The organism is Rhodoferax lacus (assembly GCF_003415675.1).
GTDB classification, from domain to species: Bacteria; Pseudomonadota; Gammaproteobacteria; order Burkholderiales; family Burkholderiaceae_C; genus Allorhodoferax; species Allorhodoferax lacus.
Genome location: NZ_QFZK01000009.1, coordinates 1 through 111,213, shown reverse-complemented (window position 1 = coordinate 111,213; position 111,213 = coordinate 1). Strand labels below are relative to the sequence as shown.

109 protein-coding genes, 1 pseudogene and 1 riboswitch (1 of these 111 only partly in view) are annotated in these 111,213 nt (G+C 63.1%); of the genes and pseudogenes, 23 read left to right on the top strand and 87 right to left on the bottom strand.

Annotation, left to right across the window (positions count from 1 at the left end):
* A protein-coding gene (locus tag DIC66_RS14615; RefSeq protein WP_117178472.1) for a hypothetical protein crosses the window boundary here: on the top strand, positions 1–2,101 show its 3' portion. The gene continues 197 nt to the left of window position 1, outside the view; 2,101 of the gene's 2,298 nt are visible here — the last part of the coding sequence; its start codon lies off the left edge, out of view; the stop codon is at positions 2,099–2,101.
* A 35-nt stretch (positions 2,102–2,136) separates the two neighbouring features.
* On the opposite strand, the gene dtd is transcribed toward DIC66_RS14615, so the two are convergent.
* Both dtd and tyrS read right to left on the bottom strand, forming a co-directional pair.
* On the bottom strand, positions 2,137–2,613 hold the full coding sequence (dtd, locus tag DIC66_RS14610; RefSeq protein WP_117178470.1) for a D-aminoacyl-tRNA deacylase: 477 nt from the start codon (positions 2,611–2,613) through the stop codon (positions 2,137–2,139).
* A gap of 9 nt (positions 2,614–2,622) precedes the next feature.
* Complete coding sequence (gene tyrS, locus DIC66_RS14605; RefSeq protein WP_117178468.1) at positions 2,623–3,867, bottom strand: tyrosine--tRNA ligase; 1,245 nt, start codon at positions 3,865–3,867, stop codon at positions 2,623–2,625.
* A gap of 122 nt (positions 3,868–3,989) precedes the next feature.
* Between tyrS and DIC66_RS14600 the strand changes: the two genes are divergently transcribed.
* Both DIC66_RS14600 and DIC66_RS14595 read left to right on the top strand, forming a co-directional pair.
* The gene (locus tag DIC66_RS14600) at positions 3,990–5,393 is read left to right on the top strand and encodes a M23 family metallopeptidase (protein ID WP_233505932.1); all 1,404 of its coding nucleotides are present in this window, start codon (positions 3,990–3,992) and stop codon (positions 5,391–5,393) included.
* Between the two features lie 34 nt (positions 5,394–5,427).
* Positions 5,428–6,543, top strand: a complete 1,116-nt coding sequence (locus DIC66_RS14595) for an anhydro-N-acetylmuramic acid kinase (RefSeq protein ID WP_117178464.1) — start codon at positions 5,428–5,430, stop codon at positions 6,541–6,543.
* Between the two features lie 23 nt (positions 6,544–6,566).
* On the opposite strand, the gene erpA is transcribed toward DIC66_RS14595, so the two are convergent.
* The 5 genes from erpA to rplM all read right to left on the bottom strand — a co-directional run bounded on the left by erpA (position 6,567) and on the right by rplM (position 9,089).
* The gene (gene erpA, locus DIC66_RS14590) at positions 6,567–6,932 is read right to left on the bottom strand and encodes an iron-sulfur cluster insertion protein ErpA (RefSeq protein WP_117178462.1); all 366 of its coding nucleotides are present in this window, start codon (positions 6,930–6,932) and stop codon (positions 6,567–6,569) included.
* 60 nt (positions 6,933–6,992) lie between these two features.
* Positions 6,993–7,388, bottom strand: a complete 396-nt coding sequence (locus DIC66_RS14585) for a bactofilin family protein (protein WP_117178460.1) — start codon at positions 7,386–7,388, stop codon at positions 6,993–6,995.
* A 7-nt stretch (positions 7,389–7,395) separates the two neighbouring features.
* Complete coding sequence (locus DIC66_RS14580; protein ID WP_338052499.1) at positions 7,396–8,046, bottom strand: DUF6776 family protein; 651 nt, start codon at positions 8,044–8,046, stop codon at positions 7,396–7,398.
* Positions 8,047–8,229: 183 nt separating this feature from the next.
* Complete coding sequence (rpsI, locus tag DIC66_RS14575) at positions 8,230–8,622, bottom strand: 30S ribosomal protein S9 (protein ID WP_117178457.1); 393 nt, start codon at positions 8,620–8,622, stop codon at positions 8,230–8,232.
* A complete protein-coding gene (rplM, locus tag DIC66_RS14570) occupies positions 8,619–9,089 on the bottom strand; it encodes a 50S ribosomal protein L13 (protein WP_117178455.1) in 471 nt (156 codons plus the stop codon). Before rplM ends, rpsI begins: the two co-directional genes overlap by 4 nt.
* 240 nt (positions 9,090–9,329) lie before the next feature.
* Between rplM and DIC66_RS14565 the strand changes: the two genes are divergently transcribed.
* Positions 9,330–10,220, top strand: coding sequence for a 23S rRNA (adenine(2030)-N(6))-methyltransferase RlmJ (locus tag DIC66_RS14565; RefSeq protein ID WP_117178453.1), 891 nt, complete (start codon positions 9,330–9,332; stop codon positions 10,218–10,220).
* Between the two features lie 50 nt (positions 10,221–10,270).
* Here the strand turns inward: DIC66_RS14565 and DIC66_RS14560 are convergent, their stop codons facing one another.
* The 3 genes from DIC66_RS14560 to ahcY are packed head-to-tail and all read right to left on the bottom strand — an operon-like array spanning position 10,271 to position 13,593.
* Positions 10,271–11,149 (bottom strand): methylenetetrahydrofolate reductase, encoded by an 879-nt coding sequence (locus DIC66_RS14560; protein ID WP_117178451.1) that lies wholly within the window; start codon positions 11,147–11,149, stop codon positions 10,271–10,273.
* A 46-nt stretch (positions 11,150–11,195) separates the two neighbouring features.
* Complete coding sequence (locus tag DIC66_RS14555; protein WP_117178449.1) at positions 11,196–12,086, bottom strand: TlyA family RNA methyltransferase; 891 nt, start codon at positions 12,084–12,086, stop codon at positions 11,196–11,198.
* Between the two features lie 52 nt (positions 12,087–12,138).
* On the bottom strand, positions 12,139–13,593 hold the full coding sequence (ahcY, locus tag DIC66_RS14550; RefSeq protein ID WP_117178447.1) for an adenosylhomocysteinase: 1,455 nt from the start codon (positions 13,591–13,593) through the stop codon (positions 12,139–12,141).
* A 74-nt stretch (positions 13,594–13,667) separates the two neighbouring features.
* A riboswitch (S-adenosyl-L-homocysteine riboswitch) is annotated at positions 13,668–13,757 on the bottom strand.
* 149 nt (positions 13,758–13,906) lie between these two features.
* Between ahcY and DIC66_RS14545 the strand changes: the two genes are divergently transcribed.
* Positions 13,907–14,962, top strand: coding sequence for a DUF535 family protein (locus DIC66_RS14545; RefSeq protein ID WP_117178445.1), 1,056 nt, complete (start codon positions 13,907–13,909; stop codon positions 14,960–14,962).
* 16 nt (positions 14,963–14,978) lie between these two features.
* Here DIC66_RS14545 and DIC66_RS14540 read toward each other — a convergent pair whose 3' ends face one another.
* Both DIC66_RS14540 and DIC66_RS14535 read right to left on the bottom strand, forming a co-directional pair.
* Entirely contained in the window at positions 14,979–15,992 is a 1,014-nt protein-coding gene (locus DIC66_RS14540; protein ID WP_117178443.1) for a substrate-binding domain-containing protein, read from the bottom strand.
* A gap of 18 nt (positions 15,993–16,010) precedes the next feature.
* Entirely contained in the window at positions 16,011–17,666 is a 1,656-nt protein-coding gene (locus DIC66_RS14535; protein WP_117178441.1) for an alpha-glucosidase family protein, read from the bottom strand.
* 80 nt (positions 17,667–17,746) lie between these two features.
* Here DIC66_RS14535 and DIC66_RS14530 point away from each other — a divergent pair, with 80 nt between their 5' ends.
* The gene (locus DIC66_RS14530; RefSeq protein WP_199534755.1) at positions 17,747–19,105 is read left to right on the top strand and encodes a GH1 family beta-glucosidase; all 1,359 of its coding nucleotides are present in this window, start codon (positions 17,747–17,749) and stop codon (positions 19,103–19,105) included.
* 19 nt (positions 19,106–19,124) lie between these two features.
* Here DIC66_RS14530 and DIC66_RS14525 read toward each other — a convergent pair whose 3' ends face one another.
* The 5 genes from DIC66_RS14525 to malQ all read right to left on the bottom strand — a co-directional run bounded on the left by DIC66_RS14525 (position 19,125) and on the right by malQ (position 25,320).
* The gene (locus DIC66_RS14525; RefSeq protein WP_117178437.1) at positions 19,125–20,303 is read right to left on the bottom strand and encodes a carbohydrate ABC transporter permease; all 1,179 of its coding nucleotides are present in this window, start codon (positions 20,301–20,303) and stop codon (positions 19,125–19,127) included.
* Positions 20,300–21,304 carry a carbohydrate ABC transporter permease gene (locus DIC66_RS14520; protein WP_117178435.1) on the bottom strand — a complete coding sequence of 335 codons (1,005 nt, stop codon included), beginning with the start codon at positions 21,302–21,304 and terminating at the stop codon, positions 20,300–20,302. Before DIC66_RS14520 ends, DIC66_RS14525 begins: the two co-directional genes overlap by 4 nt.
* Positions 21,305–21,344: 40 nt before the next feature.
* On the bottom strand, positions 21,345–22,649 hold the full coding sequence (locus DIC66_RS14515; protein WP_117178433.1) for an ABC transporter substrate-binding protein: 1,305 nt from the start codon (positions 22,647–22,649) through the stop codon (positions 21,345–21,347).
* A 54-nt stretch (positions 22,650–22,703) separates the two neighbouring features.
* Positions 22,704–23,705 carry an ABC transporter ATP-binding protein gene (locus DIC66_RS14510; protein ID WP_117178431.1) on the bottom strand — a complete coding sequence of 334 codons (1,002 nt, stop codon included), beginning with the start codon at positions 23,703–23,705 and terminating at the stop codon, positions 22,704–22,706.
* Between the two features lie 94 nt (positions 23,706–23,799).
* Positions 23,800–25,320 carry a 4-alpha-glucanotransferase gene (gene malQ, locus DIC66_RS14505; protein ID WP_338052498.1) on the bottom strand — a complete coding sequence of 507 codons (1,521 nt, stop codon included), beginning with the start codon at positions 25,318–25,320 and terminating at the stop codon, positions 23,800–23,802.
* Positions 25,321–25,448: 128 nt separating this feature from the next.
* Between malQ and DIC66_RS14500 the strand changes: the two genes are divergently transcribed.
* The 3 genes from DIC66_RS14500 to DIC66_RS14490 are packed head-to-tail and all read left to right on the top strand — an operon-like array spanning position 25,449 to position 29,103.
* Positions 25,449–27,080, top strand: coding sequence for a peptide chain release factor 3 (locus tag DIC66_RS14500; RefSeq protein ID WP_117178429.1), 1,632 nt, complete (start codon positions 25,449–25,451; stop codon positions 27,078–27,080).
* Positions 27,081–27,103: 23 nt separating this feature from the next.
* Complete coding sequence (locus DIC66_RS14495; protein WP_117178552.1) at positions 27,104–27,916, top strand: HAD family hydrolase; 813 nt, start codon at positions 27,104–27,106, stop codon at positions 27,914–27,916.
* Positions 27,913–29,103 carry an MFS transporter gene (locus DIC66_RS14490; protein ID WP_117178427.1) on the top strand — a complete coding sequence of 397 codons (1,191 nt, stop codon included), beginning with the start codon at positions 27,913–27,915 and terminating at the stop codon, positions 29,101–29,103. The genes DIC66_RS14495 and DIC66_RS14490 overlap by 4 nt, the downstream gene beginning before the upstream one ends.
* Before the next feature lie 53 nt (positions 29,104–29,156).
* Here DIC66_RS14490 and DIC66_RS23125 read toward each other — a convergent pair whose 3' ends face one another.
* The 5 genes from DIC66_RS23125 to DIC66_RS23760 form a co-directional block, all read right to left on the bottom strand.
* On the bottom strand, positions 29,157–29,294 hold the full coding sequence (locus DIC66_RS23125; RefSeq protein ID WP_158558915.1) for a hypothetical protein: 138 nt from the start codon (positions 29,292–29,294) through the stop codon (positions 29,157–29,159).
* A gap of 29 nt (positions 29,295–29,323) precedes the next feature.
* Positions 29,324–30,001, bottom strand: coding sequence for a VOC family protein (locus DIC66_RS14485; RefSeq protein WP_117178425.1), 678 nt, complete (start codon positions 29,999–30,001; stop codon positions 29,324–29,326).
* 98 nt (positions 30,002–30,099) lie between these two features.
* A complete protein-coding gene (locus DIC66_RS14480; protein ID WP_117178423.1) occupies positions 30,100–30,495 on the bottom strand; it encodes an iron chaperone in 396 nt (131 codons plus the stop codon).
* Between the two features lie 107 nt (positions 30,496–30,602).
* Positions 30,603–30,878, bottom strand: a complete 276-nt coding sequence (locus tag DIC66_RS14475) for a hypothetical protein (RefSeq protein WP_147321325.1) — start codon at positions 30,876–30,878, stop codon at positions 30,603–30,605.
* 85 nt (positions 30,879–30,963) lie between these two features.
* Positions 30,964–31,374: a GFA family protein gene (locus tag DIC66_RS23760; RefSeq protein WP_117178419.1), complete on the bottom strand. Its 411-nt coding sequence runs from the start codon at positions 31,372–31,374 to the stop codon at positions 30,964–30,966.
* Between the two features lie 461 nt (positions 31,375–31,835).
* Here DIC66_RS23760 and DIC66_RS14465 point away from each other — a divergent pair, with 461 nt between their 5' ends.
* Together DIC66_RS14465 and DIC66_RS14460 are read left to right on the top strand one after the other, a co-directional pair.
* Complete coding sequence (locus DIC66_RS14465) at positions 31,836–32,666, top strand: phage integrase N-terminal SAM-like domain-containing protein (protein ID WP_117178417.1); 831 nt, start codon at positions 31,836–31,838, stop codon at positions 32,664–32,666.
* Between the two features lie 29 nt (positions 32,667–32,695).
* A complete protein-coding gene (locus DIC66_RS14460) occupies positions 32,696–33,787 on the top strand; it encodes a PA0069 family radical SAM protein (RefSeq protein ID WP_117178415.1) in 1,092 nt (363 codons plus the stop codon).
* Here the strand turns inward: DIC66_RS14460 and DIC66_RS14455 are convergent.
* The 3 genes from DIC66_RS14455 to DIC66_RS14450 are packed head-to-tail and all read right to left on the bottom strand — an operon-like array spanning position 33,784 to position 35,588.
* A complete protein-coding gene (locus DIC66_RS14455) occupies positions 33,784–34,269 on the bottom strand; it encodes a glycine-rich domain-containing protein (protein WP_199534754.1) in 486 nt (161 codons plus the stop codon). The two genes, DIC66_RS14460 and DIC66_RS14455, sit on opposite strands and share 4 nt — an antisense overlap.
* Positions 34,270–34,278: 9 nt before the next feature.
* Positions 34,279–34,509 (bottom strand): hypothetical protein, encoded by a 231-nt coding sequence (locus tag DIC66_RS23275; RefSeq protein WP_199534753.1) that lies wholly within the window; start codon positions 34,507–34,509, stop codon positions 34,279–34,281.
* Between the two features lie 44 nt (positions 34,510–34,553).
* Positions 34,554–35,588 (bottom strand): histone deacetylase family protein, encoded by a 1,035-nt coding sequence (locus DIC66_RS14450; RefSeq protein WP_117178550.1) that lies wholly within the window; start codon positions 35,586–35,588, stop codon positions 34,554–34,556.
* A gap of 165 nt (positions 35,589–35,753) precedes the next feature.
* On the opposite strand from DIC66_RS14450, the gene DIC66_RS14445 reads away from it, so the two are divergent.
* Together DIC66_RS14445 and DIC66_RS14440 are read left to right on the top strand one after the other, a co-directional pair.
* On the top strand, positions 35,754–36,107 hold the full coding sequence (locus DIC66_RS14445; RefSeq protein WP_117178413.1) for a TA system antitoxin ParD family protein: 354 nt from the start codon (positions 35,754–35,756) through the stop codon (positions 36,105–36,107).
* A gap of 28 nt (positions 36,108–36,135) precedes the next feature.
* A complete protein-coding gene (locus DIC66_RS14440) occupies positions 36,136–36,750 on the top strand; it encodes an ATPase (protein WP_233505931.1) in 615 nt (204 codons plus the stop codon).
* Positions 36,751–36,810: 60 nt separating this feature from the next.
* Here the strand turns inward: DIC66_RS14440 and DIC66_RS14435 are convergent, their stop codons facing one another.
* A complete protein-coding gene (locus DIC66_RS14435; protein WP_117178410.1) occupies positions 36,811–37,521 on the bottom strand; it encodes an alpha/beta fold hydrolase in 711 nt (236 codons plus the stop codon).
* Between the two features lie 153 nt (positions 37,522–37,674).
* Here DIC66_RS14435 and DIC66_RS14430 point away from each other — a divergent pair, with 153 nt between their 5' ends.
* Entirely contained in the window at positions 37,675–38,724 is a 1,050-nt protein-coding gene (locus DIC66_RS14430) for an NADP-dependent oxidoreductase (RefSeq protein WP_117178408.1), read from the top strand.
* Here DIC66_RS14430 and DIC66_RS14425 read toward each other — a convergent pair.
* From DIC66_RS14425 to DIC66_RS14375, 9 genes are all read right to left on the bottom strand, one after another.
* Positions 38,699–40,069 (bottom strand): HAMP domain-containing sensor histidine kinase, encoded by a 1,371-nt coding sequence (locus DIC66_RS14425; protein WP_117178406.1) that lies wholly within the window; start codon positions 40,067–40,069, stop codon positions 38,699–38,701. The genes DIC66_RS14430 and DIC66_RS14425 overlap by 26 nt on opposite strands.
* A 136-nt stretch (positions 40,070–40,205) precedes the next feature.
* A complete protein-coding gene (locus DIC66_RS14420) occupies positions 40,206–40,901 on the bottom strand; it encodes a response regulator transcription factor (protein ID WP_117178404.1) in 696 nt (231 codons plus the stop codon).
* Positions 40,902–40,953: 52 nt separating this feature from the next.
* Positions 40,954–41,439, bottom strand: a complete 486-nt coding sequence (locus DIC66_RS14415) for a Spy/CpxP family protein refolding chaperone (protein ID WP_117178402.1) — start codon at positions 41,437–41,439, stop codon at positions 40,954–40,956.
* 104 nt (positions 41,440–41,543) lie between these two features.
* Positions 41,544–48,401, bottom strand: coding sequence for an excinuclease ABC subunit UvrA (locus DIC66_RS23120; RefSeq protein WP_233505930.1), 6,858 nt, complete (start codon positions 48,399–48,401; stop codon positions 41,544–41,546).
* Between the two features lie 54 nt (positions 48,402–48,455).
* Complete coding sequence (locus DIC66_RS14390) at positions 48,456–49,148, bottom strand: general secretion pathway protein GspB (RefSeq protein WP_117178400.1); 693 nt, start codon at positions 49,146–49,148, stop codon at positions 48,456–48,458.
* A 3-nt stretch (positions 49,149–49,151) separates the two neighbouring features.
* Positions 49,152–50,828 carry an ExeA family protein gene (locus tag DIC66_RS14385; protein WP_117178398.1) on the bottom strand — a complete coding sequence of 559 codons (1,677 nt, stop codon included), beginning with the start codon at positions 50,826–50,828 and terminating at the stop codon, positions 49,152–49,154.
* Between the two features lie 37 nt (positions 50,829–50,865).
* The gene (locus tag DIC66_RS14380; protein WP_117178396.1) at positions 50,866–51,357 is read right to left on the bottom strand and encodes a hypothetical protein; all 492 of its coding nucleotides are present in this window, start codon (positions 51,355–51,357) and stop codon (positions 50,866–50,868) included.
* 85 nt (positions 51,358–51,442) lie between these two features.
* The gene (locus tag DIC66_RS23270) at positions 51,443–51,595 is read right to left on the bottom strand and encodes a hypothetical protein (RefSeq protein ID WP_199534752.1); all 153 of its coding nucleotides are present in this window, start codon (positions 51,593–51,595) and stop codon (positions 51,443–51,445) included.
* 96 nt (positions 51,596–51,691) lie between these two features.
* Positions 51,692–53,452 carry an MFS transporter gene (locus DIC66_RS14375; protein WP_117178394.1) on the bottom strand — a complete coding sequence of 587 codons (1,761 nt, stop codon included), beginning with the start codon at positions 53,450–53,452 and terminating at the stop codon, positions 51,692–51,694.
* Positions 53,453–53,826: 374 nt separating this feature from the next.
* Between DIC66_RS14375 and DIC66_RS14370 the strand changes: the two genes are divergently transcribed.
* Positions 53,827–54,135, top strand: coding sequence for a DUF485 domain-containing protein (locus DIC66_RS14370; RefSeq protein WP_117178392.1), 309 nt, complete (start codon positions 53,827–53,829; stop codon positions 54,133–54,135).
* Positions 54,132–55,946, top strand: coding sequence for a cation acetate symporter (locus DIC66_RS14365; protein ID WP_117178390.1), 1,815 nt, complete (start codon positions 54,132–54,134; stop codon positions 55,944–55,946). The genes DIC66_RS14370 and DIC66_RS14365 overlap by 4 nt, the downstream gene beginning before the upstream one ends.
* Before the next feature lie 167 nt (positions 55,947–56,113).
* Here DIC66_RS14365 and DIC66_RS14360 read toward each other — a convergent pair whose 3' ends face one another.
* Together DIC66_RS14360 and DIC66_RS14355 are read right to left on the bottom strand one after the other, a co-directional pair.
* A complete protein-coding gene (locus tag DIC66_RS14360; RefSeq protein ID WP_117178388.1) occupies positions 56,114–57,181 on the bottom strand; it encodes an acyltransferase family protein in 1,068 nt (355 codons plus the stop codon).
* A gap of 130 nt (positions 57,182–57,311) precedes the next feature.
* Positions 57,312–58,532: a polyhydroxyalkanoate depolymerase gene (locus DIC66_RS14355; RefSeq protein WP_117178386.1), complete on the bottom strand. Its 1,221-nt coding sequence runs from the start codon at positions 58,530–58,532 to the stop codon at positions 57,312–57,314.
* Between the two features lie 146 nt (positions 58,533–58,678).
* Between DIC66_RS14355 and DIC66_RS14350 the strand changes: the two genes are divergently transcribed.
* Positions 58,679–59,335 carry a glutathione S-transferase gene (locus tag DIC66_RS14350; RefSeq protein WP_117178384.1) on the top strand — a complete coding sequence of 219 codons (657 nt, stop codon included), beginning with the start codon at positions 58,679–58,681 and terminating at the stop codon, positions 59,333–59,335.
* A 16-nt stretch (positions 59,336–59,351) separates the two neighbouring features.
* On the opposite strand, the gene DIC66_RS14345 is transcribed toward DIC66_RS14350, so the two are convergent.
* Entirely contained in the window at positions 59,352–59,774 is a 423-nt protein-coding gene (locus DIC66_RS14345; RefSeq protein ID WP_117178382.1) for a cupin domain-containing protein, read from the bottom strand.
* Positions 59,775–59,853: 79 nt separating this feature from the next.
* On the bottom strand, positions 59,854–60,234 hold the full coding sequence (pcaC, locus tag DIC66_RS14340) for a 4-carboxymuconolactone decarboxylase (RefSeq protein WP_117178380.1): 381 nt from the start codon (positions 60,232–60,234) through the stop codon (positions 59,854–59,856).
* Between the two features lie 88 nt (positions 60,235–60,322).
* On the opposite strand from pcaC, the gene DIC66_RS14335 reads away from it, so the two are divergent.
* Positions 60,323–61,096: a sulfite exporter TauE/SafE family protein gene (locus DIC66_RS14335; RefSeq protein WP_117178378.1), complete on the top strand. Its 774-nt coding sequence runs from the start codon at positions 60,323–60,325 to the stop codon at positions 61,094–61,096.
* Between the two features lie 9 nt (positions 61,097–61,105).
* On the opposite strand, the gene DIC66_RS14330 is transcribed toward DIC66_RS14335, so the two are convergent.
* Positions 61,106–62,059, bottom strand: a complete 954-nt coding sequence (locus DIC66_RS14330; RefSeq protein WP_117178376.1) for a hypothetical protein — start codon at positions 62,057–62,059, stop codon at positions 61,106–61,108.
* 75 nt (positions 62,060–62,134) lie between these two features.
* Entirely contained in the window at positions 62,135–62,983 is an 849-nt protein-coding gene (locus DIC66_RS14325; RefSeq protein WP_117178374.1) for a PA4780 family RIO1-like protein kinase, read from the bottom strand.
* 99 nt (positions 62,984–63,082) lie between these two features.
* Between DIC66_RS14325 and DIC66_RS14320 the strand changes: the two genes are divergently transcribed.
* Complete coding sequence (locus DIC66_RS14320) at positions 63,083–65,356, top strand: heavy metal translocating P-type ATPase (protein WP_117178372.1); 2,274 nt, start codon at positions 63,083–63,085, stop codon at positions 65,354–65,356.
* Between the two features lie 22 nt (positions 65,357–65,378).
* Here DIC66_RS14320 and DIC66_RS14315 read toward each other — a convergent pair whose 3' ends face one another.
* The 12 genes from DIC66_RS14315 to DIC66_RS14260 form a co-directional block, all read right to left on the bottom strand.
* Complete coding sequence (locus tag DIC66_RS14315; protein WP_117178370.1) at positions 65,379–66,191, bottom strand: SHOCT domain-containing protein; 813 nt, start codon at positions 66,189–66,191, stop codon at positions 65,379–65,381.
* A gap of 145 nt (positions 66,192–66,336) precedes the next feature.
* Positions 66,337–66,966 carry a LysE family translocator gene (locus DIC66_RS14310; RefSeq protein ID WP_117178368.1) on the bottom strand — a complete coding sequence of 210 codons (630 nt, stop codon included), beginning with the start codon at positions 66,964–66,966 and terminating at the stop codon, positions 66,337–66,339.
* An 83-nt stretch (positions 66,967–67,049) separates the two neighbouring features.
* A complete protein-coding gene (locus DIC66_RS14305) occupies positions 67,050–67,583 on the bottom strand; it encodes a cysteine hydrolase family protein (protein ID WP_117178366.1) in 534 nt (177 codons plus the stop codon).
* Between the two features lie 13 nt (positions 67,584–67,596).
* Complete coding sequence (locus DIC66_RS14300; protein ID WP_117178364.1) at positions 67,597–67,872, bottom strand: type II toxin-antitoxin system RelE/ParE family toxin; 276 nt, start codon at positions 67,870–67,872, stop codon at positions 67,597–67,599.
* A complete protein-coding gene (gene relB, locus DIC66_RS14295; RefSeq protein WP_117178362.1) occupies positions 67,850–68,050 on the bottom strand; it encodes a type II toxin-antitoxin system RelB family antitoxin in 201 nt (66 codons plus the stop codon). Before relB ends, DIC66_RS14300 begins: the two co-directional genes overlap by 23 nt.
* 61 nt (positions 68,051–68,111) lie before the next feature.
* Positions 68,112–68,882: a uroporphyrinogen-III C-methyltransferase gene (cobA, locus tag DIC66_RS14290; RefSeq protein ID WP_117178360.1), complete on the bottom strand. Its 771-nt coding sequence runs from the start codon at positions 68,880–68,882 to the stop codon at positions 68,112–68,114.
* Between the two features lie 26 nt (positions 68,883–68,908).
* Positions 68,909–72,073, bottom strand: a complete 3,165-nt coding sequence (locus DIC66_RS23470; RefSeq protein WP_233505936.1) for a nitrate reductase — start codon at positions 72,071–72,073, stop codon at positions 68,909–68,911.
* Between the two features lie 24 nt (positions 72,074–72,097).
* The gene (gene nirD / locus DIC66_RS14280) at positions 72,098–72,484 is read right to left on the bottom strand and encodes a nitrite reductase small subunit NirD (RefSeq protein WP_117178358.1); all 387 of its coding nucleotides are present in this window, start codon (positions 72,482–72,484) and stop codon (positions 72,098–72,100) included.
* Entirely contained in the window at positions 72,481–75,018 is a 2,538-nt protein-coding gene (gene nirB, locus DIC66_RS14275) for a nitrite reductase large subunit NirB (RefSeq protein ID WP_117178356.1), read from the bottom strand. The genes nirD and nirB overlap by 4 nt, the downstream gene beginning before the upstream one ends.
* A gap of 2 nt (positions 75,019–75,020) precedes the next feature.
* Entirely contained in the window at positions 75,021–75,860 is an 840-nt protein-coding gene (locus tag DIC66_RS14270) for an ABC transporter ATP-binding protein (protein WP_233505929.1), read from the bottom strand.
* Positions 75,857–76,780, bottom strand: a complete 924-nt coding sequence (gene ntrB, locus DIC66_RS14265) for a nitrate ABC transporter permease (protein WP_117178354.1) — start codon at positions 76,778–76,780, stop codon at positions 75,857–75,859. Before ntrB ends, DIC66_RS14270 begins: the two co-directional genes overlap by 4 nt.
* Before the next feature lie 10 nt (positions 76,781–76,790).
* The gene (locus DIC66_RS14260; protein ID WP_117178352.1) at positions 76,791–78,035 is read right to left on the bottom strand and encodes a CmpA/NrtA family ABC transporter substrate-binding protein; all 1,245 of its coding nucleotides are present in this window, start codon (positions 78,033–78,035) and stop codon (positions 76,791–76,793) included.
* Here DIC66_RS14260 and DIC66_RS22945 point away from each other — a divergent pair.
* On the top strand, positions 78,034–78,270 hold the full coding sequence (locus DIC66_RS22945; protein ID WP_147321324.1) for a hypothetical protein: 237 nt from the start codon (positions 78,034–78,036) through the stop codon (positions 78,268–78,270). The genes DIC66_RS14260 and DIC66_RS22945 overlap by 2 nt on opposite strands.
* Positions 78,271–78,363: 93 nt before the next feature.
* Here the strand turns inward: DIC66_RS22945 and DIC66_RS14255 are convergent, their stop codons facing one another.
* The 3 genes from DIC66_RS14255 to DIC66_RS14245 all read right to left on the bottom strand — a co-directional run bounded on the left by DIC66_RS14255 (position 78,364) and on the right by DIC66_RS14245 (position 79,732).
* Positions 78,364–79,011 carry an ANTAR domain-containing response regulator gene (locus DIC66_RS14255; RefSeq protein WP_117178350.1) on the bottom strand — a complete coding sequence of 216 codons (648 nt, stop codon included), beginning with the start codon at positions 79,009–79,011 and terminating at the stop codon, positions 78,364–78,366.
* Positions 79,012–79,073: 62 nt separating this feature from the next.
* Positions 79,074–79,475 (bottom strand): type II toxin-antitoxin system VapC family toxin, encoded by a 402-nt coding sequence (locus DIC66_RS14250; protein ID WP_117178348.1) that lies wholly within the window; start codon positions 79,473–79,475, stop codon positions 79,074–79,076.
* A complete protein-coding gene (locus DIC66_RS14245) occupies positions 79,472–79,732 on the bottom strand; it encodes an AbrB/MazE/SpoVT family DNA-binding domain-containing protein (protein ID WP_117178346.1) in 261 nt (86 codons plus the stop codon). The genes DIC66_RS14250 and DIC66_RS14245 overlap by 4 nt, the downstream gene beginning before the upstream one ends.
* A 150-nt stretch (positions 79,733–79,882) precedes the next feature.
* On the opposite strand from DIC66_RS14245, the gene DIC66_RS14240 reads away from it, so the two are divergent.
* On the top strand, positions 79,883–80,896 hold the full coding sequence (locus DIC66_RS14240) for an isopenicillin N synthase family dioxygenase (protein WP_117178344.1): 1,014 nt from the start codon (positions 79,883–79,885) through the stop codon (positions 80,894–80,896).
* Between the two features lie 24 nt (positions 80,897–80,920).
* Here the strand turns inward: DIC66_RS14240 and DIC66_RS14235 are convergent, their stop codons facing one another.
* From DIC66_RS14235 to DIC66_RS14180, 13 genes and pseudogenes are all read right to left on the bottom strand, one after another.
* Positions 80,921–81,574 carry a 3'-5' exonuclease gene (locus tag DIC66_RS14235; protein WP_117178342.1) on the bottom strand — a complete coding sequence of 218 codons (654 nt, stop codon included), beginning with the start codon at positions 81,572–81,574 and terminating at the stop codon, positions 80,921–80,923.
* A 7-nt stretch (positions 81,575–81,581) separates the two neighbouring features.
* A complete protein-coding gene (locus DIC66_RS14230) occupies positions 81,582–83,411 on the bottom strand; it encodes a DUF294 nucleotidyltransferase-like domain-containing protein (protein WP_117178340.1) in 1,830 nt (609 codons plus the stop codon).
* Between the two features lie 17 nt (positions 83,412–83,428).
* Positions 83,429–84,073 carry a 2-hydroxychromene-2-carboxylate isomerase gene (locus DIC66_RS14225; protein ID WP_117178338.1) on the bottom strand — a complete coding sequence of 215 codons (645 nt, stop codon included), beginning with the start codon at positions 84,071–84,073 and terminating at the stop codon, positions 83,429–83,431.
* 33 nt (positions 84,074–84,106) lie between these two features.
* Positions 84,107–84,271, bottom strand: a complete 165-nt coding sequence (locus DIC66_RS23715) for a DUF1289 domain-containing protein (protein WP_338052500.1) — start codon at positions 84,269–84,271, stop codon at positions 84,107–84,109.
* An 84-nt stretch (positions 84,272–84,355) separates the two neighbouring features.
* A pseudogene (locus tag DIC66_RS14220) lies at positions 84,356–84,844 on the bottom strand (YbaK/EbsC family protein); the annotation flags it as partial.
* A 21-nt stretch (positions 84,845–84,865) separates the two neighbouring features.
* Positions 84,866–85,774 (bottom strand): hydroxymethylglutaryl-CoA lyase, encoded by a 909-nt coding sequence (locus DIC66_RS14215; RefSeq protein WP_117178334.1) that lies wholly within the window; start codon positions 85,772–85,774, stop codon positions 84,866–84,868.
* Between the two features lie 3 nt (positions 85,775–85,777).
* On the bottom strand, positions 85,778–86,038 hold the full coding sequence (locus tag DIC66_RS14210; RefSeq protein ID WP_233505927.1) for a DUF2442 domain-containing protein: 261 nt from the start codon (positions 86,036–86,038) through the stop codon (positions 85,778–85,780).
* Positions 86,031–86,291 carry a DUF4160 domain-containing protein gene (locus tag DIC66_RS14205; protein WP_233505926.1) on the bottom strand — a complete coding sequence of 87 codons (261 nt, stop codon included), beginning with the start codon at positions 86,289–86,291 and terminating at the stop codon, positions 86,031–86,033. Before DIC66_RS14205 ends, DIC66_RS14210 begins: the two co-directional genes overlap by 8 nt.
* 59 nt (positions 86,292–86,350) lie before the next feature.
* Complete coding sequence (locus DIC66_RS14200) at positions 86,351–87,271, bottom strand: 2-hydroxyacid dehydrogenase (protein WP_117178328.1); 921 nt, start codon at positions 87,269–87,271, stop codon at positions 86,351–86,353.
* A 66-nt stretch (positions 87,272–87,337) separates the two neighbouring features.
* Positions 87,338–89,407, bottom strand: coding sequence for an acetyl/propionyl/methylcrotonyl-CoA carboxylase subunit alpha (locus tag DIC66_RS14195; RefSeq protein WP_117178326.1), 2,070 nt, complete (start codon positions 89,405–89,407; stop codon positions 87,338–87,340).
* Between the two features lie 20 nt (positions 89,408–89,427).
* Positions 89,428–89,835, bottom strand: coding sequence for a type II toxin-antitoxin system VapC family toxin (gene vapC / locus DIC66_RS14190; protein ID WP_117178324.1), 408 nt, complete (start codon positions 89,833–89,835; stop codon positions 89,428–89,430).
* Positions 89,832–90,170: a type II toxin-antitoxin system VapB family antitoxin gene (locus tag DIC66_RS14185; RefSeq protein ID WP_117178323.1), complete on the bottom strand. Its 339-nt coding sequence runs from the start codon at positions 90,168–90,170 to the stop codon at positions 89,832–89,834. The genes vapC and DIC66_RS14185 overlap by 4 nt, the downstream gene beginning before the upstream one ends.
* A gap of 42 nt (positions 90,171–90,212) precedes the next feature.
* Positions 90,213–91,835 carry a carboxyl transferase domain-containing protein gene (locus tag DIC66_RS14180; protein WP_117178321.1) on the bottom strand — a complete coding sequence of 541 codons (1,623 nt, stop codon included), beginning with the start codon at positions 91,833–91,835 and terminating at the stop codon, positions 90,213–90,215.
* Positions 91,836–92,084: 249 nt separating this feature from the next.
* On the opposite strand from DIC66_RS14180, the gene DIC66_RS14175 reads away from it, so the two are divergent.
* On the top strand, positions 92,085–93,059 hold the full coding sequence (locus DIC66_RS14175) for an AraC family transcriptional regulator (RefSeq protein ID WP_233505925.1): 975 nt from the start codon (positions 92,085–92,087) through the stop codon (positions 93,057–93,059).
* A gap of 16 nt (positions 93,060–93,075) precedes the next feature.
* On the opposite strand, the gene DIC66_RS14170 is transcribed toward DIC66_RS14175, so the two are convergent.
* The 12 genes from DIC66_RS14170 to DIC66_RS14115 form a co-directional block, all read right to left on the bottom strand.
* Entirely contained in the window at positions 93,076–93,726 is a 651-nt protein-coding gene (locus tag DIC66_RS14170) for an HAD family hydrolase (protein WP_233505924.1), read from the bottom strand.
* The gene (locus DIC66_RS14165) at positions 93,723–94,166 is read right to left on the bottom strand and encodes a YchJ family protein (protein WP_117178315.1); all 444 of its coding nucleotides are present in this window, start codon (positions 94,164–94,166) and stop codon (positions 93,723–93,725) included. The genes DIC66_RS14170 and DIC66_RS14165 overlap by 4 nt, the downstream gene beginning before the upstream one ends.
* Complete coding sequence (locus tag DIC66_RS14160; protein ID WP_117178313.1) at positions 94,163–94,588, bottom strand: rhodanese-like domain-containing protein; 426 nt, start codon at positions 94,586–94,588, stop codon at positions 94,163–94,165. The genes DIC66_RS14165 and DIC66_RS14160 overlap by 4 nt, the downstream gene beginning before the upstream one ends.
* 47 nt (positions 94,589–94,635) lie before the next feature.
* Complete coding sequence (locus DIC66_RS14155) at positions 94,636–95,559, bottom strand: MBL fold metallo-hydrolase (protein ID WP_117178311.1); 924 nt, start codon at positions 95,557–95,559, stop codon at positions 94,636–94,638.
* Between the two features lie 3 nt (positions 95,560–95,562).
* The gene (locus tag DIC66_RS14150; RefSeq protein WP_117178309.1) at positions 95,563–96,693 is read right to left on the bottom strand and encodes an acyl-CoA dehydrogenase family protein; all 1,131 of its coding nucleotides are present in this window, start codon (positions 96,691–96,693) and stop codon (positions 95,563–95,565) included.
* 30 nt (positions 96,694–96,723) lie between these two features.
* Positions 96,724–97,398, bottom strand: a complete 675-nt coding sequence (locus tag DIC66_RS14145) for an SDR family oxidoreductase (protein ID WP_117178307.1) — start codon at positions 97,396–97,398, stop codon at positions 96,724–96,726.
* Positions 97,399–97,816: 418 nt separating this feature from the next.
* Complete coding sequence (locus DIC66_RS14140) at positions 97,817–98,998, bottom strand: acetyl-CoA C-acyltransferase (protein ID WP_117178305.1); 1,182 nt, start codon at positions 98,996–98,998, stop codon at positions 97,817–97,819.
* A gap of 39 nt (positions 98,999–99,037) precedes the next feature.
* The gene (locus DIC66_RS14135) at positions 99,038–99,826 is read right to left on the bottom strand and encodes an alpha/beta hydrolase (RefSeq protein ID WP_233505923.1); all 789 of its coding nucleotides are present in this window, start codon (positions 99,824–99,826) and stop codon (positions 99,038–99,040) included.
* A 6-nt stretch (positions 99,827–99,832) separates the two neighbouring features.
* Positions 99,833–100,495 carry a carbonate dehydratase gene (gene can / locus DIC66_RS14130; RefSeq protein ID WP_117178301.1) on the bottom strand — a complete coding sequence of 221 codons (663 nt, stop codon included), beginning with the start codon at positions 100,493–100,495 and terminating at the stop codon, positions 99,833–99,835.
* A gap of 44 nt (positions 100,496–100,539) precedes the next feature.
* On the bottom strand, positions 100,540–101,721 hold the full coding sequence (locus tag DIC66_RS14125; RefSeq protein ID WP_117178300.1) for an isovaleryl-CoA dehydrogenase: 1,182 nt from the start codon (positions 101,719–101,721) through the stop codon (positions 100,540–100,542).
* A gap of 32 nt (positions 101,722–101,753) precedes the next feature.
* Positions 101,754–102,185 (bottom strand): PaaI family thioesterase, encoded by a 432-nt coding sequence (locus tag DIC66_RS14120; protein WP_233505922.1) that lies wholly within the window; start codon positions 102,183–102,185, stop codon positions 101,754–101,756.
* Positions 102,175–102,636 carry a MerR family transcriptional regulator gene (locus DIC66_RS14115; protein WP_117178298.1) on the bottom strand — a complete coding sequence of 154 codons (462 nt, stop codon included), beginning with the start codon at positions 102,634–102,636 and terminating at the stop codon, positions 102,175–102,177. The genes DIC66_RS14120 and DIC66_RS14115 overlap by 11 nt, the downstream gene beginning before the upstream one ends.
* A gap of 108 nt (positions 102,637–102,744) precedes the next feature.
* Between DIC66_RS14115 and DIC66_RS14110 the strand changes: the two genes are divergently transcribed.
* Positions 102,745–103,797 carry an MBL fold metallo-hydrolase gene (locus tag DIC66_RS14110; protein ID WP_117178296.1) on the top strand — a complete coding sequence of 351 codons (1,053 nt, stop codon included), beginning with the start codon at positions 102,745–102,747 and terminating at the stop codon, positions 103,795–103,797.
* 12 nt (positions 103,798–103,809) lie between these two features.
* On the opposite strand, the gene DIC66_RS14105 is transcribed toward DIC66_RS14110, so the two are convergent.
* The 6 genes from DIC66_RS14105 to DIC66_RS14080 all read right to left on the bottom strand — a co-directional run bounded on the left by DIC66_RS14105 (position 103,810) and on the right by DIC66_RS14080 (position 111,030).
* The gene (locus DIC66_RS14105) at positions 103,810–104,820 is read right to left on the bottom strand and encodes a M48 family metallopeptidase (protein ID WP_117178294.1); all 1,011 of its coding nucleotides are present in this window, start codon (positions 104,818–104,820) and stop codon (positions 103,810–103,812) included.
* Between the two features lie 52 nt (positions 104,821–104,872).
* Complete coding sequence (gene gmhB / locus DIC66_RS14100; RefSeq protein WP_117178292.1) at positions 104,873–105,418, bottom strand: D-glycero-beta-D-manno-heptose 1,7-bisphosphate 7-phosphatase; 546 nt, start codon at positions 105,416–105,418, stop codon at positions 104,873–104,875.
* A gap of 17 nt (positions 105,419–105,435) precedes the next feature.
* The gene (gene glyS / locus DIC66_RS14095; RefSeq protein WP_117178290.1) at positions 105,436–107,580 is read right to left on the bottom strand and encodes a glycine--tRNA ligase subunit beta; all 2,145 of its coding nucleotides are present in this window, start codon (positions 107,578–107,580) and stop codon (positions 105,436–105,438) included.
* Between the two features lies 1 nt (position 107,581).
* Positions 107,582–108,487: a glycine--tRNA ligase subunit alpha gene (glyQ, locus tag DIC66_RS14090; RefSeq protein WP_117178288.1), complete on the bottom strand. Its 906-nt coding sequence runs from the start codon at positions 108,485–108,487 to the stop codon at positions 107,582–107,584.
* A 90-nt stretch (positions 108,488–108,577) separates the two neighbouring features.
* Entirely contained in the window at positions 108,578–110,125 is a 1,548-nt protein-coding gene (gene lnt, locus DIC66_RS14085) for an apolipoprotein N-acyltransferase (protein ID WP_117178286.1), read from the bottom strand.
* Between the two features lie 35 nt (positions 110,126–110,160).
* On the bottom strand, positions 110,161–111,030 hold the full coding sequence (locus DIC66_RS14080) for an HlyC/CorC family transporter (RefSeq protein WP_117178284.1): 870 nt from the start codon (positions 111,028–111,030) through the stop codon (positions 110,161–110,163).
* Positions 111,031–111,213: the final 183 nt, after the last annotated feature.

Sequence of the window (111,213 nt, the reverse complement as noted above, 5' to 3'; positions counted from 1 at the left end):
CAGCAACCCACAAGGCGACCTCGTGCTGGGCGATGGCAAGCCCCTGCGCCTGTGGGCCGTCAACACCGGTGTGGCCGATTACACCAGTGGGCCCGCCCGGCCACAGTGGCCGCTGGGCCCACCGGACCTGGCACGCCACGCGCGCTTTCTGGCCAAGCGCGGTGTCAACATGGTGCGCCTGCACAAGCAAATCAGCCCCGACCTGCAGACCACTCCCAACGCGGCCATCACCGACATCAACCTGTCCGAGCGCGACGCCATCTGGCGCACGGTGGCGGCCATGCGCAAGGAGGGCATTTACACCACGCTCTCACCCTATTGGGCGGCCGCCACCAAGCTGTCTGACAAATGGGGCATCGCAGGCGGCGCCAAACAGTCGGCACAGGGCCTGCTCTTTTTTGATGAAACGCTGCAGCAGGCATACAAGGTCTGGCTGAAGAAGCTGCTCACGGAAAAGAACCCCTACACCGGCCTCAGCCTGGCGCAGGATGCCAGCTTGGCCATCATCGAACTGCAAAACGAGGACAGCCTGCTGTTCTGGACCGTGGACCAAATCCAAGGCCTGCAACGCGTGGCGCTGGAGCGGCGTTACGGCAGCTTTTTGCAGAAGAAATACGGGACCCTTTCACAGGCGCAGTCGGCCTGGCGCGGCGCCGGGGAGTCTGGCGACTTTCCACCCGACGGGCGTATGGTCTTGCTGCCCGTTTGGGAACTGGTGAAGTCGCCAAAGTCGTGGCCGGTGATTGGTGACCCGCAAGACCTGCTGGGTGGCCACGCGGTGCGGCGTGCCGACCAGACCGAATTCCTGGCCCGCACCATGCATGCCTTCAACGCCAGCATGGTGGACTATCTGCGCAAGGAGCTGGGCGTCAAGCAGCTGATCAACCCGGGCAACTGGAAGACCGCCAGCAGCACCCACCTGAATGACGCTGAGCGCTGGAGCTATACCCCCGGCGAAGTGGATGCGGCCAATGTCTATACCGGCGGCGTGCACAAGGGCGTGAACGAAGGCTGGGCCGTCATGCCCGGCGACCAATTCACCAACGACAGCGTGCTGCGCAACCCGCGCCTGCTGCCCATCAACTTCAAGCAGACCCAGGGTCGGCCCATGCTGCTGACCGAGGGCAACTGGGTGATGCCCAACAACTTCGGCGCAGAAGGGACCTTTCTGATTGCCGCCTACTCCTCGCTGTCCGGTGTGGATGGCTACTACTGGTTTGCCACAGGGGATGAGGGCTGGACGCCGCCCCAGTCGGCCAACGGCTACCAGGCGTCGCAAGGCAAATGGATTTTTGCCACCCCCGATATTTTGGGCAGCTTCCCGGCTGCTGCCCTGGCTTACCGGTTGGGCTACATCAGCAAGGGCGCACCCGTGGTGACGGAACACCGCTCCTTGACGGACCTGTGGCAGCGCAAGACACCGTTGATCACGGAGAGCCCCAGCTTCGACCCCAACCGCGACAGCGGCGACATCGCCAAGACCTCCAGCGTGCAGACCGGTGTGTCGCCCGACGCATTTTTGCTGGGCCCGGTGCAGCAGGCCTTTGGCAAGGACCCGGCACAGACCCGGGTGACAGCGCAAACGGCTCCAACGCCAGGGCGCCTGCAGTCCAACACGGGCGAACTGGTCTGGGACGCCATGCGCGGCTTTTGCACCGTGAATGCGCCGCGCGTGCAGGGTGTGGCGGCCCACTTCACAGGCGCGCCTTCGCACCAGTTGCAGGACGTGGGCTTCACGTCCGAAAACGCCTTTGGTGCCGCACTGGCTGTGTCACTGGATGGCGCGCCACTCAAGACGTCCCGCCGCATCCTGGTGCAGTTCGCCACCCAAAGCCGCCCCAATGGCTGGAGCGACATCTCCACCTCCATCGCACTCGACGATGGCAGCCGGGTGGATGGCTTTCTGGTGAAGTCGATTGGGCAGTCGCCCTGGATGGTGCAGCGTGCCAAGCTGGATGTGACCATCAACAACACCGGCCTGCAAACGGCCACGGTGCTGGACATGAACGGCATGGCAGTGCAAACGCTGGACCTCAAGCGCAGCGCTGGCGGCGTGGGCTTTCGCTTTCCCGCAGCCGCCATGTACGTGGTGCTGCAATAGGGCCGCCATAGAGCTGCACTTGGGCGGCAAGACGCTCAGTGCGGATCCGCTGGCAGCGGCGCGACACGCAGCGGAATGGTCACCGGCCCGTCATTGACCAGTTCCACCTGCATGTCGGCGGCAAAGATGCCGGTTTGCACCGTCGGGTGTTTGAGACTGGCCTGGGCCACAAAGTGATCGTATAAGCGCCGCCCCTCATCGGGCGCGGCGGCCGCCTTGAAGCTGGGCCGATTGCCGCCCGAGGTGTCCGCTGCCAGGGTGAACTGGCTGACGATGAGCAGGCCGCCTTGCGTACCCTGTCCGTCCAGGTCCTGCAGGCTCCGGTTCATCTTGCCCTCAGCATCGCTGAACACGCGCAGCTTGAGCACTTTGGCCAGGAGCTTGTCGGCCTCGGCCACGGAGTCGCCTTGTTCGGCGCAGACAAGCAGCAGGAAGCCGCGGCCAATCTCGCCAACCACCGCCGCGTCCACCGTGACCTTGGCATGGCTGACGCGCTGAACCAAAGCCAGCATGGCTGCCGATCAGGCCAGGGTGACGCGGGCGAACTTGCGCTTGCCCACCTGCAGCACATAGGTGCCGGCAGGCAGCTTCAAGCCCTTGTCGCTCACCACATGGCTGTCGATGCGTACGCCACCACCGTCAATCAGGCGGTTGCCCTCGCCGCTGGAGGCCGCCAGTCCCGCCGACTTCAGCAGCGCGCCTATGCCCACTGCGGCGCCGCTCTCGCCCAAAGGCAGGCTGATCTCCGTGATTTCATCCGGAATGCCGCCCTTGCTGCGGTTGATGAAGTCCTGCTCGGCCGCTTCGGCTGCAGCGGCTGAGTGAAAGCGGGCGGTGACTTCCTTGGCCAGTGCCACCTTGGCATCCTTGGGGTTGCGCCCGGCGGCCACTTCCGCCTTGAGGGCTGCAATGTGGGCCTCGCTCTGGAAGCTCAAGAGCGTGTACCACTTCCACATCAGCACGTCCGAGATGCTTAAGCACTTGGCAAACATGGTGTTGGGCTCTTCGGAAATGCCGATGTAATTGTTCTTGCTCTTGGACATTTTTTCAATGCCGTCCAGGCCTTCGAGCAGGGGCATGGTCAGGATGCACTGCGGCTCCTGGCCATATTCGGCCTGCAGGGTGCGGCCCATGAGCAGGTTGAACTTCTGGTCGGTGCCACCCAGTTCCAGGTCGCTCTTCAAGGCAACGCTGTCATAGCCCTGCATCAACGGGTAGAGGAACTCGTGCACGGCAATCGGGGTGCCGGCCTTGAAGCGGTCGTGGAAGTCATTGCGCTCCATCATGCGCGCCACGGTGTAGCGCGAGGCCAGCTGGATCATGCCGCGCGCACCCAGCGGATCGCTCCATTCGCTGTTGTAGCGGATCTCGGTTTTGGCCGGGTCCAGCACCAGGCTGGCTTGGCGGTAATAGGTTTCGGCGTTGATCTTGATCTGCTCGGCCGTGAGCGGCGGACGTGTGCTGTTACGCCCGCTGGGGTCACCAATCATGCTGGTGAAGTCACCAATCAAAAAGATGACGGTGTGGCCCAGGTCCTGCAGCTGGCGCATCTTGTTGAGCACCACGGTGTGGCCGATGTGGATGTCGGGGGCCGTGGGGTCCAGGCCCAGCTTGATGCGCAGGGGGGTGCCGGTAGCCTCAGATCGGGAGAGCTTTTTCACCCACTCGTCTTGCGGCAGCAATTCCTCGCAGCCACGCAGCGTCACTGCCAGGGCCTCACGCACACGGTCTGACAGAGGTAAAGTTGGGCTTGAGGCTTGATTCATAAGGGTTTTCAGTCGGGCAGCAGGGCCCTTGGCCGGTATACTGCGGGGTCATTCCTGCAACGTGCATGGAACCTGCGGCTGCAATTTTAGTCGCGTCGCCCTGCCCCCCTGGAGTCCCGATTTTGAAAAGCGCCATTAGCCGCACGGCAGGCCAGCTGTTGTCTGCGACAGCAGACCTGCTGGCCCGTCATCCCAAACGTATTTCCGCCATCGTCGCAGCCCTTTTGCTGTCTGGCACCGGCTTCACCTTCGCCGTAGCCAACCTGGCACCTGATGCGTCGCAACTACCGGTTCGCAGCCTGACCGAAGTGCTGAAAAGTCCGGACCTGGCGTCGCAAGTCTCGGCCCTTGAAGCCCAGGCTCAAACCTTGAACCTGTACCGCTCGGATGTAACCCGCTCCACCGATACCGCTGAAACCCTGCTCAAGCGCTTGGGCGTTTTGGATCCGCAGGCTGCCAGGTTCCTGCGTACCGATGCCCTGGCACAAAAGAATCTGCTTGGCCGTGTGGGCCGCTCGCTGACGGCTGAAGCCAACGGCAACAACAGCTTGCTGAAGTTGCAGGCGCGCTGGAGCGCCGATGAAGCGGGCTTCTTCAAGCGTCTGAGCATTGAAAAGACGGCCAGCGGCTTTGCCTCCAAACTGGAGACCCTGCCCTTGACCGCATCCACCCGCATGGCCAGCGGCACCATCACCTCCACCCTGTTCGCGGCCACCGATGCGGCTCGCATTCCGGACTCTGTTTCCAGCCAGTTGGCCGAAGTGTTTGCGGCGGAGATCGACTTCCACCGCGCACTGCGCAAGGATGATCGCTTCTCGGTGGTGTACGAAACCCTGGAGGGCGATGGCGAGCCCATGCAAGCGGGCCGTTTGCTGAGCGCCGAATTTGTAAACGACGGCAAGACCTACCAAGCCATGTGGTTCCAGGAACCCAGCCATTCCGCCGCATCGGCCACATCGGGCTTTGCCGGACATGATCAGGTCAAGGGCGGTTACTACACCTTGGCCGGAGAAAGTCTGAAGCGCGCGTTCCTGGCTGCACCTCTGGCGTTTTCCCGCATCACCAGTGGCTTCAAGATGCGCTTCCACCCGATTTTGCAGGTCTGGAAGGCCCATCTTGGAGTGGACTATGCAGCCCCCGTTGGCACGGCAGTGCGCAGCGTAGGCGATGGCGTGGTGGAATTTGCCGGTGTGCAAAGCGGCTATGGCAATGTCATCAAGGTCAAGCACTCCAGCCAGATCAGCACGGTGTATGCGCACCTGAATCGCATCAATGTGCGTGTTGGCCAGGCAGTGCCCCAGGGACTGGTGATTGGCCAGGTCGGGACCACGGGCTGGTCCACCGGGCCGCACCTGCATTTTGAATACCGTCTGAACGGTGCTTATGTAGACCCCCAGACCATTGCTCGGCGCAACGACACCGTGCCCTTGACCGCTGCCTTGCGGCCCGTGTTCGACAAGGCGGCCGCCCAGGCACGCACCGCCCTGGCTGCGGCAGGCCAAATGCAGTTCAGCAGCGTCGAATAGGCTGCTGTAAGCACTGCAAATTTCGGAACTGCACGTGTCGGAGCTGTACGCCGGTCTGATGTCGGGCACCTCACTGGATGGGGTGGACGGGGTGCTGGTGGATTTTTCCCAAGCCACACCGCAGGTGCTGGGCCATATCAGCGCCCCCTTTCCCGCAGGGCTGCGGCAGGAGTTGCTGCAGCTCAACACCGAAGGACCCAATGAGCTGCACCGCGCAGCCTTGGCAGCGAACGCTCTGGCGCGCATCTATGCCGCGGTGGTTTCCCGCTTGCTTGCGACCTGCCAGCTGGATGCCGCAAATGTGTGTGCGGTGGGAGCCCACGGGCAGACCGTGCGCCATAGGCCGCAACAGTTTGATGGCACAGGCTACACCCTGCAGCTCAACCAGCCCGCCCTGCTGGCTGAGTTGACGGGCATCGATGTGGTGGCCGATTTCCGCAGCCGCGATGTGGCAGCGGGTGGACAAGGTGCACCGCTGGTGCCCCCCTTCCACCAGGCTTTTTTCGGGCATCTGCCCGGCCACACGGGCGTGCTCAATATCGGCGGCATCTCCAACATCACGCTGTTGAACGCGGCCGAGCCTGACTCTGTTTTGGGGTTTGATTGCGGGCCTGGCAATGCGCTGATGGATGCCTGGTGCATGGCGCACACCGGCGCCGACTACGATGATGCAGGCGCCTGGGCTGCCAGCGGGGTGGTACACGCGGGCCTGTTGCAGGTGCTGCTGAACGAAGCATTCTTTACCCTGCCGCCACCCAAGAGCACAGGGCGCGACCTGTTCAACAGCGCCTGGCTGCAAGACAAGTTGACCGGCTTTGAGGCCCTGGCCGCGCAGGACGTGCAAGCCACCCTGACCGAGCTCACCGCACGCAGTTGCGCCGACTGTGTGCGCCACTTCGCGCCTGCCTCTGAGCGCTTGATCGTGTGTGGGGGCGGAGCCCTCAACACACACCTGATGGAGCGCCTGCAAAGCCTGCTCCCAGGCTGCACTGTCTCCAGCTCAGAGGCCTTTGGCCTGCCGCCCTTGCAGGTGGAAGCCATGGCCTTTGCCTGGCTGGCGCGCCAGTGCGTGGAGCGCAAAACGGCCAGCCTGAAAAGCGTTACGGGCGCACAAGGCGCCCGTATTCTTGGTGCCGTTTACCCTGCCTGAGCAGAGCAACAGCTGCCCAGCTATCAGGTCGAGAAAGACGAGCCGCAACCGCAGGTGCTGGTGGCGTTGGGGTTCTTGATCACGAACTGCGCACCCTGCAGGTCTTCCTTGTAATCGATCTCGGCGCCCAGCAGGTACTGGTAGCTCATGGCATCGATCAGCAGGGACACACCGTTCTTGGTCATGGTGGTGTCGTCTTCGTTGGTGATTTCGTCAAAGGTGAAGCCGTACTGGAAGCCGGAGCAACCACCACCCTGCACGAACACGCGCAGTTTCAATTCAGGGTTGCCTTCTTCGGCGATCAGGTCTGCCACCTTGGCCGCCGCACTGTCGGTAAACAGGATGGGGGCTGGCATTTCGGTCTGGATATTTTCTGCAACGGCGCTCATGGACGACTCCGGTCAAATCTGGGATACGCCAATACTACAGCAGAACGCTCGGGAATTGGCTCAGGCGTTATTTGCCGCCAATGACAGTGTGGGCTTTTCCTCGCCCTCCAAAAGCGGCCGCAGTTGGCCCGTGATCAGCGCGCCCTGGTGCATTTCCAGTGCCGCGTAATGCACATCGCCTTCAATGCGAGCCTTGGGTTGCAATTCCAGCATGTTCCGGGCGAATACCGGCCCCTGGATGGTGCCATTGATGATGATGTGATCGGCTGTCACCGTGCCCCTGACCCTGGCCGATTCGGAAATGACGAGCAAGCTGGTGTGGGCGTCATCGGCGCGAATGTCACCGTTCACCTCTCCGTCGATGCGCAGCCCATCGGTAAACACGATGTTGCCGCTGATCTGGCTGCCCTCGGCAATCAGGCTTTTGATAGGAGGCTGCTTCTTCTTGTTGAACATAGGGCACCTATGGGTTGACGGAAACTTTCTGGGACTGTGTGGCACGTACGGTATTGCCCTCCAACACCTTGGCAACAACCGCCTTCACCACCACCTGGGCCGGAACTTCGATAACACCTTCCAGGCGACCATACTGCTTGACACTAAAAGCCTGTGGCCCACCGGACAAGGTCGCTGACCAGGGCTTTCCGCCTTGCAAGCCACTAAAGGTCAATTCCAGCGTGCCGTTGAAGGTGGCCGCATTCTTGTTCGCCTGAATTACCAGCACCTGCCACTTCAGATCCTTGCCATTTTGAAGATCTGCCTGCAGGCCGCGTATGGCAACACCCTCTGTGCCACTGGAAGGAATCAGTTTTTCAAAGAAACCAAGGTCATCGCGCAGGGACTGGTTCTCCGCCTGCAATTGCTTGACCTGCTCGAACAACTTGTCTTCCGACGCCTTGCCTGCCGTCACCAGGGTTCCTGCGGTATTGGCAATGGACTGCGCCTTGTCACGCTCCTCCTGGACCTTGTCCAGTGCGGTGCGCAGGTTAACCATCTCGCTGCGCAAGTGCAACAACTCTTCCTTGGCACCATGGTCCAAGCCAGCAATATTCCGGCCAAACTCGAAGGCCCATAGCGCAATCGCGGCGCAGAAACCCAAGACAACGGCTGCCACCACCCAGCGCAAAGGCCAAGGCAAGGCGCTGCGCACCGACATGCGGGGAGCGCTGATGGTGAGGCGGCGGCGTAAAAGTCTCAATCGCATGGAGGCCGCAGTCTAGCAGTCCCCATAAAAAAAGCCGCCGGAACTTGCGTTCCAGCGGCTTTGCCATTTGTAAGCAGGTGCTTGTCTGGCAGCTTAACGCTTGGAGAACTGCTTGCGACGGCGAGCGCCGTGGAAGCCGACCTTCTTACGTTCGACTTCACGTGCGTCACGGGTCACGAAGCCGGCAGCGCTCAAGGTTGGCTTGAGGGTTGCGTCGTAATCGATCAGTGCGCGGGTAATGCCGTGGCGTGTTGCGCCTGCCTGGCCGGACTCGCCGCCGCCTGCCACATTGACCATGATGTCAAAGGTTTCAGCGTGGTTGGTCAACAGCAGGGGCTGCTTGCAGATCATGATGGAGGTGGCGCGACCGAAAAAGTTTTCGATGGCCTTGCCGTTCACCACGATTTGGCCGGAGCCTTTTTTCAGGAACACGCGGGCGACGCTGGATTTGCGACGGCCGGTTCCATTGTTCCATTCACCGATCATTTGGCGGCCTCTCTCTTCACTGCGTTGGCAGAAATACCGGGGATGTCCAGAACCTTGGGCTGCTGGGCGGTATGGGGATGCTCGGCACCACCGTAGACCTTGAGCTTCTTGATCATGGCGTAACCCAGAGGACCCTTGGGCAGCATGCCCTTGACGGCTTTTTCCAAAGCGCGGCCGGGGTGCTTGGCTTGCATGTCACGGAAGTTGGTGGCAGTGATGCCGCCGGGGTAACCGGAGTGACGGTAGTACACCTTGTCGATGGGCTTGGCGCCCGTGACACGGAGTTGGGATGCGTTGACGATGACGATGAAATCGCCGGTATCGACGTGAGGCGTGTAAATGGCCTTGTGTTTGCCGCGCAAACGGAGAGCAACTTCGCTGGCTACTCGTCCGAGGACCTTGTCGGTCGCGTCAATCACAAACCACTCGTGCACGACCTCAGCGGGTTTTGCGCTGAAAGTTGACATGAGAAATTCCTAAAGGAGTTGGTTTGGCGGGCTCTTTTCCACGGTCGGTGTTCCTTCTTGTACCTCTGGCCTTTCGGCTTTTGGCGGGGAATCTCTTAGGTGGGTTGTGCCTCCGCAGCCCGGTAAAGAGCTGGTTTGGCATCTTCGCCGCGGAACCACATGGCGCTGCGAAGCCCTCCATTATATGAATGTTCATCAGGTTTTGGGGAACTTTTGTGGCGAAAGCGTTACCATAGGCCCATGTTCAGTTACCGCCACGCCTTCCACGCCGGAAACCACGCCGACGTTCTCAAACACATTGTTTTGCTGGCGGTGCTGCGCTACATGACGCAAAAAGACACGGCTTTGAACGTGTTTGACAGCCATGCCGGCGCCGGGCTGTACCGCCTGGACGGTGACTACGCCAAGACCAGTGCCGAGGCGGCCGAGGGCTTTTTGAAGCTGATCGCCAACAAACCCACTGAGCCTTTTGCTGCGGCCATTCAGGACTACGTGGAAATGGTGGCGGGCTTCAACCAGGGCGGCACTTGGTCGGTGTACCCGGGCTCGCCTTTCATCATCCAAAGCCTGTTGCACGGGCGCGACAAGCTCAAGCTGTTCGAACTGCACCCCACCGACACCAAGACGCTCACCGCCAACATTGCCCAGCTCGAAGCCGGACGCCAGGTGGCCATCCTGCGCGAAGACGGCTTTGAGGGCCTGAAGAAGTTCCTGCCCCCGCCCTCGCGCCGCGCGCTGGTGCTGTGCGACCCGAGCTACGAAGTCAAACACGACTACGCGCGGGTGCAGGCCATGATCACGGACGCCATGCTGCGCTTTCCCACCGGCACCTACGCAGTGTGGTATCCCATCATTCCGCGACCCGAGGCCCACGATGTGCCCAAGAAACTGAAGACCCTGGCCAACAAGTCGGGCAAGAGTTGGCTGAGCGTTTCGCTGACTGTGAAAAACAGCAAGCTCACGCAGGATGCTGAAGGGGAAGTGGTGCGGCCTGGCTTGCCTGCCAGCGGCATGTTTTTGATCAATCCACCGCATACGCTGAAGGCCTTGTTGAAAGACGCGATGCCGCAGTTGGTGAAGGCACTGGGACAGGACCAGCATGCGGCGTTTACCCTGGAGAGCGGGGGCTAATCAGCCCCCCTGCCCCGCTCATAGTGGCGGGGCGAGAGGCTTGGCAGTGATCAAGCCGCTGCCTGAAGCACCCTGGGCTGCGCCACGGGCGTCAAACCCAGACAAGAACACAGCGCCAGCACCGGCGCACTCTGGTTCATGGTGTAGAAGTGCAGCGCAGGCGCCCCGCCTTTGAGCAAGCGCTCGCACAAATCCGTCACCACCTCCATGCCGAACGCCTTGATGGACGCGGTGTCCTCGCCAAAGCTTTGCAGCCGCAGACGAATCCAGCGCGGAATCTCGGTGCCACAGCTATCTGAGAAGCGCATCAGCTGGGTGGAGTTGGTGATCGGCATGATGCCGGGGATGATGGGAATTTCCACGCCCATGGCCACCACGTCGTCACGGAAGCGGAAGTAGGCATCGGCGTTGAAGAAGTACTGCGTGATGGCCGAGTTGGCGCCGGCATGGGCCTTGGTGGCAAAGGCTTCCAGGTCTGCCGCCGGGGACTTGGCCTGTGGGTGCACTTCCGGGTAGGCCGCCACTTCCACCGAGAAATAGTCGCCGGTTTCCTCGCGGATAAAGCGCACCAGGTCGCTGCCAAACTTGAAGTCGCCGCCCACGCCATAACCGCTGGGCAAGTCGCCGCGCAAGGCCACGATGCGCTTCACACCCATGGCCTTGAGTTGGGCCAGTTGCTCGGCAATCGAGGCCTTGGTGGCGCCAATGCAAGACAGATGGGATGCCGCAGCTGTTCCTTCGGCAACCATTTCGCGCAGGGTGGCAAAGGTGCCTTCCTGCGTGGTGCCACCGGCTCCGAAGGTCACCGAGCAGAACTCGGGCTGCAGTACCGAAAGATCTTTGCGGATGCCGACCATTTTGGCGGCCACATCCGGATTCTTGGCCGGGAAAAACTCCAGGCTCAGGGGGACACGCTTGGCATTAGACATGCTTTTTTCTCCTACCTCACTGCGCAGCGCCGGGCTACGCAGGCATTTACTGCGCCGGTTTGCTGGCGCAAATAAAGAACTCGCGGTTGCCGTCGCCGCCTTCAATGGGCGAGTCGAACCACGCGGTAACTGTCAGCCCCAGAGCGGCACATGCTTCGCGCAAACGCTGCTCCACGACGACGTAAAACTCCGGATCTTTGACAATGCCGCCCTTGCCGACTTGGCCGGGCTGCAGTTCAAACTGGGGTTTCACCAAAGTCAGCAGGGTGCCACCCGCCTTGAGCAAGGGCACCACCGCTGGCAGCACCAGGGTCTGGGAAATAAAGGACAGGTCGGCCACGATCAGATCAAACGCCGGCACAAAGTCGGATTCGGCTTGCGCCTGGGCCGCTTCGTTTTCGTCGCCGTTGTCGTTGTCGTTGTCGCTTGCGTCTTCGTCGTCGTAAGCATCATCGCCATCGACTTCAAATGGGCCGTCCTCGCCCGTGCTGTCCTCGTAGGCCTGAATCAGGTCTTCTGCGGTCAGCGCACGCGCATTCACTTTTTCCACACACAGCACCCGCGGATCGGAGCGCAGCATGGGGTGCAACTGCGCGCTCCCCACATCCACACCCACCACGGACTTGGCACCGGCCTGCAACAGGCAGTCGGTAAACCCACCGGTCGATTGACCCACATCCAGACAGGCAAAGCCTTCAACGGACAGACCCACCTGCTTGAGGGCGGCTTCGAGCTTGAGCCCGCCGCGCGACACGTAGCGCGCCTCGGAGTCATCGAGCAGCCGCACCTCGGCCGATTCCGGCACCTCGTCGCCATTTTTGGCAACGCGCCGCCAGGTCTCGCCCTGCGCCCATTCGACGCCGTCGGCAATCAGCCTTTGCGCCTGTGAACGGGTGTTGGCAAGCCCCCGCTGAACCAGCAGTTGATCAATTCGCATCGTTTTACCTGTGTGACACCCCGCGCCTTCCGCAGGCGCTTCGGGGGTGTGTTCAATACCGGTAGGTATCTTTCTTGTATGGGCCGGCTTTGCTCACGCCGATGTAGGCGGCTTGCTCGTCGGTCAGTTCAGACAACATGGCGCCAACCTTCTTGAGGTGCAGGCGTGCCACTTTTTCGTCCAAGTGCTTGGGCAGCACATAGACCTTGCCAGCCTTGTAGTCCTTGGGCTTGGTGAACAGCTCGATCTGGGCGATGGTCTGGTTGGCAAAGCTCGACGACATGACAAAGCTGGGGTGGCCAGTGCCGCAACCCAGGTTCACCAGACGGCCCTTGGCCAGCAAGATGATGCGCTTTTCGGGCTTGGCGTTCTTGCCCTTGGTGGCCGGGAAAATCACGTGGTCCACTTGGGGCTTGATCTCGTCCCACTTCAGCTTTTCCAGCGAAGCGACGTCGATTTCGTTATCGAAGTGGCCGATGTTGCAGACGATGGCCTGGTCCTTCATGGCCGCCATGTGCTTGTAGGTGATGACATTCTTGTTGCCAGTGGCGGACACAAAAATGTCGGCCTTGTCGGCGGCGTATTCCATGGTCACAACCTTGTAGCCTTCCATCGCGGCCTGCAGGGCGTTGATGGGGTCCACTTCGGTCACCCAGACTTGGGCAGAGAGTGCACGCAGGGCTTGGGCCGAGCCCTTGCCCACATCGCCGTACCCGGCCACCAGAGCCACCTTGCCGGCAATCATCACGTCAGTGGCGCGCTTGATGGCGTCCACCAGGGATTCGCGGCAACCGTACAGGTTGTCGAACTTGCTCTTGGTCACCGAGTCATTCACGTTGATGGCGCGGAAGGCCAGCGTGCCCTTCTCGGACATTTCGTTCAGGCGCAGCACGCCGGTGGTGGTTTCTTCGGTCACGCCGATGATGGCCTTCAGGCGGCGGCTGTACCAGGTGGGGTCCACCTTGAGCTTGGCCTTGATACTGTTGAAGAGGCAGATCTCTTCTTCGCTGCCGGGCTTGGCCAGCAGCTTGATGTCTTTTTCGGCGCGGGCACCCAGGTGCATCAGGAGCGTGGCGTCGCCGCCGTCGTCCAGAATCATGTTGGGGCCTTCGGTCTTGCTGCCCTTGGGTCCGAATTCAAAGATGCGGTGGGTGAAGTCCCAGTATTCGGCCAGCGTCTCGCCCTTGTGGGCAAACACGGGTGTACCCTGCGCTACCAGCGCGGCAGCGGCGTGGTCTTGGGTAGAGAAGATGTTGCACGATGCCCAGCGCACTTCAGCGCCCAGGGCTTGCAGGGTTTCGACCAGCACGCCAGTCTGGATGGTCATGTGCAGCGAGCCGGTGATGCGTGCGCCCTTGAGCGGCTGCGCCTTGGCGAACTCTTCACGGATGGCCATCAGGCCGGGCATCTCGGTCTCGGCAATCGTCAGTTCCTTGCGTCCCCAGGGGGCCAGGCTCAGGTCGGCGATTTTGTAGTCTTCGGTCTTGGCAAATTTCAGCACGCTCATGTTTCACTCCAAAAGTAAATTTGAAAGCCACAAACAGGTGCGGGGAACTTTGAATGGGCTCACCCGACACATGCAGTGGGTGAGCGCCGTTGGTGCGGTGGATCGGGTGAGCCACCGGGTCCGAGCCTCGTTCACGGGTGTGAACTGCAACGCTCCTCGGATGGGTGATTATAGGGAGTCCTCAGCACCACCAGACAACACGTTCTGAATATTTGTATTTTTGTCAAATACTCAACACATACAAGGGTTTCCACCGAGCCACTGGTCCGAAGCCTGGGCAATTGCAGGTAAAGTCAAACTGAAATCCGCTGTCATGCAAAAAACTTACCTCGCACTTCTTCAAGCCACCAAAGACCTGTATCGCGGGGGGCACTGGGGAAACCCGAAGTTGTTTGCACAATTGTGGCTGCAGGGATTTATTGATTTTCGAAGTGTTTCGACAATCTACAGCGATGCGCCGTACGGCAACATCAGCAAGATTCTGACTGATGAGCCCCATTTCCTGGGTATGTTGGTCTGGCCTCTGGTGGATGCACGGTGGACTCCCAAACAGCGTTTGCAGCATGTCATCCTGCATTACCGCGAAGCGCACAATTTAGGCGAACTGCTGCAGATCGGCCCCCGACAAATCAAATCCATACTCAAACTGGATGCGCTTTGTGAATCATTGGAAGTGTGCCTGGAAAACCAACCCTGGTTTGGCCGCGAGGGTCAATGCACCATGAGTCTGTTCTATGCGGGTGAACGCGTGTATTCGGTCGCTTTTCTGCTGTCTGAGGAAAATGGCAAGCGCAGTGTTTATATAGGGGCGGTGCAAGGCGTCAAACAAACGGATAGTGACGATACCTACAAGCTGTTGACCAAAGCCGCTCACGGCATGCGTCCGCGCGATCTTTGCATTGCGCTGTTCCTTGTACTGTGCGAAGCGATGCAAGCAAAGACGATCGCCGCCGTACAAGAGCGCAACCGCCAACACCAACACCCCTACTTTGATGCCAAGCAGCGGGCAGCGATATTTGCCAATTACGACGACATCTGGACAGAAAATGGTGCAACCCTTGGCGCTGATGGCCACTTCATGCTGGAGCCAGGTGTACGCAGGAAGGATTTGACGGAAGTTCCATCCAAGAAGAGATCCATGTATCGAAAGCGCGAGCTCTTTCTGGAAGAGTGCCAGCTAGCTTTGAACACTTTGGTGAAGTCCGGTCTGTATCCGGTCTCTGGCCAGGAATGCGACATACCCTGCGAGGAGGCAGCGGATTTGCAGCACCGAGCAGCATTCCGTTACTCCACCAAACGATGGGCTAAGCGAGTCAAACCTGCCTTGTGGGGCTCCTGGCTGTGGAGCTTTCCAGCCATTTTTATGTAAGCGCCTGGCTAACCGATCAGGCCGCTGGGCCTGTCGTCTGCCCCACCACCAACTCCGGCTGCCTGAGCATCTGAAACGGCCCTGCAGCGGGCTCACGCAGCACCTGCAACACCATGTCCGCCATGGTCACACCCGTGCTATGGGCCGTGGGCTGGGTCACCATGGTCGCGTCCAACCCCGCCAGCAGCGAGTCAGCGGGAATCACGCCGTGCACCACCACCGAAATGTCTTTACCCAGCCTCAGACCCCGGTCCATCAAGCCGCGCATGACGCCAATGCCGCCCAGGTTGTTGTCCACCACAATGGCGGTGGGCGGCTGGTTCAGTGCCATCAGCGCCTGCACTGCCTCACGGCCACTGCGGCGGTCCACGGCGGGTCCGGCCAGACAGGCCGGGTCGAAGGACAACCCGGCCTCCTGCAACCCTGCCAGAAAGCCGCGATGCCTCTGCCAGGCAAAGTTCAGCAGCAGCGGCGAGTGCACATAGGCGATGCGCCTGTGCCCCAGGGCCGCGAGGTGCCGCACTGCCAGCCTGCTCCCCGCATCGTTGTCAAAATCAAACCAGGAGTAGCCGCTGCAATTCCCCGTGCGCCCATAGGCCAGGAAGGGATAGCCTTTTTCCAGCAAATAGTTGACCCTGGCGTCTTCCACCCGCGTGTTGGGCAGCACCACCGCATCCACCCGACCGCCACGGAACAGGCGGTCATAGATGTCCAGGTCCATCTCATCACTGGCCACCGCCAGCATCAGGTCAAAGTGTTCAGAGTGCAGGCGCTCGGACAAGCCCCCCGCCATGTCCAGGAACTGGGGGTTGCCCAGGTTCTCCACGGCCGCCGAATACACGATGCCAATAGCCTCGGTGCTGCCGCGCACCAGACGGCGCGCCCCTGCGTTGGCACGGTAACCCAGGGCCTTGGCGGCAGCCTCCACGCGCAACCTGGTCTGTTCATTGACATCCTGGTAACCATTCAAGGCACGACTCACCGTGGACGTGGACAGCCCCAGTTCTTTGGCGAGCGCTTTGATGTTCATGGATGTTTGTGAAGTGGGTCAGGTCAGCCGTGCAAACAGTCCGCCCCAAGGGGCCAGGTCCACACAGTCGGCCAAGAGAGTAGCACCAGTCAAGCCACTATCCGTCAAGTGCTGCGCCACCTTGCAGTCGGACGGCAAGTCATAGTGCGCAAGCTGGTCACTGAAGTTGAATACGCACAGCACGCGCGCGCCTTCCGTCGCACGCACAAAGGCAAACACCTGCGCATGCACCGGCAGCAGCTGCATCTCGCCCTGCAGCAATGCTGGTTGTGTTTTGCGCCAGTGCAGCAGGTGGCGGTAATACTGCAGGAGTGAGGCCGGGGCCGCCGCCTGCGCATCCACGGCCAACTGGCGATGGGTTTCGGCCACCGGCAGCCAGGGCTTGGCGTGTGCCTTGCCCGCAGGCGCAAAGCCCAGATCGGGCGCACCTTGCACCCAGGGCATGGGCGTGCGGCAACCGTCACGTCCCTTGAACTCGGGCCACATGGTGATGCCATAGGGGTCCTGCAGGTCTTCGTAGGCAATGGCCACCTCGGGCAGGCCCAACTCGTCGCCCTGGTAAATACAGGGGGAACCGCGCAGGCTGAGCTGCATAGCTGCTGCCAACTTCAATAGGGCGGCATCGGGCTGGGCGCCGCCCCAGCGCGTGGCAAAGCGCGGCACGTCGTGGTTAGACAGGGCCCAGCAGGGCCAACCGCCCTCGGAGATGCTTTGAAAGCGGCTGAGGAAACGGTGCAAAAAGCCCGCGGAATGCTCTGCGCCCAACAAGTCAAAGCAATAGGCCATGTGCAGCTTGTCACCACCGCGCGTGTACTCGGCCAGGCGGGCCAGGCCGTCGTCGTCACCGATCTCGCCGACCATGGTGGTGTTGGGGTACTGGTCCACCAGAGACCGCAGCTTGCGCAGGAAGTCCAGGTTCTCCGGTTGGCTCTTGTCGTGCTTGTGCCACTGCCAGCCGTAGGGGTTGACCGCGTTGACTGCCGGGTCTTCGCTGGTGGGCCGGCCGCGCGGCGGGTTGTCGCGCAGCTGGGCGTCATGCACATAGAAGTTGACGGTATCCAGCCGGTAGCCGTCCACCCCCAAATCCAGCCAGAACTTCACCGTATCCAGCAAGGCGGCCTGCACCTCGGGATTGTGAAAATTCAGGTCCGGCTGGCTGGTCAGGAAGTTGTGCATGTAGTACTGGCAGCGGCGCGTATCCCACTGCCAGGCGCTGCCGCCAAAAATAGAAAGCCAGTTGTTGGGCGGGTTGCCGTCATCCTTGGCATCGGCCCAGATGTACCAGTCGGCCTTGGGGTTGTCTTTGCTGGCGCGGCTTTCCACAAACCAGGGGTGCTGGTCGGCGCTGTGCGACAGCACCTGGTCAATCATCACCTTCAGGCCCAGGGCATGGGCACGGTCCACCAGGGCCTTGAAGTCGGCCAGGGTGCCGAACATCGGGTCCACATCGCAGTAGTCGCTGATGTCGTAACCAAAGTCCTTCATCGGGCTCTTGAAGAAGGGCGAGAGCCAGATGCCATCCACACCCAGGCTGGCCACGTAATCCAGATGGGCGGTGATGCCGGGCAAATCACCAATGCCGTCGCCATTGCTGTCGGCAAAGCTGCGCGGGTAGATCTGGTAGATCACGCCACCACGCCACCAGTTGTCGTTAGGAGCTTTTTGAATCTGCATTGCTGTACCTATGAATAATGAGTCTATTGGTAAAGGAAATCGCCGGACAATGGAGCCCGCAACTTGTAAGGATGAATCGCATGCACGCTTTGGACCCGCTTTTGTCGCCTGCCCGTTTTGAATGGGGCTGCGCCACCTCGTCTTTCCAGATCGAAGGGGCGAGCACTGCCGATGGCAAAGTGCCCAGCATCTGGGACACGTTCTGCGCGCAAAGCGGGCGCATTCTGGACGGCAGCAATGGCGATGTGGCCTGTGACCATTACCACCGCTTTGCTGACGATGTGAAGCTCATCGCCGACCTGGGCTTCAAGCACTACCGCTTTTCCATCGCCTGGCCGCGCATCACCACCGTGGACCACAAGGCCAACCTGGCGGGCATCGACTTTTACAAGCGCCTGCTGGATGCGCTGGACGCGCACGGCATCACGCCCAACGCCACCCTGTTTCACTGGGACCTGCCTGCGCATCTGGAAGGCGGCTGGCTGAACCGCGACACCGCCTACCGCTTTGCCGATTACGCCGAGCTGGTGGCCCGCCATCTGGGCGACCGCCTGCCGCGCGTGGCCACACTCAACGAACCCTGGTGCTCGGCCTTCCTGGGCCATGACCTGGGTGTGTTTGCCCCGGGCGGGCAGAACCGCGCAGAGTCCCTGGTAGCCGCCCACCACCTGATGCTGGCCCACGGCTTGGGCATGCAGGCCTGGCGCACGGTGCAACCCAACACCCTGTTGGGCATCGTGCTCAACCCGGAGCTGTGTGACCCCGCCACCGACCGGCCCGAGGATGTGGCCGCTGCGCGCCTGGCCGAGCTGGAGCGCAACGACAGCTTTTTGAACCCGCTGTTTGGCCGTGAGTGGCCGCAGGAACTGCTGGAGCAAATCGGAGATCTGGGCAGCCTGCGCCGCGAAGGCGATCTGGCGATTTGCGCCCAGCCGATGGACTTCATGGGATTGAATTACTACACGCGCTCGATTGCCAAAGCACAAGACATGGCCCCCAGCCCTGGCTCCGCCAAGCACCGCGACGCCGAGCGCGGCTACACTTTTGTGCCACCCCAAAAACCCAAACGCCTGACCGACATAGGCTGGGAAATCTACCCCGAGGGTTTGACCCGCGTGGTGCAGAACCTGCAGGCCCAGTGGCCCCTGCCGCCCTTGTGGATTACCGAGAATGGCGCGGCCGACAACACCGGTGTGGCGCGTGGCGCCGTGGATGACGGCATGCGCTGCGACTACCTGGAGGCCCATTTCGAGCAGGTGGCCCATCTGATCCGCAGCGGTGCCGACATTCGTGGCTACTACGTCTGGAGCCTGATGGACAACTTTGAATGGGCGCATGGTTACAGCCAGCGTTTTGGCATCGTGCATGTTGATTTTCAAACCCAAAAACGGACTCCCAAGCGCAGTGCTTTGATGCTACAGCGCCTGTTGCGGGCCTAAGCCGGGGCGCGGCATTTTTTCAGCCGCCCTTGACCGACCCCGACAACAGGCCACGCACAAAAAAGCGCTGCAATGAAAAGAACACCAGCACCGGCACGGCAATCGACACAAAGGCGCTGGCAGTGAGGATTTCCCAGCTCTCGCCGCGCGAGCCCAGCAAGTCGTTGAGTTTGATGGTCAGCACAATGTGCTCTGGCGCCTTGCCCAAAAAGACCAGGGCCACCAGGAAGTCGTTCCACACCCACAAAAACTGGAAGATGGCAAAGCTGGCCAAGGCCGGGAAGGACAGCGGCAGCACGATGCTGGTGAATATCTGGTAGTGCGAGGCGCCGTCCATGCGCGCACTCTCGATGATGTCGCGCGGCAGCGCGGCAATGTAGTTGCGCAGCAGGTAAATGGCCAGCGGCAGGCCAAAAGCCGAGTGCGCCAGCCACACCCCCAGAAAGGACTTGGACTCCACGCCAAAGGCCTCCCCCAACTGGTTGTACAAACGCAGCAGCGGAATCAGCGACATCTGCAGCGGCACCACCAGCAGGCCCACCACAACAATGAACAGCCACTTGCGCCCGGGAAACTCCATCCAGCTGAAGGCATAGGCGGCAAAGGCGGCTATCAGGATGGGGATGAAAGTGGCCGGGATGGTGACCTGGAAGGTGTTCAAGAAGGCCTGACCCACGCCCTCGGAAGCCACCACTTTGGAATAGTTGTTGGTACTGAAGGTGGGTGGTGTTTCGGCCACATAGAAAATGCGCACGCCCTTGTCTTTGTCATACGGCGCACTCAGCTCCAGGCGGTAGGTGCTGTCGGCGTTGACGGTGAGCGAGCCATCGGGCTTGCCGTCTTCCTCGTCAAAGATCTGTCCATCGGCCACCTCCATGCGGGCGCCCACTTCAAACTGGTCTGGCTTGGAGGACTGCAGGGAAAAGTTCTTGAGGCGCACCTGGGCGGCCTCGGCAAACAGGCGCCCGGTGATCACGTACTTGTCGCCGTCCTGCACCACGCTTTGGCTGCCACCGGTGCGCCGCATGTCGGCACGCGTCTGGGTGGAGAGCGCCGTCCACCAGCCGCTGGAGACCAGCTGCTCTTTTTCGCGGAAGCTCGATACCAATAGGCCAAAGGTCGGTACGACCCAGGTGGCCACAATCAGCAGCAGGAGCAGTTGCGCCAGCAGGCTGGGCAGGGAGAAATACTTTTTCATCGCTGGGCCTCTTCGGTGCGAAAGCGTCGGATATTGAATGCCATCACCGGCACCACGGCAAACATCAGCACCATGGCCAGGGTGGAGCTGCGGCCGTAGTCGCCACCGCCTCTAAACATCCAGTCGTACATCAGGTTGGCCAGCACGCTGGTGTCCCACTGGCCGCCGGTCATGGCCATCACCACGTCAAACACCTTGAGCACGGTGATGGTGATGGTGGTCCACACCACCAGGATGGTGGACATGACTTGAGGCACCATGATCTCGAAAAAGATCTGCAGCTCGGAAGCGCCGTCAATGCGCGCAGCCTCAATCGTGTCCTGTGGCACGCCGCGCAGTGCAGCCGACAGAATCACCATGGCAAAGCCGGTCTGTATCCAGACCAGAATGGCCATCAAAAAGAAATTGTTCCAAAAGGGAATCGTCACCCAAGCCTGCGGCTTCCGACCCAAGCCCATCACCATGGCGTTGAGCAGGCCGATCTGCTCGGAGTCCGGGCCTTTGAAGTCAAACACAAACTTCCAGATCACGCTGGCGCCCACAAAGCTGATGGCCATGGGCATGAACACCATGGACTTGGCAAAGTGCCCCCACCACACGCGGTCGGCCAGCACAGCCACGATCAGGCCAAAGGCCGTGGCCGTGGCCGGCACCACCAGCAGCCACATGAAATTGTTGCGAATGGTGATTAGAAAATTCTGGTCGGTAAACACCCACGTGTAGTTGGACAGTCCCACAAAGGTCTCACCCGTGGCATCGAAGAAGCTCAGGCGAAACGTCTCAAACAGCGGATAAAAAAGGTAGACGCCCAGCAGCAGCATCGCAGGCGCCAAAAACAGCCAAGGCCGAATGCCCGACTTGATGCCTTCCTTGCGGTTTTTGCTGCCCGAGGAGGCATCCACCAGCTTGTCGAGCAGCAGGTTGGAGCCCGCAAAGTACAGCAGGCAAAACGCGATGCTGACCACCACGGCGGTAATGGTTTGAATCAGTGCTTCATTCATGGTGGTCAGCTCGCGTTGTTGCTCAGGGCTTCAGGCCTGCTTACTTGATGGCGTCCCAGCTCTTCTGGATTTCATCAGCCACATCCTTGGCAGACGCGCCGCCGGAGTAATTGACCATGCCCTTCCAGAAGCTGCCCGCACCCACGGCGCCGGGCATCAGGTCGGAGCCGTCAAAGCGGAAGGTGGTGGCACCCAGCAGAATTTCGCCCTGCTTTTTGAGCGCAGGCGTCTTGTACTTGGCCAGGTCCACACCCTTGTGCGGCGTCAGGAAGCCGCCCTCGGCCATCCAGATTTCATGCGCTTGGGGGTGCTGCAGGTACTCCATGAAAGCGCGCGCGCCCTTGCTGTCCTTGGTGATGGTCAGGATGGTGCCGCCGCCCAGAACCGGGTTGCCCAGCTTCTTGCCGGCAAACGAGGGGAAGTAGAAGAAGTCTGCATCGCTGGCCTTGCCGTCAGGGAAGAAGGCGGGGATGAAGCTGGCCTGGCGGTGCATATAGCACTTGGGTGGCGAGCCAAACATGCCCTTGGGGCTGTCCTTGAAGCTCACGGTGGCCACGGCCTTGGCGCCGCCGTCCACATAGGCGTCGTTCTTGGCAAACCAGCCGTAGGCCTCGATGGCCTCGATCACCCGCTTGTCGTTGAACTTGATGGTGTTGTTGACCCAGCCGTCATACACCTCGGGGGTCTGGGTGCGCAGCATCATGTCTTCCACCCAGTCGGTGGCGGGCCAGCCGGTGGCAGCGTCACTCCCAAGGCCGATACACCAGGGCTTGGCACCGCCGTCAGCGGCCATTTTCTTGGTCAGGGCCTGCAGGTCTTCCATGGTCTTGGGCACTTTGTAGCCCTTTTCCTTGAAGTTCTCGGGGATGTACCAGACCAGGCTCTTCACGTTGACGTTGTAGAACATGCCATAGAACTCTTCCTTGCCGGCCTTGTTCTTGTAGGTACCCAGATCGGCCCAGGAACTGCCTGCAGCGTAGTTCTTCTTGACCCAGTCCTGCGCCTTGGGGCCCAGGGGTGTCAGGCCGCCAATGGCAGCCATGTTGGCGGCCAGGCCGGGCTGTGGAAACACCGAGATATTGGTGGGCGAGCCGGCCTTGATGTCGATGACGATTTGCTGCTCCGAGCTCTGCGAGCAGGAGTGCTTGACAGTGGCACCGGTGGCCTTCTCGAAATTGTCGATCACCTTCTGGAACATGCCCTCTTCGGCGCCGGTCCAGGGGCAGGTGATGCTGACCACCTCGCCCTTGAGGTTGGGGCCCTTGTAGTCGGCCGCCACGGAAGGGGTGGCCAGAGCCCCCAGAGCCAGCAAGGTGCCAGCAGCAATTACATTTTTATTGAACATACACGTCGTCTCCTAAAAATACTTGGCGGCCTATTCCGCAAAGCAAACCAAAAATCAGATGCTCTTGCCGTCCGCGTTGAAGCGGTACAGGTGCTCGGGCGCAAATGCCAGCTCGATGGTGTTGCCGGGCTCCAGGGGCAGCGTGCCCTCCATGCGTGCGGTAATCTCGCCCATGGCGCCGGCATTCACATAGGCAAAGGTCTCATTGCCCAGCTTCTCAGAATGCCTGAGCGTGCCCTGCAGGGGGCCACCGGCCTGTACCCTGAGGTTTTCGGGCCGCAGGCCCACGGTGGTGGCGCCGCGCTGCGCAGCAAAGTCGCCGGTGATGAAGTTCATCTGCGGCGAGCCGATGAAGCCGGCCACAAACAGGCTGGCAGGCTTGTTGTAAAGGTCCAGCGGACGGCCCACCTGCTCTACCCGGCCCTTGTTGAGCACCACAATCTTGTCCGCGAGCGTCATGGCCTCGACCTGGTCGTGCGTCACATAAATCATGGTGGCGCCCAGGGACCGGTGCAGCGTGGCCAGTTCCACCCGCATCTTGGTGCGCAGGGCTGCATCCAGGTTGGAGAGTGGCTCGTCAAACAAAAACACCTTGGGGTTGCGTACGATGGCTCGGCCAATGGCCACGCGCTGGCGCTGCCCGCCAGACAGCGCCTTGGGCAGGCGCTGCAGGTACTCGCCGAGTTGCAGAATCTCGGCGGCCGCGTTGACGCGCTTGGCAATCTCTTCCTTGGGCACCTTGGCAATCTTGAGCGCGAAAGCCATGTTGTCAAACACGGTTTTGTGCGGGTAGAGCGCATAGCTCTGGAACACCATGGCCACGCCGCGGTCGCTTGGCGGCAGGTCGTTGACAGATTCACCACCAATGGTGAGGGTGCCGCCCGAGATTTCTTCCAGCCCGGCAATCATGCGCAGCAGGGTGGTCTTGCCGCAGCCCGAGGGGCCGACAAACACGGTGAACTCACCCGGCTCGATGTCGAGGTCCACGCCATGGATGACGTGCACTTTGCCGTAGCTTTTCTGGATTCCGCGCAAACGAACGTCAGACTGACTCATGGGGAAGGCTCCTGGTTGGGAAACCAGACAGCGGCTTCCAAAAACGTTTTTGATTATCGGCAAAAACGTTTTTGGAATCTAGTTGGTGCTTTCCCTAGGTCGGCAAGCCTGCCCGCTCAAACCCTGTGCGCCCACTCACCGCCGTGATGCGTGCCAGACGCTCGGCATGCTCCGGCCTCACCCAGTCCCACCGAAACCGCCAGGTCCAGGCGCCCATGCTGCCCGGCGTGTTCATGCGGTGGTAGCCATCCAGCCCCAGCACATCCTGCAACTGGCACAGTGCCAGGTTGGCCACCGACAGGGCACAGGCGCGGATCATGGCCCAGTGCACCTCGTGCCCATCGGTGCCCAGATACGCCGAGGCAAAGGCGCGCTCATGCGGGCTGCAGCACACCCACCAGCCCACGGCCATGTCGTTGTCATGGGTTCCGCAATACACCACCGTGTTGGCCACGTAGTTGTGCGGCAGATGGCCGCTGCCGGCATCTTCCGAAAAGGCAAACTGCAACACCCGCATGCCGGGAAAGCCAGTGCGCAGGCGCAGGGCATCCACCTCGGGCGTGATCAGCCCCAGGTCTTCGGCAATGATGGGCAGCCGGCCCAGGGCGCGCTCCACCGCCTCAAACAGGGCATAGCCCGGGCCCTGGGTCCAGCGGCCGTGGATGGCGGTGGGCTCGGTCACCGGGATTTCCCAGCAGGCCTCAAAACCCCGGAAGTGGTCGATGCGGATGACATTGGCCATCTGCAGCTGGCGGCGTATGCGCTCCACCCACCACTGGTAGCCGTCTGCGGCCATGGCGTCCCAGTTGTACAGGGGGTTGCCCCAGCGCTGGCCTTCCACGGCAAAGTAGTCCGGCGGCACACCAGCCACCACCGTGGGTTGGCCCTCAGAATCCAGCAGGTACAGGTCCGGGCGCGCCCAGCAGTCGCAGGAATGGTGGGCAATAAAGATGGGCAGGTCCCCCACCAGATAAATGCCCTTGCCGTTGGCATAGGCCTTGAGCGCCTGCAGTTGCCCATCAAACTGCCACTGCACAAAGGCCCAGAAGGCGATTTCCTGCGCGTGCGTGCTGCGGGCTTGGGCCATGGCAGTTGCCTCCCGTTGGGCCAGGGCCTGGGGCCACTGCGTCCACAGGTCGGTGCCATAGGCGTCGTCCAGGGCCATGAACAGCGCATAGTCCGGCAGCCAGGCACGGTTGTCGGCCTGCCAGGTCTGAAAGCTCTCGCGCTCTGTCGCCTCGGCCTTCTCCTGAAAGCCCGCAAAAGCCTCGCGCAGCCGCGCCATGCGCCAGGGCAGCACGTCATCAAAGCGCACATGCTCGGCAACAAAGGCGTTGTGCAGGGACGCGGCAGCCAGCCAGCCCCGCTTCACCAGCGGCTCGAAGGCCACCAGAAACGGATTGCCCGCCATGGCCGAGCGCCCCATGTACGGCGAGTTGGCCAGGCCGATGGGGCCCAGGGGCAAGGTCTGCCAAAGCGTCTGCCCGGCCGCGTGCAGCCAGTCCACAAAGTAATAGGCGTCGGGGCCCAGGTCGCCACTGCCGTGCGGGCCGGGCAAGCTGGTGGGGTGCAGCACCACACCGGCGCTGCGTTGGGTCATCAATTCGGTGTTCAAGAGCGGTTCCTTTGAGGCGGGGGCGCACGCAAGAATAGCGCCATTCCAACCCCGGCCCAGCGCAAGGCCGCCTCAAGTTGGGCAACCGGTAAAATTCGTCCTATTGCTCCCTTTGATCTGGATCCCCTTTGTCATTCGCCAACGAAACCCGCCGTCGCCGCACCTTTGCCATCATTTCCCACCCGGACGCGGGCAAGACCACGCTGACCGAAAAGCTCTTGCTGTTCTCCGGCGCGATCCAGATCGCCGGTTCGGTCAAGGCGCGCAAGGCTACGCGCCATGCCACCTCCGACTGGATGGAGATCGAAAAGCAGCGTGGCATCTCGGTGGCCTCCAGCGTGATGCAGATGGTCTACCGCGACCACGTCATCAACCTGCTGGACACGCCCGGCCACAAGGACTTCAGCGAAGACACCTACCGCGTGCTGACTGCCGTGGACTCGGCCCTGATGGTGATTGACGCGGCCAACGGTGTGGAGGCACAGACGCGCCGCCTGATCGAGGTCTGCCGCCAGCGCGACACGCCCATCATCACCTTCGTCAACAAGATGGACCGCGAGGTGCGCGAGCCTCTGGACATCCTGGACGAGATCGAGCGCGAGCTGGGCATGCCCTGCGTGCCCATGACCTGGCCGGTGGGCCAAGGAAAGGGCTTTGGCGGCATCATCAACCTGCGCACCAAGGCCATGACAGTTTTCGAGAGCGGCAGCGAACGCCGCCCGCAAGATTTCGATACCGTGCCGCTGAACGACGCAGCCTCCCTGGCCCAGCGCTTTGGTAACGAATGGACCACGGCCATTGACAGCATGGAGCTGGCTGTGGGCGCCTCCCCCGCCTGGGACCATGCGGCCTTCTTGGCGGGCAAGCAGACGCCGGTGTTCTTTGGCTCCGGTGTGAACAACTTTGGTGTGATGGAAGTGCTGGACGCCCTGGTGGACCTGGCCCCGGCGCCGCAGAGCCGCACCAGCACCACGGTGGTCAACCGCCAGCCCGTGGTGCGCGAGGTGCAGCCCGAGGACGACGCCTTCAGTGGCGTGGTGTTCAAGGTGCAGGCCAATATGGATGCCAACCACCGCGACCGCATTGCCTTTGTGCGCATGGCCTCGGGCAAGTACACGCCGGGCATGAAGCTAAAAGTCATGCGCACGGCCAAGGAGCTGCGCCCCACTTCTGTTGTGACCTTCATGAGCCAGCGCCGCGAAGCCGTGGAAGAGGCTTATGCTGGCGACATCGTGGGCTTTACCACCCACGGCGGCGTGCAGCTGGGCGACACCATCACCGACGGCTCGGTCAACCTGATGTACACCGGCCTGCCCTTCTTCGCGCCCGAGATGTTCATGACCGTGATCCTGAAAAACCCGCTGCGCACCAAGCAGCTGCAGCAGGGCCTGGCCCAGCTGGGTGAGGAAGGCGCCATCCAGGTCTTCAAACCCGAGATGGGCGGCAACATGCTGCTGGGCGCCGTGGGCCAGCTGCAGTTTGAAGTGGTGCAGCACCGCCTCAAGGGCGAGTACGACGCCGACATCCGCCTGGAAGGCAGCCAGTACACGGGTGCGCGCTGGATCACCGCCGACACGCCCAAAGAGCTGCAGGAGTTCATCAACGCCTACCCGCAGCGCATGGCCAAGGACGCGGCCGACACCCTGGCGTACCTGTGCACCAGCCCCTATGACGTGCGCCTGGCGCAGGAGCGCTTTCCCAAAATTCACTTCCATCCGCTGCGCGAGCACGCCGGTCTGGCGCTGCAGTCGGCGGGCTGATGGGGGTGCAGGCTGCGCGCGCCATGCTGCCCCTAGGCGACTGGCCGCTGGCTGCGCGCCAGGGCGTGACAGGCGTGTTCACCGACATCGATGACACGCTCACCACCCATGGAGCCATCACGCCCGACGCCCTGCAGGCCCTGGCGGATTTGAAGGCGGCCGGGTTGCAGGTGATTGCCATCACCGGGCGCCCGATTGGCTGGTGCGAGCGGCTGGCCAAGGGCGATGCCGCCAGCGGTTTGCAACCCCTGCCCGTGGATGCCGTGGTGGCCGAAAACGGCGCCGTGGCCTGGGTGGGCCCGCACACCAACCGCCACAAGATGTACCAGCAGGAAGCGCCTGTGCGTGCCCGCAACCGCGCCCGCATGCGTGCGGTGGGCGAGCGCGTGCTGCGCGAGGTACCCGGCGCCCAGATCACCCGCGACAGCGATGGCCGCGAAACCGACCTGGCCTTTGACGCGGCCGAGTTTGCAGACCTGAGCGCTGTGCAGATTGCACAAATCGTGGCCATCCTGCAGGCCGAGGGCATGCACACCACGGTCAGCAGCATCCACATTCACGGCTGCTTCGGCCTCTTCAACAAATGGCGGGGCGCCTGCTGGATTGCCCTGCAACTGCTGGGCCGCAGGCTGGATGCCGAGCTGGAGCGCTGGGTCTTTGTGGGCGACTCCGGTAACGACGTGGCGATGTTCGAGCAATTCACCCACAGCGTGGGCGTGGCCAACATCGCGCGCGTAGCGGCGGGGCTGTCGCACCTGCCGCGCTACATCGCGCCCTCGGAGCGCGGCGCCGGCTTTGCCGAGATGGCCGCAGCCCTGCTGGCGGCGCGGGCATGAGCACAACGTCGGCAGCTGCCGCCCCCACCGGTGCGCGCCTGGGTCTGGCGGCCATTTTTGGCTCCACCTTCTTCGGTCTGGTGGGCTACTTCATTCTGTCGCCACTACTGCTCCTGCGCCTCAAGGGCGCCGATGTCAGCAGCACCCTGGCCGGTCTGTTTGTGGCCACCGGCTGGCTGGGCATTTTTTTGATGACGCCGTTTGCCTCCAGCGTGGCCCACCGGCTGGGACGCAGGCCGTGCATGTGGCTGTCATCGGTGGTGCTGTTGCTGTGCGCTGTGCTGTATGCCCTCACATCTGAGCTGGCCCTGTGGTTTGCGCTCAACCTGGCCTCGGGCATTGCCATGTCCCTGCGCTGGGTGCTGGCCGAGGCGCTGATTGCCGAGTTCTGCCCGCCCGCGCAGCGCGGCCGTTTTGTGGGCATCTTCCAGACCATGGTCAGCGCCACCTTCATCATCGGCCCGGCCGCGCTGGTCTGGCTGGGCGCAGCCAACCCGGTAACGCTGTGGGTGGTGATTGGCTTCAACGTGCTGGGCCTGCTGTGGACCCTGCTGATCCCCCCGGTGCCCGAGGCCACGGATGCGGGTAGCGCGCGTGTCGGCCTGCACGGCCTGGTGTCTGCGGTGGTGGCCCACCCCATCATCATGCTGGCGGGTTTTGTGGGCGGCTTCTTTGAGACCGGCGTCACATCCATCCTGCCGCTCTATGGCCTGGCGCTCGGCCTGAGTGCTTCGGCCGCCGCCGTGCTGGTGTCCATCAGCGGGCTGGGCGGCGTGGTGCTGATGGTGCCCGCCGGCATGCTGGCCGACCGCTTCAGCGACCAGATCCGCGGCCGCCACACGCTGATGGTGTGGTCGGCGCTTGCCATGCTGCTGGCCACGCTGGCCCTGCCATGGGTGGCAGCACAACCCGTCCTGGCCTGGCCGATTGTGTTTGTGTGGGGCGGCGCCGGTGGCACGCTGTACATGATGGCCATGACCGACATCGGCTCGCGTGAAAAAGGCATCACCCTGGTCAACAGCACTGCCGTGCTGGTGCTGACCTACACCCTGGGCGGCCTGAGTGCCTCCGGCGTGTCCGGCGCGCTGATTGACTGGTCGCCCGGCATTGCCTTTCCTGCGGTGCTGGTGCTGGTGGCTGCGGTGGGCCTGGCGGCTTTGTGGCGGGCCAGGGGGCGGGTGCTTTAGAGGTGTGAGCGCGCTATGCGGGATGCGCAGAAAGCCTGATCCCACGCTCTTGGTCACTCTGGTTTTTTGCAGGCTTCCAACTCAATGCCCATGGTGCGGAGCATAGAAATGCCACTGCCCGCAAGCTGGCAACTGGGTTTTCCCCGTATGGCATCTGCGACGTCCTGGACCAACACGGCCAGTTGTTTCATGTCACACCTTGTCCATGAGGGACTGCAGATCACCCCTGAACAACGTCGCCGGGTCTGCCTTGCAGAGTGAGTGCGAGCGAGGGAAAGTGCAGGTGAATGGCGTTTGGCGACTCGAACTCAACCACCAGTTCTGGCCTGGGTGAATGGTGAACGCGCACCAGGCCGCAGTCTCTCGCCGCACGCAGGGGCGCAGAGAGCGTGTCGCCATCCGCCAGGCCAACCGACACTGAGCGCATGGCGCCCAGCGGCAACCGATGCGCTCTGGGTTGCGGGGCGGCAGCGACGGCTGGCTGAGGCCAGCCAAGAGCAACGAGCTCCGGCTCGGACAACGCCGCTCCTTGGGCAAAGTGGATCCGCTTGCCCTGGGGCAGGTATCCCGGCTCGTAAGCCCACGACGCAAAGGGCAAAGGATATTCGACCACTGATTGCGATGCGAAGCAGATGCCGAACGGATTGGCCGTCTCGCCGCGTTGGGACCAACGCTGCCAAAGACGCGTCGGTCCGGTCAGCGCAGATGTCGCCTCGTGTTCGTCGTGCACCCACAGAAACTCCAGGAACCCGTGCGCAAAGAAGAATCGACGGTTTGACGTGCCTTGGCCAGGATGGACGTTTCGGCTGCCCTCGACAAAACCTGCATCGAGCAGCGCCTGCGCTTCCGGGGCGCCAACGGCTGTGCAGATGAAAATGTGATCTAGGCAGAGAGTCATTGGGGTCGGTTAAGCATGAACATGCGGAGCGCTTGAAGGTCGTAGGCAGGAAATCGTCCCCTCGTTGGGTGGTTTGGGTAACGTTCTGCTCTGCGCACTCAAGACTTGGTTCTTGTACGTTTGGTCTGTTCTTTCGCCAGATTTTGCTTCAAGCGCAGCGCAGTGATGCGTGCGATGAGATCGTAGGGAATCGGTTGGGCGAAGGGAAACCGGAGATTCCCTTTCTCTCCCGCGTACGGCGCAATGGCCTTCGCTATTTCAGGGTCACCACTGACGGGCGGATACAAGCCGATGTGACTCTTGAAGGCAGCAAAGTACACCAGCACCCCGGCTTGCTTGAGCGCGGGCATTCTGTAGCTGATGACTTCTTGCGCCTCGGGCGCGGCGGCGCGGACAACCTGGCGCACCCGCCGAAGAATACTCTGGACCTCTGGCGGGAAGGCCTCGATGTACTCATCTATGGTCGCCGGAACCGCCGCTGTACCTGTTTTCATGGGCGATCAGCCTTTCGCTAGGTGGAAGGGCAACGTTTAACCGACGGAGTTCAGCCGCAAGCGCACGCGCGCGCAGTGCGCTGTAGCGCATCAGCTGAAACGAATGGTTAGGAGGCCTGTTGCTCATGGGAACGGAATGCCTTCTCGGAGTAACGCCAAACCAACAAGCCCCAAGGAATGCCACCCAGGGCAAAGAGCACGATTGCAACGGGGACTTGAATTGCTGGATTGGGCATCGATCCGCGCAACCACATGAGGAGCGACCAGGAGATGCCGGTTATCAGCCCCCAGAGACAAACACCGTGGATCAGAACGAAGCGGCGCTGACCATGGGCTCTTGTGACAGCCCATCGTTGCATGCGTTTCTCTTTCGATGGAAACATTTGGCCTCCTACCGTTAAGGTGAGGCGCGCGCTGCTTTTCGCGCGTCCCGCTCGACTGATGGGTTAGGCCAGTTGCCGTAAATACTCATGGCGTATAACCCAAAGATGGCGGGCCTTCTGGGTATTGAGGCAGGTTATCTGCAATTATTAGCCACGGTTGCTTTGAAGATATCCAAAAATGCATGTCAGGTTTGAATAGTGACGGCTCGTCGAGGCTACCGGCTGTTAAGCCGATGACTCCAGCAGAAACACGCCGCGAGAAAATGCTTGAACCGCAATGCGAACAAAAACCGCGCTCAAGAGTTTCTGAAGAGTGAAATGTGCTGATTGGGCCAGAGATAGAAACATGCTCGATGCGCATGAGCACGCGAGCATTGAAAGCAGCGCCGATAACTTTTTGACAAGCCCTGCAGTGACATACCCTCTGGTTCAAAGGATCAGAGGTCGTTTCGTAACGCACGGCACCACATAGACAGCCGCCACGGAATAAAGTCATTCAGAAAGCCTCTTTCTACAACAGCCTAACGATGAAGCTCAGCGGAAGCCGAAGGCAGTCCGATGCAGCGGCCTGTTAAGCCTCGCGCTATTTGAGAACACGGTAGCCAAATAGACAAAATGCCACTCCAACGGCAAACGTTAGAAAACCGCCAACGAATCTTCCTGCAAGATCGCCGAACAGTTCCCGATATAGCAAGGCTAAGCCACAAATCGCCTTGCAGCCACTCCCGGCAGACTCCGACGACCATCCCGCAAGAATTCCTGCACCAGACAGGATGCCAGCGCAGCCCAGCGCCAATGCAAACCAACCAACAAACTTCGCCTCGCGCTGCATTTGATGCTCAACTTTGATGTAGCCCGCAAATCACCGGATACCTCCGGCGCGCAGTCGGATAACACGTTCGCAAAGAATCCAAAAAATCTTTTGACATCATGTACTTACCTTCATAGACTGTATGAATGTACAGGTATAACAGATCTGACAAAGTCGACAGGCCTGCGCTGGCTTCAACGCGGCTGCTGGACCAGGTGCGCGAGCGCATCCGGTATTTGCACTATAGCCTCAAGACAGAAAAAGCGTACCTCTACTGGGCACGTTTCTTCGTACTGTGGTCTGCCAAAACAGGAGGCATGCGGCACCCGCGTGACATGGGTGGCGCGGAGGTAGAGGCATTTTTGACCATGCTGGCCAATGAGCGCCAGGTGTCGCCCGCCACCCACCGGCAAGCCCTCAACGCCTTGCTGTTTCTTTACCGCGAAGTGCTGGGTCTTGATTTGCCCTGGATGAACCAGATTGGCCGCCCTCCTGAGAGAAAACGCATTCCGGTGGTGTTTTCCACTGCCGAGGTGCAGCAGGTTTTGTCCTTGATCCCTAGCGCTGAAGGCACATTGGCACGCTTGCTCTATGGCACTGGCATGCGTTTGTCCGAAGGTCTGTCTCTGCGTGTGAAAGATGTGGACTTTGACCGCCATGTAGTCGTCGTGCGCAGTGGCAAGGGTGACAAGGACAGGGTGGTCATGCTGCCGCGCTCTCTGGAGCCGACCCTGCGCGCGCAGCTGGCCCAGGCCAGGGCATTGTGGGCAACAGACCGGGCACATGGGCACGAGGGTGTCTACCTGCCCCACGCACTGGAAGCCAAGTACCCGCGTACCGGGGAAAGCTGGGCTTGCGCTTCGGCGAGCATTGCCAAGCACGCAACGGTGCATACCTTGCGGCATTCCTTTTCCACCCATTTGGTCGCAGCAGGTGGCGCCATCAGTCCGCTGGACGCGTTGCAGTTGGTGGAATAGATCAGGCGCTGGACAGGCACCGAACGGGTATGCACACCATCCACTTCCACAAAGGCCGCGGCACCGGCTCTAATGTTGGCTCACGCTTTGACGCGTTCACGCGCGAGGCACTGGCGCCGGAACAACAGGATTGGCCGGGGGACGATACCGATGGCGGCGATGAACCGGCCCGGCCCAAGACGGTATTGGTGCAGCGCCTGGCGCGCAGCATCATCAGCCGCAACCAGTCGCCTGACATCGGCTTTGAGCAAAGCATCAACCCCTACCAGGGCTGCGAGCATGGCTGCGTTTATTGCTATGCCCGGCCCACGCATTCCTACCTGGGCCTGTCGCCGGGGCTGGACTTTGAGACGCAGATTTTCGCCAAGACCAATGCCGCTGCCTTGTTGCGTGCCGAGCTGGCCAAGCCTTCTTACACACCGGCCCTGATCGTGCTGGGCGCCAACACCGACCCGTACCAGCCCATTGAGCGCAAGCTGGGCCTTACGCGCGCGGTGCTGGAGGTGCTGGCCGAGTGCCAGGTGCCGGTGGGCATCATCACCAAGAATGCGCTGGTCACGCGCGACCTGGACATTCTGGGCCCCATGGCGGCCAAGGGTCTGGTGCATGTGTGCATCTCGCTGACCACGCTGGACCCTGCGCTTGCACGCAAGCTCGACCCGCGCGCCAGCGCACCCGCCAGCCGCCTGCAGGCCATGCAGACGCTGGCGCAGGCTGGCATTCCGGTGGCAGTGTTTGCCTCGCCCATGATTCCAGCCATCAACGATACCGAGCTGGAAAAAATTCTGCAGGCCGCAGCCCTGGCCGGTGCCCGCTATGCGAGCTATGTGCTGCTGCGCCTGCCGCTGGAGGTGCGCGACCTGTTTGTGCAATGGCTGGAGCAGCACTTTCCATTGCGTGCTGCGCACGTGATGCACCGGGTGCAGGAGATGCGTGGCGGCCGGGACTACGACCCCCACTTCGCTACCCGCATGAAAGGCCAGGGCCTGTTTGCCGAGCTGCTGGCCAGGCGTTTTCAGATTGCGCTCAAACGCTATGGTTTGCAGAAGTTGCCCCAGGCGGTGGACCTGTCGCAGTTTCGGCCGCCGCAAGTGAACGCCGCGCAAAGCGATCTGTTTTAGTCGCCTCCGCAGCCCCCACCACCGCAGCCGTCTGATCCGCCACCACCGTCGGCATCGCTGCCCGAATGGCCGGCGTCGGAACCATGGCCCGACGCGTCACCAAAGCCGTCCGTGCTGCCATCGAAGGAATTGTCTGAAAAGTCCCCACCGCAATACACCGTTGCGGCATCGCTGCCCCGCTCTGCGAGTCTGCGCACGGTGCTGCAATCCGCAACATAGTGGAAGCCGCCCGCGATCTGCAGCTTGGTGTCCAGCGCGAAGAGCAGGGGCAAGCGGGTGGCGTTGCGGGGGTTGATGTTTTCTTCCTTGCAGGTGTACCACCAACAACGGCGCAGGCCGGTGTTGCTATGGCGGTTGCTCTTGAGCGCTGCACTGGGCACGTGGTGCAAAAACCGCCCAAAGGCCTGCTTGCAAAACGCATCATAGCTGCGGGTGTTCAGAATGAACGCATGCCAAAGGTCATCCACCACTTGGGAGGGCATGGACACATACTACCTGCCGCTTTTGAGGTAGGCGAGAAAGAACTGGCGCAGGCCCAGGCCGACCAACTGGCAGTCCTTGTGGGACAGTGTGGGGTGGATCTTGCGCAGCTGCTCATACAGGCCGGAAGGCAGCAGGGCGTGGCGGATGTAGGCCTCGCGCTTGAGTGCTGTGTACTTGCCCCACACCACGGCGGACAGGACGCCGACGATCAGCACCGTGACAATGAACGCCAGAGTCATGCAGGGCTCCCGATGTGTGCAGAGTTGAACTGGCCGAGTGTGCCTCAGGCAAAGGCCTGCAGCACGTTCACTGCGTTGATGCCTACTTCTTCCACCGCATAACCGCCCTCAAACACCAGTACCGTGGGCAGGCCCGCCTGTTGCAGGCGCTCACCCAGGCGCAGGTAGTCATCGCTTTGCAAGGTGAAGCCGGAAATCGGGTCACCCGCAAACGTGTCCACACCCAAAGAGACCACCAATGCCTCGGCGCCGAAGCGGCTGATGGAGGCCAGGGCCACCTCCAGTGCGTCGGACCAATGGGCGTATCCGGTGCCGCGCGGCAGCGGCAGGTTGAGGTTGGCGCCCTCGCCTGCACCAGCGCCGGTCTCATCGGCATGGCCCAGGAAGAAGGGGTATTCGGTGCGCGGGTCGCCGTGGATGCTGGCAAAGAAGACATCGGGGCGGCTGTAAAAGATGGCCTGTGTGCCATTGCCGTGGTGGTAGTCCACATCCAGCACGGCCACGCGCTCCAGGCCTTTGTCACGCAAATGCTGTGCGGCCAGCGCGGCGTTGTTCAGAAAGCAATAGCCGCCAAAGAAGTCGGCCCCGGCGTGGTGGCCCGGTGGGCGGCTGAGTGCAAACGCAGCACGCTCGCCACCGGCCACGGCCTGCGCCGCGCTCAGGGCACAGTCGGCCCCGGTGCGTGCCGCCACCCAGGTGCCCGCAGTCAGGGGCGAGCCCGCGTCAAACGAAAACAGGCCCATGCGCGCGGCAAAGTTGTCAGGCAGCACATCGGTGCGAAAACTACGCGTGGGCCACACCGAAGGCAGCGCATCGCGCGTGGCGTTGGCGGGGTCCAGCGCCACCCATTCGCTCCAGGCGCTTTCCAGAAAGGCAAGGTAGCGCGGGCTGTGGATGGCGGTGAGCGCGCCAGCAGCAAAGGCCTGCGGTGCGCAGACTTCACCCAGCTTGCGGCGCTGCAGTTCGGCCAGCACATGGTCGGCGCGCGCGGGCACTTCGTGGCAGGGCACCAGGGCGCCGCGGAACATTTCATACTGACCCTGGTGCTGGGCGTGGAGGTGATTGAAGAAGGTTTTCATGCTGAGGTTCAGGTAGTGGGGCAAGGCGAGAGTACGCTGTACGGCAATTGCCAGAGCCAATGATGCCAGCACCCTGTTACCGTTCAGACCGCTGCAGGCCGCAACCCTGCGCTGCTTGAAAAGCAACGCTGATTGGCGCAAAATGCGCCAATCAGGAGATTTTCCATGTCCCAAGCTCAGGCTGCTTTTGCGTCCGTCAAACTCCCTTCCGCGCTGGTCGCACAGGCACGCGAAGCGGCCCAGCCCATGCGCCGTTCGGTTGCAGGTCAGGTCGAATATTGGGCGACACTGGGGCGAATCGTCGAACACAGCGGACTGACGGCTAGAGAGGCCCAGACCGCCATTGCCAACTATGAGGCAACGGCCCGCAACGCACTCGCAAATAAGGTTGCCGCCACACCCCAAGCCGATGCGCTGCTGGCACAGTACATGGCCGTTGAAGCAGATGGCAGCCTGGCGCAGCGGGTGCGGGAAGTCGTGACTCAGAACCGCAGCAAGGCACCCCGAAAAGCCGCGTGACATGGGCCCATCCAGGCCTTTAAAACCCGTGGCCTCCGACAAGCCGGTATTTTTCCTGTTGGCCGGGCCAAACGGTGCGGGCAAGTCCACCCTCTACAAGGCGCATGTACTGGCGGGAACTATTCCTGCCACAGCAGAGTTTGTGAATGCGGATGTGTATGAAGCGGCGCACCTGCAACACATTGCCGACCCTGTAGCCCGCTCCGAACAAGCACGCCTATGGGCGGATACCCGACGTGCCCAGCTTTTGCAGATGGGCCATGCATTTGTGAGCGAAACCGTTTTTTCTCACCCCTCCAAGCTGGCGCTGATTGCAGACGCCCAGGCAAAGGGTTACTTTGTCATGCTGCTGGTCGTGGCGCTGGATGACGCAGCCCAACTGTTGGAACGCGTTGCACGGCGTGTCAATGAAGGTGGTCACCCGGTGCCCATCCATCGCATTCTTGAACGCTATCCACGCACGCTGGCCAACCTGTCCCGGGCCGTGCGGCTTGCGGATGCGGCTGTGCTGTATGACTCAAGCGACTCTGCAGCGGAAACCCAAAAGGCGGTGGCATTGTGCAAAGGCGCCTGGACACAGGAACTGGTTGCACCACTGCTCGCATGGGCCCAACAGGTACTCGCTTTGGGCCTAAGCACCTGAAATGCGCCGCCCCCGGGCACGCAGGACAGTTTATTCAGAGGTCGGTTCCGTCCCCACCTGCTATTTGAACAGCCAACTCTCAAACGCCGCATTCACCACTTCCGGCTGCTCCAGCATGGACATGTGGCCGCATTGCTCGACGATGCACAGCTGCGCGCCCGCAATGGCGGCGGCCATGCGTTCGTGCGCCTCGGGCGGGCTCCACAGGTCTTCACGGCCTGTGAGCACCAGGGTCGGGCAGCGGATGGTGGGCAGCACGGGTGCGGCATCCGGGCGGTTCAGCAGGGCGTTGATTTGGGCCGCGTATTGCTCGGGGCTGCTGCGCGCCAGCATGTCCAGCACGGCCTCGAACACGGGCGTGCCGTGGTGCGCGGGGTGCACCATGGGCTTGGCCCACAGCGCGGCCATGGCGCGCATGCCTTTGCGCTCGGCGGTCTGCAACAAAGCCATGCGCCCGGCGCGCTCCCGGGCACCGGCATCGCCCGCAGGCAGGGGGTGGGTGCCCGTGTCCAGCAGGGCCAGATGGTGCACGCGGTGGGGAGCCAGGCGCAGCACTTCCAGCGCCACGCGCCCGCCCATGGAGTGACCGGCCAGGGCAAAGGTCTGTGAGGGCGCGGTGTGCAGCACGTGCTGGGCCATGGCGTTGATGGAATCGCACAGGCCATAGTCCGCCACGTGGCAGCGCAGGCGTGGCGACAGGGCCTGGATTTGCGGACCCCAGGTGGCGCTGTCGCAGACCAGGCCGGGCAGGAGGATGAGGGTGGTGGGCATAGGCTCCATCTTAGGGCTGCACGCAGATGCCGCTGCACAGCCCACACCTTGCCACTGTGTAGTCCATCGAACAGACGCAGGCCAGCGAGGGCAGCACAATCAGGTCTCACAGCAGGGCTTGGACCTGCCGACTATCGAATGACAGGAACCCCCATGCCACAAAGCACCACGCTCAACCGCCGCATCCTCCTCAGCAGCCGCCCGGTCGGCGCGCCCACCAGCGAGGACTTCCAACTGGTGAGCGGCCCGGTGCCACAGCCCGAGGCTGGCCAGGTGCTGTTGCGCACGCTGTTCCTGTCACTGGACCCGTATATGCGCGGCCGCATGAGCGACGGCCCGTCGTACGCCGCGCCAGTGGCCCTGGGGGAGGTCATGGTGGGTGGCACGGTGTCACGGGTGGAAGCCTCGCACAACCCCCGCTTTGCCATGGGTGACCTGGTGCTGGGCTACACCGGCTGGCAGGACTATGCCGTCTCCGACGGCCAGGGCCTGACCAAGTTGGACGCGGCCGACCCTCACCCTTCGCACGCCCTCGGCGTCCTGGGCATGACGGGCTTCACCGCCTACATGGGCCTGCTGGACATCGGCAAACCTGTCGCGGGAGAAACCGTGGTGGTGGCCGCAGCCAGCGGTGCGGTGGGCTCGGTGGTGGGGCAGATTGCCAGGATCAAGGGCTGCACCGTGGTGGGTATTGCGGGTGGCGCAGAAAAGTGCCGCTACGTGGTGGACGAACTGGGCTTTGACCACTGCGTGGACCACCACAGCAGCGACTTCGCAGCGCAACTGGCTGCGGCCTGCCCCAAGGGCATTGATGTGTATTTTGAAAACGTGGGCGGCGCGGTGTTTGACGCCGTGTTACCCCTGCTCAATACCCGCGCGCGGGTCCCGGTGTGCGGGCTGATTGCCCACTACAACGACACGGCCAAAAATGCGACCACACCGGGCGGGCCAGACCGGCGTGCCACGCTGATGGGCACGCTGCTGCGCAAGCGCATCCGGATGCAGGGCTTCATCATCTTCGACGACTACGCGCCGCGCTTTGGCGAGTTCCACACCGCCATGAGCACCTGGGTGAAAGAGGGCCGAATTGCGGCACGCGAAGACATCGTGCAGGGTCTGGAGAACGCACCTAGCGCCTTCATGGGATTGCTGCAGGGCAAGAACTTCGGCAAACTGGTTATCCAGCTGGCAGACGCACCGTAACCACCAGGCCGGGGTTTGCATTCCCGATCGCCAGGCTGCCGCCATGCGCCTCTGCCACCAGCTTGCACAGGTACAGACCCAGACCCACGCCACCACCCTCGCGGGTGCGGGCGGAGTCGGGGCGGTAAAAGGGCTGGGCCAGTTGGCTGAGTTGCTCGGGTGACACCCCGGCGCCAAAGTCCCGCACGCTGATTTCCACACCACCCGCCTCCTGCGCCAGCACGCGCAGCAGCGGCGCCAGCGAGGCCTCACCGCTGTGGCGCAGGGCGTTGTCCAGAAGATTGCGCAGCAAGAGGCGCATGCGGGTCACATCCAGCTGCAGCGTGGGCAGATCGGCGGCAAGGTCCAGCTGCACCGGGTGATCGAGGCCAAGCGCCACCTCCTCGGCCAGTGCCTTCAGGTCTACCGGCTCACAGTGCAGCGCGGCGTGGCGGCTGGACAGGCGTTCGCTCTCCAGCAGGTCGGTCACCAGGTCACGCATCAGCGCCAGGTCTCTCAAGAGCGCATCGCGGCTGGCCTGCAGTTCTGCGGTCTCGGGCAATAGTTCGGTGTTCAGGCGCGCACGGGTGAGCGGGCTGCGCAGCTCGTGGCTTATGGCCAGCAGCAGGCTGCGCTTGGCGTCCAGCATCTGCTGGATGTCACTGGCCATGGTGTTGATGGTGGCCGCCAATTCCCCCAGCTCATCCAGGCGCTTGGGGTGGGGCACGGCAATGGCTTGCGCAAAGTCACCCGCGCCAAAGCGCAGGGCACCGGCACGTATATCGTCCAGCGGGCGCAAAAGGCGGCGCACCCTCTTGTAAGCCAATGCGGTAAACAACAACAACAGCGCCAGCGTGGTCCAGCCGATGAAGCGCGGCCGGTCGCGCCACGCAGCCACGCTCAGGCCGAACTGGATGCGGTGGCCGTCGGCGCTGCGGCGCTCCAGCAAGTGCTCTTCGGGGCCGTCGCCAACACCGTCCCGATTCCAGCGCCCGCTGTCGCCCGATGGCTGGCCGCGCTCTGGTTGATTCGGGCTGCTGCGCCAGTTGACCACCGGCCCGCTGATGCGGATGCGCAGCGGCAGCCGGTCTACCAGGACCTGCGCACGTTCCGTGCTGGGCGGGCTGCCAATCTCGGCGGCCAGCTTGTCCACATAGTCCATCACCAAGGGGCGCGCCGCGTCACGCCAGCCGATGCTGAGCGCGGCCTGCATGCCCACGGCAAAGGTGGCCGCCATGGCCAGGGCCAGCAGCACAAACAGCGCTACCAGTCGCACGCGCAGCGAATGGGCCAGCGCATGGCGCGACTGCGCCAACGCCCGGCGCGGATGCGCCAGTGCATCGCGGGAGTGGCGCAGCCAGCTCATGCACAGACCCTGGTGCGGCGAGTGGCAATGGGCGCAACAGCGGGGCAGTCCAGCGCCGAGCCCGTGGCCCCGTCCGCATGCGCCACCTTGTGTACCGGCTGCAGTGGCGCAGCCCCACGCTGGGCCTGAACATTTGTCATGGCAGCAACCGGCTAAGTGCCAGCGTGTAGCCCGCGTTGCGCAGGGTCTTGATGCAGTCCAGCGGCTCCAGCTTTTTACGCAGGCGGCTGATGACAATGTCCACCGCACGGGTGAGCATGTCCACCTCGTGGCCGCGCAGGTGGTTGAGGATGTCGTCGCGGCTGAAGATCTTGCCGGGCGCGCGCGCCAGCAGGCAGAGCAAATCAAATTCGGTGCTGGTGAGTGCAAGCGGTTCGCCCTGCCGGGTCACGCTGCGGGTGGGCACATCAATGGAGAGCCCGTCGAAGCGCAGGGTCTGATCACCCGTAGCTGTGGTCAACGCGGGTGACACCACACGGCGGCGCAGCACGGTTTGCAAACGGGCCACCAGCTCGCGCGGCTCGAAGGGTTTGGGCACGTAGTCGTCGGCACCCAGCTCCAGCCCCACCACACGGTCCATCACTTCGCCGCGCGCGGTCAGCATGATGAGGGGGATGTCGCTGTCTTTGCGGATGGCGCGGCACAGGGCAAAGCCATCCATCTCGGGCAGCATCACATCCAGGATGGCGGCGTCAAAGCGTTCGCGCTTGAGCAGCGCCAGCCCCGCGCTGGGTTTCAGGGCGCATTCGAGCTTGAAGTCGAAACGCGCAAAGTAGGCCGCCAGGGGCGGGCCTAGTTGCGCGTCGTCGTCGATCAGCAGAATGCGGTGCATAGGAGGGCATTGTCACACCGCCTGCGCCAAAGGCGCGGCGATGTGAAGCAACTCAACCGCGGTGGAACCAGCCGTGGCGGCCTTCGGTGAAGTCACGCACTTTCTGTTGCTGCGCGGGGTTCAGGCTGTCAAAGAATGCGCCAAAGGCGGCCACCACTTCCGGGCTCTTGGTCTGCACGGCAGCGGTCTTGTCGTTGATCAGCGTCTGGGCTTTGGCAGCGTCAAACTTGGGGCCGGCGATCAGTGACTTGAGTTCGGCACGGGGGTCGGTGGTCTGGCCCATCAGCGCCTTGCGTTGCTCGAACAGCTTGTCACCCACGGTGCCCAGCAGTTTCTTCTGGTCGGCATTCAGGTCCAGCTTGCCGGCCACCCGGTCCACCATCTTGTCGCGCTTCTCGGCGAATTGCTCGGCCGTGATGTTGGCGCCCCAGGCATGGTCGCCGCGGTGGCCACAAGCCGAGAGGCTGCCTATCACCAGGGTGGCGCCGAAGAGGCCCAACAGGGTGCGGCGCAGGTTGCGTTTGAAGAAGGGTGTCATTGCGGTCTTTCTTGCTCGGTGTGAGCGGTTGAACATGAACGCAATGGTGCAAGCGGACCGCCCTGCGTGGGTGTCAGGGCGGTATCGCTTTGTTTCAGTTTATGTCAGCGCGCCAGCAGCGCCCCCAGCGCCACACCGGTGTGCGTGCCCAGGCGCACCACGTCCTCCGGCGTAGCAGCAGCCACCACGCGGCCACCGCCGCCACCGCCTTCGGGCCCCAGGTCCAGCACCCAGTCGGCCTCGGCAATCAGGTCCAGGTCGTGCTCGATCACCACCACGCTGTGGCCGGCGCGCACCAGGCGGTGCAGCACGTGGATGAGCTTTTCCACATCGGCCATGTGCAGGCCCACGGTGGGTTCGTCCAGCACATACAGCGTGTGCGGCGCCTTGTTGCCGCGCTTGCCAATGTCGTCACGCACCTTGCTGAGTTCGGTGACCAGTTTGATGCGCTGCGCCTCGCCGCCGCTGAGCGTGGGCGAGGGCTGCCCCAGGGTGAGATAGCCCAGGCCCACGTCCTTGAGCAGCTGCAGCGGGTGGCTGATGCTGGGCATGGCGGCGAAGAATTCGACGGCCTCGTCCACTTCCATTTGCAGCACTTCGCCAATGCTTTTGCCGCGCCAGGTGACGGCCAGGGTCTCGGGGTTGAAGCGTGCGCCCTTGCAGGTTTCGCACAGCACTTTCACATCGGGCAAAAAGCTCATGCCGATGGTGCGAATGCCCTGCCCTTCGCAGCCGGGGCAACGGCCTTCGCCGGTGTTGAAGCTGAAGCGGTTGGAGGCGTAGCCCCGGGCCTTGGCTTCCAGGGTGTCGGCAAAGAGTTTGCGGATGGTGTCCCAGAAGCCGATGTAGGTGGCGGGGCAGGAGCGCGGGGTTTTGCCGATGGGGGTCTGGTCCACTTCCAGTACGCGGTCCACGGATTCAAACCCGCTGACGGAGGTGCAGCCGGTCCATTGGATTTCTTCTCCAGCGTCGAGCGCGTCACGTCCGGCCTTGGTGCTGCGCTTCTGTACGCCCGTTTGCACGTTGGCCAGCAACACGTCGCGGGCCAAAGTGGACTTGCCGGAACCCGAGACACCGGTGATGGCGACCAAGCGTTTGAGTGGGATGTGGGCGGTGACGTTTTGCAGGTTGTGGAGGTTCGCACCTTCGACGGTGAGCCAGTCTATTTTTTCGTGGCTTGGTTTTTTGGTTCCGTTGTTGGCTGAGCCCGCAGCGGCGGAGCCTGGGGCGGACTCCTCATACTGCAAGCACAAATCGTCGCCCGCCCCAGGCCCCGCCGCTGCTGCGTCCGAGGTGGTTTGAGCGCCTGGCGTTTGCACGACCGCATGGGTTGATGCGTCGGTGCTGGTATGAGTGCCAGCCATTTGTGCCGCACGCAACTGCGCTTGGTCTGCCTCTGCATGGGCTTGGTTGGACAGCGTGGCATAGTCCTCCGCCTCTTTCTCACGCGCCACAAACTCCGCATTGGCCGCCACACTGGCAGCAGCGTTCGCCGCGATCACCGCCGCCTTGGCTGCCTTGCCGGAGAGCTTCTTTCCACCGTTGGCGCCCCCACCAACCGCGGAGGAAGCCGGTATGCCGGGTGACGATTTGCGCTCGCGCCATGAGGAGCCCGGCATACCGGCTTCCTCCGCAGCGCGCGCCAACAATGCAGCCTCAGCAGAGGCATCCAAAGCCAAGGAATCGAGATAAGAAACAACGTGACGACGGTCCCCCAACGGATGCCGAATCGCATGCAGCAAATAGCGCCCGGTCTGTGACTCGGCCACCGCCTGCACATCCGCAACCGAGCCTTGGGCAACCAGGCGCCCACCGCGCTTGCCCGCACTCGGGCCTATGTCAATGATGTGGTCGGCCGCGCGAATCGTGTCTTCGTCATGCTCCACCACCACCAGCGTGTTGCCCTTGTCGCTGAGCAACTGCAGGGCGCCCAGCAGAATCTTGTTGTCGCGCGCATGCAAGCCAATCGTGGGCTCGTCCAGCACGTAACACACACCCTGCAGATTGCTGCCCAGTTGTGCGGCCAGGCGGATGCGCTGCGCCTCGCCGCCGCTGAGCGTGGGTGCGCCCCGGTCCAGCGTCAGGTAGCCCAGGCCCACTTCTTCCATGAACTCCAGACGGCTCTTGATCTCGGGGATCAGGTCACGGGCGATATCGCTCTCGCGCTGCGTCAGGCCACCTACCAATTGCAGCGTCTCCACCCACTTGCGCACGTCGGTGACCGACAGGCGCGCCACCTCGGTGATGCCAATGCCCGCAAAGGTCACAGCGCGGGCGGTGGGGTTCAGGCGGGTGCCGTGGCAGCTGGGGCAGGTGGCGTCCACCAGGTCTTCCACATCGGCCTCGGCAAAGGTCTGCTCGCGGCCCTGGTTGTCGTCGGCCTTGACCGAGTCGTCAAACACCTTGCGCTGGTCGCGGGTCAAGGCCACACCGGTGCCCACGCAATCGGGGCACCAGCCGTGCTTGCTGTTGTAACTGAACAGGCGCGGGTCCAGCTCGGCATACGAGGTGGAACACACCGGGCAGGCGCGCTTGGTGGAAAAGGCCTGCAACTTGCCGATACCGGCTGCCGGTGTGCCGTTGGCCATGGCTTCGCGCAAACCGCCCAGGTCGCTGAGCACCTGCACCACGCCCTTGCCGTGGGTGAGCGCGTCGGCCAGCGCGTGGCGCAGCGCGGCCTCGTTGGCGGGACTCACATCCAGGCTGGCCACGGGCAGCTCGATGTTGTGTTCCTTGAACCGGTCTATGCGCGGAAAGCCGGTGGTGGGCAAAAAGTTGCCATCCACTCGCAGGTGCGTGAAGCCACGCGGGCGCGCCCAGTCGGCCAGCTCGGTGTACACGCCCTTGCGCCCGGACACCAACGGCGCCAAGAGGCCAATGTGCTGGCCCCTATACGTCTTGAGCAGCTGCGCCGCAATGCTGTCGGCCGACTGCGGCTGCACGGCCGCGCCGTCCTTGAAGCAGTGCTGCGTGCCCAGCTTCACGTACAGCAGGCGCAGGTAGTGCCAGACCTCGGTGGTGGTACCCACGGTGGACTTGCGCCCACCGCGGCTCAGGCGCTGCTCGATGGCCACGGTGGGCGGTATGCCGTACACCGCGTCCACTTCCGGGCGCCCCGCCGGTTGCACGATGGAGCGGGCGTAGGCGTTGAGCGATTCGAGATAACGGCGCTGCCCTTCGTTGAAGAGGATGTCAAAGGCCAGGGTCGATTTGCCGGAGCCCGAGACACCGGTGACCACACTGAACTTGCCACGCGGTATGTCCACGCTCAGGGACTTGAGGTTGTGCTCCTTGGCGTTGACGATGCGGATGTTGTTGTCGGGTTTGGACTTTGAATTGACAGGCAGTGACGTACCAACACCCGCTTCGGAGGGGGATGCGCCGGGCAACGATTTGCGCTCGCGCCATGAGGCGCCCGGCGCATCCCCCTCCGAAGCAGCGAGCGCAGTAGCGCCACCAGCGGCCGCAAGTCCAACCGCAGCACGTATCGCTTCCGAGCCCGCCAGAAACGCCAGCTCCCGCGCCGTCTCCGCAGCACTCTGCGCATACGCATCGGCCGCAGAAAATTCGCGTACCTCGTGCACCACGCCCATGGCCGCTGCGTAGTCGCGCAAGGCCTTGCCGGTGTGCGAAGTGGGATGCAAGAGCATTTCTTCCGGCGTGCCCACACCGACCAACTCGCCACCGCCCTCGCCGCCTTCGGGCCCCAGGTCGATCAGCCAGTCGGAGGCGCGGATGACATCCAGGTTGTGCTCGATCACCACCAGCGAATGGCCAGCGTCCAGCAGCTTGCGCAGGGCGCGCATCAGCTTGGCGATGTCATCAAAGTGCAGACCGGTGGTGGGCTCGTCCAGCATGAACAGCGCACCGCGCCGGGCCGTGGCCTGGCGGCTGGCGCTGCTGCTCTTGGCGGCCTCGGCCAGGAAACCGGCCAGCTTCAGGCGCTGGGCCTCGCCGCCTGAGAGCGTGGGCACGGGCTGGCCCAGCTTCACGTATTCCAGGCCCACATCCACGATGGGTTGCAGCACGCGGATCACATCGCGGTCGGCGCTGAACAGGTCGGCCGCTTCGCTGACCGTCAGGTCCAGCACATCGGCTACGTTGAGGGCCCGGCCCTTGCGTTCGATGGTGACTTCCAGAATCTCCGGCCGGTAGCGCTTGCCGTCGCAGTCCGGGCAGCGCAGATACACGTCGCTGAGGAACTGCATCTCGATGTGCTCAAAGCCCGAGCCGCCGCAGGTGGGGCAGCGGCCATCGCCACTGTTGAAGCTGAACTTGGAGCCGGTGTAGCTGCGCTCGCGCGACAGCGGCGCCACGGCAAACAGTTCGCGGATGGCATCCCAGGCGCCCACGTAGCTGACCGGGTTGGAGCGCGCCGTTTTTCCGATGGGCGACTGGTCCACAAACACCACTTCGCTGAGCATTTCGGCGCCCAGCAGGCGGCTGTGCGCGCCCGGTGTTTCTGTGGCCTTGCCGAAGTGGCGCAGCAGGGCGGGGGTGAGCACATCCTGGATCAAGGTGGACTTGCCGGAGCCCGAGACGCCGGTGATGCAGACCAGGCGTTGCAGCGGGATTTCGACCGTGATGTTCTTGAGGTTGTGTTCGGTGACACCTTCCAGAATCAGGCGCGGCGTGTTTTCGGCCACCATGCGCTTGAAACCCATGCCGACCTGTTTGCGCCCGCCCAGATACGCGCCGGTGAGGGTGTCGGCGCTGCGCAGGGCGTCGGTTGTTCCGTCAAACACAATCTGCCCGCCTTTTTCGCCAGGGCCGGGGCCCATGTCGATCATGCGGTCGGCGGCGAGCATGACGGCCGGGTCATGTTCCACCACGACCAGGGTGTTGCCCGCATCGCGCAGGCGTTGCATGGCCACGATGATGCGGTGCATGTCGCGCGGGTGCAGTCCGATGCTGGGCTCATCCAGCACGAACAGGGTGTTGACCAGGCTGGTGCCCAGGGCGGTGGTGAGGTTGATGCGCTGCACCTCGCCACCGCTCAGCGTTCTGCTTTGGCGGTCCAGGGTGAGGTAGCCGATGCCGACTTCGCACAGGTATTTCAGGCGGGTGCCGACTTCTTCGAACAACAGTTTGAGGGTTCTGAAGTCGGCTTCTGTTGTGGTCGCTGTTGTAGTCGTTGTAGTTGAGCTTGATGGGCTACCTTGCTCCGTCTCCGGGGGGGCGGAGTCAGGGGGTATGGCGGGCGGCTCATACTGCAAGCACAAATCGCCGCCCACCATACCCCCTGCCTCCGCCTCGCTGTTCGTAGCGTTGCTCGCCGGATGTGCTCCTGCGGCAAGTGATGTTTCCGGCGCGAAACCTTCCGTCCGCAACGCTTCGGTCGGGGTATCGGGGGGTGACGATTTGCGCTCGCGCCATGAGGAGCCCCCCGATACCCCGACCGAAGCCCCCCCGGCGGCAAACAGAGATGAACCCAAATCCAATTCAAGCTGCAGAGAATCAAAGAACCGCCGCAACCGGTCCAGCGGCATCAACATCATGTCGTGCAAACACAGGCCCGGCAGCGCCTCCAGTTGCGCGCGGGTCCACGCCACGCCTTGCGGCATGAAGCGCTTCTCTGGCGGCAAAACCGCATCCGCCTGGGCCTTGGAGCCGATGCGCCACAACAGACTCTCGGTCTTCAGACGCGCACCACCACAGGTGCCACAGGGCGTGTAGCTGCGGTACTTGGACAAGAGCACGCGGATGTGCATCTTGTAGGCCTTGGTCTCAAGGTACTCGAAGAAACGGTCCACGCCGAACCAGTGCTGGTTCCACTTGCCGTTCCAGTTCGGCGAGCCCTTGAGCACCCAGTTCTGCTGCTCGGGCGTGAGCTTGTACCAGGCCGTGTCACGCGGAATGCCGGCGGCTTCGGCGTGGCGCATCAGGTCGTCCTGGCACTCCTGCCACGCCGGGGTCTGCATGGGCTTGATGGCGCCGGCGCGCAGGGTCAGCTTGTCGTTGGGGATGACCAGGCCATAGTCCACCCCCACCACCCGGCCAAAGCCGCGGCAGGCCTCGCAGGCACCCACGGCCGAGTTGAAGGAGAACATGGAGGCGATCGGGTCGGTGTAGCGCAGGTCGCTTTGCGGGCAATGCAGGCCGGTGGAGAAGCGCCAGGTGGGTTCGGGCTGTGCGCCCTCTTCCACCGGGTTGGCCTCATCCAGCACATACACATTCAGGCGGCCACTGCCGCGCTTCAATGCGGTTTCAATCGCCTCCAGGGCGCGGGCTTTTTCCACGCCGGCTATGCGGAAGCGGTCGGCCACCACGTCCAGAAATTTGACAGCACTATTGGCGGCTTCGCGGGCGGCGCTGGCAGCGGCTGCCTTGCCGCTGGTCTTGGCCGCGGCCTTGACAGCCTTGGCCGGTGTGGCCTCGCTGCTCAGGCGCTCGCGCGTGCCAGTGCGCTCGGCATGCACGCGGGTAAAGCCGCTGGCGCTCAGCCATTGGGTGAGCTCTTCGGCCGAGGTGTCGGCGGGCAACTCCACGGGGAAGGTGAGAACCAGCCTGGGGTTGTTCGCTAGTACGGCACGGCGCACCAGCTCTGCATAAATCGTCTCGGGCGTGTCGTGCTGCACCGGCAGCGCGGTCTGCCGGTCGAACAGGCTGCCGGCGCGTGAGAACAAGAGCTTCAGGTGGTCGTTGAGCTCCGTCATGGTGCCCACGGTGGAGCGGCTGGAGCGTACCGGGTTGGTCTGGTCGATGGCGATGGCGGGGGGCACGCCCTCCACCTTGTCCACCGCCGGCTTGTCCATGCGGTCCAGGAACTGGCGCGCATAGGCCGAAAACGTTTCCACGTAGCGGCGCTGGCCTTCGGCGTACAGGGTGTCAAACACCAGGCTGGATTTGCCCGAGCCGCTGGGGCCGGTGACTACGGTGAGTTCGCCGGTGCGGATGTCCAGGTCAAGGTTCTTGAGATTGTGCTGTCGCGCGCCGCGAATGCGGATACTGCCCTGGGACATAAGTGGCTGCTCTTTCGAATGGGGACAGACATTCTAGGAGCTAAGCATTAACCTTTACCGGTCAACGCGAAAGCGCTGGCCCTTGAAAAGGAAGACCGCACTGTTGGCGCTGATGTCTTCCAGCAGCAGGCCAGGTGCCACCTGCTGGCCTTTGCTCACGACCTGGTCATTGATGATCAGCGTCCACTCGGGCGGCGACTCGGAATACAGGGCGCCGCTGATAGCCAGCGCAGGTATCTGGCGCCGCACAGCATCGGGCAAGTCGCCCAACGGGGGTATGGCACCGGAAGCGGCAGTGGGGGCTGGCGCAGGTCCTGACGCGGCCAGCGCCGGCGTGGGGGTCGGCACAGCCGCCTTCGGGGGCACGGGTACCGATGCAGTCGCAGGTGCCGACGGCGCAGCAGCAGCCGGCAGCAGCGGCTTAGCCGGCACTGCGGCTGCGGCCTTGGCCACCGGAGCCACTGGCGCTGCGGATACCGTCGCTTCTGACGTTGCCAAAGAGGGTGTTGCTGGCACGGCCGAAGTGGTGGGTGGCACGGTGTCACCAGAGGGCGTGCGCCATACCTGCCAACCCAGCCCCAGCAAGACGGCCAGCAGCAGCGCCAGCATAGCCAGCCACCAGGGCCGGTAGCGGCTACCGTAGGCTATGTAGATGGAGCTGCTGGCCTGGGCACTGTGCAGTCCGGGCACGGCACCGCTCTCGCGCTCGGATTCGGCACGCTTCAGGGCGTCAAGAATGTAGGACATGGCTCAGGGTGCTCCGGCCTGCAGGCTGGGCTGGTTCTGTTTCAGGGCGCGCTCCATCTGCATGAACGTCATCGGCCCGGGCCGCCCATCCGGTTTGATGCCCTGCGCTCTCTGGAAGGCTTTGACACGCGCCATCAGCGCCGCATCAAGCCTGAGTGCCGCACCCGCACCTGGTCGCACGGGCTTGCCTTCCAGCAAGGCGAGCTGGTCTGATAGCTGTCCCCAGGTGGGGCTCTCCACTGCGTCCTGGAGCTCTGGTACGAAGCCTGCAGGCGGCTGCCAGAAAGTGCCGAAGTCGCCGCGCCACAGGCGCACCAGCGCAATCAGCGGCACCGGGTACAACACGCCGGCCAGGCGCAGGGTCGCGGTCTGGTCATCCAGCCGGGTCAGCACCGCGTACACCGTGGCACCGTCCGCCAACTGCAGCCCCAGGATGCCCGGGCGGTCGAGCTGGCGCAGCAGGGGCACCGTCATGTCGGTGCTGCGGTAGCACTGCATGCGGTGACGCAGCGCAGGCAGGCAGGGGTCGCCAGCATCCAGCGCCAGTGCCCAGTGCTGCCCCAGCTCACGCCAGGCGGGTGTGATGGCGGAAGGCAGGCGTGGCATCAGGGATTCCAGGCTTGCCAGGGGGCGGGCCACGGCGCTGGCCGGCAGAGAACCCGCAACGCCTGCAGACACTGCAAGCGGCGCTGTGGGCACACTGGCCGCCATGGCCGGCAACACACTGGCCAGCTGCGCCCGGGTCACACTGCGGTGCCCCAACTGCAGCACCACCGCCAGGCCCAGGGCCAGCACGCCCACCACGCACAGTGCCAGGGCAGCGTAGGTGCGCGCATCCCGGTGCCAGGTGGAGGGCGCATCGCCAAAGACTTCGCGCGCCGCTTTGTCAACGATAGCCCTGTCTACCCGGTGCAAACCCGTGGCCCAGGCACCGAGCAGGCTGCGCCCGCACAGCAGGTTGATGCGCCTGGGCACACCTCGGCTCAGGGCGTAGATGCGACGCAAGGCCTGGCTATCAAACGGCAAGGGGCCGGAGTGGCCGGCCACGGTAAAGCGGTGCTGGATATAGCGCTGGGTTTCCTCGGGGTTGAGCGACTCCAGGTGGTAGCGCGCAATCACACGCTGGGCCAGTTGCTCCAGGTCCGGGCGCTCGAGCATGGTGCGCAGTTCGGGCTGGCCGATCAGCACGATCTGCAGCAGCTTGCGCTCGTCGGTTTCCAGGTTGGTCAGCAGGCGCAGTTGCTCCAGCACTTCGGGCAACAGGTTCTGGGCCTCGTCGATGATGAGCAGGTTGCTCTGGCCGGCGGCATGGCTTTGCAGCAGAAAGTCGTTGAGCGCATCCACATACGTCTTGAGCCCGGGCGTCTGGTCAGGCCCGTAGCCACCCGGATCCACATGGAACTCTTCGCAAATGGTCTGCAACAACTCCTGCACCGAGAGCTTGGGGTTGAACACCATGGCCACGTTGCAGGCCGGGGGCATTTGCTCCAGGAAGCAGCGGCACACCGTGGTCTTGCCGGTGCCAATGTCGCCGGTGAACAGCACGAAGCCGCCGGAGCCGGTTACACCGAACAGCAAATGCGCCAGCGCCTCGCGGTGGCGCTCGCTCATGAAGAGGAAGCGCGGGTCTGGCGCGATGGAAAACGGATCCTGCGTCAGCTTGAAGTGTTGCGCGTACATGCGTGCAGGGGAGGTGCGCGGCGGCTGATCTTGCTGCTCAGTCCAGCAGCGCGCGTTCCAGCTTGCGGCTGGCCTTGGCGCCTACGGCATCCTGGATTTTGGGCAAGAGCTTGAGCAGTTCCGCATAGCCGGCGGCGCTTTCGACAGCCAGATTCAGCATGAACCCGCGCAGGCCCAGGCTGGCGGTGAGCTGGGTGGCAACCGGCTTGGCATCAAAGTAGCGTTGCTGCTCGGAGCGCGGCGCAGCTGGCGGATCGGCAGCGGCCAAGGTGGCCGGCATGGACTCGGCCTGCAGGGGCATGGAGCCGGTCACAGCGGCCACATCCCCGGGTTGCTGGGCCAAAAACCCCATGGCCAGCAGATGGTCTATGTCGAACTGGCTCATGCCCATGCCGGCAGTGGCTGCCAGCACCTCGGCAACGGTCTTCTTGCCATCAAACAGGATGAAGGTGGAGCGCTGCCGGGCCGAAAACAGGGGTGAGCGTTCCTTGAACGCTGACTGTCCCAGTTCCGTCTTATATAGTCTCATTGCCTCGGCCCCAACCGTGTTCGGTGATGGGCGAGGATAAACCATTTATGCCGTATTGCAGGGGATAGCGCCCCCTCAGGTGTGCTTACTTGGCTGCGCTGGCAGCGGCGGCCGGAGCTTCCGAATGCGTGGCATCGGCGCCATGCTTCTCGCCGCTCATGTCAATATCGCCGCCCTTGCTCAGGATGAACAGCGCCAAACCGGCGAACACCACAAAACCTACTGCAATCTTCCACATAGCATTTCCTTAAAAAAAAGGGCTCCCCAAAGAGAGCCTGAAAAAAAACTCCCCCGACCCTGAAGGGCCGGGAGCGTTAACTCACTAGCTGAACAATCAGTCGTTGGCGTAGATGTCCACGTCCTTGGTTTCCTTGATGAACAAGCCACCAATTACCACCGTGGCACCCGCAATGATGATGGGGTACCACAGGCCGTTGTACATGTTGCCGGTCTGGGCCACGATGGCGAAGGCCGTCGTGGGCAGCAGGCCGCCAAACCAGCCGTTACCAATGTGGTAGGGCAGGCTCATGGAGGTGTAGCGGATGCGGGTGGGGAACATTTCCACCAGCATGGCCGCAATCGGGCCGTACACCATGGTCACCAGCAGCACCAGGTAAGTCAGGATGATGACCACCATGGTCTTGTCAAACTTGGCCATGTCGGCCTTGGCGGGGTAGCCGGCGGCCTTGAGTGCAGCGCCCAGGGTGGATGCCAGCAGCGTGGTGCCTGCTGTCTTTTCGTTGCCCAGGTCCTTGACGGACTTGGTGGCGGCTTCAATGGCCTTGGGGTCTTGCGGCTGGGCAGCGGTCAGTTCGGCCAGCTTGGCTTCTGCCTTGGTCTTGGCCGCAGCGATGTCTTCCGGTGTGTACTTGACCTTGACCACGGTTTCGCCCACCTGAATGGAGGCTGGTGTGCCTGCAGGTGCAGCGATGTTGTCATAGCTCACCGATGCACTGGCCAGGCGTTGCTTGGCAATATCGCAAGACGAGGTGAACTTCTTGGTGCCGGTGGGGTTGAACTGGAACGAGCACTCGGCCGGGTCAGCAGTCACGGTAACCTTGGCAGCGGCTTGGGCTGCGGCCAGGTCGGGGTTGGCGGCCTTGGTCAGCGCAGTGAACACCGGGAAGTAGGTCAATGCCGCCAGCAGGCAACCGGCCAGGATGATGGGCTTGCGGCCAATCTTGTCGGACAAGGCACCAAACACGATGAAGAACGGTGTACCGATGATCAGGGAGATGGCGACCATCACGTTGGCCGTGGGGCCGTCCACCTTGAGCGCCTGCGTCAGGAAGAACAGCGCATAGAACTGGCCCGAGTACCACACCACAGCTTGACCTGCGGTCAGGCCGATCAGGGCCAGGATCACGATCTTCAGGTTCTTCCACTGGCCGAAGGATTCGGACAGGGGGGCCTTGGAGGTCTTCCCTTCGGCCTTCATCTTGGCAAAGGCGGGCGACTCATTCATGCTCAGGCGGATGTACACCGACACGCCCAACAGCAATATGGAGACGATGAATGGAACACGCCAGCCCCAGTCACTGAACGCCTCTTCACCAATCACGGTGCGGGTTCCCAGAATCACCATCAGCGACAGGAACAGGCCCAGCGTGGCGGTGGTCTGAATCCAGGCGGTGTAGGCACCGCGCTTGCCGTGCGGTGCGTGCTCGGCCACGTAGGTGGCAGCTCCACCGTACTCGCCACCGAGCGCCAGGCCCTGCAGCATGCGCAGCGCGATCAGGATCACGGGAGCGGCCACACCAATGGAGGCATAGTTGGGAAGAATACCGACGATGAAGGTGGACAGGCCCATGATCAGGATAGTCACCAGGAAGGTGTACTTGCGCCCGATCATGTCGCCCAGTCGACCAAACACCAGCGCGCCGAAGGGGCGCACGATGAAGCCGGCAGCAAAAGCCAGCAATGCGAAGATGAAGGCCGAGCCCTCGTCCAGTCCGCTGAAAAATTGTTTCGCGATGATGGCTGCGAGCGAGCCGTAAAGATAAAAGTCGTACCACTCAAAAACAGTACCCAGCGAAGAGGCGAAGATCACCTTCTTCTCTTCTGCTGACATCGGACGTGCGACGTTTGTTGCCATAGATTTGTCTCCTTTATTTAAGTCCAACCGCGCCCCGTATGGAAGCTGCGTGATGCACTATCGTGCGACCTACTGACGTCAATCTGACAGGGGGATTGCACAGACTTACGCTCGACTGAACAGATTCTTACAGCCTGCGTAGTAACCCTAGCTGTTTATTTCTTGATGCGAAATAGCACGCTGTTTGGGCACTTTTGAGGTGCCGTGCGGGCCTTTTTTTTGGGTGAAAAAAACATTGTTTATCCAGCACCACACAGGGCAATAACCACAACACACGTAAGCACTTGGTCAGCCCCCTTGCACAGAATCGCGCCGTGTGTTCAGAAGGCACATCGCTTCTTCCTCTTTCCCCATTAACCAAAAAGGAGACCCACATGAGTGATCCCGTGGTCGACAAAATCCAAAAGAATCCGAAGTACCAGGAACTTCGCAGCAAACGCAGCAGCTTTGGCTGGACGCTCACGCTGTTGATGATGGTCGTTTATTACGGCTACATCGCACTGATTGCTTTCAACAAGCCCTTCCTGGCACAGCCCATTGGCGCTGGTGTCACATCCCTGGGTATCCCGATTGGCATGGGCGTGATTGTGTTCACTGTGGTGATCACCGCCTTCTATGTACGCCGCGCGAACAGCGAGTTCGACGCCCTGACCGCCGAAATCCTGAAGGACGCATCCAAATGAGCAAGATCCAAAAAACCCTGGCCACAGCGCTGATGCTGCTGGTTGCAGGCTCTGCCTTTGCGGCAGGCGGCGACCTCGGGCAAGTGGACAAGCAGCCCACCAACTGGGTGGCCATCTCCATGTTCGCCGTCTTTGTGGTGGGCACCCTGTTCATCACCAAGTGGGCCGCAGCCAAGACCAAGTCGGCTGCTGACTTCTACACGGGTGGTGGCGGCATCACCGGTTTCCAGAATGGCCTGGCCATTGCGGGCGATTACATGTCCGCGGCTTCCTTCCTGGGTATTTCCGCGGCTGTGATGGCCACTGGCTATGACGGCCTGATCTACTCCATCGGCTTCCTGGTGGGCTGGCCTGTGGTCACCTTCCTGATGGCCGAGCGTCTGCGCAACCTGGGCAAGTTCACCTTTGCCGACGTGGCCGGTTATCGCTTCCAGCAAGGCCCCATCCGCGCGTTTGCCGCTTCCGGCACGCTGGTGGTGGTGGCGTTCTACCTGATTGCCCAGATGGTGGGTGCAGGTGCCCTGATCAAACTGCTGTTCGGCCTGGACTACTGGCTGGCTGTGGTGATCGTTGGCGCGCTGATGATGATCTATGTGCTGTTTGGCGGCATGACAGCCACCACCTGGGTGCAGATCATCAAGGCGGTGATGCTGCTGGCCGGTGTGACCTTCATGGCCTTCATGGTGCTGGCACAGTTTGGCTTCAGCCCCGAGGCGCTGTTTGCCAAGGGTGTTGAAGTGCGCTCCGCCATTGCTGTGAACACACAGGCTGCGGCTGTCACTGCTGCTGCCGCGCTCACCGCTGCTGCCACAACGCCTGAGCTGGTGAAGGCTGCTGCTGAAGCCACTGCCAAGGCCAATGCCATGGACCCCGCCAAGATTGGTGCTGCCATCATGGGCCCAGGCGGCTTCGTGAAAGACCCCATCTCTGCCATCTCCTTCGGTATGGCCCTGATGTTCGGTACCGCTGGTCTGCCCCACATCCTGATGCGCTTCTTCACCGTGCCGGATGCCAAGCAAGCCCGTAAGTCCGTGCTGTGGGCCACCACCTGGATTGGCTACTTCTACGTGCTGATCTTCATCATCGGCTTTGGTGCCATCACCCTGGTGCTGACCAACCCCGAGTTTGCCAACGTAGCTACCGGCATCATCAAGGGCGGCGGCGGCTCGGCCAACATGGCGGCTGTGCTGGTGGCCAAGGCAGTGGGCGGCAATGTGTTCTTCGGCTTCATCTCCGCTGTGGCATTTGCAACCATCCTGGCTGTGGTGGCTGGCCTGACGCTGTCTGGCGCTTCTGCTGTGTCCCACGACATCTACGCCACCCTGATCAAGAAGGGCAAGGCTGACAGCGCTTCCGAACTGCGCGTCTCCCGCATCACCACTTTGGCTCTGGGCGTGATTGCCGTGGCGCTCGGTATCACCTTTGAGAAGCAGAACATTGCCTTCATGGTGTCCTTGGCCTTCGCGATTGCCGCCTCTGCCAACTTCCCCGTGCTGTTCATGGCGGTGCTGTGGAAAGACTGCACCACCAAGGGCGCTGTGATCGGCGGCTTCATGGGTCTGATCTCTTCGGTGGGCCTGACGGTTGTGTCGCCTTCCGTGTGGGAAGCCACCCTGGGCAACCCCAAGGGCTCGGCCTGGTTCCCCTATACCTCGCCTGCGCTGTTCTCCATGACCATCGCCTTCGTCGGTATCTGGTTGTTCTCCATCATGGACCGCAGCGCCAACGCCGCCAAGGAACGCGCTGCGTTCCCTGCGCAGCAAGTGCGCTCGGAAACCGGCCTGGGTGCTTCTGGCGCTTCGGGACACTAAGACGGTCTGGATTGCGCAACCCTGTGTTGCGCATGACAACAAAAAAGCCGGATCCTTGGGTCCGGCTTTTTTTATGGATGATCTATTTGATTGCTTCCTTGCTTGCGGGAGTCACTGGGCTCGCTGCGGCACCAGGGCTATGCCGGGCTCCTCATGTGGGGTTGTACCTATTTGGCCGTCACCCCAGCGCCCGCCACAGGCGCTGCACGCCAGCGCGCAATGCGTTGCTCCACCTGCGCATGAAAGGCCAGGCTGGCCAGCAGGCTGAGTGACCAGACCGCCAGGGCAAAGAACAAGGCCCAGTCGCTGTCTTCCAGGTCGAGTTCCGACCACAGGGCATTGGCCAGCAGCAGCACCGAGAAGTGCACCAGAAACAAAGCATACGAACTGTTGCCAAGCCGCCGAACCCATTGCCCCAGATGCCGTGGCAGCGGCAGTTGCCGGTTGCCAAACGCCAGCAGCACGCTGGACACGCTCAGTGCCAAGGCAATGCGTTCACGAAACGCCAGCGCCAGGGAGGCCAGGCCTACCAGCAGCGTGGTGGCGTAGAGAACGCGCGCAAAGCGGCTGCCATTGCTGCGCAGGCCCGCCCACCAGGACAGTGCCCCCATGCCATAGGCCCCGAAGAAATACAGGGCCCAGTTGTCAAAGTCCACGTCCAGGTTGAACCAGGTCAGCGACGCAACCGCCATTGCCGCCACCAGCAAAACACTGGCCCACGCCCTGCCCCGCGCCAGCCAGAACAAGAGCGCCAGCAGGGCATAGAGCTGGAAATCAATCGCCACGTACCAGGCACCGGCCGACATGGACTCCAGACCCAGCACACTGTGCAGCAAGCTGGCATGGGCAAGCCACTGCGCCATGCTGGGCACTCCGGGCACCAGGTCCCCATCGAGGTAGGGCCGGGCAATGGCAGACACCAGCACGGTGAGCACCAGGGCGAGCAAAAACGGAAGGATCAGGCGCTCATAACGGCGCCACAGGGTCGGCAGCAGCGCGGCTTCGGCACGCGGCCGGTTGGCCAGGCTGCGCGCCGCCAGGTACCCGGCTACCACCAGAAACACCTGGACTGCCATATTGGCATAGTCAAAGAGCCACCGGGACAACTCGGGCGCTGTCTGGTTCAGGTCGTCGGACAGGGGCCCATACCGGGCCAGGTGATGCCAGACCACGCATTGGGCGGCAACTATTTTCAGAACGTCTATGAGGTGGTGATTGGGGCGTTTTAGTGGCATGTAGCGACATCAGTCGGCATGCTTGCGGGACGCAGGCTTGTGGGCAGACCAAGACAGGGGAGAGGCCGTGATTGTCGCAGGTCTTGAATGGGTATCGGCTTGGGCCGCCAAGCAGTGCAGCCCCAGGCAATCAGCCGTTGCTGGCGTGTATGGAATCGCGCACGCGCGGATAGATCTGCTGGTTCCACTTCTTGCCGCTGAACACACCATAGTGGCCCACGCCGGTCTGCACGTGGTGGTTCTTGAGGTAGGGGCGGATGCTGCTGCACAGGTCTTGCGCGGCAACGGTCTGGCCTACGGAGCAGATGTCGTCGCGCTCGCCTTCCACCGTCAGCAGGGCGGTGCGGCGAATCGCCTTGGTGTCGACCAGGCGGCCGCGGTACATCAGCTCGCCTTTGGCCAGGTCATAGGTCTGGAACACCTTGGCAATGGTTTCCAGATAGAACTCGGCGGGCAGGTCATTGACGGCCAGATACTCGTCGTAAAAGGCCTTGATGGTTTGCGCCTTGTCCTGCTCGCCGTCCACCAGGTGGCCGTACAGATCCTTGAAAGCCTGCTTGTGGCGCTCCGGGTTCATGCTCAAAAAAGCGCTGAGTTGCACAAAGCCGGGGTAGACGCGGCGCATAAAGCCCGCGTGGGGCAGTGGCACATGGCTGATCAGGTTTTTCTCGAACCACTCGATGGGCTTGCTGGTGGCCAGCACATTCACACCGGTGGGGTTGACGCGGCAGTCCACGGGGCCTGCCATCAGGGTGAGGCTGCGCGGGGTGCAGGGGTTGTCGTCTTCGGCCATCAGGGCCGTGGCGGCCAGGGCTGCCACGCAGGGCTGACACACCGCCACCACATGCACGCCGGGGCCGATGTGCTCCATGAAGCCGATCATGTGGTCGATGTAGTCGTCCAGGCCGAACGCGCCCTGTGTGAGCGGCACATCGCGGGCGTTGAACCAGTCGGTGATATACACATCGTGGTCCTGCAGCAGGGTGCGCACGGTCTCGCGCAGGAGCGTTGCGAAGTGGCCTGACAGGGGCGCCACCAGCAGCACTTTGGGCTGGTTGTCCAGGGCTGCGCCCAGGCTCTTTTTGAAGTGCAGCAACTGGCCAAAGGGCAGAGTCAGGGCCACTTCTTCCACCACGGGCACTGCGTCCTGCGCCTGGCCCACAGAGCAGATGCCGTAGTCGGGCCGGGTATGGGTGAGGCGCAGGCGCGAGAACACATCCAGTGCTGCACCAACCTTGCGCAGCACGCCGGCGTCGTTGTCACCCTGTCCAAGCAAAAAGCTGCCCATTTGGGACAGCATGCGCAAGGGCGCACTGAGGTCGCTTTGTAGTTGGTAGGCCTGGTACAGCATGAAAATCCCGCTTAGGTTGCACGCTTGGGGGCGTTGTTATCTTTGAACAGGTTGTAATGCAGGCAAGTTGTGGGCCAGCTTAATCCGCAACTTGGCACAAGGCTTGCGGGTGTCTGACTCCATCCATCCAACGCAAGAGGACGTCCATGCCCAAGGCAGTGTTAACCATCAGCAGCAAAAACTACGGTGCCTGGGCCCTGCGCGGCTGGCTGATGACCAAGCTCGCGGGGCTGGACTTCAGCGAAAAAGTCATCCCCGCAGACGACCCGGCCATGAAGGCGGAGATGCTTCTTTTGTCGTCCAGCATGCTGGTGCCTTCGCTCTTGCACGATGGCATCAAGGTCTGGGACACGCTGGCTATTGGCGAGTACCTCAATGAGACTTGCCCCAAGGCGCAGCTGCTACCCGCTGACGCCAAGGCACGCGCCCACTGCCGGGCGATTTGCGGCGAGATGCATTCGGGCTTTGCGTCCCTGCGCGGCTCGCTGCCGATGAACATCAAGGCGCATTTTCCGAATTTCAAGGTGTGGTCACGCGCACAGGCTGACATAGACCGCGTGAAGGAAATCTGGACCGAGTGCCTGGCCACCTACAAGGGTCCCTACCTGTTTGGCAAACAACCCACCCTGGCCGATGCCATGTATGCCCCGGTGGTTACGCGCTTCCTAAGCTATGACATTGCGCTGGACAAGGCCTGTGCGGCCTATGCCAAGCGCATCATGGAACTGCCTGCCATGCAGGAGTGGGTGGCCGCCGCGAAAGCCGAGCCCGACGAAATAGACGAGCTCGACGCGGAGTTCTAGGCCCCCACGCTTGTTTTTATACCCAGGGCGCAGGTGCCGGAATCGCGCAGACCGGCTCCACGCCCACGGTCTTGAAGTCGGCGGGCGAGACAATCTCCAGGTACTCCATATCGGGGGAGTAGTCGAACAGGTAGTGGCGGATGCCGGGGCGCTGGTGCACCACGTCACCGGCCTGCACCAGGGTCTCTTTGTCTTCGTACATGAACTTGGCCCAGCCTTTGGTCATGATGACGATCTGGAAATCCGCCTCATGCCGGTGCCAACCCGTGCCAGTTTCTGGTGCCATGTTGGCCTTGACAAGGTGCGCGATCACCTTGCCGTGGGTGGCCTCGGCAATGCCCAGGTCGCGGTACAGAAAAAAGTCGCGCAGGCCACCGGCTACAAACTGCGTATCGGCGGGCTTTACGTGGGAGAACGTGGTCGTGGTCTTATCAAGCATGGACAACTCCTTGGGGTGGCAACAGCAACAATGCTGCGCTGCACCAAGCACAATCCATTCCAGCCCGACAGGCGCCGGATCAACTGCCCGCAGGCACCACCTCAGAGGCGCTGCGAAACGCCTCCACGGCCGCAGGCACACCGCAGTACACCGTGGCGTGCAGCAGCACCTCCTGGATTTCCTGCACCGTGGCACCGTTGTTGAGGGCGCCGCGCACATGGCCCTTGAGCTCGTTCTGTTTGCCAAGCGCCGTGAGCATGGCCACCGTGACCAGGCTGCGCGTCTTCAGGTCCAGGCCCGGGCGTTGCCACACATCGCCCCAGGCGTTGCGCGTGATGTGCTGCTGCAGCGGCTCGGTGAAGGCTGTCATGCCGGCAAAGGCGCGCTCGACAAAGTCCTCACCCATGACCTGCTTGCGCGTGGCCAGGCCGGCTTCAAACTGGGGATCTCCTCGGGTCATGTGCGTTCTCCAAAATAAACGCAAGCTTAAGCCCTGCGCGCTGGGGCGCACGTAACATAGCGCCTCCACACGCCTGCCCTGCCCGCCCATGTTGCCCCTGCCCCTGTACGAACTTGTCACCATGCTGGGCCTGGGCGCGGCCCTCGGTTTTTTGGGCGGGCTGTTTGGCATAGGCGGCGGCATCATCGTGATTCCGCTGCTGGTGCTGGGCTTTGGCATGGACCAAGCGGTGGCACAAGGCACGGCGCTGGTGATGATGGTGCCCAACCTCCTGATTGCCTGGTACCGCTACAACCAGCGCCAGCCGGTGGCCTGGCGCATGGCACTGCAGATTGGCGTGCTCGCCTGCCTGAGTACCTGGCTTGTGGCGCAGGTGGCAACAAGGCTGGCGCCAGACATCATGCGCGGCGTGTTTGCGGTTTTTCTCTTGCTGCTGGCGCTGCGCATGCTGGTGCAATCGCGCATCGGTGCAGCACCCAAGGAACCCGTGCAACGCAGCCTGCGCCTCATGCCCCTGGTGGGCATTGCCGGTGGCAGCAGCATGGGGCTCCTGGGTGTGGGCGGCGGGCTGGTGGCCACGCCATTGTTTACCGGCTGGTTTGGCCAGAAGCAGACGGTGGCGCAAAGCCTGTCACTCGCTCTGGTGGCACCGAGCTCCATCATCGCTTTGCTGACCTACAGCCATGCCGGTCGGGTGGACTGGTCCATAGGCCTGCCGCTGGCTGTGGGTGGCCTGTTCACCGTGTCCGCTGGTGTGGCGCTGGCGCTGCGCCTGCCGGAACGGCGCATGCGCGCGGCCTTTGCCTGGATGCTGCTGTGCACCGCCCTGTGGCTGCTGGTGCGCCCGCTGCTCATGCACTGAACGCATGTTTCAGGCCGCAGACCCAACGGCCAGGCCATTGCCCAGAATCTCCAGGCGCTCTTTCCAGGCGCGCCGCGACTCCACGCTGTGGCCCTTGAGCACCAGGAATACGCACAAGTCCGGGTTGTCTTCGGTCCAGTACGCGTCCCGCACACCCACTTCAATTTCACCCATCGTGGCCACGATACGCGCACCGAGCAGGGTTGCATGGATGGTTTGTTTGTGGGCATGCAGGGTGATGCGGCCATCCGCTGCCAGGTCCACAAACCAGAGCACTTCGCCCTTGGGGTCGGTGTGGTGCGCGCTGTGCTGCCCCGTGAAACCAGCCGCCTGGCGCCAGCTGGCGATTTGCGCCTCTGCCATCGCGTTGCAGTCGGTTTCTGACAGTGGCTCATGGGTTGGCTTGTCGGCCCTCAGCCCGGCCATCAGCTCCGCATGTTGCCGGGCCTGTTCCTCCACCGCTTCAGCGCGCAGGCGCTCTATGCGTTCGCGCTCCAGGCGCTTCTCCAGCTTGTCGATCCAGACGCGCACCTGCAGGTAAAAATATTTGAAGCTGGCCGCCACGGCTCCGTTCACGCGCGCAATGGTGAGCTGGGTTCCGTCAGCATCCCGTATGACGATGTCGAACCGACCTGTGCGCACCGGGGCGGAAACTCCCTCCTGGTGCTGCTCGCAATGGCGCACCTCTACCGCAATGCCAACGGCAGCAAAGCGGTGGTCCACAGCACCGGGCTGTACGGGTTGCTGCGGCACGGATTCGCTGGGCGGGGTCAGGAGGGCCCAGCTGCACTGCACCTGCATGTCCTGTTGCTGGCGGTTGATCTGCACGGAGAATTTTTGCGCCTCGAATCGCAAGCCGCCGGGCACCTGCAGTATCAGCGTGTGCCGCGAGCGCCGGTACAGGTCCAGCACCAGCAGGCACAGTGCAGCAACCAAAAAGAAAAGAATGAGTGCAAGTGCCATTACGGTCTACCTTACCGCATTCCAAGTGCACGCTGGCATACACAGCCGGGCGCTACACCCACCCCGCTCTGCCGTTCAGGCCGTGGTCTGCATGCGCAGGCGGCGCGCCGCGTCCTCGGCACGTGCGTCGTCAATCTCGCGCAGCACGGCCCCCATGTCCACAGGGGCGCTGCTGCGCTCGAAGCGACCGGTCAGCGGATAGTCGTTGGAGAGCACACCGGCCACATACAGGCTCCAGATTTCCGGGCCGTAGTCGGTGGTCAGCAAGGCAGGCGCAAACTTGCCAAAGAAGTCGGCCAGGTTGGCCACGTCGCGCAGCAGCATGCGCTGGGCGTGGTTGTTGCCGGCCGCATCCACCGCCTGCGGCAGGTCGATGATGACCGGGCCATCAGCGGCCAGCAGGATGTTGAACTCGGACAGGTCGCCGTGGATGACCCCGGCACACAGCATGCGCACCACTTCGGCAATCAGGGTGGCGTGGTGGCGAAGGGCGTCTTGCTCGGTGAACTGCACGTCGTTCAGGCGCGGGGCGGCGTCGCCCTGCGCGTCCACCACCAGTTCCATCAGCAGCACGCCTTCCAGAAAGTTGTAGGGCGTGGGCACGCGCACACCTGCAGCGGCCAGGCGGTAGAGCGCGTCCACCTCGGCGCTTTGCCAGGCGGCCTCCTGCGCCTGGCGGCCGAACTTGGTGCCCTTGGCCATGGCGCGGGCCTGGCGCGAGTTCTTGACCTTGCGGTTTTCGGTGTAGTCCACCGCCTGGCGGAAGCTGCGGTTGGTGGCCTCTTTGTAGATCTTGGCGCAGCGCACCTCGTCGCCACAGCGCACCACAAACACCATGGCCTCTTTGCCACTCATGAGCTGGCGGACCACAGAGTCGATCAGGCCTTCTTCGACCAATGCTTGCAAACGGGGGGGTGCTTTCATGGAGCCATTTTGCACGCTGCGCAGCGTGGGGTTTTTCTGGCTTGGTCGTATAGTCGCTTCAGGCTGCGTAATGGCAGGCACTGCCAGACAAAGCCCCTCATGACCGAACACCCCCACCCCCACGACGACGAAGACCACGGTCACCCGCCACAGGCACCCGCTGCCGGGCACACGCATGACCATGCGCACGACCATGGCGCCGAAGCCTGCTGCGGCAGCCACACGGCCAGCGTGGCCCTGCAGGTGCCACGGGCGCGCCCGCCCAAGACTTTGGCGCACGGTGCGGTGCAAACCCCAATTCGCATCCTGCAGATGGACTGCCCGACCGAAGAGGCGCTGCTGCGCAAGAAGCTGGGTGGCATGTCCAGTGTTGCGGACATGGAGTTCAACCTGATGCAGCGCGTGCTGACCGTCACCCATGAACCCCGGTCGCTGGAGCAGGTGTTGGAGGCGGTGCGCGCTCTCGGCTTCACCCCCGAGGTGGTGGGTGATGCGCCGGCCCAGGCGACAGCTGAACCCGCCAAACCCTGGTGGCCACTGGCCCTGGCGGGGCTGGCCGCACTGGCCTCGGAGCTGTCGCACTGGCTGGCACTGCCGGTGGCGCTGGTGGCAACTCTTGCACTGCTGGCGGTGCTGGCCTGTGGCCTGACCACCTTCAAGAAGGGCTGGATTGCCTTCTGCAATGGCAACCTCAACATCAACGCCCTGATGAGCATTGCCGTCAGCGGCGCCCTGCTGTTGGGGCAATGGCCGGAGGCCGCCATGGTGATGGTCTTGTTCACCGTGGCCGAGCTGATCGAAGCCCGCTCGCTGGACCGCGCACGCAACGCCATTCGCGGCCTGCTGCAGCTCACGCCCGAGACCGCCACGGTGTTGCAAGCCGATGGCAGCTGGCAGCCGGTGGCGGCCAAGGCGGTTGCGCTGCAGGCGCGGGTGCGTGTACGGCCGGGCGAGCGCATTGCGCTGGATGGCACCCTGGTCAGCGGCAGCTCCAGCGTAAACCAGGCGCCCATTACCGGCGAAAGCCTGCCCGTGGAAAAGCAGGCGGGTGATGCGGTGTTTGCCGGCACCATCAACAACGCCGGCTCCTTTGAGTACACGGTGACCGCAGCGGCCGACCAGAGCACGCTGGCACGCATCATCCACGCGGTGGAGGCGGCGCAAGGGGCCAAGGCGCCCACGCAGCGCTTTGTGGACCGCTTTGCCCGCATCTACACCCCGGCGGTGTTTGCCATGGCCCTGGGCGTTGCGCTGCTGCCGCCCCTGCTGCTGGGGGGCGATTGGCTGAGCTGGGTCTACAAGGCGTTGGTGCTGCTGGTGATTGCCTGCCCGTGTGCGCTGGTGATCTCCACGCCGGTGACCATCGTCAGCGGCCTGGCGGCAGCGGCGCGTCAGGGCATTCTGGTCAAGGGCGGCGTGTACCTGGAAGAGGGCCGCAAGCTGCGCTGGCTGGCCCTGGACAAGACCGGCACCATGACCCAGGGCAAACCAGCGCAGACGGATTTCATTGCGCTCAACGATTGGCCCGAGGCCCAGGTGCGCAGCCTGGCAGCCAGCCTGGCCGCCCGCTCGGACCATCCGGTATCGCGCGCGGTGGCAGAGGCGGCGCTGCGCGACGGTGTGCCGCTGCAGCCGGTGGAGCAGTTTGAAGCCCTGGCGGGCCGCGGCGTGCAGGGCCTGATTGCGGGCAAGCGCTACTGCCTGGGCAACCACCGGCTCATCCATGAGGAGGGGCGCTGCTCCGACGCGCTGGAGCAGCAGCTCGCGGCACTGGAGGAGCAAGGCAAGACCGTCATTCTGCTGACCGACGCGCACAGCGTGCATGGCCTGTTTGCGGTGGCCGACACGGTGCGCGCGGGCAGCCGCGAGGCCCTGGCCGAGCTGCACTCCCTGGGCATACAGACCGTGATGCTGACTGGCGACAACGCGCACACGGCGCGCGCCATCGCCCAGCAGGTGGGGCTGGACGATGCGCGTGGCGACCTCTTGCCAGAAGACAAGCTGCAGGCCATTCAGGGCCTGATGGCAGGCGGCGCCACGGTGGGCATGGTGGGTGATGGCATCAACGACGCCCCGGCACTGGCGCGCGCCAGCATTGGCTTTGCCATGGGGGCCGCCGGCACCGGCACGGCCATCGAGACGGCCGATGTGGCCCTGATGGATGACGACCTGCGCAAGCTGCCGCGCTTTGTGCGCCTGTCGCGCGATACGCATGCCTTGCTGGTGCAAAACATCGTGATCGCGCTGGGCATCAAGGCAGTGTTTCTGGTGCTGACCCTGGCCGGCCTGGGCACCATGTGGATGGCGGTGTTTGCCGACGTGGGTGCCAGCTTGCTGGTGGTGGGCAACGGGCTGCGCTTGCTGCGCAAGTAAGCCCGCCCCGTGCCTTGCGGAGTTACAGGCGGCTGAGCAGATCGGCCTTCTTGCTGGCGTATTCCTGCTCGCTCAGGATGCCGCGGCTTTGCAGGGCGGCGAGCTTTTCAATGCTGGCAAAAATGTCGCTGTCACCGACTGAAGATGGCGCGCTGGTGTTGGCGGGTGCGAACGTGTTCTGCGGGGCGTTGCTGTAGCTGTAGCTGTTGTTGCTGTAGCCGTTGTTGCTGTTGTTGTAGCTCGGCGTGTAGCTCGGAGCCGGTGCGGGAGCAGGCGCGGGCACCAGAGTCGGCTGGCCGTTGATGCTGACCACGGGCAGGCGCGACAGATCCACATAGCCGTACTGGCTGGAAAAGGTCACCGAGTAACCGCCGCTTTGCTGCTGCGACACGCCACCGATGTTGTGGTCCAGCGTGTCATACACGATGACCTGGCCGTTGGCCTCGATGGCCAGGCGCCGGGCCTGTGAAAACCAGGCGTAGCGCATGCCGTTCTGGCCACCCGCGCTGTTGGGATAGTTCAGGTCCGGGCCCCACCAGTTGGGGGCTGCGGCCACGGTCACAAACAGGTTGGTGTTGTAGATGATGCGCGACAGCTCCGAGCACAGGTTGTCCACACGGCCCTTGAGGTAGTTGTTGAACATGTCGCCGATCATGGTCATGCCGCCTTGCATCCATTGGCCGCCGCCACCGAACTCGTAATGGCTGAACTGGGCCATGCTGCCGTTGCCGTTGATGACGGACTGCAGCATGGATTGCACGGCATCAAAGCTGAAGCCGTGGCGCTGCGCGATGTCTTGAACGGCAGAGATGCCAGCGGGGGAGAGTTGTGCCATAGGGGGACCAAGGTTGGATCGAAAACAAGAAGCCGCTTGCCTTGCGCAAGCTTGAAGAGCTTGGACTGTAGTTCATTCCCAACTTGGTGCATGAAATGGCGTCACGCGGCGCGCCCTTTCATGCCGCCGTTTCACGACGCCCTGCTCACTCCCGCACGGTGGCCATCAGCGCTGCAAAGCCAATGAACACGCCGCCGGTGACGCGGTTGAACACGCGCATCACACTGGCCCGGCGCAGGTAGTGCGAGAGCTTATGGCCGCTCAGGGCATAGACCAGGTACCAGCTCACCTCAATCACCGCAAAGGTGGCCAGCAGGATCGAGAACTGCGGCAGCGTAGGCTCGGACGGATTCAAGAACTGCGGGAAGAAGGCCGCGGCAAACAGGATGGCCTTGGGGTTGCTGGCCGCCACCAGCATGCCCTGGCGGAACAGGTGGCGGGGCACGGCCGTCTCGCGCGGGGCGTTGGGCACGGTGTCATCGGTATCGGCCACCGGAGAGCGCCAGCCCATCACGCCCAGGTAAGCCAGGTAGGCCGCGCCGGCCAGGCGCATGGCATCGAACACCGTCGGAAAGGCCTGCAGCAAGGCGCCCATGCCAGCGGCCGAGATGCACATCATGGCCAACAGCGACGTCATGCAGCCGCACATGGTGGCAATGGCCGCGCGCCAGCCAAAGCGTGCGCTGTGGCTCATCACCAGCAGCATGTTGGGTCCGGGCGTGGCCGACACCACAAAGGCCATGGCCACGAAGAGCCACCAGGTGTGCAGGTTCATAAGAGGGTTGGGGGTTGCGGGGAACGGGTAAAGAGGCCCCTATTGTGGGGCCTGGCCGCGGGCCGCATCCGCTGGCGAAAGGCTCAGGGTTTGAAGTTCTCTGTGGCCACCGTACGCACTCTGGGGCCGAAGCTGGAGATATTGGTCAGCGTGGCGTTGTGGTGGGCGATCACCTGCGGCGCGCTCAGCACGGCGTTGCCCGCGGAGGTGTGGCCGTCTTCCACCAGCCGCACGGGGTAGCCCATCGCCAGTGCCCGCCGCGTGGTGGTGTCCACGCAGAACTCGGTGTGCATGCCGCAGATGACGAGGTCGGTCACGCCCTGCGCTTGCAGCCATGCGTGCAGGTCCGTCTTGAGGAAAGAGTCGGGTGTTGTCTTGCGCACCAAGTGGTCAGCAGGCTCGGTGTGCAAGCCACGCGCCAGCTGCCAGGCGGCCGAGCCGTGTTCCAGATAGCCCGGGCCGGACTCGTGCTGGATGAAGACCACCGGCAGACCCGCACTGCGCATCTTCTGCGCCACCGTGTTGATGCGTGCAATGAGCGGTGCCGATTCAAAGGCCTGGCCTTCGCCCTCGCACAGTCCTTGCTGCACGTCGATGATGAGGAGTGCGGAGGTCATGGTGCCAATAGCCTCAAGGGTATTGTTCGCGGGAGTGCAACACCCGCAACACATCGATTGATTCGGTACCAACCTGGTAGACCACGATGTAATTGGGGTGCACAACGTACTCGCGCGTACCTGCCACGCGCCCCGGCCTGAACAGATGGGGCATAAGCGGAAGACTTTGGGCTGACTGCACAACCAAGTGGAAGAGATTCAGCGCGGCGGCTGGGTTGCGCTGCTCAATGTAGTCAATGATCTCCACCAGGTCGGTGGTCGCCTCTTCAGACCACCGGAGGCTTGGCACGGGCTTTTCGGCGTTCGTCCAGCATGGCCTGCACTTTGGTCATCGCAGCGTCATGGGACAGGCGAGGCTTCTCGCTGCGCAAGGCCTCCTCGACCTTGGCGCGAAACCATTGGTCGTGGCTGGCTTCCAGTTCAGCGGTGGCGAACTCGGAAACGATGGGGGACTGCTGAACACTCATGCGTGAAAGATTAGCACAAGGCCGGTTTGGCGCCAAACGGTATCGGCAACGGACCCGCAGACTACATCCCCGCCCGGGCCTGAATGGGCAACTCGGCTGCCAGCAAGCCCTGCACCACATCACCCACCACAATTACCGCCGGGCTGCCCATACCTTCTTGCTCAATGGTGGCGTGCAACGCGCCCAGGGTGCAGGCGGCGTGGCGCTGCTGGGGCAGGCTGGCGTTCTGGATGATGGCCACCGGCGTGTCGGCCGACAGGCCGTGCAGCAACTCGCTCTGGATGTGGGCCGAGCCACTCACGCCCATGTAGATCACCAGCGTGAGCTTGGCTTGGCGGGCGGTGGCGGCCAGGGCGCGCCAGTCGGTGCCACTGTCGCCGGGCTTGGCGTGCCCGGTAACAAACACCACACCGTGGGCGTGCTCACGGTGGGTGAGTGGCGTGTTGAGCGAGGTGACTGCGGCCAGACCGGCGGTGATGCCGTTGACCACCGAAACGCGCACCCCCGCAGCCAGCAGGTGCTCCACCTCTTCGCCACCACGGCCGAACAGAAAGGGGTCGCCCCCCTTGAGGCGCACCACGGCTTCGCCCTCCTGGGCGGCAGTGATCATCAGCTTCTCGATAAACGATTGCGGCGTGGACTTGCAGCCCCCGCGCTTGCCCACCCAGACCACGCGCGCTGTGGGCGCAGCCAGGGCGACGATGGGCTCGCTCACCAGGTCATCCACCAGCAGCACGGTGGCGGCCTGAATGGCCTTGAGGGCCTTGAGGGTCAGCAGCTCCGGGTCACCGGGGCCGGCACCCACCAGGGTGACGTGGCCGCTGGCGGGCATGGAAGAGAAAAGGTTGTTCACAGTGTTCAAGCCGTTTGGGCTGTCGATATCGGAATGATCGGATGGGTCGTCATAGGGGGTGCGCTGCTGCGCACCATGCGCTGCAGTTCGGGAACGCAGGAGCCGCAATTGGTGCCGCATTGCAGCGCGCCCTGCAATTTTGCCAGCCGCTCAGGCAGACTGCCGGTGGTTGATTTTAGATTGTCCTCGATGGCAATGTCCCTGACGTTGAAGCAGGTACACACCACTTTGCCCTTGGACACCACGGCCAGCGGCGGTTTGGCTACCGGCAGCAGCAGTGCACGGCCATAGGCCTGGGCGGCCTGCTCTTCCTGCAGCAGGCTGCTGATCCAGGCCTGCGCGCTGGTGTCACCGGCCAGCAAAAAGCCGTCCAGCCGCGTGTCCGAGTCCACGCGCTGCAGGCGCATGGCGCGGCGCTGGCCACATTTGGCATCGGCATAGCGCAGCACCTCGGCACCCTGCAGTTGCAGAATCGCCTCGATGCGCTCCAGCAGTTCGGCGGGCGCGGCCTCGCTGGCCGCAGCGCGAAACAGCACGCCCTGGCGCTCGGCTCCTGCCCCTTGTGCACCCGGCACCGGGGTGCTGGCAAAGGGCACGCAGCTGGCAAAGGGAAACTCGGCCATCAGGGCCTGCAATTGCACGCGCGCCTGCAAGGCCTGGCCATCCGGCAGCCAGGCCATGGCCAGGAGTGTCCAAGGCAGCTCGGCCTTGAGCACCTTAACGGCCGCGTGCTTGAACTCGGGCTGTTTGGAGTCCGGGCAATAGGCCGAGGTGGTCAGCGCATTCACGCCGGCCAGACGTTCGCCGCTGCTGCTGCGCCCGCTCAGGAACTCTTCGCCCCAGTGCATGGCCAGAAACACCTGGCTCATCCCCTGCTCTTTGCTGGCCTGCACCGGCACCAGAATCGAGCCGCGCTTGCTGGTCACGTGCACCAAGTCGCCTTCCTGCAACAGACGCCGCGCCATGTCCTGCGGATGCATCTGCAGGGTGGGCTCGCGCACGTGGCCGAACAGCCGCCCCAGCGTTCCGGTGCGGCTCATGCCGTGCCACTGGTCGCGCAGGCGGCCGGTGTTAAGCGAGAAGGGGTAACGGGCCTCACGCGCTTCGGCCACGGGTTTGTAGGACACATTGGCAAAGCGCGCGCGGCCGTCGGCGGTGGGGAAGATGCCGTCAGCGTACAGGCGCGCTTGGCCCAAGGAAGTGACAGGACTCTCACCACCGCCCACAACACTGCTATTCGCCGCTGCGCTTGCAAGCACAGCCTGCGCTGCACGCGTGTCGCCCGAATCAGGACAAGGCCACTGCTGTGGCGCGGCTTCCAGAATCGCATACGACAAGCCAGTGATATCCAGGTCGCGGCCACGGGTGCTCTCACGATGCTCGTTCCAGATGGACTCGGCATCGGCGTAGGGGAACAGCGTGGAACCGCTGCGGCCCAAGGCCACTTCGAGGCGCTGCGCAAACTCCACAGCAATGGCCCAGTCATGCCGCGGCGCGCTATCCGTGATGCCGGGAGTGTGGGTGGCGGAGCGCTCTGCGTAGGTAAAGGAGGAGCCCGCATCGCGGGCGGGGGACACGGAGCAGAGCGCTTCGCCGCCCACGCTCCCAGCGCCGTCAACACGCCCAGCGTCACCAGAACTACCAGCGCCAACCAAATCCGCCACGCCAACAACATTCCCAGCGCCGCCAAGAGCCGCCAGCGTTGGCGCAGGCACTGCCGCCCGCACTCGGGAAATCCGGCGTTCGCTATTCGTGACCGTTCCTTCTTTCTCGCCCCAGGTCGTGGCAGGCAGCAGCAGGTCGGCGTAGGCACAGGTGGCGGTGCTGGCAAATGCCTCTTGCACCACCACCAACTCGCAGCGCTCCAGCGCGCGGCGCACGGTGGCCTGGTCGGGCATGCTTTGCGCGGGGTTGGTGCAGGCAATCCACAAAGCCTTGATCTCTCCGTCGGCTGCGGCCTGGAACATTTCCACCGCCGTCTTGCCGGGCTTGGACGGCACATCGTCCACACCCCACAGAGCCGCCACTTCGGCACAGTGCGCGGGGTTGGCCAGGTCGCGGTGGGCGCTGAGCAGATTGGCCAGGCCCCCCACTTCGCGCCCGCCCATGGCATTGGGTTGGCCGGTGAGGGAGAAAGGACCAGCGCCGGGCTTGCCGATCTGGCCAGTAGCCAAGTGCAGGTTGATCAGCGCAGCGTTCTTGGCCGTGCCGCTGCTGGACTGGTTCAGCCCCTGGCAGTACAGGCTGAGGGTCGGTTTGCGCGGAACAGGGCCACTGCCAAAGTGCAGGGCGGCATCTTCCAGGCCAGCGAACAGGCGCGTGGCCTGCAGCAGGGCTTCCTTGCTGATGCCACATATTTGCGCCACCACATCGGGCGTGCAGTCACGCACCGTGGCCTTGAGGTCTTCCAGGCCGCTGGTGTGGGCAGCCACATAGGCCGCGTCCAGCCAGCCTTCCCACAGCATCAGGTGCAGCATGCCGTTGAACAGCATCACATCGGTGCCGGGCTGAATGGCCAGGTGCAGATCGGCCATGTCGGCAGTGTCGGTGCGGCGCGGGTCCACCACCACCAGTTTCAGGGCCGGGTTGGCTTTTTTGGCGTCTTCGATGCGGCGAAACAGCACCGGGTGCGCAAAAGCCGTGTTGGAGCCGACGATGAACAGGGTGGCCGCATGGTTCACGTCGTCATAGCAGGCCGGGGGTGCATCCGCTCCCAGTGTCTTCTTGTAGCCGGCCACCGCGCTGCTCATGCACAGGCGCGAGTTGGTGTCGATGTTGTTGGTGCGAATCAGCCCCTTGGCCAGCTTGTTGAAGACGTAATAGTCCTCGGTGAGCAACTGGCCGGACACATAAAAGCCCACCGCGTCCGGGCCGTGGTCGCGGAGGATGCGCGCAAAGGTGTCGGTGGCGTGGCCCAGCGCCGCGTCCCAGGTCACTGCTTGGGGGGCGGCGCCACGCGCCAGACGCTGCATGGGTTGCAGCAGCCGCGTTTGCAGAGTGACTGGCGCACTGGCGGTGAGGTGCAGCGTGCTGCCCTTGGAGCACAGGCGGCCGAAGTTGGCCGGGTGGTCCGAGTCGCCCCGCACGCCGGTGATCTGCGCACCGCGGCTCTCGATGATGACGCCGCAGCCCACCCCGCAGTACGGGCAGGTGGACTTGGTTTCCTTCATGGTGGCGCCTTGCATGCCGTGGGCTTAGACCGTGGCCTTGCGACGGGCGGGCCCGGCAATTGGCCGCAGCAGATCGGTGGCGTGGCCTTGCAGCTCGGACGCCTTGAGGTAGACCGCGCCGTCTTCGAGCTTGACGCTGAACTTCGGGGTACAGCCCTCATCGGGCGCCGAGGCCTGGCCGTCGCACAGGCCAATGCTCCAGTTGTGCAGCGGGCAGGCCACGTGGGTGCCAAACACAATGCCCTGGCTCAGGGGGCCGCCCTTGTGCGGGCAGCGGTCCAGCAGGGCAAACACTTCATCAACGCTGTTGCGGAAGACGGCCACGTCCATACCGTGTTCGCGGGTGACGCGGCGGGAGCCCAGCACGGGGATGTCGCCCAGCTGGCAGATCAAGGTCCATTCCGTGCTCATGCCGTCACTCCTTCTTGCACGCTCAGCGCATCAAACTGGCGCGTGTCGACCTGCGCGTCCTTGAAATCGAACCAGGGATCGGGCTCGCCATCCAAAGCGAATTGCAGGCGCTCCCACAGGGCCTTGCGGCCTGCGTGGTCTTCCAGGATGCGGGCCTTCACATAGTCCAGGCCCACGCGGTTGACGTAATGCACGGTGCGCTCCAGGTACCAGCCTTCCTGGCGGTACAGCTCGCAAAAGGCGCCGGTGTACTCCAGCACTTCGGCGGCAGTCTTCACCTTGGTGAAGAAGTGCGCCACTTCGGTCTTGATGCCGCCGTTGCCGGCGATGTACATCTCCCAGCCGCTGTCCACGCCGATGATGCCCACGTCCTTGATCCCCGCCTCGGCGCAGTTGCGCGGGCAGCCGCTCACGGCGAACTTCACCTTGTGCGGGGCATACATGCGCCACATGGCGCGCTCCAGGTCCTTGCCCATCTGGGTGCTGTCCTGCGTGCCCATGCGGCACCACTCGGAGCCCACACAGGTTTTGACGGTGCGCAGGGCCTTGGCATAGGCGTGGCCGCTGGGCATGCCAATGTCTTTCCATACCGACACCAGGTCTTCCTTCTTCACGCCCAGCAAATCGATGCGCTGGCCGCCCGTCACCTTCACGGTGGGGATGTTGTATTTGTCCACCGCGTCCGCAATGCGGCGCAGTTCGCTGGCGGTGGTCTCGCCGCCCCACATGCGCGGGATCACGCTGTAGGTGCCGTCCTTCTGGATGTTGGCGTGGCTGCGTTCGTTGATGAAGCGGCTTTGCGGATCGTCTATTGCCTCTTTGGGCCAGGAGCTCAGCAGGTAATAGTTGATGGCAGGCCGGCAGGAGGCGCAGCCGTTGGGGGTCTTCCAGCCCAGGTGGCTGTAGACCGCCGCGATGGTGAGCAGCTTGTCTCCGGAAGGCAGTGGCGTGCGTATGGCTTCTCGCACCGCCGCGTGGCCATGCTCGGTGCAGCCGCACATGGCCTTGGTCTTGGGTGTGGCCGAGTAGTCGCCACCGGCGGTGAACATCAGGATCTGTTCCACCAGGCCGGTGCACGAGCCACACGAGGCGCTGGCCTTGGTGTGCTTGCGCACCTCTTCGATGGTGAACAGGCCACGGTCCTTGATGGCCTTGCAGATGGTGCCTTTTTTGACACCGTTGCAGCCGCAGACCTCGGCGTCATCGGGCATGCTGGCGGCCTTGCTGTGGCCCTCATGGCCCACATCGCCGATATTGCTTTCGCCAAACATCAGCTTGTCGCGGATGTCGGCAATTGAGCGGCCGTCGCGCAGCAGCTTGAAGTACCAGCTGCCGTCCACGGTGTCGCCATACATGCAGGCGCCCACCAGTTTGTCGTCCTGGATGACCAGCTTTTTGTAGACGCCACCAAAGGGGTCGCTCATCACGATCTCTTCAGTGTTCGGGCCACCCATGAAGTTGCCTGCGCTAAACAGGTCAATGCCAGTCACTTTCAGTTTGGTCGAGGTCAGCGAGCCCTGGTAGCGGCCAATGCCGTACATCGCCAGGTGGTTGGCTGCGACCTTGGCCTGCTCGAAGAGCGGTGCCACCAGGCCATAGGCAATGCCGCGGTGTGCGGCGCATTCGCCCACGCTGTAGATGCGCGCATCGGTCACGGTCTGCATGGTGTCGGTGACCACAATGCCCTTGTCCACATGCAGGCGCATGCTCGCAGCCAGGGCGGTGTTGGGGCGTATGCCCACGGCCATGACGACCAGGTCGGCTGGCACTTCGGTGCCGTCCTTGAATTGGATGGCCCGGACCCGTCCTTTGGACGGGGCCCCTCCCCCATCCTCGCGGCCGCCCTTGCCATCGTCCTCGGTGCCAAGCAGCGCCTGGGTCTGCGCACCCATCAGAAAATTCAGGCCGCGTTCTTCCAGGGATTTGCGTAACAGCCCACCGGCCACGCTGTCGAGCTGGCGCTCCATCAGCGTGGGCATGACGTGCACCACGCTGACCGTCATGCCGCGCAGCATCAGGCCGTTGGCGGCTTCCAGGCCCAGGAGGCCACCACCAATCACCACCGCATGCTTGAAGCGGGTGGCCGCGTCGATCATGGCATTGGTGTCGGCAATGTCGCGGTAGGCAATCACGCCTTCCAGGTCCTTGCCCGGCACGGGCAGGATGAAGGGGTTGGAGCCGGTGCAGATCAGCAGACGGTCGTAGGCGGCCTCAAGTACGCTGCCATCGGCAGCCACGGCGCGCACGATGCGCTTGACGCGGTCCACCTCGGTGACGGTTTTGCCCACGTGCAGGGTGATGCCGTTTTCTTCGTACCAGCTGAAGGGATTGAGGATGATCTCCTCAATCGTCTGCTCACCGGCCAGCACCGGGCTGAGCAGAATGCGGTTGTAGTTGGGGTGGGGCTCGGCGCCGAAGACGGTAATGTCGTACAGCTCCGGGGCGATTTTGAGCAGCTCCTCGATGGTGCGCACACCGGCCATGCCGTTGCCCACCATGACCAGCTTTTGCTTCACTTGGGTTCTCATATCCATGGTCAGGCCGCCTTTTCTACGTGGGCTTGGCGCGTGTAGAGAAAATCGATCACGGCCTTGCGGTAGCCCAGGTACTGCGGGCTGTCGGCCAGTGCCACGCGGGAGCGCGGCCGGGGCAGGTCCACGCTCAGCACTTCGCCAATCGTGGCCGCAGGCCCATTGGTCATCATCACAATCTTGTCGGACAGCAGCACGGCTTCATCCACATCGTGCGTCACCATCACCACCGTGCTTTGGGTGCGGGCCACAATCTCCAGCAGCTCGTCCTGCAGCTTGGCGCGGGTGAGTGCGTCCAGCGCACCAAAGGGCTCGTCCATCAGCAAGACCTTGGGCTCCATGGCCAGCGCCCGGGCAATGCCCACGCGCTGCTTCATGCCGCCGGATATTTCGCCGGGGCGCTTTTGCGCGGCGGCGGTGAGTCCCACCAGGGCCAGTGCGGCATCGGTGCGGGCCATGAGCTGGGCCTTGTTCTCGGACGCGGCACCGGTGCTCTTGGAGGCCGAACCAAACACGCGTTCCACACCCAGGTACACATTCTCGAAGCAGGTGAGCCAGGGTAAGAGCGAATGGTTCTGAAACACCACGGCGCGCTCGGGGCCGGGGCCGGCGATTTCGCGGTTGGCGCAGAGCAGGTGGCCCTGCGTGGGCATGGTCAGCCCGGCAATCAGGTTCAAGAGCGTGGATTTGCCGCAGCCGCTGTGGCCGATCAGGGCCACGAATTCGCCCTTGGCCACGGTCAGGTTGATATCGCGCAGGGCCGGGAAGGAGCCCTTCCTGGTCTTGAAGGTCTGGGCCACGCCCTGCACCTCGATGAATTTGGAATGCATGGTGTCTACGCTCATGACTTCACTTCCTCAAATGTGAATGCGGTTGCGATTTTGATCAGCGCGTACTCCAGCATCAGGCCGACGATGCCGATGACGAAGATGGCGATGATGATGTTCTTGACGTTGAGGTTGTTCCACTCGTCCCAGACCCAGAAGCCAATGCCTACGCCACCGGTCAGCATCTCGGCGGCCACGATCACCAGCCAGGCGGTGCCCACGGCCAGGCGCACGCCGGTGAGCATGTAGGGCAGCACCGAGGGGAAGAGGATCTTGGTGATGATCTTCCACTCGCTCAGGTTGAGCACGCGGGCCACGTTCATATAGTCCTGCGGCACGCGCTGCACGCCCACCGCGGTGTTGATGACCATGGGCCAGATGGAGCAGATGAAGATGGTCCAGATGGCCGCCGGGTTGGCACCCTTGAACACCAGCAGACCAATGGGCAACCAGGCCAGGGGCGACACCGGGCGCATCAGGCTGATGAGCGGGTTGAACATGCGGCTCAAAAAATCGAAGCGGCCGATCAGGAAGCCCATGGGAATGCCCACCAGCGCCGCCAGGCCAAAGCCCAGCGCCACGCGCTGCAGCGAGGCCAGCACATTCCAGCCCACGCCCTGGTCATTGGGGCCCTTGCGGTAGAACGGGTCACTGAAGATGCCCACAGCCTGCCTGGCCGTGTCCAACGGTGTGGGGATGCTGCCAGCCGTGCCCATGCTGACCAGCGACCAGATGAGCACCAGCAGCACCAGGCCCAAGACCGGCGGCATCACGGCCATCAGCAGGCCGTTCCAGTCGAAGCCGGGTTTGGTGTCGGCGTAGGGTGGCACTGCAGCCGCGGCGGGTGCAGCGGCCTTGGTCACCGGCGCTGCCACTTTCATGGCCGCCACATCTTCGGCCGCAGTGGCCAGGGGGGAATGGAAAACAGCGCTCACCATGGTGTGCTCCTTATGCCTTGACCTTGAAGGCGTCGGCGTATTTCTTCGGGTCCTTGCCGTCCCAGACGATGCCGTCCATCAGCTTGGACGTGCGCATCGCATCCTTGGGCACAGGCGTCTTGGTGGCCGTAGCGGCCTGCTTGTAGATGTCGATCTGGTTGATCTGCTTGGCCACCGCCAGGTAGTCCGGGTGGTCCTTGAGCAGGCCCCAGCGCTTTTGCTGGGTGAGGAACCACATGCCGTCCGACAGGTAGGGGAAGTTCACCGCGCCGTCGTTGTAGAACTTCATGAAGTTGGGGTCATCCCAGGTCTTGCCCATGCCGTTCTGGTAGCGACCCAGGATGCGCTGGTTAATGGCGTCCACGCTGGTGTTCACATAGCTCTTGTCGGCGATGGTTTCGGCCATCTTGTTCTTGTTCTGCAGGCCAGAGTCAATCCACTTGCTGGCTTCCAGAATGGCAGCCGTCACAGCGCGTGCGGTGTTGGGGTACTTCTTGACGAAGTCGCCCGTGGTACCCAGCACTTTTTCCGGATGGTCTTTCCAGATGTCCTGGGTGGTGGCCGCAGTAACGCCAATGCCGTCGATGATGGCGCGGTGGTTCCAGGGCTCGCCCACGCAGAAGCCATCCATATTGCCCACGCGCATATTGGCCACCATCTGGGGCGGCGGCACAGTGATGACCTTGGAGTCGCTCAAGGGGTTGATGCCGTTGGCCGCCATCCAGTAGTACAGCCACATGGCATGGGTGCCGGTGGGGAAAGTCTGGGCAAAGGTGTATTCGCGCTTCTCGGCCGCCATCAGCTTGGCCAGGCCTGCGCCGTCCACGGCGCCCTTGTCGGCGAGCTTCTTGGACAGCGTAATGGCCTGGCCGTTGTTGTTCAGGGTCATGAGCACGGCCATGTCCTTCTTGGGGCCGCCGAGCCCCAAGTGCACGCCGTAGACCAGGCCGTACAGCACGTGGGCAAAGTCCAGCTCGCCCGAGACCAGCTTGTCGCGCACACCGGCCCAGCTCGATTCCTTGCTGGGGATGATCTTCACGCCGTACTTCTGGTCAATGCCCAGGACGGAAGCCATGACGACGCTGGCGCAATCAGTCAGCGGGATGAAGCCGATCTTGACCTCGGTTTTTTCCGGGGCATCGGAGCCACCGGCATAGACCGCCGCGCGCAGCGCAGGGTCCACACCAAAGGCGCCGATGGCGGCGGTTTGCAGCACGGCGCGGCGTGTGAGCTTGGTTTTCAGAAGATCCGTCATGGCAACACTCCAGAAGATAGGAAACAAAAAAACAAAAACAAAAAAGGCGTCCGCACAGGGCACACATTGCTTGGAGCATGTGAGCCCGTGGGGACGCCTTTGTCCTTTGGATCTGCCGCAACCGCCGTTGGCCGCTGCAGACCGCATGACCATCGCTGGTCTTGTTGTTATCTATGCAATCTGCGTGCCATCTTTATATGCTATTCATTCTGTAGCATCAAACCCTTGCTTTTAAAGGGGTAGGAGCACATACATTCATATCACGGCATGACATAGTGTTCGCACTGCTTTTGTGCAATGCACCAAATGCGCGTGCGCGTGCGCTGATTTAGCCCAGCAGATCGGCCACATCCAGCATGCGCTGGGCCACTTCCACCATCTTGAGGTTCTTGTCCATGGCGGCCTTGCGCAATCGGGCGTAGGCATCGGGCTCGCTGAGCTTTTGGCGCTCCATCAAGAGGGCTTTGGCGCGGTCAATCACCTTGCGCTCTTTCACCGAGGCACTGAGTTCGTTGAGTTCGCTGCGCGCATCGGCCAGCTCCTGGCGCAGGGCCTGCTCATGCTGGAAACGGGCCATGGCCACGTCCAGAATCGGGCGTATGCGGTCGGACTGCAGGCCCGCCACGATGTAGGCCGTCACACCAGCGGCCACGGCCGCGCGGGCATTGCCGCTGTCGTGGTCGTTGGTGAACATGACGATGGGGCGGCGTGCATCGCGCGTGGCCATGACCACGTGCTCGAGGGCGTCGCGTGCATCGCTCTCGGCATCCACAATGATCAGGTCGGGGCGCAGCTGGGCCAGGCGCTCGGTGAGGAACACATCCGAAGGCAGGGACGCCACCAGGTTGAAGCCACTCTCCAGAAGGCCAATGCGCAGGCTGCGCGAACGCTCGGCCTGCTCACGGGCGTGCGCATCGTCCGGATCAATCAGGTCCAGGTCGGGGGCGATGACAACAATACGGATGGCTTCGGACATTGGTGATGGTGACGCAATAAGTGCGCCACGGTCTGCAGACAGGCTTGAAGGGTGTGCGTCGCTCAGGCGGGTGTCAGAACCGTCAGGCCATCAAAGTAATGGCGGTAAAAACCGGCGTCGCAGGTCAGCAGTGCGTTGGCCTGGCGCATGGCGTGGGCCCCGATCAAAAAGTCGGGTGCAACACGCTCGCGTGGACCTTTGTTGCGGGCATAGCCGCGCATGATGCGCGCAGCCTCCAAGGCAGTGTCCATGGTCAGCGGATCATGCTCTATCTGGCAATCCGCCAGGAAGTCCCGCAGGTCTTGCTCCGTGGCGAAGTAGCGCCCCAGCTCGGCCACCACCACAGCGCACACAAACAAGCCACCCTGTGCCAGTGCTGCTTCCAACGCAGCCTGCGCGGCGGCAGCGCCGGGTGCACCTTTGACAATGTCAAACAGAACGCTGGAATCCACCGCCGTTTTCATGCCTTGTCCGATTCGCCGGACCAGGGAACCGTGCGGCCACGCAGTTCAGACAAGGCTTCATCGCGTGTCAGACCGTCATCCACGCCCTTGCCCACCCAGCGGCTCAAGTCCAGGGAGACCTTCTTCTCGATCACCAGGCGGTTGCCTTCGATATGGATTTGCAGCTTGCTGCCGGGCTTGAGCCCCAACGCATCGCGGGCTTCTTTGGGAATCACAATCTGGCCGCGTTCGGCCAGGGTCAGATCTTGGGTTTCCATTGCACACCTCGCTGTGTTAATGGCCTTAGTATGCTTAAGTTAGTATGAAAATACAAGTACGTACTTAGTACGCCAATTCTTGCAGCATGGCGCGATTCAAACGGCGCAGTATCCTGCGCTCTGCCCTGCCGCCCAACCTCCGGAGCCACCATGCCAAGCACCCCAGATGCCGAACTGCCGCTGATCGACATCGCGCCGCTGTGCGGCGACAGAGCGCCCCCGCAGCGCGCGCAGGCCATGGAGGCGCTGCTGGGCGCGCTCTCCACCGTGGGCTTTGCGGTGCTGCGCGGCCATGGCGTGGCACCGGAGGTCACAGCCCGGATGCGCGCCGCCGTGGCCGCCACCTTTGCCGCACCGCGCGAGTTGTATGCGGGCCTGACGGTGCAAAAGGGCAACTACCGCGGCTATGTGCCGCTGGGCTACTTCACACCCAACTCGGGCGTGGGTGATGTGGACTATTACGAGGCCTGGAAGCTGCACCACGAGACCGACCCCAAGGACCCGGTGTGCCTGCAAAGCCCGCTCTATGGCCCCAACCGGTGGCCGCCGGTGGGCCCGGACACTGCAACCGGCCGCGTGGTGGACATACGCGCCGCCGTGCTGGCGTATTGGAGCGAAATGGACCGCGTAAACGCCTGTGTGCTCACGGCCCTGTGCGAAGGCTTGGGGCTGGACGCCACCATGGTGCTGGACATGCTGAGGCAACCCTTAACCAATATGACCCTGCTGAACTACCCCGGCGCTAGCCCCAAGGATGCCTGGGGCATCCACCCGCACAAGGACTTCAACTTCCTCACCTTCCTGTCCCATGACCCGGTCGGTGGGCTGGAGGTTCGCAGGCTGGACGGCACCTGGCTGGACGCGCACTGCCCGCCCGATGCCCTGGTGCTGAATGTGGGCGACATGCTGGAGTTGCTGAGCGGCGGACGGCTGGTGTCCACGCCGCACCGGGTGGTGAACCGCAGTGGCAGGCAGCGCATGAGCTTCCCTTATTTTTCAGTGCCGCGCCACGATGTGCGGGTGCAACCCTTGCTGCCGCCCGTACCCGGCTTTGTGCGCGAGCCCTTGCTGGCGGGCGCGGCCAGCGCCAATATCTGGACTTCCAACTGGCCTGACGAAAAGAGCGCGCTGGCCGCGCAGGATCTGGGCGACTACGGCGGCTAGAAACTGCCGCCATACGCTTCTTGCTCAGTCGTTGAGTTCCCGCAATTTGATAAACGCCAGCGCCGCCATCACCGCGTCATTGAGCGCGTCGTGGGCCTCGCGCAAGGGCAGGCCCAGGTCGCTCATCATGGTGTTAAAGCGCAGATCGATTTGCGGCGCGTCCTGGCGCAGGTGCGCAGGCTGGTTGCGGAACTTGTAGTCGTAGTACATGCCCGACACCTCGATCTTGGTCTGCGGCAGGCCCTGGCCCAGCATGGGGAACAGGGCCTTGTTGACCATGGCCACATCGAACTCCAGGTAGTAACCCACCAGCGGGCGGCTGCCGATGAAACGCATGAGCTGCTTCATGGCCTCGTCGATCGGCAGGCCCTGCGCCACATCGCGCGCGCGCAGGCGGTGGATCTTCACACTCTCGGCCGAGACACCGTGCTGGGGCTTGACCAGCAGTTCCAGGCGCTCGCTGGTCATGATGCGGTTGCCCACGATGCGCACAGCGCCTATGGAGATGATTTCATCCTTGCCCACATTCAGGCCGGTGGTCTCGCAGTCCAGCGACACCCACTCGTTGGCGGGCGCCGGGTCGAACATGAAGCGGAACTCGGGCAGGCCCAGGTGGTAGATCAGCCACCAGCGCTTGAGCGCGGCCCACCAGCGCAGAGGCAGAAATTCGACGCTCATACTGGAATCACCCCACCGCTTCCAAGTGGAAGCGAAGGCGCAGCAAGACCTTGAAGCGCTTGACCACACCCAGCGTGTCCTTGAGCAGGTCGCGGTCCAGGCTGCTGAGTTTTTCTACGTCAATGGAGCCGGTGACCGGCCGGCCGGTATCGAGTTCGGCCAAGCCCGCCTTGAGCTTCAGGCCCATGAAGAAGTACAGGCTGTCGGTCAGGTCGGCGGCCATCTCGGGGGAGAGCATGTCTTCAGTCACCAGCGCGTTGATGCGCGCCACGGTGCCGGTTTCGGTGATGCGTTTGGAAAGCGCCATGCTGCGCACGCCATGCACCAGCGGGAAGATGCCTTCCTTCTTGATGTTGAGCTGCTGGGCGCTGTCGCCGCCCAAGCCGAGCAGGCGGTTCCACCAGCCGGTGTTGGTGCCGAAAGCGTCAATGGCGGAAGCAAAGCGGCTCAGCATGGCGTCGTTGTCAGTGGCCAACTGGCTCAGGGCCTTTTGCACGTCTTCAAGCAGGTGCGCGTCCCCACAGACGGCATGCGCGTCCATGAAGATGGCCAGCTTCATCAGGCTGTCGCCGTCGGGCAGGATGAGCCACTGGCGCGCCATCTGTGCAAAAGCGCTGGCGGTGTTGCGCCAGTCCGGGTTGCTGACCATGATGTGGCCAGGGCACTCGGGGTAGCCAAAGCTGGCCAGGGCCGCGGAGAAGCGGTTGCAGATGTCGGCCAGATCGTCCGGGGGCGTGTAGCCGTCGCGCAGCACCAGGCCGTTGTCCTGGTCGGTCTTGAGCAACTGCTCGCCGCGGCCTTCGCTGCCCATGACAAACAGGCAGCTGTTGGCCACCAGTTCGGGCGGCGCCAGCAGGTTCCAGGCGCGCTCAAACAGGCGGGCGTTGAGCTGCTGTACCAGGCTGGCAATCAGGTTCACGCGCGAGCCGCTGCGGTACAAGAGCGCAATCATGCGGGTGATTTGGGCCGCAGCCTGGCTCAGGCCGTCCAGGTCCCGTGCGTCTTCAATCTTCTCGGTGATCAGGTGCGACTGGTTGGACAGGAAGGAGAACAGGTCCAGCGCCTCCAGGATGCCCACAATGCGCGCCTCGTCCACCACCACCACGCGGTGCACGCGGTGGCGCAACATGATGGCCATGGCGTCGCCCAATTGGTCGGATGGCTTCACTTCAATCAGCTTGAAATTGGCCAGGTCGCCCACGGGCAGTTGGTCCAAGGGCCTGCCGTCCAGAATGGCGCGCTGTATGGCCGTGGCGGTGAAGATGCCCAGGCGCTCCGGGCTTGCGCTGCTGTCACGCACCAGCACGTTGGAGGTGCGTTCGGCCTGGAACAGTTTGACGATGGAGAGGATGTCCGCCTTGGCATCGACAAAATGCGCCGGGCGCAAAAACGCCTCATCCACGCGCGACATGGTGAGCGATTGCAACTCGTGCTGGTTTTGCCGGGCCGAGAGGGCACTGAGCTTGTTGCTCAGGTCCGAGAACAGCAGCGCGCCAAAGGTGGCGTTGGATGCAATCAGGTCACTCACGGCCTGCTTGGCCAGTTGGTAGGCCACCACTTCCTCGGCGGCAATGAAGCGGCTGCTGACCTTGCCCGCCACCAGGCCGCGGCCGTCAAAGCTGTCGTCCGGGCCATAGGAGGTGAGCACCTCCGAACCCTCCATCTGGCTCACGTAGCCCTTGATGATGACGAAGAGGTGCGTGGGGGCAATGCCCACTTCCAGGATGGTGGCGCCTTCGGGGAAGTAGGCCACGTCCACGCTGTCGCGCACCAGGCGCTGCTCGTCCTGGGTCAGGCAGTCAAAGGGGGAGGCGTTGAAGTTGAAGGCATTGGGCATGGAAGAGCCTCCGGCCTTCAGGCTTTGAGGGGCGGCAGTCCGGAGGGCAGCGCCTGCGGCGCGTTCCAGTGGGCGTCCGTAAACCAGGCATCACCCTCCAAATAGGCACGCAGCATGGGCAGCGCGTCCAGCCCCCAGAACACTTTGCCGTCCACTTCAAAGGCGGGCACACCAAAGACCTTGAGCGCCATGGCTTCATCGGTGTGGGCCTTGAGCTGGGCTTTGACGGTGTCGTCGTTCACCGTGCGCGCGGGCGCCAGCTCGGCGGTGAGCGCTTGCAGGCGCGTGGGATCCACGGCATCGGCTCCGCCCTGCCAGACATGGCGGAATACGGTTTCGCAGACATAGCGGTTGGGCAGTCCCGCAGCATCGGTGGCCACGGCCAGGCGCAACAGGGGCATGGGGTTGAAGGGGTGCAGGGCGGGCATGTCCAGCACCACGCCACGGCTGTGCGCCAGCCACATCACATGGCGGTAGGTCCAGTCGCGCTTGGCCGGAATTTCAGCAGGGCCCAGGCTGCCGTTGTGGCGTAAGAGCGCGCCCAGCACCACCGGCTTGTACTGCACGCTGTAGGAGAGGCCCTGCAGGGCCTTTGGCAATTCCTCAAACGCCAGCCAGGCGTAGGGGGAAATAAAGTCCAGATAAAAGGTAATCTGTTTCATGGCCAGGGGTCTCCATCATGCGCTGCCTGTCTTTTAGACCCAGCGGGCCTGCAGGCGTTTGTCAATTGAATTCCACACTGCAAATTTGCCATCCTCGTCCAGGGTGGACCATTGGATCAGCTCATTGCGTGTACGCAGGCAGCCCAGGCAGATGTCGGTTTTCTCATCCATACGGCATACCGAGACGCAGGGTGACATAGAAGTCTTTCCCGCAGCTTGCACCGAGGCCGAGCGGTCCAACAGCACTCTGCGCGCCCCTGCGGGCATGTCGGCCAGCGTCCACTCCACCACATCGGACTCGTTGACGCCGGTCATGAAGCACAGCTGGTTGGGCGTGAGCTGGAACACACTGTGCGGGTGGCCGGCTGCGGCCCAGATGTCGTCAAAGCGGAACAGGTCTTCGTCGATCAACGTGACCACTTCACTGGCATGCGCCAGCGGTGCCACGCCGCCTATGCTGAAGCCGGTGCTGGCCTTCACAAAGGCCGCATCAGCACGGCCCACGGGCCCCACCAGGGCCTCTACTTTTTTCTGGTCCACACGCCGGTCGCCCGAGGCGACCACCAGCACGGCGCTGTCATCGGACAGACGGCGAAAAATAATGCTCTTGGCAATCTGGCCCAGCGCCACGCCCAAGGCATCGGCCGCCTGCTGCGCGGTGCGCGCGGCGTCTTCCAGCATCACAGGGGTGTGCGGGTGCTCATGCGTCTGCAAAACAGCGGCCACACGTTGCACGCCTTCGGGTAGGTTCATCAATTCGGCTCCACACATGGCAGGGGGTCCAGGGTTGTCTCAGGAAAGGCGCTTGGCCATCAAGGCATTGCTCACGCGCGAATGGGGCTTGCGGCCCAGCGCGTCGCTGATGAATTGTCCCGCATCCATGAGCCGGTCCAGATCGATGCCGGTGGATATCCCCATGCCGTGCAGCATATAGACCACATCTTCCGTGGCCACATTGCCGGTGGCGCCCTTGGCATAGGGGCAGCCGCCCAGGCCGGCCACCGAGGTATCAAACTGCCAGATGCCCACTTCCAGGCTGGCCAGGGTGTTGGCCAGGGCCTGGCCGTAGGTGTCGTGGAAATGGCCGCTGACCTGATTGATGTCGTAGTGCTTCAACGCAGCCTCCAGCGCCCGCTGCACCTTGCGCGGCGTGCCCACGCCGATGGTGTCGGCCACACCCACATGCTGCACGCCCAACTCGCGCATCAGGCGCGCCACCAGTTCCACCCGCTCAGGGGCAATCTCACCCTCATAGGGACAACCCACAGCGCAGGAGATGGCGCCGCGCACCGCAATGCCCGCAGCCAGCGCGGCCTGCACCACGGGGCGAAAGCGCTCCATGCTCTGGGCAATCGAGCAGTTGATGTTCTTCTGGCTAAAGGCCTCACTGGCCGCGGCAAACACCACAATCTCGTCGGGGCGGGTTTTGACAGCCGCCTCATAGCCCTGCAGATTGGGCGTAAGCACCGAATAGCGTACACCGGGCTTGCGCTGGATACCGGCCATGACCTCGGCGTTGTCGGCCATTTGCGGCACCCATTTGGGCGAGACAAAGCTGGTGACCTCAATCTCGGTCAGGCCTGCATCCTGCAGGCGCTGCACCAGTTCGATCTTGACGGCCGCAGGGACAGCCTGCTTCTCGTTTTGCAGGCCGTCGCGGGGGCCTACGTCGACGAGTTTGACGTGTTGGGGTAATTGCATGGCTCAGACAATTGGACTTTTGGCTTCAACGGATGGTTGTCCAGCCAAAAGACCTGCAACCGAAATATCTTCATCCACCAAAGGCCAGTGAATGCCCTCCCCATCGCCCATCAATTCGTAGTCGGCACGCTCACCACTTGATGCATGGGCCAGCCTGGGGAACCACGCCAAGGGAACAGTCAGCGTTCGCCCGTCGGCGAGTGAGACGCGCAATTCGTCGTCCGAGCACACAACGGACATTGCCTTGGGCGCGATGTTAAACATGAAAGAACTCATTCCAGGCCTCTACAAAAAACGGTTGATTGGCCTCCACCAAGCCCAGTAGCTTGCTCAAATCCTGTGGAGCAAAGCCCGTGCTGCGGGCGAGTGACACCGGCTTGAGCCAGAATTTTGCCAGCATGCGGTCCTGCTGCACATGGATGTGATGCGGCTCGCCATTCTCGTTGGCGTAAAAGAAAAAACGGTAGGGGCCGATGCGAAAAACGGTGGGCATAGCGAATCCAAAGGTGGCGGACACTTTCGAAGTGTGATGTGCGGTTTAACTTCCTTACCTGACAATTCACTGCATCCAAGGTATCAGTAACCGCGCTGCCTGTCCACAAGCCCCCTCACTGCCTCACCCCGCTGCATAGCCTGAATCTTGCCCACGATCTGCGCAATCGACTCCCCACGCACCGTGAGCGCGGCGGTGTGCGGCGTGACGGTGACGCGTGGGTGCGTCCAGAACGGATGCGCAACAGGCAGAGGCTCGGTGCGGAACACGTCCAGGGTGGCACCGGCCATGTGGCCGGACTCCAGCAGGGCCAGCAGGTCGTCTTCCACCAGGTGCGCGCCGCGGGCCACGTTGATGAGGTAGGCGCCGCTCTGCAGGCGCGAGAGGGTGTCGCGGTTGATCAGGTCACGCGTCTGGGGGGTGGCGGGCAGCACCGAGACCAGCACACGAGTGGCTGCCAAAAATTCATGAAAACCTCCGGCGCCGCTATAGCAGCGCACGCCAGGAATCGTCTTGGGCGTGCGGCTCCAGCCGTTGACGGGGAAGCCAAACTGCGCCACCGCCTGCGCCACGCGCGCGCCCAGCACGCCCAGCCCCATGATGCCCACCGGCATGGCGGAGCGCGGTGCGATCTCGCGCTGCTGCCAGGTGGCGGCTTGCTGGTCGGCTGCGTAACCCGCGAACTCGCGGTAGTGACGGATCAGGGCATGGCAGACGTACTCGGCCATTTGCACGGCCATGCCCGCATCGTCCAGGCGCACCAGCACGGTGGCGGGGGCGATGTTCAAACGCAGCAACGCGTCCACTCCGGCGCCTATGTTGAAGGCCGCACGCAGCTGCGGTTGCTGGTCAAAAAAAGCCTGGGGCGGCTGCCAGACGATGCCGTAGTCGGCAGGGGCAGCGCCCGGCTGCCACAGGCTGATGTCGGCGCCGGGGAGCGCGCCGCGCAGGTCTTGCAGCCAGGGTTCCGCGTCGGTGGCAGCGCAGCAAAAGGTGATGTGCATGGTGTGTTCCTGAAGGTCCGGCCAGCATTGTGGCCGGACTTGCTGGCCGCTCTTGCGCGCAGGCCTTCAGGCCGCCACCGCTGCGGGCTGTTCCAGCGGCACCAGGCGCAGCAGCTCAGCGCCCTCGGCCACCTGGTCGCCCGGGGCGTACAGCAGTTCGGCCACAGTGCCGTCGACGGGCGCGGCAATGGTGTGCTCCATCTTCATGGCGTCCATCACCGCCAGCGGCTGGCCTTTTTTGACCCCATCGCCCGCCTTCACGGCAAACGACACCACCTTGCCCGGCATGGGCGCAGTCAGGCGCCCGCCCTCGGCCTGCGTTTCGCCGGCATGGGCCAGCGCGTCCACGCGGGTAATGGTGGTGGCACCCAGCGGGGTGAAGACGTGCAGCACTTCGCCGTGGTCATGGACTTGGGCCTGGATGCGCCGGGCGCCCAGGGTGATGTCCAACGCGCCCTCGGACCCTGCCTTGTGCAGGCGCTGGAACTGCAGGGTTTCGGATTGGCCGTCCACCATCAGTTGCAGCCCCTGGGCATGGCCGCGCGTGAGCAGCAGCACCTGCGGCTGCTCCTGGTAAACGGAAGAGAAACTGCGCAGCGAAGGGCCGTGCGAGCGCCAGCCGTCACGCCGCGCCCACGGGTCTATCCAGCCCTGTGCGGTGGCGGCCTGCGCTGTGTGCTCGGCCTGCGCTTCCTGGTCCAGTGTGTGGGCTACCAGTGCGGCAGCAGCCAGCGGCAGGCCGACCTTGTCCTGGTGGAACAAGACGGAGGCTTCGCGTGGAATCAGCGCGGTGTCGAGCTGGGCCTGGGCAAACGACGCACTGCCCACCACATGGCGCAGGAACTGCACATTGGTGGACAGGCCCACGATATGGGTTTGCATGAGTGCCGCGTCCAGCCGCGCCAGCGCCTCCTCGCGCGTGCTGCCGTGCACGATGAGCTTGGCCACCATGGAGTCATAAAACGGGCTGATGGTGTCACCCTGGCGCACGCCAGAGTCCACGCGCACACCGTGCGCAGCGCGCTCGAAACTGCTATGTGCGGGCAGGCCGTAGACCTGCAGGCTGCCGGTGGCGGGCAGGAAGTTGTTGTCCGGGGTTTCGGCGCAGATGCGGGCTTCGATGGCGTGGCCGTTGATTTTGAATTCGCTTTGCTGCAGCGGCAGCGGCTCGCCACAGGCCACGCGCAGCTGCCACTCCACCAGGTCCAGACCAGTGATGGCCTCCGTGACCGGATGCTCCACCTGCAGGCGCGTATTCATCTCCATGAAGAAGAAGGACATGCTGCCGTCGGGCTTTTGTTCGACGATGAATTCGACTGTGCCGGCACCCACGTAGTTCACAGCGCGCGCCGCGGCCACGGCTGCCTGGCCCATTTGCTCGCGCATGTCTGCCGTCATGCCCGGCGCGGGCGCTTCTTCCAGCACCTTCTGGTGGCGGCGCTGCACCGAGCAGTCGCGCTCGAACAGGTAGACATAGTTGCCCTGGGTGTCGCCGAACACCTGGATCTCGATATGGCGCGGACGCTGCACGTATTTTTCAATCAACACCGCGTCATCGCCAAAGCTGTTGATGGCCTCGCGCTTGCAGCTGGCCAGCGCCTCGGCGAAGTCTTCGCTTTTGTCCACCGCGCGCATGCCCTTGCCGCCGCCGCCGGCACTGGCCTTGATCAAGACCGGGTAACCAATGGCATCGGCCTCGCGCTGCAGGAGGGCTGCGCCCTGACCGGCGCCGTGGTAGCCCGGCACCAGGGGCACACCGGCTTTTTCCATCAGCTGCTTGGACTCGGCCTTCAGGCCCATGGCCAGGATGGCGGAAGGCGGCGGGCCGATGAAGACCAGCCCGGCATCTGCACAGGCTTGGGCAAAGGCCTCGTTCTCGCTCAAGAAACCATAGCCCGGGTGGATGGCTTCTGCGCCCGTAGCCTTGGCCACTTCGATGATTTTTTCCCAACGCAGGTAGCTGTCCTTGGGGGCGCTGCCGCCGATAAACACGGCCTCGTCACAGGCCTGCACATGCTTGGCACCTGCGTCGGCATCCGAGTAGACGGCCACGGTGCGGATGGCCATGCGCGCGGCGGTGGCGGCCACGCGGCAGGCGATTTCACCGCGGTTGGCAATGAGGATTTTTTTGAACATGGAGACTCCATTTGGAAGAATTAGTGCGGCACAACCCGCAGTCCGCGCAAGGCGGCCATCACATCAAAGTCGGCATCGCGGTGCAGCAGCATGTGGTTATTGGCAATGCAATAGCTGGCCAGCAATACATCGATGGGGCTGCGCACCGTGTAGCCCTGCGCACGCAAGGCGCTGTAGTGCTCGGCAGCCAGCAGTGCGTTGTCGAGCCCACCGATTTCGACCACATCGAGCGCCAGCAAAAGATCCCTGGCGCGGCGCTGCTCCTTGGGCGAGGCAAAGCCGCGCATCACCTCAAACACCACCAGATCGGCAACCCCCAAGTCCACCGTCGCATCGCCTCCCTGCAGCCAGGCAAGGAGTTGCTCCACGGGCCGGTTGCTGGTGCCGCGCAGGTAATCAATCCATACGCTGGAGTCGACCAATATCACTTGGCACGGCCTCGCTTGGGCGGCGCTGGCTTGGGCGGTGCTTGGGTCGCTTTACGCTCGGGCTTGGTCTTGACCAGGGGTGCAGGCACCGCAGGCAGATAGGGTGCAGGCTCTGCTTCACTGACCATCAAGGCCTGCTGCGCGCGCCATTGGGCCCAGCCTTCGTCCGAATCATCCCAGTGCAACGTGCCACGGGCGGCCAACAAGGCGTCATAGGCCTTGCGGCGCTTGATCATGCGCAAGCCCTCCTCCACCGCCTCGCGCTTGGTCTTGAAGTTGCCCGCAGCCATCGCGGCCTCCATGAGCTTGTCATCAATCTCGATATTGGTTCGCATGCCAACTCCATCAATGTGTACGAAAAATCAAAATCATACACATTACATGCGGAACACGCCAAACTTGGTGTCCGGGATGGGCGCATTGAGCGAGGCCGACAGACCCAACGCCAGCACCCGGCGCGTGTCGGCCGGATCGATGATGCCGTCGTCCCACAGGCGGGCGGTGGCGTAGTAGGGGTGGCCTTGTTCTTCGTACTGGCGGCGTATGGGGGCTTTGAAGGATTCTTCTTCCTCCACGCTCCAGGCGCCGCCCTTGCCTTCGATGCCATCGCGCTTGACTGTTGCCAGTACGCTGGCGGCCTGCTCGCCGCCCATGACGCTGATGCGCGCGTTGGGCCACATCCACAGGAAGCGGGGGCCAAAGGCGCGGCCGCACATGCCATAGTTGCCCGCGCCAAAGCTGCCGCCAATGATGATGGTGAACTTCGGCACCGCCGCCGTGGCCACCGCCGTGACCATCTTGGCGCCGTTGCGGGCAATGCCCTCGTTCTCGTACTTGCGCCCGACCATGAAGCCCGTGATGTTCTGCAAGAACACCAGCGGAATCTTGCGCTGGCAGCACAGCTCGATGAAGTGCGCGCCCTTCAAGGCCGACTCTGAAAACAGAATGCCGTTGTTGGCGATGATGCCCACCGGCATGCCCTCCACATGCGCAAAGCCGCAGACCAGCGTGGCGCCGTAGCGCGGCTTGAACTCGTGCAGCTCCGAGCCGTCGACGATGCGGGCAATGATCTCGCGCACGTCAAAGGGCTTGCGCGTGTCGGTGGGGATGACGCCATAGAGCTCTTCGGCTGCGAACTTCGGTGGCACCGGTGCCTGGGTGCTCAGCGCCGTGGCCTTGTTCTTATTCAGGTTGGCAATGGCCTCGCGCGCCAGCGAGAGCGCATGCAGGTCGTTTTGCGCCAGGTGGTCGGCCACCCCCGAGAGGCGCGTGTGCACATCGCCGCCGCCCAGGTCCTCGGCACTCACCACCTCGCCGGTGGCGGCCTTCACCAGCGGGGGACCGCCCAGAAAAATCGTGCCCTGGTTTTTGACGATGATGGTCTCGTCGCTCATGGCCGGTACATAGGCGCCGCCTGCGGTGCAGCTGCCCATCACCACGGCAACCTGCGAGATGCCCTGCGCGCTCATGTTCGCCTGGTTGAAGAAGATGCGGCCAAAGTGCTCACGGTCTGGAAACACCTCGTCCTGGTTGGGCAGATTGGCGCCACCGGAGTCCACCAGGTACACACAGGTGAGCATGTTTTGCGCCGCCACTTCCTGGGCGCGCAAATGTTTTTTGACCGTCATGGGGTAATAGCTGCCGCCCTTCACCGTGGCGTCGTTGCAAACGACCATGCAGTCCACACCGCTGATGCGGCCTATGCCCACAATCAGCCCAGCGCCAGGTGCACTGTCCGTGCCATCGCGGTCCGGGTACAGGCCCAGGGCCGCCAGGGGGCAGAGTTCCAGAAAGGGCGTGCCGGGGTCCAACAACATGGCCACGCGCTCGCGTGGCAGCAGCTTGCCGCGGGCCGTGTGCTTGGCGCGGGCCGCGTCCCCACCGCCCAGCGCCACCCTGCCGATCTGCATATTGAGGTCGGCCACCACGGCACGCATGGCGCTGGCATGGGCCAGAAACTCGGCCGAGCGGGGGTTGAGTTTGGATTCCAGAACGGGCATGGTGCGGTCTCTCAAAAGCGGTCAGCGGTGCCAGAGCATAGGCCACCGCGCACCGAAAAGCGCGCCAGCAGGGTTGCAAATCCTGCCACAATCCGCACAGCCATGAAAACAAGTTCTCCTGCGCAAACCGCTGGCCGCCCCCCCGCCCGTCTGAAGCCTCGCGCTGTCGCCCAACCCGGAACGGGCTCGACATATGCTGAAGCTCTTGGAGGTGCAAGAGCCGAGACACCGGTTGCTTTCCTGAACGCCATGCTGCTGGCCTACGCCCGGCGTGGCATCAGCCCGCGTGGCCTTCTGGAGCAGGCACAAATTGCGCCATCATTTCTGAAGAAGCCAGGCAACCGCGTCACGGCGTTGCAGTTTGAACAGGCATCGGCATTGGCCATGCAGGAACTCGACGACGAGGCCCTGGGCTGGTTCGAGCGTCCCCTGCCCTGGGGCAGTTACGGCATGCTGGTGCGCGCCTCGCTCACCGCGCCCACACTGGCGGTGGCGCTCAAGCGCTGGTGTCGCCACCACAACCTGCTGACCCGCAGCATTGCGCTGCAGCTCACGGTGCAGGACGGGCTGGCATCACTGGAGCTGGTGGAGTTGCAGGACCTGGGTGCGCTGCGCGAGTTCTGCATTGTCTCGGTGCTGCGCAATGCGCTGGGTGTGGCCTGCTGGCTAAGCGACTCGCGCATTGCACTGGCCCAGACCACGCTGCGTTATGCCGCACCCAAACACCAGAGCAGCTACCGCGTGCTGTTTGAGGGGCCCTGCAGCTTCAACACTGACGCCAACCGTCTGCAGTTTGATGCGGGCTATCTGGCCCTGCCCGTGCGCCGCGACGAAGCCGCCTTGCAGCGCATGCTGGAGCGCGCCCTGCTGCTCACCGTGCGCCCTTACCGGCGCGACCGCCTGCTGGTGGAAAAGGTACGCCAGACGCTGGCCCAGTTCCCGACGGAGACGCGCCGGGCAGAGGACCTGGCGCACAGGCTGAACCTGTCGGTGCGCACGCTGCACCGCCAACTCAAGGACGAAGGCAGCAGCCTGCAGCAACTCAAGGACGCCGTGCGCCGCGACCTGGCGATGGACTTGCTACACCGCAGCAACAAGCCGCTCAAGCAGATCGCGGCAGCCGTGGGGTTCCTGAGCGAGAAGAGCTTTATGCGCGCCTTCAGGGGCTGGACGGGCAAGACGCCGGATGACTACCGGACCCAGCGAAACGCACCGTCAGTGTGAAACGGCCCCACCACACTCAGCGCAGCAAGCCCGGCAAATCGGCCATATCGGCAAACACGCGGCTGGCCCCGGCATCCAGCAAATGCTGGCCACTGCCATGCGGCGCGTAGGCGAACACGGTGGCACCGGCGGCCACGCCGGCTGTCAGGCCGGTGATGGTGTCTTCCACCACGGCGCAGCGGCGTGGGTCCACGCCCAGGTGGGCGGCCGCGGCCAGGTAGACATCGGGGAAGGGTTTGGAACGCGGCATTTCGTGGCCACTGAATATGCGGCCCTCGAAGTATTCGGCAAGACCCACTTTTTGCAGCATCAGCTCGATCTTGAAACGGTCGGCACCCGAGGCACAGGCGATGCGGCCACGGGTCAGGTCGTACAACTGGCTGACCGTGCTGTGGATGTTGGCAATGGCCTGGATGTCGGCGTCCAGCGCCGCATTGCGGCGTTCGCGAAAGGACATCAGCCAAGCGTGGGTGAGGGGCTGGCCGGTGCGGACCTCGATCTGCACTTGTTCGTCCATCACCGTGTTGCCGACAAAGATGTCCATGCACTCCTGCAGCGTGAGCGTCCAGCCCTGCTCTTCCAGCATGTCACGCAGGATGCCGTTGGTAATGGCCTCCGAGTCCACCAACACGCCATCGCAATCGAATAAAACGGCTTCAAATTTCACAAGGCATCTCCATCCACATACAGCCAGCGCCCCTGCTCGCATACAAAACGGCTGCGCTCATGCAGGCGCACTGCGGCCCCATGCAGGGGCTTTTGGCGCGCCACGAATTCCACTTCGGCCGTGGCCTCGCCCGTCTGACGATGCGCGCGCACTTCCAGGCCCAGCCACTTCACACCGGGCTCGAAAGCGATGCTCTCAGGCCGGTGACTGGCGGACCAGCTGCTGAGCAAATAGGCCTCGCGCTCCAGTACGAAGGCGCTGTAGCGCGAGCGCATCAGGCTTTCGGCATCGGGCGGGGTGGCGTCGCCACTCTGCGCGGCGGCTTCCAGCCAGCGGCCGCAGCAGTTGGCGTAGGTAAGGGCTTTGCCTGGACTTCCTGCATTGCCAGTGCCAGTCTTGCGCCCACAGGGGCAAGGGCTGCCCGGCGCGCACTCCTTCATGCCTTGGCCGCAGCGCGCTTGGCTTTTTGCTGCTCCAGCGTCTCGGTGGGTGCGCCCTGCTTGAGCCACTCGGCATAGCCACCGTCGATGTGGGCCACATTGGTCATGCCCATGTCCTGCAGGGCTTTGGTGGCCAGGGCGCTGCGCCAGCCTGCGCCGCAGAAGAGGATGAACTCGCGGCTCTCGTCGGCAAAGAGCTTCTTGAAATAGGGGGACTCCGGATCCACCCAGAACTCCAGCATGCCGCGCGGTGCGTGGAAGGAGCCCACGACGGTGCCCTGGTCGAGTTCGCGGATGTCGCGGATGTCGACAATCTGCACGGCCGGGTCATTCAGGCGCGCTTGCACCTGTTCCACCGAATAGGTGGTGACCTGGGCCATGGCCTCGTCCACGAGCGTGCGGAATCCTTTGGTGATGGGCATGGTTGTGTCTCCTTGTTTTGGTAACGGTAGCAGCTTAATGGGTGGCTTCAGGCGTTGTGCAATTGCTGGCCCTGCAGGGTCGCAGCACCGGCACGCACCAGATCGTGCACCAGCGCATCCACGGCCTGCGCCAGCGTGTGCGTGGGGTACTGGCTGGCAACCAGACGGCTGACATAGGGCGTGGCTTCGGCCCAGGCCTGCAGGGCGCTCAGGCTCACGCTTTGCCACTCCAGCAGCTTGAACTTGAGCAGCACCTTGGCCGCGTGTTGCAGGTGGCGCGCCGGGTCGGCGACAAAGCCGTCCAGGCGCTGGCGTGCGCGGGCCAGGGCCTCAGTCACATCCGTGAAGGGCGCACCGTGGCCGGGGATGACCAGAGCGGGTTGCAGCGCTTCAATCAGGTCCAGGGTTTGGCCCACGCAGTCAAAGGCATCGTCGCCATCCAGCTCGGGGAACACTACGCCAAAGCCGCGCTGCCACAGCGCGTCGGCCGAGACCAGCAGGCGGCTGATGGGCTCGAACAGCACCACGGAATGCGTGTCGTGGCCCGGGGCTGCGTGCACCTGCCAGCTTTGGTCGCCCAGCTGCACTTCGGTGCCCGGCTGCAGCGTGGCATCAAAGCCAAAGCGCGGGCAGTTTTGTCCGGTGGCCTGGTAGCTCAGCGCGGCCTCATTCCACACCGCCACCTGTGTGGATTCTCCCGGCGGGATGAGCGTCTGCAGCTGCGGGTAGCGGGCCTGCAAGGCCGCGTTGCCACCGCAGTGGTCGCTGTGCAAATGGGTGTTGAGCAGCAGGTCCAACGTGCGCCTCTGCAAACCAGACTCGACCAGCTGCAGGGTTTGCGCGCTGTGCGTGCAGTAACCGCTGTCGATCAGGGCGGTGCTGTCCTGCCCCACAAAAAGGATGTTGTTGCTGGAGAGCCAGCCTCGCTCCAGCACCTGGACGCCTGGCGGCAGTTTCACATCGACGCCCATGCCTCAGGCCAGCGCGCGCTGGATGATGATCTTCTGCACGTCGCTGGTGCCCTCGTAGATCTGGCAGACGCGCACATCGCGGTAGATGCGCTCCACGGGGAAGTCCGTGACATAGCCATAGCCACCCAGGGTCTGGATGGCCACGCTGCAGACTTTTTCTGCCATCTCGCTGGCAAACAGCTTGGCCATGGCGGCCTCTTTCAGGCAAGGCCTGCCCGCATCGCGCAGGGCTGCGGCGTGCCAGATGAGCTGGCGTGCGGCCTCGATCTGCGTGGCGCATTCGGCCAGCCGAAAGCCCACAGCCTGGTGGTTGAAGATGGCCGTGCCAAAGCTTTGCCTGTCCTTGGCATAGGCCACTGCCACTTCGAAGGCGCTGCGTGCCATGCCCACGCTTTGCGCGGCAATGCCGATGCGCCCACCCTCCAGGCCGCCCAGGGCAATGCCATAGCCCTCGCCCTCTTTGCCAATGAGGTTCTCTACCGGGATGCGGCAGTTGTCGAAGTTGATCTGCGCCGTGTCACTGCTGTGCTGGCCCAGCTTGTCTTCCAGGCGCGCCACGGTGTAGCCCTCGGCATTCGTGGGCACGAGGAAGGCACTCATGCCTTTTTTACCAGCGCCCTTGTCGGTCACGGCCAGCACGATAGCCACGTCGCCGTTCTTGCCACTGGTGATGAACTGCTTGACGCCATTGAGCACATAGCTGTCGCCGTTTCTCACTGCCGTGGTGCGCAGGGCGGAGGCGTCCGAGCCCACATGCGGCTCGGTCAGACAAAACGCACCCAGCATCTGGCCCTGCGCCAGCGGCGTGAGCCACTGCTGCTTTTGCTGCGCATTGCCGTAGCGCATGAGGATGGCGTTGACCGGGCAGTTGGTCACGCTGATCACGGTGCTGGTGCCACCGTCACCGGCCGCAATCTCTTCCAGCACCAGAGCCAGTGTGAGGTAGTCCAGCCCGGCGCCGCCCAGCTCTTCGGGCACACAGATGCCATAAGCCCCGAGCGCGGCCAGGCCCTTGTGGACGTCCTTGGGAAAGTGGTGCTCCTTGTCCCAGCGGGGCGCGTTGGGCCAGAGCTCGGCCTGCGCAAAGTCGCGCACGGCGTCGCGAATCATTTCCTGGTCTTGGGTCAGCAGCATGGTCTTCCTCTGTGTTGTCTTTTGATGTGGCTACCAGGTGGTGAAGGCGGCGCCGTCCCAGTTCAGAAAGGGCACCTGCGGCGGCTTGGGGGCCCCCTTTAAACCAAGCAGCGTGCGGCGCATGCCGGACACGCTGTCTTCCACATGCAGAGGTGCCGCGGCCGTGCCCATATCGGTCTGCACCCAACCAGGGTGGAACAGCACAAAGCCGGCGCGCGGATAGTCGGGCTGTGCGGCCACCACCGCCATGTTCAAAGCCGCCTTACTCACCTGGTACAGCCAGCCGCGGCTGCCAGACACGCCGCCGATGCGGCCCATGTCGCTGGTGATGAACGCAAACTGTCCACCCGCCTCTTCCACCCAGGGCGCCACCTGCGGAATGGCCTGCATGGCACCCAGCACGTTGGTGTGCAGCAGGCGGTCAAAGCTTTGCTGTGTGGGCGGCGAGAGCGCACCCTCTGTGGAGAACACGCCCGCAATGTAGATCGCCAGGTCGAGCTTCTCACCATCGAGCTTCCAGCTCAGGCTGCTGATGCTGGCGGGGTCGCTCACGTCGAGCTTCATAGTCTGGGCACCCAGATCCTGCAGCCGCTGCAGGCCCTCCGCATCACGTGCAGTAGCGATCACACGGTCACCCGCATCGATGTACTGCCGTGCGAACTCCAGGCCTATGCCGCGCGATGCGCCAATGAGGAGGACGTTCATGGGAGGTGGCCCTTGTTGTTTTCTTTGTGCTGATTGGTGCGTTGGCTTTTGGGGTGGCTTTGGGGGTGCATTTCGCTCTGCCGGGCTTGGGGCGCGCGCAGGCGCAGAGCAACCGGCCTCATGGTGCCAAACGCGCACAAATCGGCCGGTTGCCCTGCCCCTGCGCGCTTGTAGTGATGGGGTTGGCGCGCCGTGAAAATACCGAAGGCCAAACTACGGCTACTTCGCGAGTCGATAACCTGCGACCCATGCGAAAAAACGTGCACCCCACTCTCTCCCAGTCCAGGACGAGCGCCGTGGTCGGGTGTGCCGGGGGCCGATTTGTGCGCGTTTGGCACTATGAGGCCCCCGGCACACCCGGCCGCGGTGCGAGCGCGTGAAGACGCGTTACGCGCAAAGGGAGACACAACGCCAAAACTCAAAACATTTCCAGCGCCACCGCCGTAGCCTCACCGCCACCTATGCACAAAGTCGCCACACCGCGCTTGAGGCCCCGCGCCTTCAAGGCATGCATCAAGGTCACCATGATGCGCGCACCCGATGCACCAATGGGGTGACCCAAGGCACAGGCGCCGCCATTCACATTCACCTTCTCGTGCGGAATGGACAACTCCGCCATCAGCGCCATGGGCACTACGGCGAAGGCCTCGTTGATTTCCCACAGGTCCACATCATTCACAGACCAACCAGCCTTGGCCAGCACCTTCTGCACCGCACCCACGGGCGCGGTAGCAAACCAGTTGGGCTCCTGCGCGTGGTTGGCGTGCGCCACCAGACGGGCCAGCGGCTTGCAGCCCAACTGCACCGCCGTATCGGCACGCATCATCACCATGGCAGCGGCGCCATCGTTGATGGAGCTGCTGCTGGCGGCTGTGATGGTGCCGTCTTTTTTGAAGGCGGCGCGCAGGGTGGGAATCTTGTCGAGCTTGATCTTGCCCGGGCCTTCGTCGATGGACACCAGCACCTCGCCGGAGCGCGTCTTCACGGTGACCGGCGTGATCTCAGCCGCAAAGCCGCCGTTCTGAATAGCAGCCTGCGCGCGCTGCACGCTGGCCGTGGCGAAGGCGTCCTGCTGTTCGCGGGTGAAGCCGTATTTGGCGGCGCAGTCTTCGCCAAAGGTGCCCATGGAGCGGCCGGGCTCGTAGGCGTCTTCAAGGCCGTCCAGCATCATGTGGTCCATCACGCGGTCGTGGCCGATGCGGATGCCGGTGCGACCTTTGGGCAGCAGGTGCGGCGCATTGGTCATGCTCTCCATGCCACCTGCCACCAGCACGTCGTGGCTGCCCGCCAGCAGCATGTCGTGGGCAAACATGGCCGCGCGCATGCCGGAGCCGCACATCTTGGAGAGCGTCACCGCACCCGCGCTCTTGGGCAGGCCGCCCTTGAAGGCCGCCTGGCGCGCGGGCGCCTGGCCCTGGCCTGCCATCAGGCAGTTGCCAAAAATCACCTCGGTGACCAGCTCGGGGGCAATGCCGGCGCGCTCCACGGCGGCGCGGATGGCCGCACCGCCCAGGTCGTGCGCGGCAAGCGATGCGAAGTCGCCCAGAAAGCCACCCATGGGCGTGCGGGCGGCGCTGACGATGACAATGGATTCAGACATGGTGTGCTCCTGCTTGTGTTTTTGAATCAGATGGGGCGTTCAGTGGATCAGCGTGGCCTGGATCCACGCGGCAATGTCTTGCACCACCTGGGCCTCGATACCGTTGTAGCCGTGATAGGCCATGGCCTCGCAGGCATCGCCCCGGGTGGTGCCACCCTGGTAGCTCAGCACCTTGAAAGGAGCCTTCAGTTTGGCCGTGAGCAGGGGCAGATCGGAAAACAGACAGAGGCGGCAGGCATCCTGTTCGTGGTGGACCACCAGCACCGGCAGGCGCAATGGCTCGAGATCCATCTGCGGCAGGGCGCGGGACTTGGGGTCATTCAGGATGGACGAGGTCAACACCAGCGCATTCGGCCCCCCTGCATCCAAGGTAGCAATGGCCACTGCCGCAGCCGATTGCGTGCCCCGGCTGGTACCCACCAGCACCACAGGCCTGGAGGTGCGTTGGCGGATATCGGCGATGACGGAGCGCAGATCGGTGGCGTGTTCCGCCGATTGCCGAAAGCCGCTTAGATAGGGCGGGCTCTGGCGGTCCGAGGGGGCATCGACCAAGGCAACGGCCAGCCCCTGTGCGAGGAATTTGTCGCGGCTGCGCGCCAGAAAATTGCCAGCCCCGGCACCCAGGACGCCCTCGGCGGACAGATTCAAATTGCCAGCGCCACCAATCAGCAGGACCACGGTGGCATCGAAGCGCTCGGGCTCCTGCCACAAGTAGCGCTGCGTCACCCCGGGCCGGCTGGGCAGGTCCCGCACAGCCTGGGTCTGCGCCTGCGCGGCGCCCAGCACCAGCAGGGCTGTTGCGGCTAGCAAACGAAGAAAGGGGAACACGCTGATCTATTTGTTCAACCGCGGCATCAGGCGAACGCCGGATACGGCTTCGCGGTACAGCGCATCCAGATCCGACTCGGCGGTGATGGTCATGTGCAGGTCGTGCAACAGGCCATCGGCCAGGCCATACACCCAGCCGTGCAGGGTGACGTCCTGGCCTCTGCCCCAAGCGTCCTGCAGCACGGTGCTTTGCGCCACGTTGACCACCTGCTCGATGACATTGAGTTCGCACAGGGCTTGTGCGCGCCCGTGTTCGGGCAGGGCTTCGAGCACTTCACGGTGGCGGTCGCGCACATCCTGGATGTGGCGCAGCCAGTTGTCGGCCAGGCCGATGCGGGCACCTTCCAGGGCGGCCTGCACGCCGGAGCAGCCATAGTGGCCCACCACCATCACGTGTTCGACCTTGATGCGCTCGACTGCAAACTGGATGGTGGACAGGGCATTCAGGTCCGAGTGCACCACCACGTTGGCAACATTACGGTGCACAAACACCTCGCCCGGATCCAGGCCGGTGATTTCATTGGCGGGCACGCGGCTGTCAGAGCAGCCAATCCACATGTACTTGGGGCGCTGCTGGTTGGCCAAGCCGGTAAAAAAGCCGGGGCGCTTTTTCACGATGTCGGCGGCCCAGGCGCGGTTGTTGGCAAAGAGGTTGTTTAGTTCGGTCATGGATAGGTGGACTGGACCCAATAGATGGGTGGTTGGATTGGCATTTACATGGTTTCAGCGAACAATTCGCGGCCAATAAGCATACGGCGAATTTCACTGGTGCCGGCACCGATCTCATACAGCTTGGCATCGCGCCATAGACGGCCCAGGGGGTAGTCGTTGATATAGCCATTGCCCCCGAAAATCTGCACGCCCTCACCCGCCATCCAGGTGGCTTTTTCGGCGCACCAGAGGATGACGGAGGCACAGTCCTTGCGCACCTGGCGCACGTGTTCCACGCCCAGCAGGTCCAGGTTCTTGGCCACGGTGTAGGCAAAGGAGCGCCCTGCCTGCAGTACGGTGTACATATCGGCCACCTTGCCCTGTATCAGCTGGAACTCACCAATGCTCTGGCCGAACTGCTTGCGGTCGTGGATGTAGGGCACCACGTTGTCCATGACGGACTGCATAATGCCCAGCGGTCCGCCGGTGAGCACCGCGCGCTCGTAGTCCAGGCCGCTCATCAGCACCTTGGCGCCCTGGTTCAGGCCACCCAGCACATTGGCCAGCGGCACTTCGACATTGTTGAAGACCAGCTCGCCGGTGTGGCTGCCGCGCATGCCCAGCTTGTCGAGCTTTTGGGCAATGGAAAAACCCTTCATGCCTTTTTCAATGAGGAAGGCGGTGACTCCGCGCGCGCCCAGTTCAGGCTCGCTCTTGGCGTAGACCACCAGCGTGTCGGCATCGGGGCCGTTGGTGATCCACATCTTGTTGCCGTTGAGCAGGTAGTAGCCACCCTTGTCCTCGGCGCGCAGCTTCATGCTCAGCACATCGCTGCCCGCGCCAGGCTCGCTCATGGCCAGGGCGCCCACGTGCTCACCGCTGATGAGTTTGGGCAGGTATTTGGCGCGCTGTTCCGGCGTGCCATTGCGCTTGATCTGGTTGACGCACAGGTTGCTGTGCGCGCCATAGGACAGGCCCACCGAGGCGCTGGCGCGCGAAATTTCTTCCATGGCAATCATGTGTGCCAGGTAGCCCATGTTGGCGCCACCGTATTCCTCGCCCACGGTGATACCCAGCACACCCAGAGCACCCATCTTCTGCCACAGGTCCATGGGGAACTGGTCGCTGCGGTCGATCTCGGCGGCGCGCGGGGCGATTTCTTCCTGGGCAAAGGTGCGCACGGCGTCGCGCAGGGCGTCTATGTCTTCGCCGAGTTGGAAGTTCAGTCCGGGCAGGTTGTTCATTGCGGGTCTCCTAGTTTTGGGTAGTTATTTGGTCAGTACGTCTTGGGTACCGGCACCAGGGTTTGCTGCATGACCGCGCAGGCGTTTTGCGTGCCGTCCGCGGCCACATGCACCACCTCGGCGCTGGTGACGATCAGGCGGCGCCCGCCCTTGATGACACGGCCTGTGGCGCGCAATTCACCGGCGGCAAAACCGGCCAGGAAGTTGATCTTGTATTCGGCGGTGGTGACTTCCATGCCCTCGGCGGCCACGGTCAGTCCGGCATAGCCTCCGGCGATATCGGCCAGGGCGCCCATGGCGCCACCGTGAAAACCATCCTGCTGTTGCGAGACCTTGTCGGAGTACGGCAGGGCAATCTCCACCAGGCCAGGCTCCACACGCAACAGGCGCGCGCCCAGGTGGCGCATCATGCCCTGGCGGTCCAGGCTGTCCTGCACGCGCTTCCAGAGGGCTTCATGCGGCATGGGGTGCGGCCTTGGTAGTTTTGGGTTTGGCAACTGCCTTGGGCCGGGCATGGGCAACAGGCTTGGCATCTTGCTTGGCCAGCAAAGCGCGGGCCTCGCGCTGGTGCACCTTGATCTCTTCCAGATTGGCCTGCAAGTCTGCCATCTGTTCTTCAATCTGCTTGCGGTGCAGGGCCAGCACGTCCAAAAACTTGGTGAGCTGCGCGCCGGTATCGCGCGGGCTGTCGTACATCTCGATGATGTCGCGCGCCTCGGTCAGGCTCAGACCCAGGCGCTTGGCGCGCAGGGTGAGCTTGAGGCGGGTGCGGTCGCGCACGCTGTAGATGCGGTTGCGCCCGCCCGGGCCGCTGCGCTCGGGCTGCAGCAACCCCAGGTCTTCGTAAAAACGGATGGCGCGGGTGGTGAGGTCAAACTCACGCGCCAGATCGCCGATGGTGTAGGTAGTGGTCATACGAGTTTCCGGGGCACCTGGGTGACAACGCGCGGCCACTGCACTGTCTACAATGGCGGCCGCAGTTGACGTTTACGTAAACGTCAATTATGAAGCATAAAGAAGCCCATGAACGAACTTGAAAAGCAGCTGCACTATCCCCTGGGCGAAACCCTGCCCGAGCCCGGGCGTTGCCTGGAAGTGGCACCCGGCGTGAAGTGGATCCGCATGGCGCTGCCCTTTGCGCTCAACCACATCAACCTCTGGCTGCTGCGCGACGAGATCGATGGCGTAGCAGGCTGGAGCATTGTGGACTGCTGCATCCACCGCGAGGAGGCCCGGGCCCAGTGGGAAGAGATCTTCGCCAACGAGCTGGAAGGCCTGCCGGTGCTGCGCATCATCGTCACCCACATGCACCCGGACCATATTGGCCTGGCGCACTGGCTGTGCACCCGCTGGAACGCGCCGCTGTATATCAGCGCCACCGACTTTATGGTGGTACGCATGGCCTGCACCGGGCAAGACACCTTCAGTGGCGAGCGCACGGTGCAGTTTTACGCACAGCATGGACTGAACGACGCCGAGACAGCGCGCAAACTACTGGAGCGCAAGCCCTACTTCACGAACCTGGTGCCGTCAGTCCCCGACCAGTTCCACCGACTGCTGGATGGCGGCACGCTGCAAATTGGCGCGCACCGCTGGAGCTGCATCAGCGGCTACGGCCACGCGCCCGAACACATGGCGCTGTACTGCGCGGACTTGAGTGTGCTGATTGGTGGCGACATGATGCTGCCGCGCATTTCCACCAACGTGAGTGTGTACGAGCAGGAGCCCGAGGCCGATGCGCTGACCCTGTTCCTCTCCTCCATTGACCGCTTTCTGCCCTTGCCTGCGGACACGCTGGTGCTGCCTTCGCACGGCAAGCCCTTCACCGGTCTGCACACGCGCATAGGCCAGTTGCACGACCACCACCGCGAGCGCCTGGCCGATGTCATGCAGGCCTGCAGCGCCAAGCCCTGCAGCGCCGCGGATGTGTTGCCCGTGCTGTTCAAGCGGCCGCTGGACTTTCACCAGATCACCTTTGCCCTGGGCGAGGCGGTGGCGCATTTGCATGCGCTGTGGCATGGCGGGCAGTTACGGCGGCAGTTGGAGGCGGACGGGGTGTATCGCTTCAGCCCTTAGCGCTTTATTGCCTTACCACTTGGGGACTGCGTCTTCCTTGAGCTGCGCCCGCAGACTCTGGTAGTCCGGCACCACGGTGGCCACGGTGTTCCAGAAGTTCTGGCTGTGGTCCATCACCCGCAGGTGGCTGAGCTCGTGTGCCACCACGTAGTCAATCACCGGTTGGCGGAAATGGATCAGCCGCCAGTTCAGGCGGATGGAGCCATCGGCACTGGCGCTGCCCCAGCGTGTGCCCGCACTGCTCAGGCGCAGCTTCTTCCACTGCACGCCCAGAAGCGGCGTGAAGTGTTCCATGCGCTCCTTGAAGTTGGCCGCAGCCTGGCGCATCAGCCAGGCCTGCACGGCATCACGAATCTGGTCGGCGCTGGCGGTTTTGGGCAGGCCTACGTGCAGGGCTTGTTCGTCTGACTGGAGCTGTGCGCCGCGACCACTGAAGCCATGTGTAGGGTCCAGCACCACGGTAATGGTCTGGCCCAGAAAGGGAATTTCCACGCCATCGCGCCACTCCACGCGCGCGCTGTGGGCACGGCTTTGGCGCTCGCGCGATTCCTGCAGCTTGCGCAAAATCCAGCCTCCTTTTTCCTGCAATGCGGCATCCACTTCATGCAGCGGCGTCCAGCGCGGAGCGCGCACCACCAGACCGTCCGGCCCGATGACAAAGCCTATGGATTTACGCTTGGCCCGGGTGAAGGCATAGGCCACCACCGCATCGGCCAAGCGCACCTCACGGTTGGCCTGAGGGTGGGCAAAGTGCGCCGGGTCTATGGCGCCGGGCAGCAGGATGCCGGGCACAAAGGCGGGTTTGTCACGTGCTGGCTGTGGCTCAGCTCCGGGTGTGCTGGGCGTTAGCGCGAGCGGGCGCGCGACAGGTGGTGCCGCATAGGGGGAAGGAGAATGGGGATTTGTCCCCTTCACACGCCCCTTGTTCAAGCGTGGTTTGGTCCCGCTTTGCGTGGGCGCTGGCGGACACGCCGCCGGTTCGCTGGAGAACAGGTCCAAGGTGAAGCGCAACAGGGGCAACATGCTTGTCAACGCAGCAGAGTCAAAGCGCCAGGAAGCACGTAGTTCTGGCGCCTTACTGGCTCACCAGATGCTGGGCAAAGGCAGCCAGGTCTTCGTGCACCAGGGTGCCGGGTGGAAAGCCTTCGGGCAGTTCGCGCCCGCGCAAGGCCGCTGCCTTGCCGGTCAGCACCAGGTGCGGTGCGCAACCTACCGCGGTGCCCGCCACCAGATCACGCACCGAGTCACCCACGGTGGGCATGCCAGTGAGGTCCAGTCCATAGCGTTCTGCAATCTGCTCATACAGGCCCGAGGCCGGTTTGCGGCAGCTGCAGTTGTCTTCGGGTGCGTGCGGGCAGTAAAAGATGGCGTCGATGCGGCCACCCACCGCCGCCAGCATCTCGTGCATCTTGGCGTGCATGGCGTTAAGGGAGCTCACATCAAACAGGCCGCGTCCCAGGCCCGACTGGTTGGTCACCACCACCACATGCCACCCGGCGTGGTTGATGCGGGCAATGGCCTCCAGCGCGCCGGGCAAGGGCTGCCACTCGGCGGGCGACTTGACATACTCATCGCTGTCTTCATTGATGGTGCCGTCGCGGTCAAGGATGCAGAGTTTCATGGGAGCCCTTGTGCAGCTTAGCTGGCCAGTTTGGAGAGATCGGCCACGCGGTTCATGGCCAGATGCAGGCTCTTGAGCAGGCCCAGTCGGTTCAGGCGCAGGTCCAGTGCCTCGGCATTGACCATCACGTCTTCAAAGAAGGCGTCCACCGGAGCGCGCAATGCCGCCAGCGACTGCAGGGACGCGGTGTAGTCGCCCGCCTCCCATTGGCCTTGCGCCTGTGGCAGCACGGTTTGCATGGCTGCGTGCAGCGTCTTTTCGGCCGCCTCCACCAGCAGCACGGGGCTGACATGGGCATCCACGTCGTCGGCTTTTTTCAGGATATTGCTGATGCGCTTGTTGGCCGCTGCGAGTGCGGCGCTTGCGGGCAGGGCAGCAAAGGCGCGCACGGCCAGCAGGCGTTTGGGAATATCGCCCAGACGCTTGGGGCGCAGGGCCAGCACGGCGTCGACTTCCTGCGCGCTGTAGCCCTGCTCGCGCAGGGATCCGGCCAGGCGGTCGTAGATGAAATCGGCCAGGGCCGGTGTGGCATCGGTGATGAGCGCGCCAAAGGCCGGCACCGCAGCAGGCAGCAGCAGTTGCAGGTCCAGCGGCAGGTCTTTTTCCACCAGCATGCGGATCACGCCCAGGGCGTGGCGGCGCAGGGCGAACGGGTCCTTGTCGCCGGTGGGCAAATTGCCGATGCCAAACATGCCCACCAGGGTTTCGAGCTTGTCGGCCAGGGCCACCACCACACCCGCGCTGTTGCGCGGCAGATCGTCGCCTGCAAAGCGCGGCTTGTAGTGGTCTTCAATGGCGTAGGCGACTTCGTCTCCCAGGCCGTCATGGCGCGCGTAGTAGCCGCCCATGATGCCTTGCAGTTCGGGGAACTCGCCCACCATGTCGGTGACCAGATCGGTCTTGGCCAGGCGCGCAGCGGTATCGGCCTGTGCGGCCAGTGCCTCGCCCTGTGCCTCGCCGGACAACGCGAGCAGTTCGACAATCACTTTGGCAATGTCGCGCACGCGCTCGCTGCGCTGTCCTTGCGTGCCCAGCTTGTTGTGGTAGACCACTTTGTCCAGTCCGGCCACGCGTGATTCGAGTGTGCGCTTGCGGTCCTGGTCAAAGAAGAACTTGGCATCGGCCAGGCGCGGGCGCACCACGCGCTCGTTGCCGCCAATGACGGCGCTGGCATCTTCTGGCGAAATATTGCTGACCACCAGGAACTGGTTGCTCAGGCGGCCTGTTGCGTCGAGCAGCGGGAAGTACTTCTGATTGGCCTTCATGGTGAGAATCAGGCATTCCTGCGGCACGGCCAGAAACTGTTCTTCGAAGCTGCAAATCAGCACGTTGGGGCGCTCGACCAGACCGGTGACTTCGTCCAGCAGGGCTTCATCCTCGATGGCCCGGGCACCATGGCCTACCTTGGCAGCAGCCTCAGTCAACTGGCGCACGATGTCGGCGCGGCGCTCGGCAAAGCTGGCAATTACGGCGCCATCGGTGCGCAGCGCGTGCGCGTAGCTGTCGGCATCGGCAAGGACTACGGGCGACACGGCCGCTTCAAACCGGTGACCCTGGGTGCTGTTGCCGGCCTTCAGGCCCAACACGCTGACCGGCACCACGTCCGCGCCATGCAGCGCCACCAGGCCGTGGGCCGGACGCACAAAGCTCACGCTGCTCCAGCCCGGCAATTCGCATCCACTCTCGGCACCCAGCTGGTAGCTCATGACCTTGGGGATGGGCAGCTTGGCCAGCGACTCTTCCAGCGCTTTTTGCAAGCCCTCGGCCAAGGTCACGCCGGTGACCATGCTTTCAAAATACAGGGCTTCGGCCTTGCCATCCAGGGCGCGCTTCAAGCCGGACACTGCGGAGGCATCGGCACCGAGGGCGGCCAGCTTCTTGAGCAGTGCGGGTGTGGCCTGGCCTTCGGCGTTCAGGCCCACCGACACAGGCATCAGCTTGGCGGACACAGATTTGTTGGCGGCCTGCGCGGCCACCGAGGTGAGGTGCACCGCCAGGCGGCGCGGTGAAGCGAAGTGGGTGACCACCGCATTGGCCACGGCCAGGCCCTGCGCCTTGAGCGAGTCCGCCAGTACGGAGGCGAATGCTTCGCCCAGCTTCTTGAGCGCCTTGGGTGGCAGCTCTTCCACAAACAGTTCAACCAGAAGGTTTTTCGTCGTCATCTTATGCAGCCTTCTTGGGCATGTTGTCTATCCATTCGCGCGGCGCCATGGGGAAGCCCAGACGCTCACGGCTCTCGTAATAACTTTGGGCCACGGCGCGCGCCAGGTTGCGGATGCGGCCAATGTAGGCGGCGCGCTCGGTCACGCTGATGGCGCCGCGTGCGTCCAGCAGGTTAAAGCTGTGCGCGCACTTGAGTACTTGCTCGTAGGCGGGCAAGGCCAATTGCACTTCGATCAGGTGCTTGGCCTGCTTCTCATGCGCAGTGAAGGCGGTGAACAGGAAGTCGGCGTCGCTGTGCTCGAAGTTGTAGGTGGATTGCTCCACTTCGTTTTGCTTGTAAACGTCTCCGTAGGACATGCCTTCCGTCCACACCAGGTTGTAGACGTTGTCCACACCCTGCAGGTACATGGCCAGGCGCTCCAGACCGTAAGTGATTTCGCCGGTGGCTGGCTTGCAGTCAATTCCGCCGACCTGCTGGAAGTAGGTGAACTGCGTGACTTCCATGCCGTTGAGCCAGACTTCCCAACCCAGGCCCCAGGCGCCCAGCGTGGGGTTTTCCCAATCGTCTTCCACGAAGCGGATGTCGTTCTTCTTCAGGTCGAAGCCCAGGGCTTCGAGTGAGCCCAGGTACAGCTCAAGAATGTTGGCCGGCGCGGGCTTGAGCACCACCTGGTATTGGTAGTAGTGCTGCAGGCGGTTGGGGTTCTCGCCGTAGCGGCCGTCTTTGGGGCGGCGGCTGGGCTGCACATAGGCGGCCTTCCAGGGCTCGGGGCCAATGGCGCGCAAAAAGGTGGCGGTGTGCGAGGTGCCTGCGCCAACTTCCATGTCATAGGGTTGCAGCAGTGCGCAACCCTGGCGGTCCCAGTAGTCCTGCAGTCTGAGAATGATTTGCTGAAAAGTAAGCATAGTTGGTGTGCAGAGATCTGCTGAGCGGGTAGCGCGTGTAAACCCCCAATTCTACGGGGCCGGGCTGCGACGCCGCGGTACGCAGCTTTCTTAGTAAGACCGTTGATGCCCTTGTGATCCCCGGCCTGCAGCACCTGGCAGCATCGCCATGGTAAGGACTGCCAAACCGAGCAACCACAAGGGCCACAGACCGAAGCGAGAGACCCACCATGCAAAAGGCGTGGTTCCCGTGCGGCCTTCCACCGTGCCAAGCAGCACACCCTGGCTCAGGCGTGGCAGGCTGGATCGCACATTCCCCTGGTAATCCATGATCACCGTCGCTCCGGTGTTGGTTGCGCGCAGAAAGGGCCTTTGGAATTCCAGTGCGCGCATACGTGATATCTGCAGATGCTGGTCGATGGCGATGGTGTCACCAAACCACCCGAGGTTGCTGACATTGGCGAAGACAGTCGGGGCCAAGGATGGGTCAATGAAACGGGCACCCAGCTCTTCCCCAAACAAGTCCTCGTAGCAGATATTGGGGGCAATGCGTTGCCCCTTCCACGCAAAGGACGGTTGCCCAATTGCGCCGCGGTTGAAATCCCCCAGCGGGATATTCATCATCCTGGTGAACCACTTGAACAGCGGCGGTATGAACTCCCCAAAGGGAACCAGATGGTGCTTGTCATAGCGCCAGGCTTGTTGGACTCCGGGCTGCAGGGCGATGACCGAGTTGGTATAGCCCTGTGTGTAATCTCCCAGCGGTATGCCAGTCAGCAGCGCACTGTGACCTTTTTGTACCTGCTGGTTCAAGGCATCCCAGTAGCCGTCGGGCAATTCCTGCGGCAGCAGTGGAATGGCTGTCTCGGGTGCCAGTACAAGGTCCGCTTGGTCGGCCTGCAGGTGTTGTGCATACCAATGCAGGGCGATCGGCACGCCGGTTCTGCTATCGAACTTTTCATCTTGCGGTATGTTTCCTTGCAACAGGGCGACCGATAGCGCGCCTGTGGATGTGGTGATCTGAAAGTGGCCAGGCAGCAAGCCTGCGAGCAGCAGAAAAACCAGACTCAGGCGGTGCAGCCACCCTGCCCTTCTGATGAATACGATGGAAGCGGCGCACCAGGCGGCAAGAGCGCCCACGCCGTAGGCGCCGAGCACCGGTATCCAATGCGACAGCGGTCCCGTGGTGTGTGCATAGGCCATGGCTCCCCAGCCGAAACCGGTGAACCAGGTACCCCGTGCCATTTCCGCCATGGTCCACAGTGCAGCGAAGAGCAACGTTGTCCTTGATGGAGACATAGCGCGGCACTTCCAGAGCAAGATGCCTGCAATGCCGTAGTACAGAGCCAAGGTACATGCCAGACCCAGAACGGCGACGATGGCCAGCACAGCAGGCAAGCCACCATAGGTATTCATCGCCACAAACAGCCACCAAAAGGTGGCACACAGCCAGGCGCTTGCATACACCGCAGCATGTGCAAACGCCAATCGTGCGCTTTTGCAGTGTTGCAGGTAGAGAAGCAGGGGAAGCATGGCCAGGATTTGCAGCCACCACTGTGGTTGCCCCGGCGTAAACAGGAGTGCAAAGGGCCAGCAAACAGCAGCCGCAGCGATGGCACCGGACAATGCCATAAGCACCGTGATGGCCCAGCTGCGCATGCGTGCACTTCTGCTGGCACGGACCTTTGCGGGTTTCAAGTTACCGACGGCTTGCTGGGCGACACCTTGAACCAGCGCACCGCTCCACCCTTGGTATGGAGCACGGAAAAGTCCAGTCCGCCCTGGCTATGGCGCTCGCCCCGCTTGGGAACATGACCCATTTCGTGGGCAATGAGCCCGCCTATGGTTTCGAAATGGTCATCCGGATCAATGCTTGCCAATGTAACGTTGAAGGCATCGTTGACCCGCTCAATGGGGGTGTCTCCACTGACACGGTAGCTGCGGTCGGGCAGTCCGAAGATGTCGCCTTCGTCTTCGGGCATATCGAACTCGTCTTCGATCTCACCCACAATTTGTTCCAGCACGTCTTCGATGGTGATCAAGCCCGCGACCCGGCCGAATTCGTCGATCACGATCGCCAAGTGGTTACGGTTGCCGCGGAAATCGCGCAACAGATCATTTAACCCCTTGGACTCGGGCACAAAAACAGCAGGGCGTATCAGTGCCCGAATATTCAGCTCGGGCGCGCGCTGCAATTTCAGCAAATCCTTGGCCAGCAGGATGCCAATGATGTTTTCCCGGTCGTTCTCGAAGACCGGAAAACGCGAATGCGCAGTGTCTATTACCTGGTGCAACAGATCGTCCATACTGGACGCGATGTCCAAAAAGTCCATCCGCGTTGCGGGCACCATTACATCCCCAGCGCTCATATCCGCCATGCGTATCACGCCTTCCAACATGAGGCGCGATTCCGCTCCAATGATGTTGTTGTCCTGCGCTTCGGCCAGCGTCTCGATCAGCTCGTCTGTGGAGTCTGGCCCCGGGTGGATGAACTCTGCCAGTTTCTGAAGAAAAGTACGTTTGTCTTCTCTTTCGCCATGGCGCGCAGGATGAGGGTCTGACACTGGATAGGTTGGCGCAAAGGCCGTTATTGCGGAATGGCTAGGATACCGGAAATGCGGTATGCGTCCGGCCATCCCATATTGACCGCTGACCTCGGTCATGCCTGACAGTTAGACAGCAATGTCTTGCCAGCGGTGCGGCAGTAATTCCCCGATCTGGCTGGCCCGCTGTGTTGGTAGACGTGT

Excerpts from the sequence above, each read along its gene's own strand:
- dtd (WP_117178470.1), bottom strand. The coding sequence starts at position 2,613 with ATGCTGGCTTTGGTTCAGCGCGTCAGCCATGCCAAGGTCACGGTGGAC.
- tyrS (WP_117178468.1), bottom strand. The coding sequence starts at position 3,867 with ATGAATCAAGCCTCAAGCCCAACTTTACCTCTGTCAGACCGTGTGCGT.
- erpA (WP_117178462.1), bottom strand. The coding sequence starts at position 6,932 with ATGAGCGCCGTTGCAGAAAATATCCAGACCGAAATGCCAGCCCCCATC.
- DIC66_RS14585 (WP_117178460.1), bottom strand. The coding sequence starts at position 7,388 with ATGTTCAACAAGAAGAAGCAGCCTCCTATCAAAAGCCTGATTGCCGAG.
- rpsI (WP_117178457.1), bottom strand. The coding sequence starts at position 8,622 with ATGATCGGTGAATGGAACAATGGAACCGGCCGTCGCAAATCCAGCGTC.
- rplM (WP_117178455.1), bottom strand. The coding sequence starts at position 9,089 with ATGTCAACTTTCAGCGCAAAACCCGCTGAGGTCGTGCACGAGTGGTTT.
- DIC66_RS14565 (WP_117178453.1), top strand. The coding sequence starts at position 9,330 with ATGTTCAGTTACCGCCACGCCTTCCACGCCGGAAACCACGCCGACGTT.
- DIC66_RS14560 (WP_117178451.1), bottom strand. The coding sequence starts at position 11,149 with ATGTCTAATGCCAAGCGTGTCCCCCTGAGCCTGGAGTTTTTCCCGGCC.
- DIC66_RS14555 (WP_117178449.1), bottom strand. The coding sequence starts at position 12,086 with ATGCGAATTGATCAACTGCTGGTTCAGCGGGGGCTTGCCAACACCCGT.
- ahcY (WP_117178447.1), bottom strand. The coding sequence starts at position 13,593 with ATGAGCGTGCTGAAATTTGCCAAGACCGAAGACTACAAAATCGCCGAC.
- DIC66_RS14545 (WP_117178445.1), top strand. The coding sequence starts at position 13,907 with ATGCAAAAAACTTACCTCGCACTTCTTCAAGCCACCAAAGACCTGTAT.
- DIC66_RS14540 (WP_117178443.1), bottom strand. The coding sequence starts at position 15,992 with ATGAACATCAAAGCGCTCGCCAAAGAACTGGGGCTGTCCACGTCCACG.
- DIC66_RS14535 (WP_117178441.1), bottom strand. The coding sequence starts at position 17,666 with ATGCAGATTCAAAAAGCTCCTAACGACAACTGGTGGCGTGGTGGCGTG.
- DIC66_RS14530 (WP_199534755.1), top strand. The coding sequence starts at position 17,747 with ATGCACGCTTTGGACCCGCTTTTGTCGCCTGCCCGTTTTGAATGGGGC.
- DIC66_RS14525 (WP_117178437.1), bottom strand. The coding sequence starts at position 20,303 with ATGAAAAAGTATTTCTCCCTGCCCAGCCTGCTGGCGCAACTGCTCCTG.
- DIC66_RS14520 (WP_117178435.1), bottom strand. The coding sequence starts at position 21,304 with ATGAATGAAGCACTGATTCAAACCATTACCGCCGTGGTGGTCAGCATC.
- DIC66_RS14515 (WP_117178433.1), bottom strand. The coding sequence starts at position 22,649 with ATGTTCAATAAAAATGTAATTGCTGCTGGCACCTTGCTGGCTCTGGGG.
- DIC66_RS14510 (WP_117178431.1), bottom strand. The coding sequence starts at position 23,705 with ATGAGTCAGTCTGACGTTCGTTTGCGCGGAATCCAGAAAAGCTACGGC.
- DIC66_RS14495 (WP_117178552.1), top strand. The coding sequence starts at position 27,104 with ATGCTGCCCCTAGGCGACTGGCCGCTGGCTGCGCGCCAGGGCGTGACA.
- DIC66_RS14490 (WP_117178427.1), top strand. The coding sequence starts at position 27,913 with ATGAGCACAACGTCGGCAGCTGCCGCCCCCACCGGTGCGCGCCTGGGT.
- DIC66_RS23125 (WP_158558915.1), bottom strand. The coding sequence starts at position 29,294 with ATGAAACAACTGGCCGTGTTGGTCCAGGACGTCGCAGATGCCATACGG.
- DIC66_RS14485 (WP_117178425.1), bottom strand. The coding sequence starts at position 30,001 with ATGACTCTCTGCCTAGATCACATTTTCATCTGCACAGCCGTTGGCGCC.
- DIC66_RS14480 (WP_117178423.1), bottom strand. The coding sequence starts at position 30,495 with ATGAAAACAGGTACAGCGGCGGTTCCGGCGACCATAGATGAGTACATC.
- DIC66_RS14475 (WP_147321325.1), bottom strand. The coding sequence starts at position 30,878 with ATGTTTCCATCGAAAGAGAAACGCATGCAACGATGGGCTGTCACAAGA.
- DIC66_RS23760 (WP_117178419.1), bottom strand. The coding sequence starts at position 31,374 with ATGACTTTATTCCGTGGCGGCTGTCTATGTGGTGCCGTGCGTTACGAA.
- DIC66_RS14465 (WP_117178417.1), top strand. The coding sequence starts at position 31,836 with ATGTACAGGTATAACAGATCTGACAAAGTCGACAGGCCTGCGCTGGCT.
- DIC66_RS14460 (WP_117178415.1), top strand. The coding sequence starts at position 32,696 with ATGCACACCATCCACTTCCACAAAGGCCGCGGCACCGGCTCTAATGTT.
- DIC66_RS14455 (WP_199534754.1), bottom strand. The coding sequence starts at position 34,269 with ATGCCCTCCCAAGTGGTGGATGACCTTTGGCATGCGTTCATTCTGAAC.
- DIC66_RS23275 (WP_199534753.1), bottom strand. The coding sequence starts at position 34,509 with ATGACTCTGGCGTTCATTGTCACGGTGCTGATCGTCGGCGTCCTGTCC.
- DIC66_RS14450 (WP_117178550.1), bottom strand. The coding sequence starts at position 35,588 with ATGAAAACCTTCTTCAATCACCTCCACGCCCAGCACCAGGGTCAGTAT.
- DIC66_RS14445 (WP_117178413.1), top strand. The coding sequence starts at position 35,754 with ATGTCCCAAGCTCAGGCTGCTTTTGCGTCCGTCAAACTCCCTTCCGCG.
- DIC66_RS14435 (WP_117178410.1), bottom strand. The coding sequence starts at position 37,521 with ATGCCCACCACCCTCATCCTCCTGCCCGGCCTGGTCTGCGACAGCGCC.
- DIC66_RS14430 (WP_117178408.1), top strand. The coding sequence starts at position 37,675 with ATGCCACAAAGCACCACGCTCAACCGCCGCATCCTCCTCAGCAGCCGC.
- DIC66_RS14425 (WP_117178406.1), bottom strand. The coding sequence starts at position 40,069 with ATGAGCTGGCTGCGCCACTCCCGCGATGCACTGGCGCATCCGCGCCGG.
- DIC66_RS14420 (WP_117178404.1), bottom strand. The coding sequence starts at position 40,901 with ATGCACCGCATTCTGCTGATCGACGACGACGCGCAACTAGGCCCGCCC.
- DIC66_RS14415 (WP_117178402.1), bottom strand. The coding sequence starts at position 41,439 with ATGACACCCTTCTTCAAACGCAACCTGCGCCGCACCCTGTTGGGCCTC.
- DIC66_RS23120 (WP_233505930.1), bottom strand. The coding sequence starts at position 48,401 with ATGTCCCAGGGCAGTATCCGCATTCGCGGCGCGCGACAGCACAATCTC.
- DIC66_RS14390 (WP_117178400.1), bottom strand. The coding sequence starts at position 49,148 with ATGTCCTACATTCTTGACGCCCTGAAGCGTGCCGAATCCGAGCGCGAG.
- DIC66_RS14385 (WP_117178398.1), bottom strand. The coding sequence starts at position 50,828 with ATGTACGCGCAACACTTCAAGCTGACGCAGGATCCGTTTTCCATCGCG.
- DIC66_RS14380 (WP_117178396.1), bottom strand. The coding sequence starts at position 51,357 with ATGAGACTATATAAGACGGAACTGGGACAGTCAGCGTTCAAGGAACGC.
- DIC66_RS23270 (WP_199534752.1), bottom strand. The coding sequence starts at position 51,595 with ATGTGGAAGATTGCAGTAGGTTTTGTGGTGTTCGCCGGTTTGGCGCTG.
- DIC66_RS14375 (WP_117178394.1), bottom strand. The coding sequence starts at position 53,452 with ATGGCAACAAACGTCGCACGTCCGATGTCAGCAGAAGAGAAGAAGGTG.
- DIC66_RS14370 (WP_117178392.1), top strand. The coding sequence starts at position 53,827 with ATGAGTGATCCCGTGGTCGACAAAATCCAAAAGAATCCGAAGTACCAG.
- DIC66_RS14365 (WP_117178390.1), top strand. The coding sequence starts at position 54,132 with ATGAGCAAGATCCAAAAAACCCTGGCCACAGCGCTGATGCTGCTGGTT.
- DIC66_RS14360 (WP_117178388.1), bottom strand. The coding sequence starts at position 57,181 with ATGCCACTAAAACGCCCCAATCACCACCTCATAGACGTTCTGAAAATA.
- DIC66_RS14355 (WP_117178386.1), bottom strand. The coding sequence starts at position 58,532 with ATGCTGTACCAGGCCTACCAACTACAAAGCGACCTCAGTGCGCCCTTG.
- DIC66_RS14350 (WP_117178384.1), top strand. The coding sequence starts at position 58,679 with ATGCCCAAGGCAGTGTTAACCATCAGCAGCAAAAACTACGGTGCCTGG.
- DIC66_RS14345 (WP_117178382.1), bottom strand. The coding sequence starts at position 59,774 with ATGCTTGATAAGACCACGACCACGTTCTCCCACGTAAAGCCCGCCGAT.
- pcaC (WP_117178380.1), bottom strand. The coding sequence starts at position 60,234 with ATGACCCGAGGAGATCCCCAGTTTGAAGCCGGCCTGGCCACGCGCAAG.
- DIC66_RS14335 (WP_117178378.1), top strand. The coding sequence starts at position 60,323 with ATGTTGCCCCTGCCCCTGTACGAACTTGTCACCATGCTGGGCCTGGGC.
- DIC66_RS14330 (WP_117178376.1), bottom strand. The coding sequence starts at position 62,059 with ATGGCACTTGCACTCATTCTTTTCTTTTTGGTTGCTGCACTGTGCCTG.
- DIC66_RS14325 (WP_117178374.1), bottom strand. The coding sequence starts at position 62,983 with ATGAAAGCACCCCCCCGTTTGCAAGCATTGGTCGAAGAAGGCCTGATC.
- DIC66_RS14320 (WP_117178372.1), top strand. The coding sequence starts at position 63,083 with ATGACCGAACACCCCCACCCCCACGACGACGAAGACCACGGTCACCCG.
- DIC66_RS14315 (WP_117178370.1), bottom strand. The coding sequence starts at position 66,191 with ATGGCACAACTCTCCCCCGCTGGCATCTCTGCCGTTCAAGACATCGCG.
- DIC66_RS14310 (WP_117178368.1), bottom strand. The coding sequence starts at position 66,966 with ATGAACCTGCACACCTGGTGGCTCTTCGTGGCCATGGCCTTTGTGGTG.
- DIC66_RS14305 (WP_117178366.1), bottom strand. The coding sequence starts at position 67,583 with ATGACCTCCGCACTCCTCATCATCGACGTGCAGCAAGGACTGTGCGAG.
- relB (WP_117178362.1), bottom strand. The coding sequence starts at position 68,050 with ATGAGTGTTCAGCAGTCCCCCATCGTTTCCGAGTTCGCCACCGCTGAA.
- cobA (WP_117178360.1), bottom strand. The coding sequence starts at position 68,882 with ATGCCCGCCAGCGGCCACGTCACCCTGGTGGGTGCCGGCCCCGGTGAC.
- DIC66_RS23470 (WP_233505936.1), bottom strand. The coding sequence starts at position 72,073 with ATGAAGGAAACCAAGTCCACCTGCCCGTACTGCGGGGTGGGCTGCGGC.
- nirD (WP_117178358.1), bottom strand. The coding sequence starts at position 72,484 with ATGAGCACGGAATGGACCTTGATCTGCCAGCTGGGCGACATCCCCGTG.
- nirB (WP_117178356.1), bottom strand. The coding sequence starts at position 75,018 with ATGGATATGAGAACCCAAGTGAAGCAAAAGCTGGTCATGGTGGGCAAC.
- DIC66_RS14270 (WP_233505929.1), bottom strand. The coding sequence starts at position 75,860 with ATGAGCGTAGACACCATGCATTCCAAATTCATCGAGGTGCAGGGCGTG.
- ntrB (WP_117178354.1), bottom strand. The coding sequence starts at position 76,780 with ATGGTGAGCGCTGTTTTCCATTCCCCCCTGGCCACTGCGGCCGAAGAT.
- DIC66_RS22945 (WP_147321324.1), top strand. The coding sequence starts at position 78,034 with ATGGCAACACTCCAGAAGATAGGAAACAAAAAAACAAAAACAAAAAAG.
- DIC66_RS14260 (WP_117178352.1), bottom strand. The coding sequence starts at position 78,035 with ATGACGGATCTTCTGAAAACCAAGCTCACACGCCGCGCCGTGCTGCAA.
- DIC66_RS14255 (WP_117178350.1), bottom strand. The coding sequence starts at position 79,011 with ATGTCCGAAGCCATCCGTATTGTTGTCATCGCCCCCGACCTGGACCTG.
- DIC66_RS14250 (WP_117178348.1), bottom strand. The coding sequence starts at position 79,475 with ATGAAAACGGCGGTGGATTCCAGCGTTCTGTTTGACATTGTCAAAGGT.
- DIC66_RS14245 (WP_117178346.1), bottom strand. The coding sequence starts at position 79,732 with ATGGAAACCCAAGATCTGACCCTGGCCGAACGCGGCCAGATTGTGATT.
- DIC66_RS14240 (WP_117178344.1), top strand. The coding sequence starts at position 79,883 with ATGCCAAGCACCCCAGATGCCGAACTGCCGCTGATCGACATCGCGCCG.
- DIC66_RS14235 (WP_117178342.1), bottom strand. The coding sequence starts at position 81,574 with ATGAGCGTCGAATTTCTGCCTCTGCGCTGGTGGGCCGCGCTCAAGCGC.
- DIC66_RS14230 (WP_117178340.1), bottom strand. The coding sequence starts at position 83,411 with ATGCCCAATGCCTTCAACTTCAACGCCTCCCCCTTTGACTGCCTGACC.
- DIC66_RS14225 (WP_117178338.1), bottom strand. The coding sequence starts at position 84,073 with ATGAAACAGATTACCTTTTATCTGGACTTTATTTCCCCCTACGCCTGG.
- DIC66_RS23715 (WP_338052500.1), bottom strand. The coding sequence starts at position 84,271 with ATGTCACCCTGCGTCTCGGTATGCCGTATGGATGAGAAAACCGACATC.
- DIC66_RS14215 (WP_117178334.1), bottom strand. The coding sequence starts at position 85,774 with ATGCAATTACCCCAACACGTCAAACTCGTCGACGTAGGCCCCCGCGAC.
- DIC66_RS14210 (WP_233505927.1), bottom strand. The coding sequence starts at position 86,038 with ATGTTTAACATCGCGCCCAAGGCAATGTCCGTTGTGTGCTCGGACGAC.
- DIC66_RS14200 (WP_117178328.1), bottom strand. The coding sequence starts at position 87,271 with ATGCACATCACCTTTTGCTGCGCTGCCACCGACGCGGAACCCTGGCTG.
- DIC66_RS14195 (WP_117178326.1), bottom strand. The coding sequence starts at position 89,407 with ATGTTCAAAAAAATCCTCATTGCCAACCGCGGTGAAATCGCCTGCCGC.
- DIC66_RS14185 (WP_117178323.1), bottom strand. The coding sequence starts at position 90,170 with ATGCGAACCAATATCGAGATTGATGACAAGCTCATGGAGGCCGCGATG.
- DIC66_RS14180 (WP_117178321.1), bottom strand. The coding sequence starts at position 91,835 with ATGCCCGTTCTGGAATCCAAACTCAACCCCCGCTCGGCCGAGTTTCTG.
- DIC66_RS14175 (WP_233505925.1), top strand. The coding sequence starts at position 92,085 with ATGCTGCTGGCCTACGCCCGGCGTGGCATCAGCCCGCGTGGCCTTCTG.
- DIC66_RS14165 (WP_117178315.1), bottom strand. The coding sequence starts at position 94,166 with ATGAAGGAGTGCGCGCCGGGCAGCCCTTGCCCCTGTGGGCGCAAGACT.
- DIC66_RS14160 (WP_117178313.1), bottom strand. The coding sequence starts at position 94,588 with ATGCCCATCACCAAAGGATTCCGCACGCTCGTGGACGAGGCCATGGCC.
- DIC66_RS14155 (WP_117178311.1), bottom strand. The coding sequence starts at position 95,559 with ATGGGCGTCGATGTGAAACTGCCGCCAGGCGTCCAGGTGCTGGAGCGA.
- DIC66_RS14150 (WP_117178309.1), bottom strand. The coding sequence starts at position 96,693 with ATGCTGCTGACCCAAGACCAGGAAATGATTCGCGACGCCGTGCGCGAC.
- DIC66_RS14145 (WP_117178307.1), bottom strand. The coding sequence starts at position 97,398 with ATGAACGTCCTCCTCATTGGCGCATCGCGCGGCATAGGCCTGGAGTTC.
- DIC66_RS14140 (WP_117178305.1), bottom strand. The coding sequence starts at position 98,998 with ATGTCTGAATCCATTGTCATCGTCAGCGCCGCCCGCACGCCCATGGGT.
- can (WP_117178301.1), bottom strand. The coding sequence starts at position 100,495 with ATGACCGAACTAAACAACCTCTTTGCCAACAACCGCGCCTGGGCCGCC.
- DIC66_RS14125 (WP_117178300.1), bottom strand. The coding sequence starts at position 101,721 with ATGAACAACCTGCCCGGACTGAACTTCCAACTCGGCGAAGACATAGAC.
- DIC66_RS14120 (WP_233505922.1), bottom strand. The coding sequence starts at position 102,185 with ATGCCGCATGAAGCCCTCTGGAAGCGCGTGCAGGACAGCCTGGACCGC.
- DIC66_RS14115 (WP_117178298.1), bottom strand. The coding sequence starts at position 102,636 with ATGACCACTACCTACACCATCGGCGATCTGGCGCGTGAGTTTGACCTC.
- DIC66_RS14110 (WP_117178296.1), top strand. The coding sequence starts at position 102,745 with ATGAACGAACTTGAAAAGCAGCTGCACTATCCCCTGGGCGAAACCCTG.
- DIC66_RS14105 (WP_117178294.1), bottom strand. The coding sequence starts at position 104,820 with ATGTTGCCCCTGTTGCGCTTCACCTTGGACCTGTTCTCCAGCGAACCG.
- gmhB (WP_117178292.1), bottom strand. The coding sequence starts at position 105,418 with ATGAAACTCTGCATCCTTGACCGCGACGGCACCATCAATGAAGACAGC.
- glyS (WP_117178290.1), bottom strand. The coding sequence starts at position 107,580 with ATGACGACGAAAAACCTTCTGGTTGAACTGTTTGTGGAAGAGCTGCCA.
- glyQ (WP_117178288.1), bottom strand. The coding sequence starts at position 108,487 with ATGCTTACTTTTCAGCAAATCATTCTCAGACTGCAGGACTACTGGGAC.
- lnt (WP_117178286.1), bottom strand. The coding sequence starts at position 110,125 with ATGCGCAGCTGGGCCATCACGGTGCTTATGGCATTGTCCGGTGCCATC.